The 92,709-nt window shown below is 54.7% G+C and carries 84 protein-coding genes and 6 pseudogenes; 41 read left to right on the top strand and 49 right to left on the bottom strand.

Going from position 1 to position 92,709, the window contains the following annotated elements:
- From VF639_RS25350 to VF639_RS09215, 5 genes are all read left to right on the top strand, one after another.
- On the top strand, positions 1-101 hold a 101-nt coding region (locus tag VF639_RS25350; protein WP_414654652.1), incomplete at its 5' end, for an integrase core domain-containing protein.
- 13 nt (positions 102-114) lie between these two features.
- Positions 115-492 (top strand): recombinase family protein, encoded by a 378-nt coding sequence (locus VF639_RS09230; protein WP_331145607.1) that lies wholly within the window; start codon positions 115-117, stop codon positions 490-492.
- Positions 493-714, top strand: coding sequence for a helix-turn-helix domain-containing protein (locus VF639_RS09225; protein ID WP_331145604.1), 222 nt, complete (start codon positions 493-495; stop codon positions 712-714).
- 224 nt (positions 715-938) lie between these two features.
- Positions 939-4,037, top strand: a complete 3,099-nt coding sequence (locus VF639_RS09220; RefSeq protein ID WP_331145603.1) for an Eco57I restriction-modification methylase domain-containing protein — start codon at positions 939-941, stop codon at positions 4,035-4,037.
- A 4-nt stretch (positions 4,038-4,041) separates the two neighbouring features.
- Positions 4,042-5,706: a class I SAM-dependent methyltransferase gene (locus VF639_RS09215; RefSeq protein ID WP_331145602.1), complete on the top strand. Its 1,665-nt coding sequence runs from the start codon at positions 4,042-4,044 to the stop codon at positions 5,704-5,706.
- 199 nt (positions 5,707-5,905) lie between these two features.
- Here the strand turns inward: VF639_RS09215 and VF639_RS09210 are convergent, their stop codons facing one another.
- The 6 genes from VF639_RS09210 to VF639_RS09185 form a co-directional block, all read right to left on the bottom strand.
- Positions 5,906-6,727 (bottom strand): hypothetical protein, encoded by an 822-nt coding sequence (locus VF639_RS09210; RefSeq protein ID WP_331145601.1) that lies wholly within the window; start codon positions 6,725-6,727, stop codon positions 5,906-5,908.
- Positions 6,728-7,044: 317 nt separating this feature from the next.
- Positions 7,045-7,968: a sce7725 family protein gene (locus tag VF639_RS09205; RefSeq protein ID WP_331145600.1), complete on the bottom strand. Its 924-nt coding sequence runs from the start codon at positions 7,966-7,968 to the stop codon at positions 7,045-7,047.
- A 23-nt stretch (positions 7,969-7,991) separates the two neighbouring features.
- Positions 7,992-8,867: a sce7726 family protein gene (locus VF639_RS09200; RefSeq protein ID WP_331145599.1), complete on the bottom strand. Its 876-nt coding sequence runs from the start codon at positions 8,865-8,867 to the stop codon at positions 7,992-7,994.
- Positions 8,868-9,338: 471 nt separating this feature from the next.
- Positions 9,339-9,743 carry a recombinase family protein gene (locus VF639_RS09195; RefSeq protein WP_331145598.1) on the bottom strand — a complete coding sequence of 135 codons (405 nt, stop codon included), beginning with the start codon at positions 9,741-9,743 and terminating at the stop codon, positions 9,339-9,341.
- Positions 9,721-10,011 (bottom strand): recombinase family protein, encoded by a 291-nt coding sequence (locus VF639_RS09190; RefSeq protein ID WP_331145597.1) that lies wholly within the window; start codon positions 10,009-10,011, stop codon positions 9,721-9,723. Before VF639_RS09190 ends, VF639_RS09195 begins: the two co-directional genes overlap by 23 nt.
- Before the next feature lie 714 nt (positions 10,012-10,725).
- Positions 10,726-11,157, bottom strand: a complete 432-nt coding sequence (locus tag VF639_RS09185) for a (R)-mandelonitrile lyase (RefSeq protein WP_331145596.1) — start codon at positions 11,155-11,157, stop codon at positions 10,726-10,728.
- Between the two features lie 184 nt (positions 11,158-11,341).
- Here VF639_RS09185 and VF639_RS09180 point away from each other — a divergent pair, with 184 nt between their 5' ends.
- The 3 genes from VF639_RS09180 to VF639_RS09170 all read left to right on the top strand — a co-directional run bounded on the left by VF639_RS09180 (position 11,342) and on the right by VF639_RS09170 (position 14,513).
- Positions 11,342-12,316: an NADP-dependent oxidoreductase gene (locus VF639_RS09180; protein WP_331145595.1), complete on the top strand. Its 975-nt coding sequence runs from the start codon at positions 11,342-11,344 to the stop codon at positions 12,314-12,316.
- Positions 12,313-13,221: a helix-turn-helix domain-containing protein gene (locus tag VF639_RS09175; RefSeq protein WP_331145594.1), complete on the top strand. Its 909-nt coding sequence runs from the start codon at positions 12,313-12,315 to the stop codon at positions 13,219-13,221. Before VF639_RS09180 ends, VF639_RS09175 begins: the two co-directional genes overlap by 4 nt.
- A gap of 428 nt (positions 13,222-13,649) precedes the next feature.
- A complete protein-coding gene (locus tag VF639_RS09170) occupies positions 13,650-14,513 on the top strand; it encodes an NmrA family NAD(P)-binding protein (RefSeq protein ID WP_331145593.1) in 864 nt (287 codons plus the stop codon).
- Here VF639_RS09170 and VF639_RS09165 read toward each other — a convergent pair.
- From VF639_RS09165 to VF639_RS09155, 4 genes and pseudogenes are all read right to left on the bottom strand, one after another.
- Positions 14,485-15,201, bottom strand: a complete 717-nt coding sequence (locus VF639_RS09165; RefSeq protein WP_331145592.1) for a helix-turn-helix transcriptional regulator — start codon at positions 15,199-15,201, stop codon at positions 14,485-14,487. The two genes, VF639_RS09170 and VF639_RS09165, sit on opposite strands and share 29 nt — an antisense overlap.
- Before the next feature lie 147 nt (positions 15,202-15,348).
- Positions 15,349-15,504 (bottom strand): annotated as a pseudogene (locus VF639_RS25345) (HTH domain-containing protein); the annotation flags it as partial.
- A gap of 330 nt (positions 15,505-15,834) precedes the next feature.
- Entirely contained in the window at positions 15,835-16,758 is a 924-nt protein-coding gene (locus VF639_RS09160; protein WP_331145591.1) for an NAD-dependent epimerase/dehydratase family protein, read from the bottom strand.
- A gap of 179 nt (positions 16,759-16,937) precedes the next feature.
- Positions 16,938-17,156, bottom strand: a complete 219-nt coding sequence (locus VF639_RS09155) for a DUF4287 domain-containing protein (protein ID WP_331145590.1) — start codon at positions 17,154-17,156, stop codon at positions 16,938-16,940.
- A gap of 465 nt (positions 17,157-17,621) precedes the next feature.
- Here VF639_RS09155 and VF639_RS09150 point away from each other — a divergent pair, with 465 nt between their 5' ends.
- Positions 17,622-17,972, top strand: a complete 351-nt coding sequence (locus VF639_RS09150; RefSeq protein ID WP_331145589.1) for a hypothetical protein — start codon at positions 17,622-17,624, stop codon at positions 17,970-17,972.
- Between the two features lie 875 nt (positions 17,973-18,847).
- Entirely contained in the window at positions 18,848-19,153 is a 306-nt protein-coding gene (locus tag VF639_RS09145) for a hypothetical protein (RefSeq protein WP_331145588.1), read from the top strand.
- 443 nt (positions 19,154-19,596) lie between these two features.
- Here the strand turns inward: VF639_RS09145 and VF639_RS09140 are convergent, their stop codons facing one another.
- The 3 genes from VF639_RS09140 to VF639_RS09130 form a co-directional block, all read right to left on the bottom strand.
- Positions 19,597-20,187, bottom strand: a complete 591-nt coding sequence (locus VF639_RS09140; protein ID WP_331145587.1) for a recombinase family protein — start codon at positions 20,185-20,187, stop codon at positions 19,597-19,599.
- A gap of 65 nt (positions 20,188-20,252) precedes the next feature.
- Entirely contained in the window at positions 20,253-21,239 is a 987-nt protein-coding gene (locus tag VF639_RS09135) for a site-specific integrase (protein WP_331145586.1), read from the bottom strand.
- A 457-nt stretch (positions 21,240-21,696) separates the two neighbouring features.
- Positions 21,697-22,632, bottom strand: coding sequence for a replication initiation protein (locus VF639_RS09130; protein ID WP_331145585.1), 936 nt, complete (start codon positions 22,630-22,632; stop codon positions 21,697-21,699).
- A gap of 2,400 nt (positions 22,633-25,032) precedes the next feature.
- Between VF639_RS09130 and VF639_RS09125 the strand changes: the two genes are divergently transcribed.
- Both VF639_RS09125 and VF639_RS09120 read left to right on the top strand, forming a co-directional pair.
- Positions 25,033-25,794 carry a ParA family protein gene (locus VF639_RS09125; protein WP_331145584.1) on the top strand — a complete coding sequence of 254 codons (762 nt, stop codon included), beginning with the start codon at positions 25,033-25,035 and terminating at the stop codon, positions 25,792-25,794.
- Between the two features lie 37 nt (positions 25,795-25,831).
- Positions 25,832-26,149 carry a hypothetical protein gene (locus tag VF639_RS09120; protein WP_331145583.1) on the top strand — a complete coding sequence of 106 codons (318 nt, stop codon included), beginning with the start codon at positions 25,832-25,834 and terminating at the stop codon, positions 26,147-26,149.
- A gap of 81 nt (positions 26,150-26,230) precedes the next feature.
- On the opposite strand, the gene traN is transcribed toward VF639_RS09120, so the two are convergent.
- The 13 genes from traN to VF639_RS09055 all read right to left on the bottom strand — a co-directional run bounded on the left by traN (position 26,231) and on the right by VF639_RS09055 (position 37,380).
- Positions 26,231-27,193: a conjugative transposon protein TraN gene (gene traN, locus VF639_RS09115; RefSeq protein ID WP_331145582.1), complete on the bottom strand. Its 963-nt coding sequence runs from the start codon at positions 27,191-27,193 to the stop codon at positions 26,231-26,233.
- Positions 27,190-28,503 carry a conjugative transposon protein TraM gene (gene traM, locus VF639_RS09110; protein WP_331145581.1) on the bottom strand — a complete coding sequence of 438 codons (1,314 nt, stop codon included), beginning with the start codon at positions 28,501-28,503 and terminating at the stop codon, positions 27,190-27,192. Before traM ends, traN begins: the two co-directional genes overlap by 4 nt.
- Before the next feature lie 11 nt (positions 28,504-28,514).
- Entirely contained in the window at positions 28,515-29,132 is a 618-nt protein-coding gene (traK, locus tag VF639_RS09105) for a conjugative transposon protein TraK (RefSeq protein WP_331145580.1), read from the bottom strand.
- Between the two features lie 9 nt (positions 29,133-29,141).
- Positions 29,142-30,233, bottom strand: coding sequence for a conjugative transposon protein TraJ (gene traJ, locus VF639_RS09100; RefSeq protein ID WP_331145579.1), 1,092 nt, complete (start codon positions 30,231-30,233; stop codon positions 29,142-29,144).
- Positions 30,234-30,241: 8 nt separating this feature from the next.
- Positions 30,242-30,892 (bottom strand): hypothetical protein, encoded by a 651-nt coding sequence (locus tag VF639_RS09095; RefSeq protein WP_331145578.1) that lies wholly within the window; start codon positions 30,890-30,892, stop codon positions 30,242-30,244.
- 5 nt (positions 30,893-30,897) lie between these two features.
- Positions 30,898-31,551, bottom strand: a complete 654-nt coding sequence (locus VF639_RS09090; protein ID WP_331145577.1) for a hypothetical protein — start codon at positions 31,549-31,551, stop codon at positions 30,898-30,900.
- 40 nt (positions 31,552-31,591) lie between these two features.
- The gene (locus tag VF639_RS09085) at positions 31,592-32,173 is read right to left on the bottom strand and encodes a hypothetical protein (RefSeq protein WP_331145576.1); all 582 of its coding nucleotides are present in this window, start codon (positions 32,171-32,173) and stop codon (positions 31,592-31,594) included.
- Between the two features lie 46 nt (positions 32,174-32,219).
- Complete coding sequence (locus VF639_RS09080; protein ID WP_331145575.1) at positions 32,220-34,688, bottom strand: TraG family conjugative transposon ATPase; 2,469 nt, start codon at positions 34,686-34,688, stop codon at positions 32,220-32,222.
- Positions 34,685-35,002 carry a DUF4133 domain-containing protein gene (locus VF639_RS09075; protein ID WP_331145574.1) on the bottom strand — a complete coding sequence of 106 codons (318 nt, stop codon included), beginning with the start codon at positions 35,000-35,002 and terminating at the stop codon, positions 34,685-34,687. Before VF639_RS09075 ends, VF639_RS09080 begins: the two co-directional genes overlap by 4 nt.
- Before the next feature lie 4 nt (positions 35,003-35,006).
- Positions 35,007-35,345, bottom strand: a complete 339-nt coding sequence (locus VF639_RS09070) for a DUF4134 domain-containing protein (RefSeq protein ID WP_331145573.1) — start codon at positions 35,343-35,345, stop codon at positions 35,007-35,009.
- Positions 35,346-35,403: 58 nt separating this feature from the next.
- Entirely contained in the window at positions 35,404-35,994 is a 591-nt protein-coding gene (locus VF639_RS09065; RefSeq protein WP_331145572.1) for a hypothetical protein, read from the bottom strand.
- Between the two features lie 102 nt (positions 35,995-36,096).
- On the bottom strand, positions 36,097-36,603 hold the full coding sequence (locus VF639_RS09060; RefSeq protein WP_331145571.1) for a DUF3408 domain-containing protein: 507 nt from the start codon (positions 36,601-36,603) through the stop codon (positions 36,097-36,099).
- 36 nt (positions 36,604-36,639) lie between these two features.
- Complete coding sequence (locus VF639_RS09055; RefSeq protein WP_331145570.1) at positions 36,640-37,380, bottom strand: ParA family protein; 741 nt, start codon at positions 37,378-37,380, stop codon at positions 36,640-36,642.
- 712 nt (positions 37,381-38,092) lie between these two features.
- Between VF639_RS09055 and VF639_RS09050 the strand changes: the two genes are divergently transcribed.
- The 7 genes from VF639_RS09050 to VF639_RS09020 all read left to right on the top strand — a co-directional run bounded on the left by VF639_RS09050 (position 38,093) and on the right by VF639_RS09020 (position 46,562).
- Positions 38,093-38,425, top strand: coding sequence for a plasmid mobilization protein (locus VF639_RS09050; protein ID WP_331145569.1), 333 nt, complete (start codon positions 38,093-38,095; stop codon positions 38,423-38,425).
- Positions 38,422-39,630, top strand: coding sequence for a relaxase/mobilization nuclease domain-containing protein (locus VF639_RS09045; RefSeq protein ID WP_331145568.1), 1,209 nt, complete (start codon positions 38,422-38,424; stop codon positions 39,628-39,630). The genes VF639_RS09050 and VF639_RS09045 overlap by 4 nt, the downstream gene beginning before the upstream one ends.
- The gene (gene mobC / locus VF639_RS09040) at positions 39,524-41,455 is read left to right on the top strand and encodes a conjugal transfer protein MobC (RefSeq protein ID WP_414654694.1); all 1,932 of its coding nucleotides are present in this window, start codon (positions 39,524-39,526) and stop codon (positions 41,453-41,455) included. The genes VF639_RS09045 and mobC overlap by 107 nt, the downstream gene beginning before the upstream one ends.
- 28 nt (positions 41,456-41,483) lie before the next feature.
- On the top strand, positions 41,484-41,876 hold the full coding sequence (locus tag VF639_RS09035) for a helix-turn-helix domain-containing protein (protein WP_331145567.1): 393 nt from the start codon (positions 41,484-41,486) through the stop codon (positions 41,874-41,876).
- Positions 41,877-42,139: 263 nt separating this feature from the next.
- Entirely contained in the window at positions 42,140-43,378 is a 1,239-nt protein-coding gene (locus VF639_RS09030; protein ID WP_331145566.1) for a DUF3945 domain-containing protein, read from the top strand.
- Between the two features lie 672 nt (positions 43,379-44,050).
- Positions 44,051-45,745 (top strand): T9SS type A sorting domain-containing protein, encoded by a 1,695-nt coding sequence (locus tag VF639_RS09025; RefSeq protein WP_331145565.1) that lies wholly within the window; start codon positions 44,051-44,053, stop codon positions 45,743-45,745.
- Positions 45,746-46,031: 286 nt separating this feature from the next.
- Entirely contained in the window at positions 46,032-46,562 is a 531-nt protein-coding gene (locus VF639_RS09020; RefSeq protein WP_331145564.1) for a hypothetical protein, read from the top strand.
- Between the two features lie 1,268 nt (positions 46,563-47,830).
- Here the strand turns inward: VF639_RS09020 and VF639_RS09015 are convergent.
- From VF639_RS09015 to VF639_RS08995, 5 genes are all read right to left on the bottom strand, one after another.
- The gene (locus VF639_RS09015; protein WP_331145563.1) at positions 47,831-48,949 is read right to left on the bottom strand and encodes a Fic family protein; all 1,119 of its coding nucleotides are present in this window, start codon (positions 48,947-48,949) and stop codon (positions 47,831-47,833) included.
- A 326-nt stretch (positions 48,950-49,275) separates the two neighbouring features.
- The gene (locus VF639_RS09010; RefSeq protein ID WP_331145562.1) at positions 49,276-50,139 is read right to left on the bottom strand and encodes an IS3 family transposase; all 864 of its coding nucleotides are present in this window, start codon (positions 50,137-50,139) and stop codon (positions 49,276-49,278) included.
- Entirely contained in the window at positions 50,136-50,438 is a 303-nt protein-coding gene (locus VF639_RS09005; protein WP_331145561.1) for a transposase, read from the bottom strand. The genes VF639_RS09010 and VF639_RS09005 overlap by 4 nt, the downstream gene beginning before the upstream one ends.
- 263 nt (positions 50,439-50,701) lie before the next feature.
- A complete protein-coding gene (locus VF639_RS09000) occupies positions 50,702-51,601 on the bottom strand; it encodes an IS3 family transposase (protein WP_331145560.1) in 900 nt (299 codons plus the stop codon).
- Positions 51,598-51,906 (bottom strand): transposase, encoded by a 309-nt coding sequence (locus VF639_RS08995; RefSeq protein WP_331145559.1) that lies wholly within the window; start codon positions 51,904-51,906, stop codon positions 51,598-51,600. Before VF639_RS08995 ends, VF639_RS09000 begins: the two co-directional genes overlap by 4 nt.
- Positions 51,907-52,242: 336 nt before the next feature.
- Between VF639_RS08995 and VF639_RS08990 the strand changes: the two genes are divergently transcribed.
- A complete protein-coding gene (locus tag VF639_RS08990; protein ID WP_331145558.1) occupies positions 52,243-54,735 on the top strand; it encodes a malectin domain-containing carbohydrate-binding protein in 2,493 nt (830 codons plus the stop codon).
- A 276-nt stretch (positions 54,736-55,011) separates the two neighbouring features.
- Entirely contained in the window at positions 55,012-58,608 is a 3,597-nt protein-coding gene (locus VF639_RS08985; RefSeq protein ID WP_331145557.1) for a malectin domain-containing carbohydrate-binding protein, read from the top strand.
- On the opposite strand, the pseudogene VF639_RS08980 reads toward VF639_RS08985, so the two are convergent.
- Positions 58,550-59,140 (bottom strand): annotated as a pseudogene (locus VF639_RS08980) (recombinase family protein). The gene VF639_RS08985 and the pseudogene VF639_RS08980 sit on opposite strands and share 59 nt — an antisense overlap.
- 209 nt (positions 59,141-59,349) lie before the next feature.
- Positions 59,350-59,649 carry an integrase core domain-containing protein gene (locus tag VF639_RS08975; RefSeq protein WP_331145556.1) on the bottom strand — a complete coding sequence of 100 codons (300 nt, stop codon included), beginning with the start codon at positions 59,647-59,649 and terminating at the stop codon, positions 59,350-59,352.
- Positions 59,650-60,058: 409 nt separating this feature from the next.
- Here VF639_RS08975 and VF639_RS08970 point away from each other — a divergent pair, with 409 nt between their 5' ends.
- The gene (locus tag VF639_RS08970) at positions 60,059-61,378 is read left to right on the top strand and encodes a hypothetical protein (protein WP_331145555.1); all 1,320 of its coding nucleotides are present in this window, start codon (positions 60,059-60,061) and stop codon (positions 61,376-61,378) included.
- A 40-nt stretch (positions 61,379-61,418) separates the two neighbouring features.
- Here VF639_RS08970 and VF639_RS08965 read toward each other — a convergent pair whose 3' ends face one another.
- The 3 genes and pseudogenes from VF639_RS08965 to VF639_RS08955 all read right to left on the bottom strand — a co-directional run.
- Positions 61,419-62,225, bottom strand: coding sequence for an IS3 family transposase (locus VF639_RS08965; protein WP_331145554.1), 807 nt, complete (start codon positions 62,223-62,225; stop codon positions 61,419-61,421).
- A gap of 63 nt (positions 62,226-62,288) precedes the next feature.
- On the bottom strand, positions 62,289-62,591 hold the full coding sequence (locus VF639_RS08960) for a transposase (RefSeq protein WP_331145553.1): 303 nt from the start codon (positions 62,589-62,591) through the stop codon (positions 62,289-62,291).
- Positions 62,592-62,633: 42 nt separating this feature from the next.
- Positions 62,634-63,563: pseudogene (locus tag VF639_RS08955) on the bottom strand (IS3 family transposase); the annotation flags it as partial.
- Between the two features lie 271 nt (positions 63,564-63,834).
- Here VF639_RS08955 and VF639_RS08950 point away from each other — a divergent pair.
- Together VF639_RS08950 and VF639_RS08945 are read left to right on the top strand one after the other, a co-directional pair.
- Positions 63,835-64,017 (top strand): annotated as a pseudogene (locus VF639_RS08950) (transposase); the annotation flags it as partial.
- A 99-nt stretch (positions 64,018-64,116) separates the two neighbouring features.
- Positions 64,117-64,875: an IS3 family transposase gene (locus VF639_RS08945; RefSeq protein WP_331145552.1), complete on the top strand. Its 759-nt coding sequence runs from the start codon at positions 64,117-64,119 to the stop codon at positions 64,873-64,875.
- A 295-nt stretch (positions 64,876-65,170) separates the two neighbouring features.
- On the opposite strand, the gene VF639_RS08940 is transcribed toward VF639_RS08945, so the two are convergent.
- The 4 genes from VF639_RS08940 to VF639_RS08925 form a co-directional block, all read right to left on the bottom strand.
- Positions 65,171-65,848, bottom strand: coding sequence for a response regulator transcription factor (locus tag VF639_RS08940; protein WP_331145551.1), 678 nt, complete (start codon positions 65,846-65,848; stop codon positions 65,171-65,173).
- A gap of 72 nt (positions 65,849-65,920) precedes the next feature.
- Positions 65,921-66,712 carry a sensor histidine kinase gene (locus VF639_RS08935; protein WP_331145550.1) on the bottom strand — a complete coding sequence of 264 codons (792 nt, stop codon included), beginning with the start codon at positions 66,710-66,712 and terminating at the stop codon, positions 65,921-65,923.
- On the bottom strand, positions 66,691-67,341 hold the full coding sequence (locus VF639_RS08930) for a hypothetical protein (protein ID WP_331145549.1): 651 nt from the start codon (positions 67,339-67,341) through the stop codon (positions 66,691-66,693). Before VF639_RS08930 ends, VF639_RS08935 begins: the two co-directional genes overlap by 22 nt.
- Positions 67,342-67,457: 116 nt before the next feature.
- A complete protein-coding gene (locus VF639_RS08925; RefSeq protein WP_331145548.1) occupies positions 67,458-68,240 on the bottom strand; it encodes a hypothetical protein in 783 nt (260 codons plus the stop codon).
- Positions 68,241-69,037: 797 nt separating this feature from the next.
- Between VF639_RS08925 and VF639_RS08920 the strand changes: the two genes are divergently transcribed.
- From VF639_RS08920 to VF639_RS08895, 6 genes and pseudogenes are all read left to right on the top strand, one after another.
- Positions 69,038-69,901, top strand: a complete 864-nt coding sequence (locus VF639_RS08920; RefSeq protein WP_331145547.1) for an ETX/MTX2 family pore-forming toxin — start codon at positions 69,038-69,040, stop codon at positions 69,899-69,901.
- A gap of 233 nt (positions 69,902-70,134) precedes the next feature.
- The gene (locus tag VF639_RS08915) at positions 70,135-70,338 is read left to right on the top strand and encodes a chromate transporter (RefSeq protein ID WP_331145546.1); all 204 of its coding nucleotides are present in this window, start codon (positions 70,135-70,137) and stop codon (positions 70,336-70,338) included.
- A 405-nt stretch (positions 70,339-70,743) separates the two neighbouring features.
- Positions 70,744-71,256: pseudogene (locus tag VF639_RS08910) on the top strand (transposase); the annotation flags it as partial.
- Between the two features lie 3 nt (positions 71,257-71,259).
- Positions 71,260-72,072, top strand: coding sequence for a transposase (locus VF639_RS08905; protein ID WP_331145605.1), 813 nt, complete (start codon positions 71,260-71,262; stop codon positions 72,070-72,072).
- 359 nt (positions 72,073-72,431) lie between these two features.
- Entirely contained in the window at positions 72,432-73,865 is a 1,434-nt protein-coding gene (locus tag VF639_RS08900; protein ID WP_331145545.1) for a ComEC/Rec2 family competence protein, read from the top strand.
- A 727-nt stretch (positions 73,866-74,592) separates the two neighbouring features.
- Positions 74,593-74,868, top strand: coding sequence for an integrase core domain-containing protein (locus VF639_RS08895; protein ID WP_331145544.1), 276 nt, complete (start codon positions 74,593-74,595; stop codon positions 74,866-74,868).
- 453 nt (positions 74,869-75,321) lie between these two features.
- Here the strand turns inward: VF639_RS08895 and VF639_RS08890 are convergent, their stop codons facing one another.
- The gene (locus VF639_RS08890) at positions 75,322-75,561 is read right to left on the bottom strand and encodes a recombinase family protein (RefSeq protein WP_331145543.1); all 240 of its coding nucleotides are present in this window, start codon (positions 75,559-75,561) and stop codon (positions 75,322-75,324) included.
- A gap of 548 nt (positions 75,562-76,109) precedes the next feature.
- Between VF639_RS08890 and VF639_RS08885 the strand changes: the two genes are divergently transcribed.
- The 5 genes from VF639_RS08885 (at position 76,110) to VF639_RS08865 (ending at position 82,604) form a co-directional block, all read left to right on the top strand.
- The gene (locus tag VF639_RS08885) at positions 76,110-78,488 is read left to right on the top strand and encodes an outer membrane beta-barrel family protein (protein WP_331145542.1); all 2,379 of its coding nucleotides are present in this window, start codon (positions 76,110-76,112) and stop codon (positions 78,486-78,488) included.
- A gap of 96 nt (positions 78,489-78,584) precedes the next feature.
- The gene (locus tag VF639_RS08880) at positions 78,585-78,782 is read left to right on the top strand and encodes a hypothetical protein (RefSeq protein ID WP_331145541.1); all 198 of its coding nucleotides are present in this window, start codon (positions 78,585-78,587) and stop codon (positions 78,780-78,782) included.
- A gap of 90 nt (positions 78,783-78,872) precedes the next feature.
- Positions 78,873-80,168 carry a radical SAM/SPASM domain-containing protein gene (locus VF639_RS08875; RefSeq protein ID WP_331145540.1) on the top strand — a complete coding sequence of 432 codons (1,296 nt, stop codon included), beginning with the start codon at positions 78,873-78,875 and terminating at the stop codon, positions 80,166-80,168.
- Positions 80,161-82,371 (top strand): peptidase domain-containing ABC transporter, encoded by a 2,211-nt coding sequence (locus VF639_RS08870; RefSeq protein WP_331145539.1) that lies wholly within the window; start codon positions 80,161-80,163, stop codon positions 82,369-82,371. The genes VF639_RS08875 and VF639_RS08870 overlap by 8 nt, the downstream gene beginning before the upstream one ends.
- Positions 82,372-82,373: 2 nt before the next feature.
- A complete protein-coding gene (locus tag VF639_RS08865; protein WP_331145538.1) occupies positions 82,374-82,604 on the top strand; it encodes a hypothetical protein in 231 nt (76 codons plus the stop codon).
- 87 nt (positions 82,605-82,691) lie between these two features.
- Here the strand turns inward: VF639_RS08865 and VF639_RS08860 are convergent, their stop codons facing one another.
- Complete coding sequence (locus VF639_RS08860) at positions 82,692-82,886, bottom strand: site-specific integrase (protein WP_331145537.1); 195 nt, start codon at positions 82,884-82,886, stop codon at positions 82,692-82,694.
- A gap of 297 nt (positions 82,887-83,183) precedes the next feature.
- On the opposite strand from VF639_RS08860, the gene VF639_RS08855 reads away from it, so the two are divergent.
- From VF639_RS08855 to VF639_RS08835, 5 genes and pseudogenes are all read left to right on the top strand, one after another.
- Complete coding sequence (locus tag VF639_RS08855) at positions 83,184-83,654, top strand: transposase (protein WP_414654692.1); 471 nt, start codon at positions 83,184-83,186, stop codon at positions 83,652-83,654.
- Complete coding sequence (locus VF639_RS08850) at positions 83,572-84,015, top strand: DEAD/DEAH box helicase family protein (protein WP_331145536.1); 444 nt, start codon at positions 83,572-83,574, stop codon at positions 84,013-84,015. Before VF639_RS08855 ends, VF639_RS08850 begins: the two co-directional genes overlap by 83 nt.
- A gap of 500 nt (positions 84,016-84,515) precedes the next feature.
- On the top strand, positions 84,516-85,019 hold the full coding sequence (gene cas4, locus VF639_RS08845; RefSeq protein ID WP_331145535.1) for a CRISPR-associated protein Cas4: 504 nt from the start codon (positions 84,516-84,518) through the stop codon (positions 85,017-85,019).
- Positions 85,020-85,100: 81 nt separating this feature from the next.
- Positions 85,101-85,757 (top strand): annotated as a pseudogene (cas1, locus tag VF639_RS08840) (CRISPR-associated endonuclease Cas1); the annotation flags it as partial.
- Positions 85,758-85,843: 86 nt separating this feature from the next.
- Positions 85,844-86,992 carry an ISAs1 family transposase gene (locus tag VF639_RS08835; protein WP_331145534.1) on the top strand — a complete coding sequence of 383 codons (1,149 nt, stop codon included), beginning with the start codon at positions 85,844-85,846 and terminating at the stop codon, positions 86,990-86,992.
- Here VF639_RS08835 and VF639_RS08830 read toward each other — a convergent pair.
- From VF639_RS08830 to VF639_RS08815, 4 genes are all read right to left on the bottom strand, one after another.
- The gene (locus VF639_RS08830) at positions 86,951-87,409 is read right to left on the bottom strand and encodes a hypothetical protein (protein ID WP_331145533.1); all 459 of its coding nucleotides are present in this window, start codon (positions 87,407-87,409) and stop codon (positions 86,951-86,953) included. The genes VF639_RS08835 and VF639_RS08830 overlap by 42 nt on opposite strands.
- Entirely contained in the window at positions 87,355-87,690 is a 336-nt protein-coding gene (locus tag VF639_RS08825; RefSeq protein WP_331145532.1) for a hypothetical protein, read from the bottom strand. The genes VF639_RS08830 and VF639_RS08825 overlap by 55 nt, the downstream gene beginning before the upstream one ends.
- 285 nt (positions 87,691-87,975) lie before the next feature.
- Entirely contained in the window at positions 87,976-88,401 is a 426-nt protein-coding gene (locus VF639_RS08820; RefSeq protein ID WP_331145531.1) for a response regulator, read from the bottom strand.
- A gap of 11 nt (positions 88,402-88,412) precedes the next feature.
- Positions 88,413-89,861 (bottom strand): sensor histidine kinase, encoded by a 1,449-nt coding sequence (locus VF639_RS08815; protein ID WP_331145530.1) that lies wholly within the window; start codon positions 89,859-89,861, stop codon positions 88,413-88,415.
- 193 nt (positions 89,862-90,054) lie between these two features.
- Here VF639_RS08815 and VF639_RS08810 point away from each other — a divergent pair, with 193 nt between their 5' ends.
- Positions 90,055-91,068, top strand: a complete 1,014-nt coding sequence (locus VF639_RS08810; protein ID WP_331145529.1) for a hypothetical protein — start codon at positions 90,055-90,057, stop codon at positions 91,066-91,068.
- Here VF639_RS08810 and VF639_RS08805 read toward each other — a convergent pair.
- The 3 genes from VF639_RS08805 to VF639_RS08795 are packed head-to-tail and all read right to left on the bottom strand — an operon-like array spanning position 90,996 to position 92,538.
- Positions 90,996-91,340 carry a chemotaxis protein CheB gene (locus VF639_RS08805; protein ID WP_331145528.1) on the bottom strand — a complete coding sequence of 115 codons (345 nt, stop codon included), beginning with the start codon at positions 91,338-91,340 and terminating at the stop codon, positions 90,996-90,998. The genes VF639_RS08810 and VF639_RS08805 overlap by 73 nt on opposite strands.
- A 32-nt stretch (positions 91,341-91,372) precedes the next feature.
- A complete protein-coding gene (locus tag VF639_RS08800) occupies positions 91,373-92,071 on the bottom strand; it encodes an IS630 family transposase (RefSeq protein ID WP_331145527.1) in 699 nt (232 codons plus the stop codon).
- Complete coding sequence (locus VF639_RS08795; protein ID WP_331145526.1) at positions 92,068-92,538, bottom strand: helix-turn-helix domain-containing protein; 471 nt, start codon at positions 92,536-92,538, stop codon at positions 92,068-92,070. The genes VF639_RS08800 and VF639_RS08795 overlap by 4 nt, the downstream gene beginning before the upstream one ends.
- Positions 92,539-92,709: the final 171 nt, after the last annotated feature.

The raw sequence follows: 92,709 nt of genomic DNA, 5'->3' as shown, positions 1-92,709 counted from the left end.
TGCGCGAGCACTGCCGCTTGTGGCAATACGACTACAACCACCTGCGCCCCCACCAAGCCCTTCGCTTTATGACCCCCATCGAGTTCCGGCAAGCCGCCTAACCTCTACTTTTCACTGGCCTACTTACAGGGGAAGCTTACACGAGTAGCTATCTATGCCCGGATGTCCACCCGCGACAAAGGCCAGGACCCGAAAAATCAAGTGCACCAGCTGCGAGCCTTTGCCAAACAGCACGGAACCCTTTACAAGGTATTCACAGAGGAGGTGTCAGGTGGCAAGTCCAACCGAAGTGAATTCAATCTGATGCTGTTGGAGGCGTATCAGAAAAAATTCGACTTGGTGGTGTTTTGGCGGCTTGACCGCTTCAGCCGTGAGGGAGCCTTGCCCACGCTCAAATACCTGAAAGAGTTGCGCGACCACGGGGTCAACTACAAATCCTTTACCGAGCCCTACCTCGACTCACTTGGGCCCTTTGGCGACGTCATTGTGTAGATGCTCGCCACTATCGCCGCGCAAGACCTCATCAAGATTAGCGAGAATACGAAGGCTTCACTGGCAAAAAAGAAAGCGGCAGGTATTCAACTCGGTGCACCAGTGAAAGGTGCGGCAATCATTGCTCAGGTTCAAGCATTGAAAAGAGAAGGCAAATCGAACGCTACCATCGCACGCACCTTAGGAATTTCGCCAAGCACCGTGGCCAAGTACGTCAGCTGACCGGCCGTGAATCTATGTTAGCTGGCCCCGTTCCTATTTTCTATAGTGCTTACAGAGGGCGCTTTATGCTAAAGGCATTGCGTACGAACTTCATTTCTGGCCGCATTGAATTACCTTTAAGACTAATTTTGGAGGTGTTTAGCTTCTGAAAAAGACATAAAAAGTCTTGTGCTAAGCTGCTTAGAACTTGCCGCTGCATTTCTACTCAAAATACCAAAAGCAAAATGCCACGACCTGCACAGAATAAGCCTGAAGCCATCGAACAGCTTGAATTACTCGTGCAGGCATTTTCTGCTCATGAAGCGTATTATAAGTCATCAGCTTACATAGAGGCCCAACTTCGAAACGACTTTCTCAACCCATTGCTGAAAGCATTCGGCTGGGACGTGGATAATGAGGCCGGCAAATCCCAGCCACTGCGGGACGTGCTGCAGGAGGAAGAATTGGAGGTAGAGGACGAAACGGGCACCAAAATTAAAAATCCGGACTATACGCTGCGAGTTGCCGGGGCGCGCCGGCTGTTCGTGGAGGCCAAGAAGGCGCACATTAATGTAGAAACTGCCGTCGGTCCAGCTTTTCAGACACGGCGCTACGGGTGGAGCGGACAGCTTGCTTTGTCGGTTCTGACAAACTTCGAATGGCTGGTTTTCTACGACTGCCGCTACCGGCCTACGGCTGGCGACGCGGCCAACGTGGCGCGCTACCGTATCTACCACTACTCCGAGTTTATAGCGCAGTACGATGAACTAGCGGAACTGCTTGGCTATTCGGCTGTAGAAGCCGGGGCGGCAGAAGCAGCTTTGAATGAAGAGGCATCGGCGGGCCAGACGTTTGACGATTACTTTCTGGAACAGATAAGCTCGTGGCGGCTGGCGCTGGCGCAAGACATCATTGACGGCAATCCAGAGCTCGATGAGCAGAACGTGAACTTCCAGGTGCAGCGGCTGCTAAACCGGATTGTTTTTCTGCGCATCTGCGAGGACCGAAAGCTGGAAGGTTTCGAGCAACTGCAAAACGTGACAAGCTACGCGGAGCTGAAGCAGTTATTCCAAGTAGCAGATAGAAAATACAATTCGGGGTTGTTCGACTTCCTTGACGACCCGTTGGCACTGCGTCTGACGCTGGACGCTGAGCCGCTACTGCGGATTTTTAACGAATTATATTACCCACAGAGTCCCTACAACTTTGCGGTGGTAGACCCGGAAATCCTCAGCCAGATTTACGAGCGATTCTTGGGCAGCCGGATTGTGGTGGAAGGCAACGGGCAGGCGCGGATGGTAGAGATGCCCGAAGTGGCGGCCTCGGCGGGGGTAGTGCCCACACCAAAGCTGGTGGTGCGGAAGGTAGTGCGCGAAACAATGGGCCCAGTAGTGGGCAATGGCCGGACATTTGACCAGTTGCTAGCGCTGAAGGTGGCCGATATTTCGTGTGGGTCGGGAACTTTTCTACTGGCGCTATATGACTATCTGCTAGAAGAATTGGTGGCGCAGGCAGGGCCAGAGCAGATGCGGCAGGGACTAGCACGAGTGGGGTTGGGTGGGGCTATGCAACTAACGCTACTTGGCAAGCAGGCTCTACTGACACGTTGCATTTACGGGGTGGATATTAATCCTTATGCTGTGGAGGTAGCCCGATTCAGCTTGTCGCTCAAGCTGCTGGAAGATGAAACAGGGCCTACGCTGAGTGAGCACCTGGCCCGGCCGGGGGCGCGAGTATTGCCGAGCCTGAATGCTTCAATTCGCAATGGTAACTCGCTACTCGACGACAGCTATCTACAGTTCAACCAGGATGTGGCGGACGATATAGACGTGCTGCGGCGGCTGCGGCTGTTTAATTGGCAAGCTGAGTTTCCGTTTCTGGCGCAGACAGGTGGCTTCGATGCCATTGTAGGCAACCCACCCTATGTACGAATTCAGCACATGGAATTGTACGCGCCTGAAGAGAAGGCATACTATCAAGATGCCAGCAGCGGCTATGTAGCGGCAGGAGCGGGCAACTCCTTCGACAAATACTACTTGTTTATGCAGCGGGCACTGGAACTGCTAAACTGGCAAGGGTACTTGGGCTACATCGTACCGCACAAGTTCTTCACACTAACTGGGGCGAAGGTGCTGCGTGAGTATTTGGCAACGCACAGTTGGATGGCCAAGGTGGTCCATTTTGGCTCGCTGCAGCTCTTTCCGGAGCGCTCGACTTATACGGCCGTGGTAGTTCTGAGTAAGCAGGAGCGAGCTACCTTCGATTTTACGCGAGTGCGAGACAGTTTGCAGGGCCTCTTGACTGAGCAGCCGAGCAGTGAGTATCAAAACAGCGACTTGGGAACCGCGCCTTGGTTGTTTGTCGCCCCCGAAACTAGCGCCATCTTCAACAGGGTACGGTCAGCAGGAACGGTGACGTTGGATAGCGTCGCAAATATCGAAGTAGGACTTCAAACTAGTCGGGACGCTATATTTATTCAACGCCTTGCTGTTGTAGAAAACGGCTGCGTCTACTTTGAAACAGGAACGGGGAGAAATAAACAGAGGTGGCCGGTAGAGCAAGCAATCTGCCGTCCCTGCCTGATGAAAGTGTTTTTTGAATCCTTTGACACTTTGCAAGCCAATGCTTGGATGTTATACCCCTACCGTGACGTATTAGGTAGGGCTGAGCTAATTGACGAGGTGACGATGCAAACCAATTATCCTTTGGCTTGGACCTACTTGGAGGCGCACCGTAGCGAGTTAAGCACGCGGAGCATCGACGGAGTACGCGACCCAATAACTGGGCAACCTGTATGGTATCAATTTGGGCGTACAAATAGTCTAAGCAAATTTAATGGCAGGTCGAAAATAATCGTCAAGGTGATGACTAACAGACCTATGTATGCATTTGATAGGACAAACCTTCATTTTACAGGCGGTGGCAACGGCCCATTTTATTCTGTTGCAAGCAGAGGGCAGTATTCGATGCTCTATCTCATGGCTATCCTAACCCACCCAGTAATTGAGGCAATGGTAAGGGCACGGGCCAGCGAGTTTGAAGGAGCATACTACTCGCACGGCAAGCAGTTTATCAGCGGATTACCAATTAGGCAAATTGACTTTGGTGTGGCTGCGGAGCAAGCCAGGCACGATACAATTGTGCGGGCCGTAGAGCAATTGATTGAAGCCAGGGCGCAGCTGCAGGCCAACACACTGCCTGCTGACCGCTCGGTGATTTTACGGGTGGTACAGACCCGGGAAAACCAAGTGAGGCAATTAGTCAATGACCTATACGGATTGACCCCAGGGGACGCTCAGACGGTGAGCGAAGACGATATTTTGTACGGACAAGCAGAACAATAATGCAATGGGTGTAGCGCTAGGAGGAACAAAGGATATTGACAAGCTGCGGGGTGGTTATTATACCCCTAAGCCAATTGCAGACTTCATTTGCCGCTGGGCAATTCGTAGCTCAGCAGAAACGGTGCTAGAGCCGAGCTGTGGTGATGGTAATTTCATCGAGGCGGCTATTCAGCGCTTTCTAGCGTTGGGCCTGACGCAGACAGAATTGCTTGGGCACTTGCAAGGTGTAGAGTTGATGGAGGACGAAGCTGCCAAAGCAAAAGCGCGTGCCGAGGGGTACGGTCTTAACTCCACTACAATTGCCAATTCTGACTTTTTTCGGTTTGTGCGCGACTTACCGGCTGAGAAGCGGTATGATGTGGTGGTGGGCAATCCGCCGTTCATCCGCTATCAGAATTTCCCGGAGAAGCACCGAAGCTTGGCCATCACGCTGATGTCCGAGTATGGCATAATCCCGAATAAGCTCACTAACATTTGGGTGCCGTTTCTGGTGATTGCAGCTAACCGTCTCGCGGAAGGTGGGCGGCTGGGCATGGTTATTCCGGCTGAACTGTTCCAGGTGAAGTATGCGGCTGATACGCGGGTATTTCTCTCGCACTTCTTCCAGCGGATTACTATTGTGACGTTCACTAAGCTAGTGTTCGATGGAATTCAGCAAGAAGTGGTGTTGCTTCTGTGTGAGAAGGCAGCAGCCGATAACCACGGTATACGAGTGGTAGAACTGCTGAGCCTGGAGGCGCTGCTGGCGCTGGACGTTGCTAAGATTCAAGAGGCTCCGGTGAAGGTGTTGGACCACAGCCGGGAGAAGTGGACCAAGTACTTCCTAGATATCGACGAAATAGAGGTGATGCGCCGCACGAAGGCGGATGCTAGCATCAGAACCTGCGGTGAGTATATGCAGGTGGACGTAGGGATTGTGACGGGCCGCAATGAATTTTTCATGCTCAAGAGCGACAAGGTGGCTTCGCTGGGGCTGAGTGACCATGTGCAGCGGGTGGTGAGCAAGTCGCCACAGCTCAAAGGCATTGTGTTTCGGAACCAGGATTTTACGGATAACTCAGATGACCAGAACCCGACGCACCTTTTCGTGCCGCCGAACTTAGCTTTTGATGAACTGCCTGCCGTCTGCCAGGACTACATTAAAGATGGAGAGGCGCAGGAGTTTAATACCGGCTATAAGTGCAAAATTCGTAAGCGCTGGTACATCACTCCCTCGTTGAGCCGACCGCACGGCTTTGCGTTGCGCCAGGTAAATGAGTTTCCAAAGCTGATTGTGAATGAAGGAGAAGCATCTTCAACTGATACCATTCACCGTGTCAGGTTCAATCCAGGTGTTAACCCACAATTGGCTGTAGTCTCTTTTCTGAACTCGTTGACGTTTGCCTTTTCGGAAATTCTAGGGCGTAGCTACGGTGGTGGGGTTCTCACCTTCGAGCCTACGGAGGTGGAAGAATTGCCGCTACCTATGCTGCTGCGCACAGATGCGGTAGACTTCGAGGAAATTGACCAACTGATGCGGGAGAAAAAAGTGGTTCAGGCCCTTGATATTGTAGACCAAGCATTGCTGGTTGACCAACTTGGGTACACTTGGGAGGAGGTGCTTGCATTCCGTAGTGTTTGGAAGAAGCTTTCAGGGCGGAGGATTGGGCGGAAGAAGAAGGCGGAATAAATCCTAACCAAGCAGGACCCAGCATCTATTGACGAGAGCGATGCTGACGCTGCGCCTGTGGCTTCGCTGCGACTGCTGCACGGCAAGCCGGGTAGCAGCGCGGTGCCGACGGTCATGACCACGACTGCGACGGGAGCCATGGTCCTGAACTATGTAGCCCCCACATATTCTAAATGCTACGGTTACTAATACGCCGTGCTTAAACACCTACATCCACGCCATTCACTGTATTCTCTTTGCTGATACCCCAACAGTCGTGATATTCTAATGGTCGCATGGCTTCAGAAATATCAGCGGTCGATACTTTATCTAGTCCCAGCATCTTAAACGCAACCTCACCTCTTGGCGCGATACTCAGATTGCTGGGATTTATAACGGTGTGCTCGAAAAAAGAATTGCCACCGGCTGTCAAAATCTCCTGTCTGAATAATTCCAACAAGTCACGAGCTGACGCCCAAGTATCTAATCCGATAGCTTCTGCTTTATAAATATGGAAGCGGTCGTTAAACAATCGAAGTCCAAAATCCTCAAGCTTCCGACCATAGAAGGCAATAATGCACATCTGCTGATAAGTGAGATTATCAGCAAAATTGAGCATTTGGTAAGCGGCTTGAGCGGAGATACTAGCATCAAAGGCAACACTGCGGAATATGTTAGCAATAAGCCGGACTTTCTTTTCCTGGTATTGGGCTTTGCACTTTAGTAACACGCCTTCCAACAACTCAGCGCCCTTATTCGTGAAATTGGCATCGCCTTCAAAAAAGCCATCTTGCCGCACTACTCTACCAGCTGTTAGCTCCTGCTCGATGCCATCAGCAATATATGAGGTTGCGCTATCGAGCCGAACTCGTTCACGACTGGATAGCGTACGTTCGGCGAAATCTTTGAGTGCATCGGCCACAATGGAACCTACCGCTCCCCCTGCGATACTGCCGGCCGGTCCACCTACTAAACCAACCGCCGCACCAATAACTCCGCCTACTATACCGGCTCCTTTGTTACCTAATTCTAGCTTATTCATATCGAGTTATTGAGGTGCTCATGGCATAATCCAGCAGCCGGTCATCTTCGCTGCCGGCTTCGATAGGAAATAGAGAGGTGACTTCGTTTTTGTCCGCGTCGTGTTTCAGCTTCACGAAGAGCCCGTCAGGCGACTAGTGGAGCAAGACGGCTTGGTACACTAGTCGCCTGACGGGCAGTGTAGGTGCCCTGCCCGTCAGGCTTAGGCCAGCGGCACCTCTTCGGAGAATAGGGTGAAGGCGTGGATGGTCATTGGTGGACAAGGTAGGGAACGACATAAAAAAGCCCTGCGAGGTGGTGCAAGGCTTTTTCGTCAACTTATACCAACTGCGCTAGCAACTCTAAATGGTGTTGCATCGACGCCTGTTTAGGGGAACCTAAACCGGGATAGTGATTGGCTGCATCCCATTGCTGGAACATTGTAATGCCACTTGATAACGGCATGGCTGCTACAGAAGTAGAGTTTACCAAGCTGTTGCAGGCTTGTGCAAACTTTGGTGCTGGTGCTCCCTGAATACCAGCATTCATAGTAGATGAGAAATGGTGCATAATGAGCCCCGTAGGGCTGGCTCCTGCGAGATGTAAGGTAACTACCTTCGGTTGACCACCGCCTTGGCTGAAGTGGTCACCGTTTGCGAGGTAATCTCCCATTCCGACCAGCCCATCTGTTCGCCAAGTGCTAACATTTGATTCAAAATTGCTTAGTGCAGGGTAGTCCGAGTTGCGTTCTTGACGCTCGAAACCGTCGACTAGCATTACATGTCCGTTATGCCAGTTTAGCGATGGCCGCAGGCGGCGTGATTTCGTTTCGTCGAAAACCAGGTACTTAGGTGGGTTAGCCCTCAGTACAGCATCAATAGTTGCCATATTTGCGGGCAATGGTATATGACGAAATATTACTGCCTTTTCATTATTGAGATTTGAAGTCAAAAATGCCTGCAGTTCAGCAGGGCTAGCATGTTGGTCTACAATGTATCCCAAATGCAACCCAATATGAGCTGCCAAATGCCCAACAAGCAACGATTGTATTGTGGCTATAGAGATACGTCCGCTTCCCCTGGGGTGAAAGGGATTCATGATGAGGATGAATGGCCGCCCCTGTTGGGCCATACGTATAAAAAAGCGCGACGAAGCGGTGGCGACGTGCTCAACGATGGGCAACATCTTGTTGTAGGTGGCCATGGGCACGCTAAGAAGGGCCTGCATTTCATACTGCTTGCCTCGCAAATACGGAAAGTACATTAGGGGTTGGTTGAGGTAGATAATTACTCGAATAGCCCTAGCCGTTCTCGTGCAGTGACGCAGTAACGCTTGGATAATTCACGTCCAAAAAACAACATTCTCAACGACGTATCGCAATCCAATATTAAATTAAACTGATGTGGATTTGGACGGCGAGATTTTAATGCCTGCGCAAAAACGATATGCGCCTCCTCTATATCTAACCCAAGATACCATTCATGGCAGAATGTGTATATTAAAGCAGTACCCATCTTTGGCATTTTTCCTACCCATTTTTCATAAGCAGCCACTAATTCTGCTTGCCTCAAAGTCACTACTGCTTTAGCTGGGTCAAAGAGATGGGCGGTTGAGACGGCTGGGCGCAACGTTTCAATTTTGGCATCGTCATTCAGTACAATGATGCCGACCGTCTCATCTACTTTCTGATAGATAGCATCAACAGCGCCTCGATGGGTCACAATGTTCAGACAATCGTAAAGACACTGGTAAGAACCTAATTGCCCCGCTAGCCGGTCAAAATTGTCCAGTTCTGTCTTTATCTCATAAGCAACCGTCTGGCCATTTATTATAACGATATCAGCGATAGAGCGGTCTGATGCAACCTCTCGAAGCAGCGTTGCCGAATTATCGCTGTGGTACCGTAACAGAATTTGGTTTGCGATTTCGTTCTTATAAACGTATTCGCAACGATAATTTTCGCGCAAGTATTGGTAAGCAATGCTCAGACCATGAACGAAATTCCATTGCTCGTTTACTGGATACAGGCCGCAATGGTGTAACAACGAACGAATACTATCCTCGTGCACGCTGTCATCCAGTCGCTTCACTAAAGAAGCCCCAAATACCTGTGACAAGGCATAGTTATAGCAAGGGTCAACGATAGGGTGATTCAGCTGCATTGGAGTCGCAAATTTGCGATGTATTGGAGTTAATACAACACAAAGTGGAGGCTTTTGGCTTACTTAATTTACGAGTAAAACCTAGTTTTAATACAGAACGGCCTGATTTCTTGCAAGATTATTTCGCCTTCTCTCACCACTCCCGCCACTACTTTTCGTCAAACTTAGCCCGGCTAGTCGTGGGCGCCTGTAGCATCTCCACGGTCACGGTACCATCGTCGCACACGTCGAGCGTGCGCTAGTAGACCTGTCCGTGACGGAAGCCGGCAAAGCCATCAAGGCCGCGGAAGGTGTATACACTTGGATTAACCTCTAAAACATGATACCGGGGCTAAACCGGGGGCAATAATAAAAAAAGCCACTCACGGTACCGTGAGTGGCTTTTTAGCGCTCCCTCCTGGGATCAAGGTACTGTTCGTTCGCTCCTGAAGCTAACTAGGATCATGTAGTTGATCCTAGCTCTGTTGAAACTCAAGAGGTTTTCGTTTCCAATGTTGGCAGCAAGCGCTTTACCCCCATTGGGTGAAAAGCTTTCCCTCTCCGGGTCCGATACCCCGACTCATTGAGCTTGTTGGCAATCTCGCGCAAGCTAACCCCCGTCGCGCGCAGGAGGATGGCCAGCTGCTTAGCCTGCCGATTATTAAGATTAGTCTGCGCATTGCGCTGCAGCGACACCCATGACTTCTCCCGCGCCTCGGCTGTCAGATTGGCGGGAGTACCGAGTTGAAACCCACGGGCCTTCTTGGCGGCCAGCGCATCCTTGGTCCGAGTGGAAATGGCCGTAGCCTCCTTCTGCGCGACGGCCGCCAGAATGTGCAAGGTAAACTCATCGGCCGCCGGCAGATCAACCGCCTTAAAGCGCACATGACTTTCCATCAGCGTGGCAAGGAACGCCAACGTTACGGGCTAAGCGGTCGAGCTTGGCGACGAGCAGCACGGCTCCCTCCTGCTTGGCGTGCGTGATGGCGGCCTGCAGCTGGGGCCGGCTGTTTTTGCGCCCACTCTCTACTTCGGTAAACTCGGCCACTATGCTCGCCTCGGTTCCCACAAAATTCCAAACCGCAGCTTGTTGGGCTTCGAGCCCCAAACCAGATTGCCCCTGGCGGGCGGTGCTCACGCGGAAGTAGGCGACGTAGCGGGTCATTAAGGAGAAATAGGAGCGATAATGGTGCAATATACGCTGGTGTCACATCAGTTAAACGTCGGTTTAACAGCTGTCCAGCCTCTAATTGATCGGACTTTGCTTCCCTACGGACGGAGTAGGCAAGTGTGAAACGATCTGGTAGAAGTGCCACATGGCTCGTACCGGATATGAGAGGCCCGTTCTACACCCAGTCCAGCAGGCCTATTTGAGGTGGTCTAGCTAAGGTGAATAGAAGAAGGACGTATATTTCTTCTGTCCACCTTAGCTAGACCACCTCACTCCAAGACTAATGTCTCTTTTGCCTCCGTTGCTCACGCCTTTGTTGCTCTCCGAGCGGACTGGAGTCGACCCACGTCCCGTGCTTCTGGTAGCTCTGTTTGTGCTTGTATTTCTTCTAGCCCCATGGTTGGGGCTTACTGGTAGAAGTTGGCTGCGTATGTCAGGTCGTGGCACCCAAGTGATCGGATGGTTCTTTCTGTTAGTCGCTCTGCTCCTGGGACTGGGAGGGTTATGGTTGGCTACCATCTTGCTGTTGCAGTAAGCACAACATGGCTTTCTTCACCAGTACTTGGGGTCTCACTAGAGTAGGAACAGAAATTCCCGTTTAGGATAGGCAATATGTTTACTACTGCAAGGTGCTAGGACGCTACCCCTTTTGCTTACTCCTTTGGGGGAAGCCGGTGGCTTGCTGCTGAGTTGCCGTATGCGCCCTCGTCAGCGCCGCGACGAGGCGCTGGACGGTCCTTGGCGGTATTCTTCGTCCGTCACCTGCTCCCTGAACTCGACGGCCCGGCCGTCCTGGGCTTCCTGGACGGCGATGTAGGTCAGGGCGTGTTCAGGCGTGGCGCCGTCCCAATGCCGCTGCCCGGGCGGACACCAGACGATGTCGCCGGCGCGAATCTCGACCACTTCTTCGCCCTCGCTTTGCGCCCAGCCCACGCCGCTGGTCACGAACAGCGTCTGACCGAGCGGATTGACCTTCCAAGGCGTACGGGCACCGGGGGCAAAGGTGACCGTGGCACTGACCAGCCGGCTCGGCGCTGCGCGCTCGAAGTAGTTGCTGATGGAGACGTAGCCGGTGAAGTTCTGCTCGGGGGCCTTGCGGGTCGGCAAGCTGCCCAGCGGGTAAATGCGTAGTGCGTTCATCGGATTTGTTTTCTGGTTGTTAATACGCCAAAGGTCCCCCTTCCAGGAAGAAGAGCGTTAGCCAAAACGCCGGTTGTGTTAGCCAAAAGAGCCAAGCATTTTGGCTAACACAACCGGCGTTTTGGCTAACGCTGTCAGGTAGGCCGGGGCGACCTTTGTGCGGTCATCAAGCAGGAAATTCCTTATGAAAGCAATCAGAATTCATGCCTTTGGCGGCCCCGAGGTGCTGCAACTGGAAGAAGTGGCGCGGCCGGTGCCGGCGGCCGACGAAATCTTGGTCAAGGTGTACGCCAGCGGCGTCAACCCGGTGGACCGGGTTGTGCGGGAGGGCAGCAGCGCCGCCCTGAAGTATGCGTTGACCTTGCCGATGACTCTGGGCTGGGACGCGGCCGGCGTGGTGGAAGCGGTGGGCCGCGAGGTGACCGGATTTCAGCTCGGCGACGCCGTGTACGGGGTGCCCAACTTCCCCGGCAACGGCAGCTACGCGGAGTACTGCGCGGCCCTAGCCAGCCGGTTTGCCCTCAAACCCAAGTGCCTTAGCTTCACGGAGGCGGCCGCTGTGCCGCTGGCCGGCTTAACAGCCTGGACGGCCCTTTTCAAGTTCGGGAAGCTGCAACCGGGTCAACGAATCCTGATTCAGGGGGCCTCGGGCGGGGTGGGCGGCCTGGCCGTGCAGTTTGCCAAAGCCAAGGGGGCCTACGTCATCGGGACCACGTCGGCCGGCGAGTTGGACTACCTCCGGCAGTTGGGGGCGGACGAAGTGATGGACTACCGGAGCCAAAAGGTTGAAGACTTGGCGCGCGACGTGGACCTGGTGCTCGAAGCCTCGTCGGTGCGCGACAACGCCGAGCGGGTGAAAGCCATCACCGTGCTGAAGAAAGGCGGCATCTTCGTTAGTGTCAACACCGATTTTGCCTTCGACGAGGCGGTGCACACGGCTCTGACCCAAAAAGGGGCTACAGGCGAACTGTCGGCCAATCAGCCCCGGCAAGAGTGGCTAGCAGAAATGGCTCAGCTCATTGACGCGGGCCGGGTGCAAGTGCTGGTTGGCCGGGTATTTCCGCTGGTGCAAGTGGCCGAGGCGCACCGCGAAAGCCCGACCGGGCATGTGCGGGGCAAACTGGTATTGGAAGTACGAAAAGACGACGAGCTGGCATGAGGCGCTTCCCCACGATAAGCGCGTTTCACGCGTTTTTGCAGCTGCCCCCGCCCCAGCATCCGCTGCTTAGCGTGGTGGACGTGGGTGCCGTGCCGCACCGGGAGGGCGAGGAGCCGATGAACATGGTGCTGGAGTTTTATTCCATTGCCGTCAAGCGCATGCACAACGTCCGCGGGCAATACGGGCAGCATTCGTTTGACTTCAACGAAGGCGTCCTCTCGTTTATGGCTCCTAACCAGGTGTTCAGCATCCAGGTGGCCGACCCGGCCGAGGCCGTCGAAAAATCCGGGTGGGTGGTCTATATCCACCCCGATTTTCTGTGGAACACGCCGCTGGCCAAAACCATCCAGCAGTACGATTTCTGGGATTACGCGCTCAAGGAGGCCCTGTTTCTGTCGGCCAAGGAGGAGGAGGCCATTCTGAACCTCGTCTTCGCCATCGGGCAGGAGTACGCATCCAGCATCGACCGGTTCAGCAAGCCCATTATCGTCTCGCACGTAGAAAGCCTGCTCCAGTACGCCGACCGGTTTTACCACCGCCAGTTCCTCACCCGCGAAAAAGCCAACCACGAAGTGCTCGACCGGTTGGAAGCCCTGCTGCACGACTACTTCAAGAGCGATACGGTTGCCGAAAGAGGCTTACCCACTGTGCAGCACGTGGCCGACTGCCTGCACCTGTCGCCTAAGTACCTCAGCAACCTGCTGCGCGTCGTCACGGGGCAAAACACGCAGCAGCACATTCACGCCCGGCTCATAGCCAAGGCCAAAGAAAAGTTATCGACCACCACGCTGACCGTCAGCGAAATTGCCTACCAGTTGGGATTCGAGCATGTGCCCTCGTTCAGCAAGCTGTTCAAGACCAAGACGAACTTGTCACCGCTGGAATTTCGGGCCTCATTTACGTAACCAGGAAGGGGCCGGTCAGCCCGTAGTGGCGCCGCGTAGCCCAACCTTGACCGGACCGCCGGTAAAGGGGGCCAAGAAAATCTTGGGGTTAGTTTTCCAACGGGGCGGATTTACACGCTAAGCTGTTGGCGAACTATTGCCGCTTGGCGATGGGCAGGTCTGTCTGGGGGCTGGGTCACAGTTCTTAGCCTCACCAGCTAATCTAGGTGATGCAGGTGGCCCCACTTCCGCCCACCAACCAGCACCAGAGGCGCGATTGATAGGTCCCACCGGAGAGACGCAACCCGGTGGGCAGGGGCTCGTTTCCCTTTTACCAAGGCTCCTTACCACCCGCATTATTATTCTGCGGGTACCGCTAACCGGGTGACATAGGGCTGTCACACTATCCTAGTTGTTTTGAGGCATCCTTTCACCACATTACGTTGCTTATGCACATTGTCTTGGGTGCTACGGGGCACATTGGCTCGGCCTTGGCGCAACTTCTGCTCGACCGCAAAGAACCCGTCACGCTCGTGCTGCACTCATCCGATAAGGCCTGGGAATGGCAGCAGCGCGGAGCCCGCACTGAAGTAGCCGACGTGCACGATACGGAGGCCTTGCACGCCGTCTTTCGTCAAGGCCAGCGGTTGTTCCTGCTCAACCCTCCGGCGGCCCCGGCCACCGACACGGCCCGCGAGGAGCGCAAAAGCGTGGCGAGCATTTTGGCCGCCCTGAACGGCTCCGGGCTGCGAAAAATCGTGGCCGAATCGACCTACGGCGCGCAGCCCGGTGGCTCCGTGGGCGATCTCGGCGTGCTGTATGAACTGGAACAGGGGTTGGCTGCGCAGCCCATTCCGGCCAGCCTCATCCGAGCCGCTTACTACTTCAGCAACTGGGATACGGCCCTGGCCTCGGCCCGGAAAGACGGCCAGGTGATGTCGCTCTTCCCCGCCGACTTTGCGCTGCCGATGGTGGCCCCACGCGACATTGCCCAACTGGCCGCTCGCCTGTTGACCGAGCCCCTCGGCCACACGGGCTTGCACTACATCGAAGGGCCCGCCCGGTATTCGGCCGCCGACGTGGCCGCCGCGTTTGCCGCCGCCTTACACCGGCCCGTGGCCGTGGACGCCGTTGCGCGCCCACAGTGGGCTGACACGCTGCTGCAGTTAGGCTTCTCCCCGGCCGCCGCCGATTCGCTGGCCGCCATGACGGGCGTGACGCTCGACGAGCGGTACGCGCAGCCCCAGAACCCGGTGCGGGGCACAACGACGCTGACCCAGTACATCAAGGACTTGGTGAAAGCCACTCCGTAGCGCCTGCTGCGGGCGCGCCGGCCCCGTTCGGCGCGGCGTGGTGGGCCAGGGCCTGCCGGGCCAGCTCCACCACCAGTTCCCGCAGCGCCGGGGGTGACACGACGGTGGCCTCCGCCCCGAAGTACAGCAGCCAATGGGCCAGGTAGCGCAACGCGGGCAGGAGCAGCTGCATTTCCACGGCCCCGTCCGGCAGCTCCTGCTCGGCCACCCAACCGTAGAAATACTTCTCGTCGCGCACCAGTTGCCGGCCCCGGGAACTGAAGCGCAGCACGACGGCCTGCGGGGGCGATTGGGCCCGTTGCTCGGCCCAGTACGAGGCCAGGGTTTCGGAACGGGGCGCGAAGGGTTCCGGCAGCAGGTGCAACTGCTCGATGCGGTCCAGGCGGAAGTCTCGCAACTCCTGGCGCAGGCGGCAGTAGGCCACCACGTGCCAGTGCAGGTTGAAGTACAAGCCGATGGGCTCGATGTCGCGCTGGCTGTTCGTCTGGCCGTACCCGCTGCAGTAGGCCAAGCGCACCACTTGCCGGCTGGCCAGACTGGCGAGCAGCTGCTGCCGGGTGTCGGGGTCATGCGCGGCGGCCACGTCCGGCGCGGGCGGGGCGTGGCGCGACTGCACGGCCACGTGGGGCGCCACGTCCGCCACGTAGTCGCGGTCGGCCCGGCGCAGCACGGCCCGCAGCTTGTCCATCGCGGTGCGGGTGAGGCGGGCGGTGGGAGGGTCGGTGAACTGCTCCGCCAGCTTTTCAGCCGTGAGCAGGGCCAGGGCCTCCTCGCGGGTGAGCATCACCGGGGGCAGGCGGTAGCCGTCGGCCAGGGAAAAGCCGCCCCCCTCCTCGCTGGTCAGCGGCACGCCGGCTGCTTCCAGCGTGCGCAGGTCGCGGTAGATGGTGCGCCGGCTCACGGCGTAGGTGGCGGCCAGCATTGGGGTGCGCACGACGCGGTGCGCTTGCAATTGCAGCAGTAAGGCGGTGAGACGTTCGAGCCGGTTCATGGAAGAGAAAGGGGCTGGGCCTAGCCGGAGGAAGCCATCTGCTGGTCAAAAAGCTGGTGGCCTTCGTTTGTGCCGGACGCACTTAGGAGAAAATTTAACATCTAGCCCGCTGCCCGCACCAATAGGTTGATACCAAATCGTTCCATTCTAGCATGGAATCGGTGCCCTTGTAGGGTAGCTGGCCCTACCTAGGAAAGCTCCGGTTCCGCTTGACCCTCCCGGAATGAACGGCAACGACGCGCCCGGCGGTGGGGAGAAGCGGCATCCGCTAGGTGGTGGCGTACGGCCGAAGAACGCCATTCTGTTCATTCCCGCCTACAACACGACTGTTTAGCGGGCGTTAAGCACCTGTAAGACCGGTTTGATTCCCTCGGCGAAAGTGGGGTATTGGGGCTGCCAGCCAAGCGCTTGCTTGGCCTTGTCGTTGCGCACCCGAAACGAGCTGGTCAGCGAGTCGACCAAGGGGGCGCCAATGAGTAAGCCAATTAGCCAAGGCGGGATGCTGCCGACCGGCTTCACCCCTTGGGCCGCCGTGAGAGAATCGATCAGCTCCCGCAACGGGACCGGGGCGTCGTCGACGATATTGTAGACCTGCCCCGCTTGGCCCCGCTCCAAGGCCAGGGCAAAGGCGCGGGCTAAATCGTTCACCTGAATCGGGCTCCAGTAGTTCTGTCCTTTGCCAAACACGCGCAATTGGCCGTTGCGCAGCGTGTCGTAAAACGACGTCTTGAACAAGCCGCTGGGGCCGTACACGAAGCCTGGGCTCAAGATGACGACGTCGAGCCCCTGCGTTTGGTGCAGGGCCAGCAAGCGGGCGACCACCCGGGCGTGCCCCTCGCCCAAGGGTGAGGGGGTAGCGGGCGTCTGCTCCTCAATCCAGGCCGCCCCGTGGTCGCCGTAGTTAAAGCAGCCGCTGGTATAAATTAGCCGTTTCTGGCCTTGCAAACAAGCCTCGGCCAGCGCCAGCGTCATCGCCTCGTCGGCTTGGTTGATGTGGTTCTTGCTCTTGTGGGTGAAGCGACCGGCTACGCTTAGTTGGGCGGCCTGAATCACGGCGTCGACGGTGGGCACCAGCGGCACATAGGTAGCCGGTTCCTTCATTTCCCCCACGTGCGGCACCATGCCCTGCCGAATAAGAGCGGCGGCTTTATCCAAGCTGCGGACCAGGCCGACTACCTCGTGCCCCACCACTAACAATTCCTGGACGATGGCGGCACCCACGAAGCCCGTGGCTCCGGTTATTAATACTTTCATCGGATGGGGTGATGTTATCGGGTAATAATATCAGAAGCCGCCTGAGGTCAGCACGCTGGCTGTTAGCTCCACCAACGCAGCAGGGGGTGGCGCCCACTCGGTTGGAATGAGCCGTCAGCCCAAGGCAAAACCCATCAGGGTTAGGTTAAAGGTAACGTCGTCAGCTGACCTTTCTTCCCTTAGTCGGTTTTTCCCTTTAAGGCTGCATACATAGCCATGGCATGGCCATGGCCCAGCTCGAATTCTTGTTTGAGCCAATCCGTGACTTCGGTTGCTTTGACCGTGGATTTTAGTGCTCCTTTCTCCACAAATCCTTTTTCCTCAGCCAGCTGGGTAAAGTCCGCCAGGCTTTTGCCCGTTTTTGCTTTGATGTTATCGAGGTAGGCTTGAAATGACATCCTAGTGGGTTTTAATACGACAATACGTTCGTTTTTTTTTCGCGGGCTTGCGTCGCTGCTACGTTAGGTGCAGTAGGTTTGGCGACTGGCCACCAGGAAACGTCTTCATTGGTAGGGGTACATTTTGTGGCAAGGGCATCTGAGCGGTGACGGGAGAAGCAAATGCACCGGTAGCTTTCCTGAGCAGCAGAACGGGGTCTAAACTTCAGAAGTGGTCTGAGTTGGTGCAGGGCTCAAAATAAGGTGCTCTTTGTGACAGCCTTATGTCACGTTAGAATTTAATTGGCAGTTTCTGTCTTACCACGTAGTGAGGATGCGTAGGTGGCACGGATGGTTCCAGGCTAGTATGTGCAGCAACTGTTTTACTACCTAAAGTTTGGGGCTACTATGAGGTCGAAGCGTGGATTCAGGTTTAACTTCTGTACCAGACCTTTAACCAAGGCCGATGCCCGCTTATAGGTGCAGGTGCTTGGCCTGCATGAAGTCCTCGAGCTGGCGCAGCTTTTCCTGCAGCACCGCGTCCAGGCGCGCAGGCACAGCCTGGGCAAACTGCTGGTTGTCGATTTTGCTGAGCAGCGTCAGGCCCTGGTGCAGGCGGGTGAGGCGTTGCGTGGCCCCGTACAGGTCGGCTACCAGGGGGGGAGCGGGTACGGGCAGGTCGGGCAGCTGGAGCAGCTGCCCGACCTGCCCGACCTGCCTGATGGCCAGTGGGGTGCGGGTTTCGTGGGCAGCGTTTTCGGTGAATTCCTTAAGCGTAGTGTAGTAGGGGGCCTCTCAGAAAACGGAAACTATAGCACGCTAAGGAAACTGGCTTAACAGGCAAGCTATTAGCTTTGATTGCAAGTTTGCTACGGATGGTACATGGCCTGCCCACTCTCCTGAATTAGGGTGCCAGAAAGCCCTCAGAATTGATTATCGGCTACTTTGATTGCCAATATGAGCTTCATAAACAGCTTTCTAGCGTGTTAATAGCCACTGGGAAGCGGTGAGCAGCTGGTACCGGTGCCGTATTCTGAGACACCCCGCACCGGCCAGAATCCGCCACGGCCCGAACGGGAATTTCTGTTCTTCCTCTCGCGCTATCCCTACTTAGCTTTCTATAGAAGACAGGAAGCTGCTGTCCTTGCTAGCCTTACGTCTCCTTTCCTGGCATCTGCTGAACCACTTATCTTACCTAAACGCACGTCGTGAAATGCTTGCCACATCCAAAAAACGACGACTGCTAGTACCGTACATCTAAGGCCGTAATATGGAGCTTGTCTGAAACAGCCAGTGGCTAACTTCCATAGGAATAGCACCAAATTGGTGACCATACTTAAGCTAGCTACCACAAACACAATCAGTAGGGGAAGTATAGTAGCATAGCTGCCGTAGGTTATTCCTACTGCCAAAGCGGCTATCGATTAGATTGTCCAAATGGCACCATTTACACTTTTGACACCAGTGTTTGAATTGGAGGGAGGAGCGGATTTAGGAGCGGGATGCATGGGCAGCAAGGGAATATGCTTTCTGCTGGATAAGATACGCTGTTAATTAGGAAAGCCGAGAGCATAACCCTCCGTGGAACGGGTTTTGCTGTGTTTCAAACCTGTTGTAACAAGACATACCGTAAACGGCCAACTACTCCCTCTTAGGCCGAGCAACTTGTCGTTGTACCAGCACAAAGTAACTGCCTTTCCCTGTGCTCGATAATGTGGTTGACCCTGTTTCTGTCCGAAACAACTGCGATAAGCATGTTCCTCTCCTTGCTGCTGGTGTTGTTTGCCTTGTTTTTGCTTGCTTCTGTCTTTTTATTCTCTCGGCCAAAATCATCAGGCACAGCCAAGATATTGGCCTTGGGTTTAGCCTTAGTGCCGATTTGGCTCGGCAGCGGACTCAACGACGATTTTGCCTATATGGAGTATGCTTGGCTGGTGCCCTTTTCTTCTTACTTACCTTTAGGAGGCGTTCTTATCAATCTAGTGCGTAGTCTTCCAAAAGTGTTTCCGAAAACATAAGGTAGGAAGGCAAAAGAGACACGATCAAGCACAGGGACAACGACCTGCGAGAATATTCCTATTAAGCCTTGCAAACCACTTATTGGTTAAGGAATCCAGGTTATCGCTGAGATGGGAGCCATTTACCTCTGAGATAGGTGCTGGTAGCAATTAGTACATGCTTCCTACTTCCAGCTAAGGAAGCAGGCCAGAAAGTCCGCTAATACGCCGAGGGTGCCGGTCACAAAGGGGAACCGAAGGATCGCCTGGATAAACCGACGTCTAAATTCCCAACTTGCGGTTAGCTAGATCAACTAGCCGAAAAAGAAGAAGTTTAGGTACGATAATCCTTCCTTATAAGTAGAGACAGTTTTTAAGCTCTTAGTAATGATAAGTCTTCATTGTCAGACTCAGCGTCTCTCGATAGGATGATGATAGTGCGTTGTTTACTCAGCATCAGCACTTTAGGCAGAGTGAGTTGCTACCCCAGTGGCCACGCCAAGTAGTTCCAAGTAGCGATACACGGTCGAGCGGCCGATACCAAGCAACTGCGCAATATCTGCCGCCGTTTTGTCTTTCTGCAAATACAAGGTTTTGACGGCCTCGGCTTTGCTGCGGGCGGTTTTGCTTAGGCCGGGCGGGCGCCCGCCCTGGCGGCCCCGCGCCCGGGCAGCCGTCAAGCCGGCCAGAGTACGCTCGCGTATAAGGTCGCGCTCAAACTCGGCCAGCGAAGCAAACAGATTGAACATCAAGCGGCCTTGGGCAGTAGTCGTATCCAGGTGATCCTGTAAGCTCACCAACTGGACTTGTTGTTGCTGAAAGCCAAGCACGAGTTCGACCAGGTGCTTGAGCGAGCGACCAAGCCGGTCGAGCTTCCAGACTACTAACGTGTCGCCGGGTTGGAGCTGGTCGAGCAGCTCACGCAGGGCGGGCCGCTCTTTGACGGCCGAGGCTTTCTCTTTGACCACTTCCTGACAGCCGTAGGCGCGCAAGGCATCGAGCTGCAGATGCAGTTGCTGGTCCGGCGTCGATACCCGTGCGTAGCCCCAAATCATGACCCTGCCTACTGACCTACTACAGAGAAAGCAGGAATAAGATAGCGAGAAAGCACGGCATTACGCTACAACCCAATTTCTTGGGCGGCATTATGCTGACGCACGTTGTCAATGCGGGTGTAACGGCGAATCATGGCCGTGGTTTTGTGCTTGGTCTGGTTCATGATCTTGCTGTCATCGACGCCTTTGAGCTTGGCAATGGTGACGAACGAAGCGCGCAGCGAGTGGGCCGTGAACTTGCGGCCCAGGTAGTGCTGCACCAGCAGGTTCAGCGAGTCGGTGTTCAACCTTCGCGTACTTAGCCGCTGGCCCCGGCGAAAGGACACGAACAAAGGGCCGGTGCTATGGCCATGCGCCTGCAGCAACTCTAGCCACTCCTTAACGGCCCGCACTGGGCAGGTGCGGCGGTCAGCGGAATAGAAGACGGCCTTTTCTTCTCCCTCGCCCTTCTGGTTGGTTTTGCTGCGCGGCAAGTCCACCAGCAAGCCGTCCTCATCGAACTGCAGGTGTTCAATATTGACGTTAGCCAACTCCTCGCGTCGGAAGGCGCCGCTAAAACCGAGCAGCAGCAGCGCCCGGTCCCGCAGGCCCGCGGGGCGGCTGGTGTCAATGGCTTGGATGACACGCTTGAAATGGTCGAGGGTGAAGGCCGGGGCTTGGTGCTGGCGCACGCCTTCAACGCGGGTGACGCCTTCCATGAAGACCTTAAACCGTTCCTCGGTGCTCGGCGAGGGCAAGCCGGCTAGCTTGTGGGCTTTGGTGATGGAGGCAATATGGCGCCGGATGGTGGCCGTCTTGCGGCCCAACTCCGTGAGGTAAGTGACAAAGCCCACCAACGTAGGTACGTCCGCTGGTAAAGGCGAGCAGTTATATGCCAAGCACCACTGGTTGAAACGCTTCCAGTCGCCGGCATACGCTTCCTTGGTATTGTCGGCGCCGTCTAGGCCAGCGGCCACGTAGCGGGCGGCCTTCTCAGCAAAGTCGTCCAGATGCCGCGCTTGGCCGACGGCTTGGGTTGCTGCCACTACGCGTGCGAGTTCTTGCTTGGCCATACTTATATAAGGAGTACGTCACCGCCCACCGGCCGGGCGGAATTAAGTTGCTTTCTGAACCGAGGCTACCAAACAACGAGAGTCTATAGTTGGAAAAGCAGATATACCGGCTCAACAAAGCTACCTGATTACCTCGGATAATTGAAGATTATCCGAGGTAATCAGGTAGCGTGCAATATACTTATGTAAAGTGCAATTTCTTAAAGCAGACCGTATTGCAGGGCGGAAAAGATAAGTACCGGCCTGAGTAGGTTGACTGACCTAGGCTAGTAGCAACCTCTTACCTTACTGTAGTGGCTGAAAATAAAATTCAAGCAGCCTCGTGTAGCGCAAAAAGCACGTACCTGGTTTTCTGCGCCTTGTTCTCCCAAGCAGACGCAGTTAGCGACTCCAGGAGAGCAAGTCACTCCAGAAGGTCGTTTTTTCTTGGAAGAACATAGTGCCAGGGTCTGCTTGATTAGCGTAGGCCTACCATTTTCAAGAACAAGCCCCCGGGATTCTTATTGGCCTTGACTTTGCCCGTTTTGTGCTTGTAGCTAAAAGAAAACAAAGCATTGAGCTTTTTAGCATCGGAGAGAATCTGGTTGATTAGCTTCGGGTCCCGAATCTCAAGCTCCTCTAAGTTAAGTAAGGCCCGCCGCTGCTTTTCTTCTTCCGCGCCATCTTCGAAAGGGATGGGAAGCTGATGTGGTACCTGATTGTTTACGAAGAAGCGGATGCTGTGAAAAGACCTTCCTTTTTTAATCAACTCATAGTTGATTCGCAAATCCGTGTGCTCGTTGATTTGCGTGGTCGCAACGTCCAGCACATATTTCTGCAAAGCGGAAATCTTCTCGTACTGCTCGGCTTCAATTCCCTTCGGATCCTTCAAAGCGAGCATTATCTTTAATTCATCGAGCGTAAATGTTTTAGTTTCCCCGATATCTTTCCATTGCGAGGCGATTTGATAGATACGTTTGGCGTATTTACTCGATAAGCTGAAAACAGACTGCAGGCGATAGGAAGTGAAATTGTTCTTAAGGTCAATCAGGTAGCGCCGCATACGCTCGGAGATCTCCAGTTCGATAATACCCTCCCCTTTGATGTACAAAGCGGAAGCTAGTAAACCCACCTGCAGCACGTGCTTGTTGTCCTCAATCACGTACTCGCGGCTGCGCAGGTTGGAAGTGGCCTCCAGCAGCCGCTGATAATTCCAGACCCGGCCGGTGAGCTGCTCGAGTTCCTTGACGCGGATGCGGTAGATCGTGCCGGCTTTATCTTCCTTACGAAGCACCGATAAAAGCGAGAACACAATGTCCATCTCGCAGGCACTCATCTCGTAGCGAGCCGTTGTAATGGCATTGTGCTGACGGATCTCGACGTGATTTGCTTCAGTGGTAGTGGGAACAGACATACGACGCGGAATTAGCGGCTGATATAACCAAATCTACGAACAGTAATGACAATAAAGTAAGCCTTTCTTAACTTTCTATCCTTTCGCTTACAAACTCTATCCTTTGCACTTACCATTCCTATCCTTTCACTTACCATTGCTATCCTTAAAGACAGCTAACAAGCACGTATTCAAGTTGTTACAATCCCTGCAAATAGAGTAAATAATTGACAAAAATTTAAATACTCACAAAATTGTTGATGTCCGAACAGAACCTCAGCTTTTAAGAGTACAAAGCGCCAGAACGGGCAGGGAAACACCAGAGGGAGAAGTATAAACAAGCATAAAACGGGATTGCACTATTTAAATAATTTTTTGCCTTTTTTTACTTTTGAGGCCCTTCTCATCGTGGTGCCGGCGAGTATAAACCCTGTTAGCCAGTACAAAAGGTAGGGTTTCTGTGCCCTGATTCAGATATAAGGACTTTACCTACCGGCCCACAGAGTTTCCATCCCCACGCACCCAGATTATGGAAATCGAAAAGGATAGAGAAAGTAAGCCGCAACTCGGAATAAAGCGTGAAAGGATAGAAATGGTAAGCGAACAAAGAGGTGCTAGTCCAAAAGGATAGAAATGGTAAGCGTTTCCAGTTGATTTAGGGGGTTTTCTTAACGGAGAATACGGTTCTAGAAAATTTCCCTCGGAAATCACTTACCATTTCTATCCTTTCGACTTATTACCCCTTAGTCCACATTCCGCCCACTTCACAGCGAATTTCAAGTGCTTACAGACTATGTCTTAGCGCCTGGTTGTTTGCTGGTTGGAGTGAACCAGAGCAATTCCGATACGTCTTGTGATTCCGAGCGAAAGAGTGTACGCTTACCATTTCTATCCTTTCAACTTACGAAAGCTATCCTTTCGGGTTTAAGCATTGCTAGTAGTATACTGGTAATACAATTACTTTTAACTGACTTAGCAGAAGCGAGTCCTTGTCGCGCAAAATAAGGGAGCACCCTATCCCCAGCACGTTTCTGGATGTGGTGCTGGTAGAAAGCGGGCAGAATCTGCTCGGCGGGCACCCGAAGAAAATACAGACGGCTTTTGCTATCGCTGCCGCCACTAGCCGTGGGTTGAATTTGCTTATCCGACTGACGGCAAGCTTCAGCCTGACTGATCCGGCCATGAGTCGCTGGGCCAATGCCTGTTTGATGCCCCAACCCTACCGCTGCTTTACGCAGCCTATTTTGCTGCAACACCCCTATGGGCAGCGGCTTGCCCATGAGTTATACTCACTTGCACCCGGCCAGAGCTATTGGTGCTCGAAGTATTTGACAAACGCACCCGGCACAATTCTAGGTAGAACCAGTATGAGCCGTCCACCGGCCCTATCAGTCACTCCTAACTCAACAAGCTGTCCTATTCTGGGCAGCCTACTATTCGTTGCAGCAAGGCAAGCTGCATCAGATAAGGGGGGTAGCCCCTACCCTACCCTAGTATTCGATAAGCTAGAGTGAGAAAGCTAGGCCGGCCATTCGGCGCATGTCCGTTTCAGCAGCGAACTTTAAAAACGGACGCAAGCGGGTAATTGCGTCGAGTACCGAGTTGTATTGAGTTGCTACACTTTTCTATATGGTTAATCCTGCTGGTATTCCTGATGCATATTATATGCATCAGGAATACCAGCAGGATTAACCATATAGTATTATTCCTTTGCTGATCCTTGTACCGATATTCTATCGATAGACGCTAACCCAGAGATATGAGATATCATCGATTTCTTACAGCTCTGCGGCTTGCTAAGTACCACAGAGTGCGTCCGCTGCTCTGTAGTGCAGGTCGGCTACTTACTCGCATCAATCCTCACACGGGTAGAGTTTCTCATTCTCTCTTTGCCGGGAAACCGAGACCGAGAACTAGTACTGACTACTGCTAAGCCAAGGAAGCATACCTCTCGACTATGTCTTGCCAAAGAGAAATGCCTGAACGGAAACGCTTCTTTCCTACCGCGAAAAACAACCTGGTTGGTTTCAGCTCAACTACTTTCCTTCTGATTACCACAGCGCATTCTCGGTCTTCCTTATGCATATAATATGTATAAGGAAGACCGAGAATACGCTATGGTCTTACCCCCGTTCACTTGTGCCCACTCTCCATCGTTGCTTCCTTACCCCAACGATTCATTTGTGCTCGTTCACGGGTTAACAAGAAATTTAGCGGTGGCTAGCGTAAGGTGTACATTACCGCGGAAAACACTTGAACTCGCAGGCAGGCGGGCATACTGTAACAAAGAGCATACGCAATAAACTCTTCCCGGTATTCTCAATGCATATGATATGCATTGAGAATACCGGGAAGAGTTTATTGCGTATGCTCTTTGGGAATACTATATTTGCTGTCTGTACAAAGCATAGCTGGAATACGATGCAGATTTTAACAATGGCAAATAGAAAAGGAGGAACTGGAAAATCCACTTCCGCATGGGCAATTGGGCAATGCTTGGCTCATGCTGGCCATCGCGTCTTGCTAGTAGATGCGGATGCGCAGCGCAACTTAACCCGCTGCCTGCCGATTGTAGGAGCTGACAAGCACTTAACCAGTGTTGTCAATGGAACGGCGTCCTTGGCAGACGTCATGCAAGCAGTAGGAGAGAAGCTGTGGCTGGTCGCGGCCACGGATTCCTTAGTGGCCGCTGAGAAGGTGCTGGGGGCTGACATGGCATACCCGATGCTATTTAAAAATTCTCTTGAGGGCCTGGAGAACCTGATCGATTATGTGCTGATTGATACGCCTCCTTCACCTAACTCGCCACTAACAGTGGCGGCCCTTACTGCTTCCACCAAGGTGTTCGTTCCCACCCAGCCAGAGCTGTTCAGCTTCGAGGGGGTACAAAGCTTATTGGAGCTGGTTGGTAAAATCAAGAAGAATTACAACCCTGGTCTAACCGTAGGCGGGATCTTTCTTACCAAGTATTCCCCTACTTATCGCCGCAATCTGCACCACGAATTTGTAGCCATGATGAAAGAGCACCCCGAACTGGGACCTTTGGTGATGGAAACAACCATCCGGGATAATGTAGCAATTGCCGAAGCCCAGGTACAGCGCCAGTCACTTTACCAGGCAGCGCCGCAAAGCAATGCCTTAGTTGATTATGAAGCTTTAACCAGAGAAATATTAGCTGCATAAGCTGTATTGTATGTATAATGCATAACATCTGTTTCATATGGCTGCCAAACCAAAACTCAATCTTAATGCATTAGTGGCTGCGCCGGTTAGCCCGGATGAGCTGTTACTGGCTCCGCCCTCTACGGGTAACGCGATTAAACCTGAGCCGACACGCGTGGAATCACTTCCCTCAAAGATTCGGTTCACCAATACCATCCCCGCTGACTTGTTCCAGCAGCTGCACCAACTCTCGTTCTGGAGCAGGGAGGATATGAGCGCTATCCTGGAGGCGGCATTGACTGACTATTTTGCCGTAAGGCCTGATTCTCAGAAAGAATTGCCGCCCAAAGAAAAGGTGAAGCGTAAGTTGCTGTAGTAAGAGCCAACCAAGCTTTATTGGCTCTTACTACAATCGGCAGGTGAAGAGCAGCAGCGAGTTCGATAAGGCACAGACCCTTTATCGTTTCAATTTGCGGGCCTTGAGAATATCGTTGTTGGTCACGTTGAAGGTGAGGTGCCGGCCGCCGCCGCGCTCGAACATCTCCACCACCAGGTTCTTGTCGTCGGGGATGGTGAACTTGCGCAGCACGTATACCTGGTCCATTCCGCCCGGGCCGGGAATCACGGTCTGGCTTGAATTGTAGACAAATAGTGGGACCACTTCTGATTCCTGAATCGCGGTGCGCTTGGCCAGCTTCTTGTCGCGGAGGTAGAATTTGAGGAAGTCTACGTCGTAGTTGATGTTGGACTGGTTGAGCAGGTACAGGGGCAGAAAGAACAGATCATCCGTGGTGTACAGGCCCTGCAGGGCCAGGGTAATATCATCCTTCACTTCTTTCGTGCGCAGCATGCGCTTCTTCTTGAGCACAATGCGGGAATAGTTCTCCAGCTCGGTCTGGGTAAAACTCAGGTTCGAGAACTGGGCCAGCGGTAGGGGAGGGGAGGCCTCGCCGGTGCCGGTGCTCAGGTTGTAGTTGAGCACGCGCGGGTTGGCCTCAAAGTCCACCAGAAACGAGTAGAGTCGGCCATCAGCCGTGACCACCGTCATGTTGGTTTGCGGAAAGCTCAACTGGTTGGCCTTCAGCTTCACGATGTTTTCTGCCCCCTGGGCCTTATCGGCAATGATGCCGGCATTCCCCAAGTCGACATACGTCACGGCATAAGGAAAGATGAGGTGGGTGGTTTTCTGCAAGCCTACGCCCAAGTGGTAGGAGCCGATGTAGTTCTGTTCCCCGAGGCTCAGCAGCTTCGGCGCCACGGCCACCGGAGCCGCTGCCTCAGCGGGAGCCGAGAAGTTGCCCATCAACTGAGCGGACGTCATGGGCGGGCGAGTAGCAATAGCCTTTTGGGCCATAGCAGGGAGGCCCGCTACCGAAAGGGTGAAGAGGCCAAAGCAGGCCAGCGTGGAATGCAGTCTCATGATTTCAGCAGCAGTTTGTAGTTGGCTTTGAGATGGATTTTGACGAGCTTAATTTTCTTGCCGGCCAATGCTTTGCCCGTTTGTAGGGCGATGCCGGCCGCTTGCGCCCCTAGGCTGGGCGACATGGTCAGCAGGTCGGCCGAGCTAGTCCCGGTGGCCATTGCTTGCTTGGCGGCATCCCGATTAAGGGAGCCGGGAATGTTTAGTCCTTCCCCGCCGTCCAGATCGTAGGCTTTCAAGCTCAGGGGCAGGAGGCTGTTCTGATACTGCACCGACGTCACTTCGATGGTCAGGCGGTTGCCCGACACGTCGCAGGTGCCATACAGGAAGCTGTTGCGCGGAATGAGGCGCCCCTCGAGCTGCACAGCCGAGAGCAGGCGCAACTTCACAACTGAGCCCTGGCTTACCACCGCGTCGTCATGAATCACGGCCGGCACCGCGTTGAGTTCGCCAGCGTTCGAGTCGCCCAGGCCGTGGAAGGAGTTGCCCGAGTTCACCACGACAACCGGCGTGCCCATCGCGGCCCGGCTGCTCATGCTGGTTACCACCGATTGCTGCACTTCTGTTACCACGCTCATCCCTTTCGGCTTGGTAGCGGCCGTAGTCTTCGGTGCCGATGCCGTCGCCGCAGCTGGAGCAGTGGTCGCAGGCGTGTTCAGGGCCAGCAACCGCTTTTCGTACTGCTGCCGCAAATCATCCAGCTCCTTGATGGTTTGGTCTAGCTCTACATCCTTGGCTGAACGGGCCGGCTCGTAAGCACCAGGGGGCATGTACCCGCTGCTGCTGACCCCACTGCCGCTGGCATACCCACCGTGCGAACGACTGTGCGAAGGTTCGGGATCCTGCTGCTGCTGAAGGCGCTGCAGCCGACTTTGCACGGCCGTCACGTTGGGGTCGTTGTTAGGGTCGTAGCCCTGAGAAGATTGGCCGGGCTGCACGGCGTAATTCAGGCCGGTGCCCGTCGCGGCCGGGCCAGCATTCATTGCTCCAGGGGCCACAGCGGCATCCGTTGGCTCCGTGATTTCCCCGACTGGAGTAAAGGCCAGCCCGTTGCGCTGCGTGCTGTCATGGGGGGCCTTGTAGGCCTCCATCTTGTTTTCAAACAAAGACGACTTGCTGGCCTCGGGAAGCGTGGTGTTGATACCGGTGGCGCCTAGCCCCGCGCTGGCCGCCGTCGCTTCGGCCACGCCTTTGCCGCCGCCACCCATATAAAAGAGCAACGTGAGGCAGATGAAAGTGGGAACCGGAATGAAGAGCAGCAACCGCCGCTTCATTAGAAGCTCCTGGGTTGGTTTGGGAGGGGTAGCCATAGGGGGAGAAGTTAGCGGCGCTCAGTGCGCAGATCATTATTTTGGACCACCCGCCACTTCTCCATCAGAAAGCCATGCGGGTTATTGCTCGAGCGCGACACGTCGCGCAGGTAGCACTCGGAAATCAGTAGGCGGCTCGTGATGGTCGTGGCCCGGACAATCTGCTGATGGGCGTAGCACTTGGCGTAGTAGGGGTAGCTGGCTGCATTAATACTGACGCTATCGACCTTGATATCCTGGCTGATGTTGGCCTGAATCAGGTTGTTGTAATAGCCCTGCTCCTTCAGGTTGGCGTAGGCCCGCTGGGCGCTCTCATCGGCCAGAAAAAGCGACTGACTCACGTTGAACTCAATGGCCTTGGCGTCGGGGTCGAGGGTGAAGAAGTACTCGTGAAAGCGCTTGACGTGGTCTTTGGCTTCGACCGGGCGGTTTTCCTTGACGTTGTGCGAGACGGCCGCCAGCAGGTTGCCCTGGTCGAGCACGTAGATACGGCCCTGGGCGGCGGCGGCCGTTTGGCGAGCCGCGTAGATAGCATAAGCGGCTACCGAAAAACAGAGTAGCATGAACAGCAAGGCCAGCGTTTTCGTCTGCTGGTAGGCGGAATCAATGTTTTTGAGGGATCGGAACATGGTCGTCGATTAAGCTGCCGTGTTGGTGTTTTTGTAGCCCTGATTGCCCACCGTGCCCGGCACCGTATTGCGGCGCGCATCGGATACCATGGCACTGGCTACGTTCGCACTCCGGCCGACGACCTGGCCAGCGACCCCACCGGCCGTGCTGGCGGCCATGTTGGCCACTGAGCCACCGTGATTGGTAGCGAAGCGCAAGACATTGTTCATCCCGGAAGCCGCGACGATCCAGTTGGCGACCGAGGGCACCGTGAAGTAGCCGCAGATGGCAATCACCAAGAAGATCATGTAGCCAGCATCGGCGCTTTCTATATCTCCATTGGTTTGAATCAGATGGATGTCTCTATCGAGCATCATCACTTCAATCTTGGCCGTGATGGCGCCGAAAATATTGGCCACCGGCAGCCACAAGAAAGTATTGATGTAGCGCGAAAGCCAGTTCGTCAGGGTGCCCTCGAAGCCCGGCCAGATGGCAAAACCAAAGCTGATGGGGCCGATGATAGAGAGAATAATCAGGAAAAAAGTGCGGATGGTGTTGATGACCAGCGCGGCCGAGTCATGGGCCAATTCCAGCGCATTGCGCATCCACTCCCGAAAGTTCTTCTGCACCGTGTAAGACATACGGTCAAAGTACAAAGCGGCCTTGCCCCCAAAGTCTAGTACATCTTTGGCGCCTAACTCTTTCTCAAATGCGTCGTCGTTCTCGTAGGACGCATTCTCAGGCCGCGCAGCTAGCAGGGCCGCTTTGCGCTCCTGCAACTTGAGGATGCTTTGATTCTGCACCCGCACGACCGAGTTAGTTGCGCTGGCGATACCGCCGAGCACCCCATTCAGGATACCTAGCATGGAGGGAAACAGCACAATTACCATTCCGATGGCGAAAGGCCGAAACAAAGGGAACACGTCAATGGGCTCAGCCACGGCCATACTGCGCCATACCTTTCCGGCGATGAAGACTAGGGCACCCAAGCCCCCTAGCGCCCGGCCGATGTTGATCATGTCCGAGCATAAGGGCAGCATTTCAGTATAGAGGTTATCGAGAAGTTGGTTGAGCGATTCAACCGGAAGGGATACCTGGAGCAGAGTAGAAAGCAGAGGCATGATTGCAGTTAGTTGGAGAGACCGTAGAGCTGTTTCAGAAGTTGTGATTCACGGGCAGCCTGCCCCTGTTGCGCGGCAATAGCTTGATTGCGTTTGGTGAAATAGGCCACAAGCTGATACTGGTGGACCACCTTGTCGGAAATCTTGTTGATGAACTTCAGGCGCTGCGCGTCGGTCATCTTCGCGGCCGACGGCGTGAGAACGACGGTCAACTCATCGAGCAGTCCCACGTTGTCAGCGAGCAGTACGGTATAGCCCTTGACCATACCCTGCACCTGTGCTGGCGTCAGGTAGGGGTTCTGCCGCAGTTGCCCTATATTCTGCGTGTACAGATCGAGCGTCCGGCTCTGGTAGGTCCAGATATTCTTTACCCGCTTATAATCCTTGACAACGGAATTGATTTTGAGCAGACTCGAATACCATTCCTCGTGCATCAGGGCCGTCTGGTCGGTCAGCCGCTTGATGATCGCCTGCTGATCGGTGCCCTTCTTGACGATGGTATTACCAATAGCACGAAGCGTCGTCAGAAACCCTTGGTGGCCCGCCTGCTTAGAGGCTTGGCCCTCCGCAATGGGGACGGAAACCACGAACTGGGCCCGCGCCGGCAACGCCAGTAGTGTCATGCCTCCGAGGGCGAAGTAACCGAGTAGCTTTTTCATGTTGCTTACTTGGCCAGGCCGTAGAGTTGCTTGATCTGCTGCATCTCCCGTTGCGCCTTACTTTGCTGCAGGGAGATAGCCATGTTGCGGCGGGTGAAGTAGCTCACCAGGTCGTACTGATGGGTCACCTTGTCGTCGAGCGTATCAATGAGCTCCATGCGCTCGGCATCGGTCATCTTGGCTTTGAGGGGCGAGACAATAGCCGTTAGATCATCCAGGTAAGAAGCCGACTCCTGAATCAGGACAGTGTAGCCCCGCACCATCCCTTGCACCTGCGCTGGCGACAGGTTGGGGTCCTGTTTGAACTTGCCGATGTAGGTGGAGTAGATGGTGATGATGGCCGCCTGCCGCTCGAAGATGTGCTGCACCCGGCGGTAGGTCCTGATCGTGTTGCTCACCTGCAGCAGCCCGTCGTACCAGCTCTTGGCCAGCAGCATGTTCTTTTCGGTGAAGCCCTTGGTGAGCACCTGCTCGACCACCCCATTATTGACCAGCTTATTGGCGGTGGTGTTGAGGGCCTTCAACGTAGCTTGCAAGCCCGTCTGAATAAAGTTGGTGCCCTCCAAAACGGGCGCGGAAACCACTGCTTGTGCTTGCGCGTCAGGCTTACCAAAAAGGCAAAGCGCGGCCAAACACAGGAAAATCCGTGTCTTTTTCATACCCTGGAAGTGTTAGTAAGTGTGATGGGCTACAGCCCGATTAATAGTGGCCGAAGTTCTCCAATCGATACTGCTGACCTCTTTTTTCCTGCTCCCTCAGCGCCAGTGTATTGGCCGTCCTTTTGGTGAAGTATTTTACTAGGGCTAAGTGATGCGTTTGCTTGTCAGCTAGGTCGGAGACATACTTTAGTTGCTCGGCCTCGCTCATTGTCGTTTCACTCGTCGCCAGCGCCGACAACTCCTGCACTCGGGCTGCGCTTTCGTCGACCAGTTTTTTATAGCCAGATCGAATGCCCTCTGCCTGCTCTGGTCTCAGGCTCGAATGCTTCACCAGCTTCGGTTCATTAGCCGCGACTTCCTGCAGAATAGCCGCATGCGTTTTATAGATAGTTTCCGCCTTGGGATTGAGCTTGATCAGATTCGGCACATCACTCTGATACCAATTGTGCACCGCGATGATGTAGGACGTAGTGCCCGCTTTGTCGCCGGCCTGCACGAGCAGCTGCTGAATAGACGCCGTCACGCGAGCCTCGGTATCGGACGCCAGCTTTTTTGAAGCCGCATCTTCTCCGCAGGAATAGAACAGCAGGCTGGCTAGTAAAAACAAAGCGGTGGTTTTCATAGGGCATGATTGTATAGTGGCAGTTACTCTTTTCTTCCCTTCTGTTCTAGCCAGCTTGCCGCAATTCTTCGGCGTAGACCTGAATGGCTTCCTCCATCGGCATGCCCGCTTCGACCTTAGCAAAGAGGGGCATCTTCTCGGTTTGCTCGGTCGTGTAAGTCACATACTCCTCCTTCGATACTTCCACCCCATACACCTTCGAGATACGCCCGCCCAAGGAAATAAATACCTCGTTGTACTTGGGACCAGGCCGGTTGTTACGGTTGATGGAAAGCACTAGGTTTTTTTCCTTATCCGACAAACTCATCATGCGCTGAATATCATCAAAACGACTCAAAAAGTCGTTCATGTCCAGCATGATTTTGCAGTGCGAGTTGTTGATAATCGTGTCCTTGACAATGGGATTGCTGATAATGTCGTCAATCTCCTGCGTGACGACGATGGCTTCGCCGAAGAACTTACGGACGGTCTTGAACAAGTACTTGATGTACTCGGCCATGTTGGCCGTGGCCAGCGCCTTCCAGGCTTCCTCAATCAAAATCATCTTCCGAATGCCGTTCAACTGACGCATCTTCTGCAGGAAGGTGTCCATGATGATCAGCGTCACCACCGGGAACAGAATCGGGTGATCCTTGATGTTATCCAATTCGAATACGATAAAGCTTTCCTGCGTGAGGTTCAGTTGCTTTTTCGAGTTGAGTAAGTAATCGTATTCGCCCCCTTTGTAGTAAGGAGAAAGCACGTAGAGGAAGTTTTTCAAATCGAAATCCTTCTCCCGTACTTCGACCGTGGCCAGGTGCGCCCGGTAAGGTCCTTGCAGAAATTCGTAGAATGTGTTGAAGCTAGGCTTGATGGTGGCGTCCGCCGCGAGCAGCTGGTAATACTGCGAAATAGCAGTCGAAATGGACACCGATTCCGACTGCGTTACTTTTTCATCGGCAAACTTCCAAAGCGTCAGAATCAGCGTGTGCAGGCTCTGGCGCTTTTCCACGTCAGGCTTCCCGACTACATAAAAGGGGTTGAAGCTGATGGGCTTGCTTTCCTCGTAGGTGAAGTAAACGCCTCCCTTGAGCTCACACAGGCCCTTGTAGGAATTGCCGGTATCAACCAGCAGCACGTGCGCCCCCTGCTCGTGATACTGCCGCACCATGCCATTCGTAAAGAATGACTTGCCCGAACCAGAAGGTCCGAGTACGAACTTGTTGCGGTTTTTGATGATGCCCTTCCTCATCGGCTCGTCCGACAGATCCACGTGCACCGGCTTCCCACTGAGGCGGTCGGAGAGCTTGATGCCGAACGGGCTGGAGGAATCGCGGTAGTTGGTTTCCACGCTCCACAGGCAAGTGGCCGCCTCCTCGAAGGTGTAGAAGGTCTCTTCGCCGGGGAAATCGCCGGCGTTGCCCGGAATGCCGGCCCAGAACAAGGCCCCGATGTCCACGGTATTTTGCCGGGTCGCGCAGTTAAGCGACGTCATGACCGCGCCCACCGTTTCACGCAGGTTCTTTTCTTCGTGCGGGTTTTCCGTCCAGGCCAGCACATTCGCGTGCGCCCGCACCGAGAGCTTGTTGAAGCTGTGGGCTTCGTTCAGAAACTGGTCGTAGAATTCCTTGTTGATGGCATTCTCGCGCGAGTAGAGGGCCAGCGCGTTCATGTTGTCACGCTTCTTCTCGAACATCTTCAGCGTCTTCTTGTGGTCATCGACAAACACGTACTGATTGTAGAGGTGGTTGACCGGCAGCAGCAACGCCAGTGGCGCCGCGAAGCCCACGTAGAAGGGAGAATTGTCTTTGCTCAGAGGGCCATACTTGGTGTCTGTCTGTAGGGCAGCGGGCAGATCATCCAGGCGCCCCAACGAGTAGCAGCAGCAGGCCTTGGAACCCACCTTCAGCCCATCCGTGAAATCAATATCGACCGAGGGCGCGTGGTCGCGCAGGTCGAGGCTCAGGTACTTCTCCAGCAGGCCCGATGTGGTTTCCGTGCCGCAAAGGTCATCATCCGTCAGCTGGGTAAGCGTGATACCAGCGTCGGCCAGCACTCGCACGAATTGCCCCACCGCCGTAAAGAACTCAGCTAGTTGCTCTTCGTCCATCATGTTCTTGGGAACAATCTTGGCCCGGGAAAGCAGCGTGCTCAGGCTATTCCAGTTTTCACGGCTGGAGGCGGTTTTCGTGATGAACAAGTAGCAGTGGTGGTTGAGGAACGGCCGCTCGTAGAAGTACTGCTGATAAGCATGGGAAAGCAGGGTGGAATCTTCCTCGAAGCCGGGCGCATACTTGTCTTCTACAAACCAGTCCTGTTTGTGTACCACCGAGTTGATGGGCAGCAGGCGAATGCCCTTGCTGAAGTTGGCCTGCATCGATTCGTAGTCCTGTTGGGAGCGCGTGAAGATTTCGGGCAGCTCCAGGCGATACGCCACCGTCACGTCGGCGTTTTTGCTGATGAGGCAGTTCGCTTCCACCTTGTAGATGGGCTGCTTCTGTTCGAGCGTGGCGGCTGGTTGGAGTAAGTAACTCATCGTTTCAGGTCTTTAAACAGGCGGGGCGTGCGGTTGACAATTCGTTTCGGTTGCCGGCTTTTGGCCTGCTGCTTCATGGCGCCGTGTTCCCCATACCTGGAACTCAGCGCAAACACCCGGGTAACCCAAAAGAAGCCGCCGCCAATAGCCAGGGGCAATGTTAGGTAGGAACTCAAGCCGGCGACGTAAAGGGCGATGTAGCCCAAAAACACGCCGCCGAGCCCCCCGAGTAGCAGGAAGAGGTAGCGGCTGCCAACCAACCCTTTGAATTCGACCGGTTTGTTGACGCCCTTATTCAGCGGGTAGTGGCTCATCTTCTTAGAGGAAGAAGGCGCGCAGAATCGTAGACACCACCACCAGGAAGATGCAGCTACCGAACCAGCTCATCGCCGACTTCTGCGTGTCCTGATCACCGGAGTTCCACTTGCTGAATACTTTAATGGCCCCCACCAGGCCCACAATCGCGGCGATGGCATAAATGAGCAGCGTTGCCGGATCGAAGTAGTCGGTGATGGCAGTAGTGGCCTGCTCGATGCCGGTCGTACCGGCGCCGAGGCCGCCCTGCGCGTTGGCGCTGTTAGCAGCGGCAAGCACGAGCAGCGCGGCGCTGAGAATCTTCTTGCTTTGGAATTTGAGGGTTTGGCGTTTGGTGAACATGGCGGTAAAGGGTAAGAGTAGAAAATGGTTTAAAATGGGTAATTGAAAAATGATTAGACTACAAATCCTCCAGAACTGCCAGAGAGGACCGACGCCGCGCAAGACTGGCGGTGAAGAGGTCCTGCAGCAAGGCCGTATTTTCCAAGGCTTCGGGGACTTCGTTGGCATTCTCAGCGGTGACTTCCCCACGTTCCACCTTGTTAGCGAATTCGCGCAAGTCCGCTATCGGAATCAGGGAAGAGGTTTCCTCCACTTCGGAAGCTAGGCTTCCCACTTCTTCCATTTCTGAGGTTGTTTCCTCGACCTCCCCCATGGCTACTTGGTGCTCACTCTCCACCTCCTCTTCTAGAGGAGAATCCTCGGTACCAACCTCCTCGACTTGCAGCTCACTGGCTTCAACCCGTGACGGAGCAGGAGGGGCCACCACAATGGAAGGAACAATCAGGGAGGAAGCTCCGCGTAGCGTCCGAGCAGTTCCCTGCCCCAGCGTATCGGGTCCAGCAGGCGGCGCGTTGGTTGCGCCTAGTCGGCCTTTGAGCAGCGTGCTGATTTCCGGCCGGTAATAGACCGCCAGCACATAGGCGTAGTAGGCAACCAGCAGCAGAAAAACAGTGAGGCCATATTGACTCCAGGAGATAGCGTTGAACATAAGAAAACGGGTAACAGGTCGCAATGAAAAGGGCAAAGCAGTAGCTAACACCTGTGTTTTTCGAGCAGGCGGACTTAGATAGCAAAGGGCGGTTAAGGGGCGCTAGGAGCGCTGAAACGGCAGCTTTTTCTTTTTATTCAGGGCTTCCTTTTCTTTCAGCAGCTGCTGAATGGCAGGCCCGTATTCCTGAAAATGAAGGCGAACAATGTTATGCAGTAAGTCGGCGATCGTAACGCCGCCCATGGTAGCGGCAATATGAGTTAAAGCACTGTGGTTCTCTTCATCCAACTGGATGCTTTTGCCTTTCTTGCCGCGGGCGCACTTAAGCAGCTGGCTGGCATAGTCAGTGGCCATGGCGGCCATTGGCTTAGGGGCCACTTGCTCTGGTTTTGGGTCGTGCTCCGGCTGAGCTGCCAACTCAGCCGGGGCAGAGTCAGAAAGCTCCGCAGAGGAATTTGCTTCCGTCGTGGGAACAGGTGCTAGCGAGGCTACTGATTCAGTTGGGGCAGGTTCGGTTGCGGGTTGCTCAGGAGCGGAAGCACCACCAGGGCGTCTTCTTCTGCTGGCAGTCTGCAGCACATCAACCAATTCGTCGTCGTTGGAGGCCATTGGATAAGGAAGTAAGGGCGGGGTTGGCAAGAAGAATTAGGCAGGTTCCGTTACGGAAGCGGCTTCCTTAACTGGAAAGACAATGGCTTGTATTTCCTCTATCAGGCTCTTAATTCCCAAATGATAAAACTCCTTGCGCATAGGCGTCATCGTTGAGCGCACTTCGGATTTGCGATACGCAACGCTTTGTTCTAAACGAGAGGCTAGCAGAGTGACTCCCTCCTCCTGAAATATCTTTTCGGTTTGGTTGAAAAAGGTTTGTTTTTCACTCTTCACAAACTTGTTCCAGAAGCAGTAGAACCCTTTCAGGCTGCTATCTGGCTGGTTGGTATAGTGGCGTAGTACATCGGTATAAGCCAGCGTCGAGTTAATGGTCGCCGCGTCGGGTTCAATTGGAATGAAGATGTAATCCAGCTTGCGCCATAGTTCAGGAATGCCGGCAATATTGAGCGTACCCGGCGTGTCCACCAATACCAAATCAACAGCTCCCTCCAAGTCTTCGAGCTGTTCCCGCGCGTCCTTTACCTGGCACTTGAGGATGGCATAAGCCTTCTTGCCAAATGCTTTGAATTCAGCCATCTTCTCCGGAGTCTTTTTAAAGAGCTCCAGCTCATCCTGCCGAAAGTTTTCAACCGTCCACTGCGGATAATCGCAATCCACGACGACCACCTTGAGTGGCGTAGTGAAATGGAAGTGAGAGGCGATTAACGTGGTGATGGTTGATTTACCCACGCCTCCTTTCTGCGAAGAAATAGAAATGTACTTCGTCTTACTCATATGCTAGGAGGTTGGAACCCTTCGGTAAAAGTGAGTAGCCAAAGGCAGTTAAGAGGCGCATCACAAACGTAATACGCTTAAGTTATATTATCAATAATATTGATTAAATTTTTGATAGGTTTACGTCAGTGCTGCTTTGATCCAATGGCAAGGCATAAGCAATGCACTTAACAAGCTCACAATCCTTCCACCTATTAACCTCACAGGATTGCTGCTTTATAATCTTACGAGGTAGTAAAGTTGAAAGAGTATAGGATTATAAGGTTGCAAGATTACAGTTCTGCAAAGCGGTAATCCTATGAACTCCTAAAATGATAAGATTGAAAGATTGTGAAATACCAACTTCCTGAAATCATAAGGCTACAATCTTTCCAGGTTACAATCACGTGGTTTCCTAGGCTCATAAGATTATGATTTCATAAGGCAGCGAAATTATAATCTTACAGGCTGGCACTCTCGGATAAGTGATTTAAGCGCAGTGTTTTTTCTCTTCTCAAGCGGCCTGAAGATTACAATCCTCCAACCTTGCAATCTTATAAGGTTATAATCTTCAGAGGCTCTTTTAAAATCATTCTTCAGTAACCCTCATGTAGTCCAGCAAGCCATGTCTTTGTGCGCACAAACCTGCGGTTCACACGCCCAAAGGCAACCGGGAAATTGACGCAAGCTATTTCCCTTGTCTTGCTAAAAGCAGACTTAACCAGGCGCCAAGATGGAAGAGCAGCAGCTACCCAAATCAGCCCCCCCAAGCGAGGCAAAAGCAAACAAAGAGCAGCATATCAATCTGCGAATTACCAGCACCGAGAAGGAGTTAATTAAGGCCAAAGCCGATAGGGCTGGCCTAACAACCGGCGAGTATATTCGGCGGGCTGCGCTCGGAAAAAGGGTGGTAGAGAAGGTGCCTAATGAACTGCGGCGGCAGATCAGCACGGCAGGCAACAACCTCAATCAGCTGACTCGCCTGGCTAACGCAGGCAAGCTTAACGGGGTGAGCATAGAGATGCTGAAGGACTTGGCCACCCGCTTACTGGAGACGCTGAAATGATTGCCAAGACAGTTACCGGCTCGGATTTTACGGGGGCGTTGGAGTATGGTGCGGGCCTGCGTTCTGACCGCACCAATAAGCAGTCGGAATTATTAAGCTTGTCCAATATCGGCAGCCATGACCCGCATGGCATTGCCGCTGAAATGCGGGCGGTGGCCGAGATGAGCAGCCGGATTCAGTTGCCCGTGTGGCATACTATTTTGTCGTGGGCCCCGGGCGAAGTGGTCGACCGCGAGCAAAAGCTACAGGCGGCGGCGCTTTACTGTGAGCTGATGGGCGCTAGTCTGCAGCGCCACCAAGTGGCCGTGTACGAGCATAAGGACAAGCAGCATCCCCATCTTCATATCTACATCAACCGCGTGCCTATGGATGGCGGGCCGGCTCTGCGCAGTGATCAAAACTATGTGCGCAACGTGCTGGCCACGCGCCAGATTCGCCAGCAGCTGGGCATGGCCCCCTTGCCCGAACGGCAGCAGAAAACCAAGGACCTTGATCCAAGCAAAGAAGTAGCCCGCAGCCACGTGCGGGACGTACTCGCCGCCGCGCTCCAGGATGAACGTATTCGATGCCTTGACCAGCTAATAGCCCACCTGCAGAAGCATGCGATTGAAACCCACCTCAAACGGGATGGCAAAGGCGTGCTCGTGGGCACCAGCTTTCGCTATGCTGCCAGCAGTGTCAAGGGCACGGAGGTAGGCATAAAAGCCAAGCAGTTAAGGGACCACTTCCGACCCTTCCGACCCGAAGCCCACCGCACCCAGGACCTACTCAAGCCAGGTGAGGTTGTCAGCCAACGCAGTTTTGCGTCGGCTACTTCTGGCAATGAACTCGACCCCGTCAACGGCTTGCTTACGGACGATGCGGAGCGGAACGAAAATGAGAACCGCCGCCGCCGGCGGCGCCCCGGCTCTGAGACCCCACGAGTAAACCAGACCAAGAAAGAGTCAGCAATAGGCCAATTCAAAATTGGATTGGCATCCCCCACCAATCCAACGCAGTCGGAATCTATCCTGCCATCAGCTTACCCTAACCACCCAAGCACCCATGGAAGACGAAAGAGGCTTAAAGAAGATCATGGACTTCATGCGCTTGATCAGCGTGGCGCTCGTGCTGCTGCACGTGTACTACTATTGCTATGGGTTCTTTACCGAGCAGCACTTGACGGCGGCTTGGTCAGGCAGGCTGCTAACGCGGTTCAGCACTAAAACGGCCCTCTTTCAGGCTCCCTACGTGACGAAGGTGGCGGCACTGGTATTCTTGGCGCTTTCGTGTCTGGGTACACGTGGCAAGCCTAGAGAAGGCCAGACGTGGACGCCTATTATGGTGGGCCTGGTGTTAGGGGTAACACTTTTCTTTGGGAGCGGTCTGCTGCTGGATCTACCCTACAAGCTGGCCACGGTTACGGCCTTGTATGCCGGCACGATGGGCGTAGGTTTCCTGCTGCTGCTGCGGGCGGGTAACTCTATTAGCCGCCTGCTGAAGGTGAACCTGATGAGCGACATTTTCAACCTGGAGAATGAGACGTTTCCGCAGGAGGAGCGGAAGATGGAAAACGAGTTCTCGGTTAATCTGCCTACCACGTACCAGCTCAAAGGCAAGCAGCGCCGGGGATGGGTCAACATCGTGAATCCGTTCCGCGCCACGGTTGTGTATGGCACGCCGGGCTCGGGCAAATCATATGCGGTGATCAACCAGTTCATCAAGCAGCACCTGGCCAAGGGCTTTGCCATGTACGTCTACGACTTCAAGTTTCCCGACTTGAGTCGCATTGCCTACAACGAGCTTTTGAAGCATCAGGACAAGTACCAAAGTCTGGTGCGCTTCTACGTCATCAACTTCGATGACCCCCGCAAAAGCCACCGCTGCAATCCGCTGCTGCCCTCCATGATGACCGATATTATGGACGCCTACGAGGCCTCGGCTACCATCATGCTTAATCTCAATAAGAAGTGGATCGAGAAGCAGGGCGAGTTCTTTGTCGAGTCGCCCATCAACTTTGTAGCGGCCATTATCTGGTTTTTAAAGCTCTATCAGGGCGGCCGCTACTGCACCTTTCCCCACGTCATTGAATTTTTGGGGCGGGAGTACGAGGAGATGTTCCCCATCCTGGCTTCGTATCCCGAGATCGAGAACTACGTGCGGCCCTTTATTTCGGCCTTCGAAGGCAAGGCGATGGAACAGTTGGAGGGGCAAATTGCCAGCGCCCGGATTCCGCTTTCCCGCCTGGCTTCCCCGCAGCTCTATTGGGTGATGAGCGGCAACGACTTCACGCTCGATCTGAACAACCCCGCTCAGCCCAAGGTGCTGTGCGTGGCCAACAACCCCGAGCGCAAAGGCATTTACGGGGCTGCCTTGGGGCTCTACAACGCCCGTATTCTCAAGTTGATCAACCAGAAGGACAAGCTTAAATCGTCGGTGATCATCGATGAACTGCCCACCATTTATCTGAAAGGGCTCGATGATCTGATTGCCACCGCCCGCAGCAATAAAGTGTCCACCTGCCTCGGCATTCAAACCAAAGCCCAGTTGGACCGTGATTACGGCAAGGCCGAGTCTACCGCCATCCAGGAAGTGATCGGCAATCTCATCTCGGGGCAGGTCACGGGCGAGAGTGCTGAGTTGTTGAGCAAACGCTTCGGCCGCATTCTTCAGCGGCGACAGTCGGTGAGCGTCAACAGCCGCGACACGAGCACCAGCCTGTCCACCCAGCTGGATAGTATGATACCGGCCAGTAAGATTTCGAGCCTGACGCAAGGCACCTTCGTAGGCGCAGTGGCCGATAACTTCGGGGAAGAAATCGAGCAAAAGGTATTCCACGCGCGGATCGTGGTGGATGCGGCGCAGACCACGCGGGAGCAGCAAGCTTACCAGGACATCCCGGAAATGGCCAATTTCACGGACTCGCAAACCGGCCAGGACCGCACGGAGGAGATTATTAAAGCCAACTATCGCAGAATTAAGGAGGAAATTGGGAATATTGTGGACTGCGAGTTGCAACGGCTCGCGCAAACAACCGACCGGAAGCGCTAGCACACACACCTGTTATCAATCAACCTTAATGAAGCACCTTATTGGCAAGCGCTTAGCTCACCTGCGCGGGGAGCTGGCCGCACAGCACCCCGACCAAAACTGGTCGCAAGCCAGCATTGCGGAAGAAACCGGGCTCACGCAGAACATCATTGCGCGCATGGAGTTGAATGGGGCCGGCACCATCGAGACTTTTCTGACCCTCACCCAGTTCTTTTACCGCAAGGGCTGTAATCCCGCCTGGATCCTGCTGGAAAATAACGCGGAAGTCCCCATGTTGTTGGATGCTGAAGTTAAGGCCGAAGATTTAGCCAAGGATCGTTCGTTTCTAGTTTCTCTCAAACACCAGCTCGAGCATTATTTGGATGATAACACCTCTACTCTGAAAGATTCAGTACCCAAGGATTCGGCAGCCGTGGAGTGAAAAGAGATATGGGGTAAATGAATTTAAGATTATTATTGATTATTTCAATCAATAGTCTTTATTTTTAAGGAGAGGATGCGCCCACGGGGGAGCTATCTGATTCACCTTTAGCCCATTTGTACATGCTACACCAAGCCGAAACCCCATCTAGTTCTGAACGGTTACCAGCGCCTGCAAGGCAGGTACCCGAACCCGCTAAAAAGCCGGTGAGCCTCTCTGTTGACGAGATGCGGGACGAATTCCTTCTCCACGCCCAACCGGTTGTGAACGCTTTACGCAAAAGCGGTAAAACGCTGGAGGCATCACAGCTGGAGGAGGCCGCCAAAGTCATTGGTGCCGCTGTGGGCGCAAAATCAACCCACCTCTCAACAGCGGGCGACAGCCTAAAAGGGGAGTCGGTCAGCAAGGTGCTCAAGAACATTGGGGAAGTGATTGAGAAAGATCCCGTGCTCAAAAGTCTGCCGCATGCCCGCAGCTTGCGCAAGGCGGGTGATGCCCTTGATGGCGCTGGCCTGCTCGATATCACGGTGCGCAATGGCGTGGTAGTAAGCTTTGTCAGCAACTTCACAGAGAATTATGCGCTTGCGCAGCAGACGGCGCCGAAGCCCACCGAGAAAGTAGTTGCCAGCCTGCCGCCGGCTACGCCAGCGCCAAAACCTTCCGCCGCCGATCTGCAGCCAACGCCGGCCGTGCAAGCCCGGGTAGCCTCGCTGCTGAGTCCGGCCGTGCGAGCTAAGGTGCAGGCCTTAGCCGAGGAGAATCTAACTACTCGTGCCGCGGCTACGGGAGCGACCTTTACCCCACCAGCACCCGTCGCCCCAAGCGTTGCCCTCAAGGCCTTTGTTCGGGAAGACATCCCCTTCGAACTGCTGGCGAAAATGGGCGTGCAAGCGGCCGAGCTGGAACGTACAGGCCAGTTGCAAAAGCTCCTGGCAGGCAAAAAAACGGACTTGGTTGCCACCTTTAGCCTTCGAAATCAGCAAGGCGAACCCATTCCGTTTGCCGCTAAACTGGTGCTGCAACGGGATGCGGAAGGAACAGCCAGTCTGCACTTTGAACTACCCAAGCACCGGTTGGAAATCCCGGCGCAGATCATGGGCAAGCAACTTACGCCCGCGATGAAAGAGCAGCTGCAGCAGACCGGGGTGGTGCTCACCGATGGCCTGAAAGACAGCCAAGGCCAGCCGTTTGCCGCCTACATTGCCATCGACAAAGAGATGAACAAAGTGGTCGCCGTGCGCCAGGGAAACCAGCGGGTTCCGCAGGTGATCAACGGACTGACGCTTAAACCGGAGCAGCAGCAACAGTTGCTGGAAGGCAAACCAGTGCGGCTTGAGGGCATGGTAACTGGCGATGGAAAGGCGCGCTTCGACGCAACCATGCAACTCGATCCCCTTAAGGGCAGCATTAATCCGAAAAACGAACGCTTTTACCCGGCACCTCAACAGGCCGTAACGGAGCAGAAGGAGGAGCAAGTTTTGCGCCCTACAAGGCGTATCTAGGATCCTATCGTTGCCCTCGACAACAAGAAAGCCCTGGCATCAGCTGAGGCTTTTTGCATTTAACTGCTCGTCTGCTCAAGAGTTACGTGTTAAGGAGGAACCTTCTAGTGAAGTGACAAGCACTTAGTAAGGCCAGTAGACCCTGCTGAGTGCTCCAACTCCACTACCCGTTATTCGGTACATTGGAAATGGTCTTAGTATAATGCCACTTGAAGTAGACCTTGGCAAGAGGCCAAGCTATGGGTCCATCACCAGAGGGTACCTTCAGTCCTTACGCGAAGCTCGCCGCAAACGAGACAACTGTCCGATGGGCCACAGAAGCAAAAATCACCTACGAACAACTTGCGTTTTAATAATAACAGGTATAATTGTTTTGTTATTATAGCACCTGTATAGCTAATATTATTGTATGTTTCCTCTAAGTATATACTTTCGTTACTTATCTATTCTTCGTGGTCTTACCCCAAAGCTATCTTTTTAGGGTCGATTGCGGCGCAGGCACTTACCCCCGGGATAGGCCCTAGGGTGGGGCAACAAACCCTCTGTTTGCCTCACTGGCTCCGCAAGGCCTTGACAACTAATAATACAAAAAGATTTTCACTCCCCGGAAACGACGCCATCAGAACCAAAAAGCGAGGAACTACCTGCTCGATATCCTTTATATGCTCTTTTATGGATTTACTTCTTCCTACGCCCTCTTCGCACTTTCTGGTTGTCCCGCTCGGTCGGCATAGAAGCCCTTTTCGAGCGGGGGTCTGGCGCTGGGGCAGACTCCTGCTCCTGGCGCTGGCCACATGGCCAAATGCGCCCTCCCTGGCGCAGCAGTTGCCCCCGGCCAAGCTCTGGGACCATGCCTATGGCGGCAACGGGCAAGACGAGCCGGCCGCTCTCGTCCCGACCACCGACGGCGGCTGTATAGTAGCAGGCAGTTCTACCTCGGGCGTTTTCGGCACCCACTCGCAAGCCGCGCAGGGCGCCCGCGATTATTGGTTGATTAAGCTCTCGGCACAGGGGGTGCAGCAATGGGATCAACGCTTCGGTGGGTCCGGGGAAGACCAATTAGCCGTTGTGCGCCCCACGGCCGACGGGGGCTACGTGCTGGGCGGCTCCTCTAGCACGCTCTATCAGGACGGAGACAAAAGCGAAAATAACGTGGGCCCCCGTGATTTCTGGGTCGTGAAGACCACCAGTACTGGTCAAAAGGTCTGGGACCGCTCGGTGGGGGGCGGGGGCAATGATCAGTTGCATGATCTACTCGAGACGGCGGATGGCGGCTACCTGCTGGCCGGGGAAACGAACGGGCATGGTAATGGCGAGTACGATTTTTTCCTGCTCAAACTCTCCGCCGCCGGCACCCGGGAGTGGAGTACCCGCTACGGCGGAACAGCGCATGAGGAGTTACGCATCATCCGACGTACTCCCGATAACGGCTTCTTGTTGGCGGGCACTTCCGCCTCGCCCATGGGCGTGGGTAAAACGCAGCCGAGTCGGGGGGGCCAGGATTACTGGGTGGTCAAGGTGAACGCGCTGGGCGTCAAGGAATGGGACCGTACCTACGGCGGCCCGAATGATGATGTGCTTTCCTCTCTGCAGCTGACTCCGGATGGCGGTTTCATCCTCGGGGGCACGTCCACTTCCGGAGTGGGGGGCGAAAAATCCCAGCCCAGCCGGGGCGATAAGGATATGTGGGTCGTAAAAGTAAACGCAGCCGGCAGCGTGGACTGGGATCAGCGCTTTGGGGGGAATCTGGAAGAAAACTTAACGGCCCTTCACCCCGTGGCAGGAGGCTATTTGCTGGGCGGCAGTTCCTGGTCGGGCAGTGGCGGAGACAAAACCCAACCGAATTGGGGCTATTGTGACTACTGGTTGCTGCGCCTGGACGAGCAAGGTAACTTGGTGTGGGAGCAGCGATACGGCGGAGAGAGCATTGATCGGCTGAATGCCATCGCCCAACTAGCCGATGGAACTTGTCTGTTGGCCGGTAGCAGTTCGTCGAGTGGGCTGCCTGCTTTAGGAAATAAAACCCAGTACAATTATGGACTTGTTAACTTTTGGGTCTTAAAAATGGCGGCGGTGCTGCCCCTAAAAAATTTGGAACCACGTTGGGCGACTTCCCTGTCAGTTTTCCCGGTGCCGGCCTCTACCAGTTTACAAGTGGCCCTGCCAGCGTTGCCAAGCCCGGGGCCTGCAACGCTTTCGCTCGTTGACGTCCTCGGGCGGGTAGTGCTGGTGCAGCCGGTTCCGTTGCCTGCAACGCAGCCGCAGCAACTCACGCTGCCCGTCGCGCACCTGCCCGCCGGTAGCTATCTACTGCGCGTGGCAGTGGATGGCCAAGTCCCTTTGGTCCGGCGCGTCCGGCTACAGTAGCCGGTTGACCAACGCAAGCGCTTCTTTGCTCAAGCAACCATTACCACTACTTCGACCACGCACCGTTCGCGGAACAATCCTCCGCGCTAAGGCTTTGCACTGTCAACAATAGTTTCGGATCGGACAGTCAACTTTTTCCGGACGAGACAACGGTCAACTTTTTCCAGGACGAGACACTGGTCTCGTCGGTCCCAAAAAACGACCCTTTTTCTGAACACAGCGAGTGCCCTCAGACCAGCTTCAAGAAAACCTACCTGTACCTTGATATTGATGGAAATAGAACAGTTTGTCGCACAGGTCCACGCGTGCCGTCCCACGGCCGAAGAGCTGCGCGCGGTACGCCAACGCCGACTACGAACGCGAAGTGCACGGGCAGTTTGATGTGCGGGTGGTGAGCGGCGTCCCGCCGGGCCGCAGCCACGTGGAAACGCTCATCACCGGCACCACCGTCCACGACTTGTTTTTTGCCGGCCTCCGGTGGTTTCGCGCCTTCACACCCCTCACCGGCCCGGGGGGCGAAGACGTGCTGGAATTCGGAACACTTTACGATGACTGTAACCTCTGCGTGAGCCCCAACTTTGCGACTCTGTTCTATTTCAACTATTACGACTCACTCCACGATTTAAACAACGTGGTCTCGTGGTCTTATCAAGACGCGTCCTTTTTGGAGGCGGTGCTGTTCTTGCTGCGCGTGGACACCGCGTTCGAGTACCGCGACCAAGTGCCCGACGCAGTAGCGGCCCGCAAACGTCGGGACCTGTTGGGAGAAGGCTCTGACTTGTTCGTACATGCCATCATGTCGCAATACGCCAGCTAAAGCAAAGGAGCCGCGTAAAGAATCAAGCCCCTACGTGATTGAAGGTGTCTAAAAGTAAATGCTCCTTTCGGTGAACGCCTAGTAGCTGGCCAGCGCCAGGTGCCAGCAGGCCGCTGTATCGCAGGACGAGTTTACGAAACCCGTCTACGATTTCTCATTTACGAAATGGCGCAAAGAGATGCGTTTCGCAAACTCTAAGTCAAGCGCTTTCAGGAGCCTAGGCAAACAGAACTTTCTCTCGAGTGGGCGCTTTTGTAAAGTCGCTCCTTATCTAGGAATAATCCCTAAACATAAGATTTATTATAATCACCACCTTGGAATAAGCACTGTTTCTAACTTCAGTATTATGCTGGCTGAAATGGGTACTCTTAGAAGGCAGTGTCTATATTGAGTGCCTATCATGCGAGGTAAACAGATTACTTTTTACGCGGAGCAGCAAGATCTGCGACAGCTCATTACTGCTTTTGAGGCGACTACTCAGTGTCACTACTATGAGGCGGGAGTCTTTGAGACCAGTCGTATCCCCACTTATACTTCCTTGCTGGACGTTCCTGCGCTAGGTACTGCGCGCACAGGCGATTGGAACCATGCGCCCCGCCTCTTACTACTTCCCGCTGGAACCACGCTTACCATGCGAACGGTCACCCAACGGGCAGGAGGCGTACGCTACTTCATCGATCAGTTAGTCAATCCGCAGAGTATGCTTCTAACACTTGGTGGCACCTTTCAACCCGGTGTACTCATCGCTAGTGGTGCAAGCACCTTGGCCACGGATGCGGCTTCGCTAGCCCTCTATGGCGCCTGGACTAAGCTAGTCAAGAAGTTCAAGCGTGTCGCCTATGCCTATGTTGGTCCCCAGGCCCATGCTCATCTGCAAGGAGGTTGGCGGCTGGTTACTAGCATAGCTTCTCCAACTGATTTCGGCCTTCCAAAAACGGTATTGTAGGGCCGTGATGCTAGTCTAACAGCCCTGCACAAGCATTCCTGCTGATTTGTCATTTTACGAACGGTCGTGGCTGTTGCAGAACCCGGTGAGTAGCTTCGAACTGGGGTCGGCTCGCCATGCAACGTGAATAAAAGATTCGTTTAATCGCCATTATAGGTAGGTTCTACTCGTCGATACCTCGCCTGCAGGGGGCATAGTGACTTCTGCAACAGCCACGTCCGTTCAACAAACGTGACAAGCTAAGATTTGGGCAGTTTTGGACCGATCTCCTGCCACTGTATAATCGAGGCCCACGCGTACAACGGATAAGCCGTGTTCGTTCTTAGTAGCTAGTTTCCTCTGGTGCTAGGCGATAACTGGTACTCCGGCCACCTGCGCCTTCTTTGAGCAGAATACCCTTGTCGATCAGATCGGCAATGTCGCGTCCGGCCGTGTCCTGGGAGCACTTAGCCATACGTGCCCACTTCGAGGTAGTCAGCTTGCCCTCAAAGCCGTCAAGCAGCCGCTGCACCAGCCGGCGCTGCCGCTCTGTGAGCGGCGTGAGCCGATGCTGCTCCCAAAACCGGGCCGTGGCCAGCACCTGCGCCAGGGTTTGCTCGGCATTCGTGAGCGCCCGCCCCAAGCACTGTAGAAACCACGTCAGCCAGGGCGTCAGATCTAGTGGGCCGCGCTGGCTGGTCTCCAGTAGATCGTAATAGGTTTGGCGCTCGGCCTGAATCTGGGCCGACATACTATAGCATCGCTGGGCGCTGCCATCGGCCCGGGCTAGTTGCAGATCGGCAATGGCGCGGGCGATGCGGCCATTGCCGTCATCGAAGGGATGGATGGTGATAAACCAGAAGTGGGCGATGGCGGCTTTGAGGACGGGATCCATCTCCAACGGGGCATTGAACCACGTCAGGAACTGCTGCATCTGCGCTGCCAACCCGTCAGCGGCAGGAGCCTCGTAGTGTACTCGTTCCCGCCCCATCGGACCAGAGACGACCTGCATAGGGCCCGTACGCCACACGCCTACTCGTAGCGGGTACAAGCCACTGTGCCCCGTGGGAAACAAGGCGTGGTGCCACTCAAATAGGCGCTCGGCGGTCAGCGGCGCCTCGGCCTGTTGGGTGGCGTCGAGCATCATGGCCACCACGCCTTCTACCCGCCGATCAACCGGCGGCAAGCCGGCCTGGTCCAAGCCCAGGCGATAAGCGAGCGAGGAGCGCACCGAGGCGGGTGGGAGCAGTTCCCCTTCAATTTCACTGGACTTGAGCACGTCCAGCGTAAGCGTCTGTAGGGTCGCTTCCGCTCTCAACTCCAGACCCAGGCTATCGAGCCGGCCAAGTAGACGCCCCTGCTGGTGCCGCACGGCGCCAAGCAACCTTTCCAAGGTGGCCGGCTGCCAAGTAAACTTCGGCCACGTCGGCAGTTGATGAATATAAGGCTGTATTCTCCGCATAATATGCGGTAAATATAGCACCTATTCTCCGCACTAAGCCTCTAGTTTCTAGGCCAACGCATGCCTCTGAAGCTGTGTGGCCAGTCATAACAAACGCTTAATGGCGCTTTTACTAATGCGCTAAATCACTTTTCTTGTCTCAAAAAAACGGTGATTTGCTTATTCTATGCGGAACGGGGGAAGGGCGTAAAATACGGGCCGTTGTTGCGGGTCCCCTTGCGGTAGCTGCTTCTTCTTTTTGACGGAGCTACGTACCAAGCTTACTCGACCACCTCCGGTTTATCCTGGTGGTTTCTACTGAGGTGGTCTAGCTAGGCCGCACAGAGTTAGGACGCAGTTAGAAAGTTAATTTCGAAGTGATTGGGGGCGAGATAGCCGAGGGCGGAATGGCACCGTTCGGCATTATAATAGGCGATGTAGTGACTGATTTCCAGCCGTGCTTCCGCTAGGTTGCGGAAGCTGCCGCCATCTAGCAATTCCGTTTTGAGTCGACTCCAAAACGACTCGGCGTGGGCGTTATCGTAGCAGTTGCCGCGCCGGCTCATGCTCTGTACCGCTTCATGACGAGCGACTAAGGCCTGGAAAGCGGTAGCCGAGTATTGGCTGCCCTGGTCAGAATGGACGATGAGCCCGGGCGCGGGCTGGCGCACGGCTAGGGCGCGGCGCAGGGCCTCGCTCACGAGGTCTTCGGGCATCGACTCGCGCACGTCCCAGCCCACTACCTTGCGGGAGTAGCGGTCGAGCCAGGTGGCCAGATACAGCCACCCGCCGCCCTGTTTGGGCAAGTAGGTGATGTCGCCCACCCAGACCTGGTTGGGCGCCGTGGGCGCGGGCTGGCCCAGTAAGCGGTTGGGGGCGGTGCGTACGCTGGGGGCGGAGTCGGTGGTGCGGGGCACAAATGAGCGGGGCTGTTGGGCCCGCAGGCCGGCGGTAGCCAACGTTCGCCGGATGCGCCAGCGGCCCACTACGTGCCCTTGCGCGTGCAACTCGGCGCGTAAGCGACGGGTGCCGTAACGGGCGGAATGCCAGGTAAACTCCTTGCGTACGGCTATTTGCCAAGCCGGTTCGGGCGCCGGTTTTTGTCGCCGTTGCCACGCATAGTACGCGCTCGGCCCTACGCGCAGCACCTGGCAGAGTTGCCGCACCGGCACCTGAGCCCGCCGTTGGGCAATGTGCTGGTAAGTACTCACCGGGTCGGCTGGCCAAAGATGACCAAGGCTTTTTTTAAAATATCCAGCTCTTGCTCGGCCCGTTTGAGTTGGGCTCGCAGTTGCCGCACTTCCGGGTCGCAGGCCACTTCCACGTTGCCCACTTCGGCCACGAGTTGGGCCTGCTGCCAGCGGTAGAGCAGCTTGGGGCTGATGCCCAACTGCTGGGCGGCGGCCTGCGTGCTGCGGCTCTCGCTGGCCAGGCGCAAGGCCTCAACTTTGAAGGCGGCGTCGTATTTGCGCCGTTTGTCCGGCGTGGACTTGCTGCTTTTTACGCTCATGACTCAGGAAATATACGTCCTGTTTCTGTGCGGCTAATCTAGACCACCTCACTCTGATTGGTCGTAGAGTAGGAAAGGGAGGTAACATTGCTGGGGCCCCGGCTTTCATAAAGTAGTTCAGCGAGCCGTTTTTGGTGTGCATCCTGAAAAAACCAACTCGTTGAATAATACAGGGAGTCGTTAACCGCTATCTGTTTTCCAAAGTGCCAACCATTTTCCATCACTAACAACTCCGAGTTATCACCCTCACTGAGCTGGTCCGATTACGCTGGACAGTTTAGGGCGTTAAGTGGAAGAAGCTGTTGATGAGTATGATAGGGTATCTGGTAGCCGATGCTGGAATGCAGGCGCTCGTGATTATAGTAGTCAAAATACTCGGCGATGCTGACTTGCGCATCGGCTAGGTTGGCAAAAATGGGCCGCTCGCGGACTTCCAGTACCTCCGTTTTGAGGCGCGACCAGAGGCTTTCGGCCTGCGCATTATCGTAGCAGTCGCCCCGGCGGCTCCGCGAGCGCAGGGCCTGGTGGTCGTGCAGCAATTGCCGATACGCATTGCCGCCGTACTGCCCGCCCCGGTCCGAGTGCACGAGCAGCTCCGGCGTGAACGGTTGGGACCAAAACGCGCGCTGCAAGGCACTGGTTACCAACGCTTCGGGCATCGTCGCCCCGACCTGCCAGCCCACCACCTGCTTGCTGGCCATGTCCTGAAAAGCGCACAGATAAGCCCAGTCGCCATTGGCCAAGGGCAGATATGTGATGTCGCTGACCCAGACGCGGTTGGCCTGGGTGGGCTTGGGCTGGTTGAGCAGCCGGTTCGGGGCGCACCGCAGCCCGTGCGTCGAGTCGGTGGTGCGTGGCGTAAACGCTTTCGGTTGGAGTGCGTGCAGGCCCCGGCGGCGCATGGCCGCTCGCAGACGCTGGCGGCCTACCCGGTGCCCCTTTTGGCGCAGCGCTACCTGCAGGCGGCGCGTACCATAACAGCGCTTGTGGACCCCGAAGACCTTGACCAGGGCCGTTTCCCATGCCGGTTCTGGCTGAGCTACGGCCTGTTGTTGAGCGTGTTGCCAGGCATAGTAGCCGCTGGCTGGCACGGCCACTACTTGGCAAAGCAGGCGCACCGGATACTGGCTCTGATGCCCTTCAATGAAGCGGTAACGGCTCATAGCGTGTCGGTCACCGAGAAGATGGCAATGGCTTTTTTTAAAATATCCAGCTCCTGCGCCTGCCGCCGGGCTAAAGCCCGCAGCTGGCGCAGCTCGGCCGCCGTGGCTGGGTCCAGTTCCGCCCCACGAGCTGCCGCCACGGGCGTGAGGGCTTCTTTCTGCCACTTGTAGAGCAGTTTGGGGCTGATATTTAGGGCGCGAGCGGCTGCCTGGGTCGAGCGGCTCTCGCCCGCCAGGCGCAACGCTTCGGCGCGGAAGGTGGCGTCATAACGCCGACGTTTGGCGGGTTGGGGGCTGTCTTTCATGACATTGGAAAGAGTAGACCCTATTCTGTCTTGATTTATCCGACCACCTCAGAGTAAATACCTATTCTTTATTTTACACGCACAAGCTCCGTCCTAGCAACTTCGACTACCCGGCGCCCGTAGTAAAAACCGATTACGTTACCTGCCCCCTATTGCTATCTGTTGCGGCGCATTAGGCGCTGCTCATTCGCTTATTCTCTGACCAGGTCTGCACCTTGTGCGCTCCCTGTCGCTCAGCTCGTTTGCCGTCCCTTTCCTTCCTGGCTCTGCGTGTCGCTAACCTGCCGACGAGGAGGCTCTACTGCGTCTTTTCCTTCCACCACCAACTTTTCGTTTATGCCAGCACCCGTACGCCCTTCTCCTTCGTCCGCTTTACCTGCTCCTCGGTCAAGAGGCAGGCATGCTTTGCGTAGCGCCCCAGGCTTGGTTTACTCCGTTACCCTGCGGGCAGTCTTGGGCTGCGTGCTGGGCCTACTACTGGCCACTCGTGCTTGGGCGCAGGCCCCGAACGTGGCTTATGGTCCGCCGCTGGAGATCAAGCGCGGGGGTACCTACTCGGGCAACTTCCGCAGTCTGGACTCGCAGGTGCCCTGCATCAAGATCCGCACCCACGAACCCGTTGTCCTGGATGGGTGCGTATTGGTCGGGGCCGGGACCCTGATCCTGGCCGACAGCACCCAGCACGACATTACCGTGCGCAACTGCCGCGGCTATGGCTTGACTCCTACCCAAGACAACCGGTCACGGGGACGCTTTCTGGACGTGGTGCAGGCCCGCTCCATCCGGGTGGAAAACAACTACTTCGAGCATACGGCCGGCATCTATCTCTACCAGTGGAGCGGCAACGGTACGACAGCCCACACGTTGACGGTCAGAGGCAATGATGCGCGTGATCTGGATGGACGCTATCGCAATACGGGGGGCACGGAAGTCAGCTTTCTGCAGCTCAATCAGGTGCACGCCTTGGCCGGGGCGGAAGTGGCCTGGAACCGGATCATCAATACCCCCACCGAGAGCTTGGTCGAAGACAACATCAACTTCTTCAACTCGGGCGGCACGGCCCAGAGTCCCATTCGTGTGCACGACAACTACATCTACGGTTCCTTCGCGAGCGACTTGAATTCCTCCGACCATCAGGGCACCGGGATCAACTGCGACGGCGACGCCGCCAACCCGGCCGACGCCACGCAGTACGTAGAAGCCACGCAGAACGTGGTCGTGGCTACCACCAACGCGGGTATGAACATCGCCAGCGGCCACCACAACACCTACCGCAACAATCTCATTGTCGGTTCCGCCGAGGCGCTAGTAAACGGGCAGCCCGTGCCGGTGAAGGCGGGGTACGCGGGCGTCTCGGTTTTTCGCTATCATGCGCAGCAACAAGCGTTCTTCGGCCATCACTTAGTAGAGGGCAATACGATCGGTTACATCAATGGCTTATCGCGCCAACGCAAAGACGTCAGCGATCCGAGTCCCGACCAGGCCAATCCGGCCTTGCAGACGGTCCTGCCCGACCCCATCACCCGCGCCACGGAGGAAGACGCCTATCAGCAGTGGCTGAGCCGGGTAGCCGCCAATAGCATCACTGTGGGGCCGGTAAGCGGGACGGCGAACCTGCGCGTGCCCGAAAATCCGGCTTCCACTTCAGCCGGCCTGGCGTACCAGTATTATGAAGGCTTCTGGGAAACGTTGCCCGCCTTCGGTAGCTTGTCCGCCACGCAGGCCGGGACGACCACCGAACTGGACCTGAGCACGGTGGCCCGGCGCGACTACGGCTACGCCGTACAGTACACCGGCTACCTGAGCGTGCCCGCGGACGGGCAGTACACCTTTGCCACGACTTCCGACGACGGCTCGCGCCTCTACATCGGCTCCGAGCTGGTCGTTGACAACGATGGGCTACACGCCAGCCAGCAGCGGTCGGGCACCATTGGCCTGCGGGCCGGCACCCACGCCTTTACGGTAAGCTTTTTCCAGAACGGGGGCGGGCAGCAGTTCCAGGTCAGTTACCAGATTCCCGGGCAGGCCCTGCAGCCCGTGCCCGCCCGTGCCTTGCGGCGCTCGGCTTCCGCGGCTGCAACCGTTCTCTACCGCATCAACGCCGGCGGGGGGGAACTGACCACGAGCCGGGGCCTCTTTGCGGCCGACCAGTACGCCACTGTCGGTAGTTCCTATGTTACTTCGCAGCCCATTGCCGGCACGCCCGATCCGGCCCTCTACCAAAGCGAGCACAACGGCAACTTCCGCTATTCTTTCCCGGTCGCCAACGGCTCCTACACGGTCGTGCTGCACTTTGCCGAAATTTACTGGAGCCAGCCCGGCCAACGCGTATTCGACGTGGCACTGGAGGGCGCCACCCGCCTCGACGACTACGATATTGTGGCCCGGGTCGGGCCCTTGACGGCCATCACCGAAACGCTGCCCGTCACCGTCACCGACGAATCGCTCGATATCGATTTCCTGGCCAGCGTGAACCTGGCCAAGGTGTCGGCCATTGAAATTGTGAGCGGCAACGGGAGCCGCCGTACACTGACGCAGCCGCTGGCGCAGGAGCAAGCCTTCGGCAGCCGAGCCCCGCTGTTGCAGGCGTATCCTAACCCGGCCCAAACGGCGCTCACCCTTACCTACTCGGCCACCAGTGCGGGCAGCGCCAGCCTGACGGCAACTGATGCCCTGGGACGAATGGTACAGCGTACAACGCTGCCTCTGCACGCTGGCCGCAATCACTTCCTGCTACCCGTCGATACTTGGCGGCCGGGGCTCTACCACCTGACCCTCAGCGCGCCCGGCTTGCCCGTTCAACAACAAAAAGTCTTAATTCAGCGCTAAGCCCAGCGCAAGCAAGGCAGGGACGACGTCAACTCACCTCATATCGTCCGCTCTACTGCCACGGCCGGACTGCCACCTGGTGGCCGGCAGAGCAGCAAACGGCTTTCCTTTTACCTCCTCTTGACTTGCCTCGTAAATGCTTGGTTGCCATTCTCCCTAATCGATTACCTCCCCCGAGAGCCGGCAGCGCGACGACATTTCCATCTAAGCTGCTGGCCCTCTCGTTTGCTTTTAGCTGATGCTTTTCCGAGTTTCTTTATTCCATTTTCCAGTTCTATGCAACACGCTTATCTCCAGTTTTCCGGCCATCGGTTATTGCTTGCACTCCTCGTGCTATTAGGCAGCTACGGCCGGCCGCTCACGGCGGCGGCCCAGCTCGCCATTTTCAACGCGAGTCCCTCGGCCAAACCCGGCGAAGCCATCAGCCTGCAAGGCAGCTTCGGGCCCACGGCCCAGATTCATTTAAGCGGCAGTGGCCGGGCGGAAGTTGTACCCGCCCTGATCCAAAGCGCTGGACAAGCCACCATACAAGTGCCTTCTACGTTTTCAGTGGGCCTTTACCAAGTCTGGGTTGAGGACGCGGCACAGCGTAGCGCCTCCGTATTCATCAACCAGGCCCGGGGTATGCATTATGATTCCCCGGAGGTTATTCCGGGGGGGACCGTGCGCTTGTTCGGGCGGAATTTAAGCGTGCCCAACGCAAACCTTCAGGTGCGCTTTGTAGAGCGGGACAACAACCAATCGACCATCGCCAGCATCAGCCCTACCGGGTTGGATGCCTATAAAGTGGTGGTGAACGTACCGGCCAGTTTGACGGTAAACAAAATGTACGACGTATATCTGGCCACGGGGGGCGGGGGCGAAACCAAGGTGGACCAACCGCTGACGGTCATTACCGCCGGCACCAACCCCTATAATCTGCCGGTTGCCTGGGGCCACAAGTTCATTTCCAGTGGGAATGTCTACAACGTGAAAACCGACACCCGGCTTTCGGTTCGCGCCATCGGGAACGGCGTAGCCGACGACCGGCCGGCCATTCAGGAAGCGCTGGACCGGGCCGAAGCAAACGGGGGCGGGGAAGTGTATCTGCCCGCCGGCACCTATAAGCTGATGGCCAGCGGATGGGGGGGGCTGGAAATGCGCAACCGCGTAGTAGTACGCGGGGCCGGCAAAGGACAGACCATCATTCAGTACGGTTTTGCGGGGACGGGCCAGGGCGTGCACCTGGACAACGGAAAAACAACGTGTGGCCTGGTGAATCTGACACTGGAAAACGTCTCCAACGACGGCACCTGGGATACGAATATGTACAGTGAACAAGGCATTGAGTTCATCTTGCTGGACGTGGAGTGGAAGATGAATATCGGCCGCCGGCTCGACATTGCCGACTACAATAAGGTGTGCATCCTGCGTTGCGAGTTCACCCAGGGCAACACCTTTGCCACGAAAGGTTACTCGGGTACGGTGCGTTTGGATGGCAGCAAAAATGTTGTGTTCGCCAATAACAAGCTCACCTTTGCAACGGGTGGACTGATGTGCAACAACGCCAAAACGGGTGCCTGTGAGAATCTGGTGGTCGAGAATAATGAGATCAACCGCGATGGCAGTGCCCGGTGGACGAATACAAGTCAGAATACGCTGGTGAACCACTTGGCAACTTTCGAGTTTGCGCGCAACGTGGCCAACCTCAACAACAGCTACAAAGTCATTAACGGTGCCCCGCAGAACATCAATGATGGCGAAGCCATTATTGCCGAGGGAGGAGCCAACGCGCACCTGGATGAGAGTGTGGGCACGGTGGTCTCGTCTACGGCCTCTACGCTGGTCGTTGACAAAGCGTGGCTCCATCCTGCCAACGAGATTACGCGTCCGGTGGTGGCGATCGTTCACGGTAAAGGCATGGGCCAGTGGCGCGAAGTCACGCGACGCGACGGCAATACCCTCTATTTAAACCAGGACTGGGCGGTTACGCCCGACGGCACCAGCCGCTACGCTACTTTCAACTGGGGCTCCCGCAACTGGCTGATCCAGGGCAATACCTTCGAGAATAACCGGCGGGGCATCACCCTCTATCACAATGCCACTACGGAGGTGGCCATCGTGGGCAACACGCTACGCGGGAGTGGCTCCATCGATCTGACGCCGCTCCAGCGCGATGATGCCTCCAATACCGTCACGGTGGGCTTTTACCCGATGTACAACAACCAAATCGTGGGCAACTCTGTGACGGCCAACACGGATGGCACCAATGGTGCCTTTATTGGGGTGCACACGGTGCAGTACATTCAGCCCAAAACCTATGGTACTTCCGTGATTGGCTTGGAAATGCGTGACAATATCCTACAAGCGGCGGGAAGAACGGCCGTCGTAGATGCCGAGTTTCCCGAAGGCTACCTGAACTACCTCCAGTATCAGAATGACTACAGGAACGGGGCTGCTGTGCCTTATGTCAACGAAGGCATACCCGCCGTACTCGGCAGCATCCTTCAAAACAACACGGCCATCAACTGCGCTAAAGCGGTCTATGTCAAGACCGGCTCCTATAATACGCTGGTGTGTAATACCAACCTGAGCGGGGGGGGCGCTCTGCTGGATGACCAGGCGTTACCAGGCGTTACGCAAGCTTCCGTGCGCACCGTGACAACTTGCGCGCAGGCACCGGTGGCCGGCCTACGCACGCCGGAGAACCCGGCCAATGCCGTGGCCGGCCTCAACTACCACTATTACGAGGGGTACTGGAATGCCTTGCCCGACTTCACTACCCTGACCCCGGCCAAAGCCGGTACGGTTACCAGTTTCGACTTAAGCGCGGCCACGCTCCGCACCTACGGCTATGCCGTGCATTACACCGGCTACGTTACGGTGCCCGCCGACGGGCAGTACACCTTTACGACCCTTTCCGATGACGGCTCGCGGCTATACATCGGTTCGCAGCTGGTGGTCGACAACGACGGATTGCACGGGGATCAGGAACGCTCGGGCACGATCGGGCTGCGGGCGGGCACGCATGTCTTTACGGTCGACTTCTTGCAGAACGGCGGTGACCAGCACCTAGCGGTCAGCTACCAGGTACCCGGCCAAAGCAAGCAACTGATCCCTGACAACGCCCTGCGCCGCGTGTCTACTGCCTCCACCCCAACGGCCGTGTATCGCATCAATGCCGGCGGCGAAGCCCTCACCACCAGCCGAGGCGCGTTTGCCGCCGACCAGTACGCCATTGCCGGGAGCCCGTACGCGCAGAACGTGACTATCAGCGGCACAGCCGATCCAGCTTTGTATCAAAGCGAGCGAAATGGAACGTTCGGCTACTCCTTCCCGGTGGCTAATGGGGCTTACACGGTGGTGTTGCACTTTGCCGAAATCTACTGGCCCCAACCCGGCCAGCGCGTCTTCGATGTAGCAGTGGAGGGCGTCACCCGCCTTGACAACTACGACATCGTTGCCAAAGTTGGCCCGCGTACGGCCACCACGGAAACGCTGCCCGTCACCGTCACCGACGGAGCCCTGGACCTGACGTTTGCCGCCAGCGTCGATCAAGCCAAAGTATCGGCCATTGAAATAATGAGCGACAACTCAGCGGCCCGGCCACTGAGCGCATGGGTTGCCAAAACCAATACCGCCGGGTGGGGGGTATATCCCAATCCAGCTTCAGACGCCTTCACCGTGACTTACCAAGCGGCGGCGGCCGGCCAGGCCACATTGACGCTGACCGATGCACTTGGGCGTCAAGTCAAGCGGCAGGCGCTGGCACTACGCCTTGGTTTAAACCAGTTGGTTGTTCCGGCCACAGGACTGCCCGCCGGGATATACCAACTTACGCTTTCCGCTCCTGGCAGCGTTTTACGCAGCCAGAAAGTGGTACTTCAACCATAGCGGACAACAACCAATTTCGGCCTAGCAGCCCCTCTCTACCCTCAACCAGGATGTAGGGAGGGGCACTTTTGCTTAAGAAATTGCCAACCCTGCCTTTCTCATGTGCTTTGGTAAGCCTTGCCTTAGTTCGCTCTCCCAGCCGCACCCGCTCCTGCTTGGCAATGGTAGCCAGGATGCTGATGATGGCATCCTTGAACATGCCGGTGCTATCGAGGTACTGCTCGGTGTAGCTCTTGAACTGCACCCCGGATAAGGATAGCTTTTGTAAGTGATTAAGGGTTTAGGTGACGCCCTCGCGGCTGAAACGATCCAGGGCCCAAAAGAGCACCACGTCGAAATGGCGCTGATGAGCATCCTGAAAAAGTTGCTTGAACTGCGGCCGGTCGGCCTTGCTGCCTGATTCGGTGTCGAAGTACTCTTTATAAGTGATATAACCCAGCCGCTCGGCGAAGGCCCGCAGCTCCCGCAGCTGGTTTTCGTTGTCCTGGCCTTTATCGCGGGTACTTACGCGAGCATAGATGGCAGCCTTCATTGTATCCAAGCAGCTATTTTATCTTTAGACCATAATGCAATTCATTAGCATCAGCATAAAGGAGATGCTGAAATGGTTTCAAGTCAAAATGACTGTTGCTAAAATCAGACTTATCGCATAAGTATATTACTGGTATACCTAACCCCAGCGCAAATCCTGCTTCAAAGTATACCCCGTTGCGCTGTAAGGTGAAGTCTGTGGTGGTCTAGCTAAGCTGGACACAATTGAGACGTGGTTTGCAGTTGATTTTCGAAGTGGTTGGGCGAGTGATAACCGAGCGAAGAATGCCGCCGCTCCGCGTTGTAATAGGCGATGTGGTGGCTGATTTCGAGGCGTGCTTCGGCCAAGCCGGGAAAGCTGCCGCCATCCAGCAGTTCGGCCTTGAAGCGGCTCCAAAAGAATTCGGCGTGCGCGTTGTCGTAGCAGTTGCCGCGCTGGCTCATGCTCGCCACGGCCCCGTGGCGGGTAAGCTGTTGCTTGAAGCGGGTAGCCGTGTACTGGCTGCCCAAGGTGACGCCCCGGCGTCACTTACGTCGGAGTGTACCACGAGTCCGGCGAGGGGTCGGCGCACCACCAAGGCGCGGCGCAGCGCCGCGCTCACCTACATAAGGGCATCTTGACAACAAAGTCATTAAAGCTCAGCAAAGAGCCACGAAATGGCAACTCCCACACTATTAGTCTGTAGGGGGATGAATTATACTTCGTGGTGCCTTAGCTAACCCGCACAGAGTTGCAAATCGATTAGATTATCGGTTTTGAAGTGGTTGGGATGATGTAGCCAAACACAGTATGATGTGTTCGGCATTATGCTAGATATTGAAGGCTACAGCCCTAGCAGAATACCTACTTCTAGGTATAGGACGCTCAATATCAATACCTATATATTTCAGACCCGATACCAACCCTTTTTTCACCACTATGAGAAAATACTTACTCGTTTTCCTTGGCCTGCTCGTGAGTGTCCTTGCTGCTCACGCCCAGCGCATTGAACTCGACTCCAAACTAAAACTAGCTGAGCCCAAGGTCAACGCGGATACCACTTATAAAATCTTCTTTAACATCAAGAACATAAAACCAACTGACCGATATACCGTCAGCATTGAAGACCGCAATAGAGGAAAGGCAACTCCCGGTCGTGATTACAAGAACTTGATTGCTAATTCATTAATTTTCAATGAATTGACTTCTGTAACCAGTTTTAATTTAGTCGTCAACAAGGACATTGAAAAAGGGGAAGTAGATGAGAGCATTGTCTTGCGGTTTCAAGCGCAGAAGGCCGATACAATGCTCATTAGGTACTTCACCTTTACCATCACTGATGCCGATAAGAAGGAACCCGAGAAGTACTGGATAATGCCGATTGCCGATACGACATACAATAGCCTCAAAATACTGACCGCTGCCAGCTTCGACTTCTTCGGTAAATCACAATTCAAAAATTTCACCGGTGATCTGACGGTCAGTATGCCAGAGTTGTGGCTGATAGGCAACACATTTACGATGGGGATAAACTCCAGCATATTTAACTACAACTACTACACCGCCGATTCCACTAGGAGAACTCCTTATGGTGAAAACGTTCTGATCGGACCGACCACCCGTGCTCTGATTGCTGATTCCACTCGATTTGTACGAAATAGATACAACCTAGAATCAAAGACGGATATTAAAACTTGGGGCTACAATGTGCAGCTACTCTTCGGACTGAACGACCTAGATAAGAAGCGGATGGTTCGCTCTTATTATACGCTGCATCTGGAGGGCTTAAGCACGCAAGAAAATACCACCTACAAGAAATTCATTACCAGAACAGACACACTGGTCTATACTGCTGCGGATGCTAGTGCCAATCTGCCTTTCACTGGTACTGCACGAGCGACGGATACCCAGGGGGTCAATGAACGAACCAGAGCATACTTCGGGGTGGGGTACACCACGTATGTAGCCATTCCCAAAAAGTTTGACTTCTATGGACAGGGCATCATAGGAATAGGCACGAATGCTCCCGTAAGAAATGTCTCGATTACTGACCTGCCGGGCGGTGGCCGGTTAACCCGAACTATAACGACTTCTGATCGGCTGGGATTCTATCTCTTAAAAACCAGGATAACAGAGAAGTTCACCAAGCTAAATGGAACAGCAGGGGTCGAAATCCGGGGGAATATTGGCGAAACTAAGCCCATCATTGCTGCCTATTTAGGGTTACAAATAGGTCTCGATACTTTCTTCAAAAAGTAAATATAGTACATGGGGTGGTCCAGTAGAAACGGACAGTGCGCTAAGATAAGCTGGTTTGGAAGTCGCGTTCGAATTGATGCGGCGAGCGGTAGCCCAAGGCGGAGTGGCGGCGGTCGAGGTTGAAGTACGTGTCGAGGTAATGGGCGACCTCCAAGCGGGCCTCTTCCAGGCTGGCAAACACGCCGCCGTGGGATAGCAATTCCGTTTTAAGCGTACTCCAACCGGCCTCGGCCTGGGCGTTATCATAGGGGTTACCTGGCCGGCTATAGCTAGCCAGTGCGTGGGCTTTTTCGATGCGCGCCCGGCAAGCTGAGCTGGTATATTGACTGCCGCGGTCGGCGTGGATAATGAGGCCAGGAGCCGGTTGGCGCAGTGTTAGGGCCTGCTCCAAGGCCCTAAGCACCAATTCGGTGGGCATGTGCTGGTCGAGGTGCCAGCCGACTACGCGCCGCGAGTAGGTGTCGCGCCACGTGGCCAGATAACACCAGCGCCCGCCGACCAGGGGCAGGTAGGTAATGTCACCGACCCATACCTGATTGGGCGCGGTGGGCATGGGCTGGCCGAGGAGCAGATTTTCGGCCACAACGGCCGCGGGGTCGGCCACCGTGGTGCGTGGGCGTTGCGGCCGCGTGCTGAGTGCGCGCAAGCCGCAGCGACGCAGCCAGGTGCGCAAGGCATAGCGTCCGACAGCGTGCCCCTCGGCGCGTAATTCTGCCTGCAAGCGTCGGGTGCCGTAGCGCTGGGCATGGCGCGAAAAGGCGGCGTTGGCCGCAGGCTCCCAAGCGGGCGTTGGGCGCGCTGACCGGCCTAGCCACTGATAATAGCCGGCCGGGCTGACCTGTAGCACGCGGCAGAGCACCTGCCTGCACCGGCTCGGTGGCCGCAACCTGCTTGATGAACTGGTAACGGCTCATGACTGAGGCGGTTGTGCAAAGATGGTCACGACTTTTTTTAAAATATCGCGCTCCTGCTCCACGCGTTTGAGTTCAGCGCGCAGGCGCTTCATCTCGTCACGCTCCGCGCTGCTCGGCACGGCCTCGGCTAACGCTTGGCGCTGCCAGCGGCCAAGCAAGGCAGGTGACAGGCCCTGGGCGCGGGCCACGTCGGTTTGCCGGGCCCCAGCGGCCACTTGGCGCATGCACTCCGCTTTGAAAGCTGACGTATATTTCTTGCGGGTCAGCGGCGAGCCGCTCGGAAGGGTTTTGTTGGGCATGGGAAGATAAGACGTGCCACTGTCTGTTTTTACTCGACCACCTCATACTTTGTACGGCCTTATGGCGCGCCAGTAAGATCTTAAAGTTGGTAGCCGAGTATTGACTGCCTTGGTCAGAGTAGACCAGTAATCCAGCTGGTGGCCGGCGTACCACCAAAGCTCGGCGCAGGGCCTCACTGACCAAGTCTTCCGGCATCGTCTCGCGCAGGTCCTACGTGCCTCATCGGAGGCACCAAAGCCCACGACCTTGCGCGAGAAACGGTCCAGCCACGTGGCTAGATAGAGCCAGCCCCCACCTTGTTTAGGTAGGTAGGTGATATCGCCCACCCAGACTTGGTTAGGGACCGTGGGGCCGGGTTGGTCGAGCAATCGGTTGGGCGCGGCCCGTACAGCCGGATCCGAATGGGTGGTGCGCGGCACAAACGAGCGGGGTTGCTGCGTCCGCAAGCCATGGGCAGCCAAGGCACGCCGGATGCGTCGGCGACCGATTCCCGGGTGGCCCTGAGCGGCTAACTCAGCTTGCAGTCGACGGGTACCGTAGCGCCGCGCATGTCGCACAAACAGCTGCCGCACGGCCACTTGCCCTGCTGGTTCGGGTACTACGAAGCGCGTCTTGGCCCGCCAGGCATAATATGCACTGGCCGCGACTTGAAGTACGTGGCAGAGTTGGCGTACCGACATGCGTGCTTGCTGTTGGGCAATGTATTGGTAGCGGCTCACGGGGTCGGTTGACCGAAGATGACCAACGCTTTTTTTTAAAATATCGAGCTCCTGCGTCAGCCGTTTATTGGCTGCGCGCAGGGCCCGCACCTCTGGGTCGCGCGCTACTTCCACACTGCCTACTTCCGCGATTACTTGCTCCTGCTGCCAGCGATAAAGTAGTTTGAGATTGATGCCCAACATGCGGGCAGCCGCCTGTGTGGAGCGGCTTTCGTCGGCTAGGCGCAGGGCCTTAGTTTTGAAAGCTGCATCGTACTTCCACCGGTTATCGAGCGATGCCTCGTTCTTTTTCGGTTATGACAGAAGAAAGATATGTCCTTCTTCTGTCTGGCTTAGCTAGACCACCTTAGATTGAGGGGGTCTAAGAAAGTGAGACATAAAAGGGTGTTATCTTCCTTCTGTCATGAGTTTAAAACCAATCAACGGTTCGCCGCGCAAACTCCGCCGCTACGATGAGGCCTTTCGAGCCGAAGCGTTGCGTCTAGCCGCTGAAAGCCGGAGCACGTAAGCCGCGGCCCGGCAGCTCGGTATCAGCCCCAAATTGCTCTACAAGTGGCAAAAAGCCACGCACCCGGCGCTAGCAGTGGGCGATGAGGAAAGCGAAAGCGCGGCGATGCGCCAGCTGCGCGCCGAGAACCGCCGCTTGCAGCAGGAGCGCGACATCCTAAAAAAAGCCTTGACCATCTTCATGCCCCCGACCTCATGAGCCGCTACCGCTTTATCCAGGCGCAAACGCCACACTATCCCGTGCGTCGGCTTTGCCAGGTACTCGGCGTGGGGGTGGCCAGGGCAGCAAAAGGCAGCTATGTGCCCTCGCGTGCCGAGCTGGGAAAGCGCCTTATACCACGTGTTTTTCCAGCATAAACGGTGCTACGGTACCCGCCGCTTACGGGCCGAACTGCACGCGCAGGGGCATCGGGTTGGGCGTCATCGCATTCGACAAGCCTTGCGCCGCCGCGAGCCCGTGGCCGTGCAACCGCGGGCGTTTATTCCCCGCACGACCCAGAGCGAGCACGGGTCTCGCGTGGCGGCGAATCACCTGCTGAACCAGTCAGCGCCTACAGCAGCCGACCAAGTTTGGGTGGGCGATATAACCTATCTGCCACTACGAAATGGCTGTTGGGCTTATCTGGCCGCATTTCAGGATGTTTACACTAAACGCGTGGTAGGCTGGCAGGTGCTTGGTACGATGCCCGAAGAACTGGTTGTGAGTGCCTTGCGTCGGGCCTTGCTGAGTCGGCAGCCCACACCGGGTCTGATTGTCCATTCGGACCGCGGTGGTCAGTATTGTAGCAAGGCTTACCGACGCTTACTCACCGAGCGACACCTGGTGCGCAGTATGAGTCGCCGAGGCGAGTGCTATGACAACGCCCAAGCCGAAAGCCTCTGGTCACGGGTGAAAACGGAGGTGTTGCTTGGTCGGTCTGCTTTTGCTTCTGTTGCGGAGGCGCAAGCCGAGCTGGCGACCTATTTCACCTACTACAATCACCAACGGCGGCACTCCGCGCTGGGCTACGAATGTCCACATCGCTTTGAACAACAAGCTTTTCTAACGAACGTCTAATTCTGTCTCACCTAAACCGACCACCTCACTGGACCACTTCATTGCTCCCACGCCTTGTTTCAAAGACTACGTTGGCCTGTTTATCTAACAACCATTTCTTCTGCCTTCGCTTTATACTTAACCATTCAGCGGCCACTATCGAGCCTTTCCCGGTGGTTAATAAAACTGCCGCGCAGCACTTACGTCTGCTTTTTATATGCGCTGTGCCGGTTTATAGCTATTAAGATGGGGCTCCCTCTAAAGTGGCCTGTACCGGCGTTATATATGCAATGATCACGCTCAATCGGACCTCTTCTCAAATACCCTCAAACAGTCGGTGCTTCATGGCGAACATAGCTAAACTGACTGCATTGTTGGCGCCCGTTTTTTCAAGCAGGTTCTTACGGTGCCCTTCCACGGTCCGTAAACTAATGAACAGTTTCTCGGCAATCTGATAGGAACTGTGTCCTTGGCAAAGCAACGCCAGTACCTCCTTTTCGCGCTCCGTCAGCGTTAGCAGTAAGTTACTGGCTGGTAAGCGGGTCGTAGGTTTCTTCACCAACAGACCCTCCCGCATAACTTGCGCTACCGTGTCGTCAATGTAATACCCTTTCACTTGCACCTGCTCGATAGCTTCCTTGAGGATGCGCTGATCGATGTCTTTGGGCAGGTAACCATGCACGCCCAGTCGCATGAGCTCGAGGATAAAGTCGTGCGAGTACTCCATCGATAAGATAATAATTTTGATCTGCGGATAGTGTTCGAGCAGCTGACGGCTCACTTCCTTGCCATCCATCTCGTGCATGTGCAAGTCCAGCAGCACCACGTCGGGCTGCACTGCGGAGAGGGCCGCAAACAACTCCCGGCCGGAAGCGACTTCGATGACCACTTCACAAGCACTTATGCGGCGCAGAATGTAACTTAAGCCTTGTCGAAATAAGGTATGATCATCTACAATCGCCAGTTTCACGCGATTCTCTGAGGTAGGTTGCATTAGCTGATGCAGCACGAAGGATAGATAAAGCCCCGGAAGATAAATGTAAATTGTTGGAGATTAAGTTAAAGTTTAGGCAGGGACCAGCAAGGAGGCGTGCGTACCCTCGCCGGGAGTTGATCGGATCTTCAACTCGGCCTGCAGGAGCTTGGCCCGGGCTTGAATGCCGGAAAGCCCCATGCTGACGGGCTTCGCCGCAGCAGAGAAATCCGCCGAGAAGCCGCGGCCGTCGTCGGACACGACAAGCTTTATCCCCCCCGGATAGGGCCCAAGGTGAAGCAGGAGACAGTGGGCCTGCGCATGCTTGGTAACATTGGCGAGCAGCTCCTGCACAATCCGGTACAACGCCAACTGAATTTCCGGTGCCAGCCTATCCACGGCCTCGTCTACGTGAAGCTCTACCCGCAGGCCCGCCCGCTCCAGGCGGGCGCCAAGCATGGTCACGGCCTGGCTCAAACCGAAGCGTTCCAGTAGTGCCGGCGAAAGATGCTGCACGATGACCCGCACGCTCTGCAGGGTTTCGCCCAGAATCTGGCTGGCCTGCTGCGTCATTTCTTGCAAATGCGGGGCGTCAACTTCGTACTGCACTTGGTTGATGAATAAGCGGGCCGCCGAGAGCGATGCCCCAATCTCGTCGTGCAGGTCTTGGGCGATGCGCTCCCGCTCACTTTCCTGCGAGTCTACTACCGACTGGAGTAGGCGCAGCTGATACTCGATTTCCTGCTGCCGAATATGCGCTTGCAGGGAGTGAGCCCGCTTTTGGTGCACAATCACGAACACCACCACCACCATGACCAGCAGCAAGATCATGACGGTGCCAATGCCGAGCAGATACACGAATTCTAGCTCTTTGGGCTGATCCATAAGGCATAGGCGTAAGTGCAATATAGCAGGCTGCTGAGCGCGGCGTGGATCACCCAGAACTGAATAACTACCCGCTGCTGATAATAGAGCGCAAAGTTGACAAAGGTGTAAATCAAAAAATTGCCGGCAAAAAAGAAGAGTAGACCCGTCGATACCCAAAATAACGGCTCCTGCCAGATAAAGGCCGTGCTGACGCGCCGCAGGGAGGTGTGATAGTAGCTCAAAGCAAACCCCATCACCAGCAGGCTCTCCAGCAGGCGTACCGCGTTGTCGATTCGGGTAGGCTGCGCCTGGCGCAACCCACTCTCGGTGAGGGCTACCACGGCCATCCCCACGATTAGTGCCCCACCGAACCTGGCCAGCAAGCGACTGCCAAGCGCCTGGCGATACAGCCACACCAGCAGCCCAAACTCCACGCTGATGTAGATCGGCCACAGAAACAGGTTCGAGAGTTTGAAAAGCCACAGTCCTCGGCTAATTACCTCGATCAGCAAAGAGAAAAATGCAAGCAAGGCGATAGGCCGCAGCGTAGCCGGCAAGTACTTCCATTTCATGGCCGCTACTACGGCCGTGAAAGCATTGGGAATAACAGCCAGTAGGATGAGCTGTTGTGCGGCGGAATAGTTCATAGAAGGGACGTGCTACAAGAATAGAGTAAGAATAGTGCCAGGGCCAAGAAACGCGAAAAGTGGTAAGGAGCAGGTCCTTACCACTTTTCGTGGCTGAGTTGAAAAGCGCGCGGGGCTTAGCAGGTTTGCGGGCACGGGGCGGTTAGGTCGTAGTAGCCGCTCTCTTCCTCCCGGCTGAGCGCCAAGGGCTGGTTTTGGGTCAGGGCCGGCTCAGCAAACCTTTCGGCGCTCCCCGTCGGGGCAAGGGATGAGCCTGTTGGGGCCTCGGCATACAGCATCAGGCCGAAGGTGTACACGTATTCCAGCTCGGATTCGCGGGTCTCGTACAGGGAGTAATATTTGTGGAGCCCAAATTTGATATGAATTGTAAGATTATCCTTGGTAACAGAGGGGCCTCGTAGCGTCCCAATGGCCTGCATTATTTCTTTGAGGGGATAATTATATCCCTGCAGAAAGCCATAATGGACCTTGAACATCTTTTGGTCGATACTACCTTCCTTCACTTTTTGGTGCCACTCCCGTTGCCATTCCTCCATCAATATAGCCGGTAAATTGCCCTCTCCAACTGACGGGGCCGAATACTGGTGGTGATGGCTAAAAGCCGCGGAGGTGAAGTAAGGAGTTAGCACCTGATTGTCTTTATCGGCCCCAAAAAGCAGCAAATGAAAGCGTGGGCCATGCTCCTGGGAGTGATTCAAGCCAAAGCGAATTTTCACGTACGTAACCCCGGGCGTCGAAAACAGGTGGCGAAGCGTGTCGAAGTCGAAGGTCATCCCGGTTTGTACTCGTCCGTCTTCTCGCAAGAAGAATTTATACCGGTCTTTGGTGAGCTCTACCTGTTTCCAGCGCTCTACCCAGGCATAATAGTCGGTTTCGGGAATTACGTGTTGGGGATGCATACAGTGAATCTGGTTTAGAAAGTTAGAAAAGGGGGCCAATGGTAATACATCAACTGTCGATAGTCGGGCAGGCCGGGTAAAAAGCGGATTTCATCGGCGTGCTGCAGTCTGAGTCAGCTTGCTGCCAAAGGAAGAGTATTTAACCGTAAGCTTACCACGTAGAAACACCTGTCGTGCACAGGCCAACAGCCCAATTCCTTTTCAAACAAGTCCCTAGCCACCGGGCGTAGGATACAGTTCCTGTCCTTTTTCGCTGGCGGCTGGTTACGTCCCCGGCTTGGCTGACCCCACCCCTTGCCTGGCGAGTGGTACGACATCCCGGTCAGATAACTGAGCCGTGAGGCGAACGCTGCCTACAACAGCTAACCGGGTTGCCAGAGCTTGTCCAGCAGGTGTGGATAACACCTGTCAGGCACCGCTACCAGTTAACTCAAGTGGCACTTTTCCTGGTAGAAATATAAAGCAGATGGTTTAGCAAGTAGTTACTGCTCGTTTCCAAGTGGAAACACCTGGTTTAAAAACAGGTCTTTCTACGCGCAGTAAAGCGTCTTGAAATGCGTCCCTTTGTAGAGGGCAGGGTTGCTAGCGCAAGAGTTTCGCAGCGAGTTAGGATTAGGAGCAGAATGCCAGGGAAAACACACAGCAATAAACCATGCCTTTTTTTCAAGCTCAACCATAGCAGAATTTGTTTCGCTTGCTAGGGTTGATTGCACCTTTCTCATTTCTTATTTTTTCACAATTTCAAGAGTAGCTGTATGACTGATTTGAACGCGATTGTTAATGCTTGGGCACAGTGGATGAACACCAAATGGAAGGGTGGAGGGATTCGCTATACCGCCAGCACCGATTACAATGCAGTAGACTCGTGGCTTTGGAAAAATTATCCGCAGTACCAGGTGGTGGTTACACCGGTTTCTTTCTCCTACTCTCCCGCGCCAGCGCCGGTGATGAGCACACAGAGCTCGGTTACGACCAATAATGTCAACAAGACCGGCATACAAGAGTCGGTACAGTACACGCAGGGAATGACGACGCAGCAGCAATTTACCTGGACGGTCACGAATGCGCTCTCCGTCGGTGTGGAGGTGACTGCGTCCGTTGGCGTGCCCAGCGTGGCAAATGTCGGTTCAAAGGTTTCAACCACCCTTAGCTTCACGAAGACGACCACTACACAAGTAACGAACACGCAAAATTGGAGTGTGATGCTGCCCGTGGTGGTGCCGCCGCGCACGACGATCGACACGCGCTTGGTTGTTACTATCGGAACGTACAACGTGCCGTGGACGGCAACAGCGGTGCTAATGAAGAGCGTAGCCATCTGGTTTAATAACAAGGTGGCTTTAAACGGCGGCTCAGATGCCCATAACCTCTGGTTTGTGCCCATTACCACGGTATTTGCCGATGTAGCCACGAATTTGAAAGGAGTTAACCTCAGTGGTTACCAGAACTATTTTGGAGGAGGAGTAGGAGCCACCTCAAGTGGCACGTTCACGGGCGGACAGGGCGTGCAGGCGGCAGTCGACTTTACGCAGCCAACTGCGGCAGAAGCCGATGCAGCTGCTGCAACTCAGAATATAACAAGCATGGTGCCTCTCGACAATGGCATGAGCACCCTGATTGGGGTAGACGCGCCTGTAGAGGCCGCTATCCCCGTTAGCTAGTCTTACCAATAGGACAAGCGCAGCTTATCGGCCCTTTCTTGTTCAAGACGTATAAAAAGTGCCGGCCAGTAGGTCGGCACTTTTTATACGTCTTGAACAAGAAAGGGCCTTTACAGTAGCCTTTGTGTTTGGCAGTGGCTCGGCTATCGTTTCTTTTCTCCACAGCGGGGTAGTTCAGCAGTTCCGTTAGATCACGGAGGCGCAGTTGCTTGGCGCGGTGGCCGTAACCATAATTGCGCCCGATCCAGTCGTCTACCGTCACTCTCATTGGCTACCTAGTCGCGGGCCTGCCGGGCGCGTGTATGGCGGCGCTGGCCACGATTCTGCCCTGCTTCGTGCTGACGGTTGTACCGGCGCTTTACTTCAAGCGTTATGGGCAGTACCCTGCAATAAAGCTTTCGTGGAGGGCATCACCGCGGCCGCCATTGAAGCCCTGAGCAAAGCAATGGTCGTGCTCGCTTTTCGTTCGCTGGTCGACATGCCCACGCTAGTGCTGGCCGCGCTCACCGCGCTGGCCCTATGGGAAGTACCCAAGCTCAAAAGAACCAGTGTTTATTCTACTCGCCGCTGGGCTAGGCGTAGTGCTCGAGATCTGGGGTACGTAATTCAGCTGCCGTCAATAAGCTTTTTGCAAATGTGTATCTCGTTCGTTCGTTTATTGGAGCGTGGCTGTTGCAGAACACGCAGCTCATCTGCTGCTGAGATGCGTAAAAGGCCCTATGCAAGGCAAGAAGCAGTACCTCGATAAAGTCGTGACTCGCTTTCGAGTTTCCGAGCGGGTGCCCGCTCATAATCTCTATCGTCAGCTAGCGGAGCTAGTGGACTAAACCTTTCTCTACGAGGAGACGAAAGCACTCTATAGCCACACCGGGCAGCCCTCGCTCGACCCCATCGTCTTTTTCAAACTGGTGCTCGTCGGCCGCCTCGAAAACCTAGTCAGTGACCGCTGCTTAGTGGAGCATTGTGCCCTGCGGCTCGATATCCTCTATTTCCTCGGCTATGAGGTAGATGAGGACTTGCCTTGGCACTCGACCGTGAGCCGCACGCGCCAGCTCTTTCCCGCCCCTATTTTTGAGCGCCTATTTGACCACGTCTTCGCCCAATGCGTCACTCGGGGGCTGGTAGCCGGTGATACCCAAGCCGTCGATTCGGCGCCGGTGAAGGAGAATGCATCGCTCGATAGTGTGCGCGAAAAGCAAGTAGCCGGCATTACGGCACCGTATCTGACCCTTGTGGGCCCGGAAAATGGGATAACCCCCACACCACCGGCCATCACGGCCGCGCCCCACCTGTTGCGACGGGAAGCTGCCCGGCAAGCCAAACGACGGACCGAGCCCGGTCCCCTGGGCGCGTAGCACATAAAAGCGCGATTACTGAGCAACAAGACCCACTATAGCCCGACTGATCCGGACGCCCGCATCTCCATCAAGCCGGGCAAAGCCCGCGCCTTAAACTACCTGTGCCGCCTCGCTGTCGACACGGCCAAAGGCGTCATTAGCCATGTGCAAGCCGACTTTGCCGATAGCCTGCATCTGCCGCATCTGCTGACGGGGTTGCAGCAACGCTTGCGCACGAACGCCTTACTGCTACGCGATGTAGTGGCGGATACGGCCTATGCCAACGGCCCCAACTACGCCTTGCTAGAGGCCCAACAGGTGACGGCTTGGATCCCGGTTTTCGGCCAATACAAGCCTGAAATCGAGGGCTTTACCTACGACCCCCAAGCCGACGCCTATCACTGTGCAGCGGGTAAAGAATTGCCGTTCCAGTGGTATGATATTACGGCGGATGACAGCTGGGTCAAGCTCTATTGGGCGCCATGCCGCGACTGCCAGCAGTGTTCTCTCAAACCCACCTGTGTGCCGGGCTCCAAGCGCAAGCAACTCACCAAGACAATTTACGAGGCGGCCTACCATCGCGCGTGGCAGCGGCAGCAGAATCGGCGGGGCCAGCACATGCGCCGGGTCCGGCAAAGCACAATCGAACCCGTTTTTGGCAATTTGATTCACCACTATGGCTTACGCCGCATCCATGTACGAGGACAAGCCGGAGCCCATAAGTCGAGGCTGATAGCAGCCATTGCCTACAACCTGAAGAAGCTGCTGAGACATCAACCTACCCAGCGGCTGAGCATGGCGATGGTACTGCCGCTCCCGCCTATACCCCCGTAGGCCCTGGCTTATGGTTGCGGACTCGGCGCAAACTTGCTAAACCCAAAGCAAAATGACATCCCTGGCAACCTGACTGGAGTTCTGCAACAGCCACGAACGTTTTCGTAGACGGATATGACAGAAAACTTAGGATAATAGAGAAGATAGGTAGAGATAAGTAAACGTTGAGCAAGTTCTACCATAAAAAGTATATATTAATACTTAGATGGCAGCACTCCATCAGCTTTATCTCCTGAGGTTTTAACCTATCGGCTATAGTTGAGTGACGACAGTAGTGAAGTAAGGTAGGTAATTCCCTTGTTCCTTGGTACCTCTTTGTCTCAAACGCCATGCCCTACGCTACTTATCCCCATGTCCTCATGTACGATCGCCCTGGGGGCACTGCTATACAAGACCTGCTCTGGGGAGATTACCTCGGGGACGTGTTAGAGACCGATGGGGAATGGAGCCGAGTCGAAGCTCGGGGACCAGATGGCTGGATTAAAACGGACCAGATGCAGGATAACCGCATCCTAGAAGTCAATTTCATTGACGTAGGACAAGGTGATGGCTGTTTTATCGTTACGCCCGACGACCGCTATTTACTCATTGACGCCGGCCAATACGCCAATATGGAACGCTTTCTGACGTGGCGCTTCAACCTGCGCTATCACGAACAGACCATTAAGCCGTTTGAGTACGCTATCATCAGCCATCCCGATGAAGACCATTATCGAGGTTTTGCGCCGTTATTCACCAACGAGCGCTTCCGCTTCGAAACCGTATGCCACAACGGCATTATTGAGCGAGCCGGCGACGACATGTTGGGTTTGAAGGTAGAACATGAGGGCCAGGCATACTTAGCCGAAGTAGTTGATACGGATGCCGAACTCCGCCAGCTGGTGGACCAAGATTCCATGCGGGGCGGCAAGCGGTACCCCAACATGCTGTATCAGGCGAGGCAAACCAACCGTGTCGATGCGTTCCGCATGGTGAGCACCGACGGCACCTCCGCCTTCCTGCCTGGTTATGATCCAGTAAATGGAGATAGCATTGCGATCCAGATTTTAGCCCCCGTGCATGAAACGTTGCCGGGATCGGACCGCAAAGTGCTGCGCGATTTCGGCCGTCCTGGTGTAACGAAGAACGGGCATTCCGTGGTGTTAAAACTCACTTTCGGTAAGGTCCGCATCTTGCTAGGTGGGGATTTAAATACGAAATCCGAAGCCTATTTACTGGCGCACTACACCGGCTTGAATCCGCTTAGTGAAGACCCAGCGGAAATAGTGCGTCTGGTAGCAAAAGGGCGAGAATTCTTCGAAGCGGACATTGCCAAAGCCTGTCACCACGGTAGTCACGAATTTTTGGATGTATTCCTCCGCTGCGTCAATCCATTAGCGACCATCGTGTCAAGTGGCGACGGCGAACCGCACGCTCATCCTCGGCCTGATGCTTTAGGGGCCCTGGGTAAAAATGGCCGCGGCCAAAGACCCCTTATTTTTAGCACCGAACTAGCTCGTTCAGCCCGCGAGGGGATCGACAAGCCCGAAAAGTTAGTGGCCCTCATCAACGAGTTGGAGGACGCCATCCGAACGGCAACCGAACCGGCCGTGCGGGCTCAGCGACAGCAAGAGAAGGCCGCCGCCTACCGGCTACTAGAGCGGAGCATCGCCGTTTACGGCATGATCAATGTACGCACCGATGGGGAACGAGTAATTATCGCTCAAAAGCTGGAGAAGCCTGGCTCAGGAGGCCGCAAATACGACATTCATCAACTGGAGTTGGTAGAAGGCGTATTGCAGTACGTACCTTAGGCTGTAGCTAGCCGGTCGACATTAAAAGCATTTCGGCTTTTGCTACAACAAAACTGAGGATACATTCAGGTACGACTAGGATTAGTAGTTCGCACGCTTTCCTGCTTGACCTTTCACCTCCATAGAAGGTAGCTCTCGACTACCCGTTTCCTGAGTTCTTGGTAGAGGCCGCAACAAACGCAATACGGTGGCTTTGTGAAAGGACCCTCCCCAGCGGGTGCGATAGCCATGGGCGTTGAGCTCGGTAGCAATGGCTCCCAAGATCAGGCCATCGCGCTGCAACAGCAAAGCCAGCCGGGAGGGATAAGCGCAATGTAGTATTCCGCATTGTACCATGTGGCTAAAGGATTTGCTATAACTGGGCTAGCCTTGAGCTATTTGCAGGAACTGCTGAAACATGCAGTCATTGGTTTGTGGGATTGTCTGCCTGATTTCTAGCTTATAAAATCTATTACTTCGCATCGACAGAGCTCAACCATTAGTGCCGCAACTGGTCGGATAATAGTCTTTATAACGCAAATAAGCCCTGCTCTTGGCCGTTGGGTCCCCTTGCTGGTCCTTACTAACTACATTTATAAAGGCTAGCATGCAGTCCTAAAGCTTCTAATGCAGGTTATAAAAACTATTAATAAGCTCTCAGGTTGCTCTACAAGTAAATAATGGGAATAAGAAAAGCCCCATTCACTCGGACCGGGGCGGCCAGTACTGCGGCAACGCCTACCGCCAGTTGCTCTACGACCACCAGGCCGTGCGCTCGCAGAGCCGCAGCGGCGAGTGCTACGACAACGCGCAGGCCGAGCGCCTCTGGCCCCGGCTCAAAACCGAGGTGCTCGAAGTACGCGAGTGGCCCGTTTTTGCCGATCTCTCGGACGCGCAAGCCAGCGTCGCCGACTATTTTGATTATTATAATCACGAGCGCTTGCACTCTAGCATTGACTACCAAACGCCCTATCATGCTCACCAACAGCTTCTTCAACCTAACGCCCTAAACTGTCCAGCGTAACTAGACCACCTCATCCTTCCTCCCTGCGGTGCTGCTGAGCCTTGTGCTGCCACTGCTCCCTATCTCGGTTACGTCGGCGCAAACAGTGCGCCCGCTTGCTCAACAGTCGATCCGTGCTCAACGGCCCGTATCAGCGGCTAAGTCCAACGAGAACCTATTGGACGTGGCCGTGTCGGATAGTTCTACTACTTACCTCGTTTTCGGTGGCCCGTTGTCATTGGTAGACGTGGGCATGGCAGGCAACTATCTGGTTAAAATCGAAGCCAACGCCGTTTTTGTGCGCGCTAAGCGTAAAAACGCGCCGCCTACCCCCATGCTCATTCGCTCCGGTTCCAAGTACTGGATGGGGCGGTTAGTCTACATAAATCGGCCGGTTCTTCAACTCTACGATTTCCAGAAAGACGGCGCGTTGGGCTTCAACAATAGCAGCTCGGCTGGCTCGGTTCCTGAGAATCAGTTGGCAATGGACAAGGAGCAAGAATTGAAAAGCGATGTGGAGGGTACGCCCGTGGACGTGGCCGCCTGGAGCTGGGGGCGCTCGTTCTTCTTGCCCGATTCCACTTCGACAAACTCCCCGAGCAAGTAGGCCGCCGGGGTGGACGTCCCTACCGCGGCCCGCTGGGCGGCGAGGCCGAGGCCGGACTGGCCTTGCTTCTGGGTAGAGACGCGCAGGTAGGCGACGTAAGATTTCATGCCGGGGGGAGAAGGTTGGGCAAAAGCAACCCCGATTTCGCATATTTCACAGTCGTTAAACGGTCCATTTAACAAACGTGGCGCTGACTTTAATAATCAACGATAGCATAGCCTTATAACACGATGTCTGGTTGGAGTAGAAATGCCCACGAAAAAAGAGAGTGTTCTTAGCAAGTGGTGGCTGACTACTTAATATAAAAGGGCCTTTGTATTAAAACACTGAAAATGAGCGATATAAATAAAGATGTAGTGGGCTTGTATATTTATTTTAAAGTTTTTTTTAAGATTTTACCAACAATTATTGTAAGACTCTTAAACTATATATATACTTGTGATAAGCAGATGTCGGCTGCTCTATGATCCGCTGCTATAACCGACCTACCTACTGCAATTATTGGTCACAACTCTCGAGTTGTCTGATCCTTGGCACGCTCCAGTGCTTAGGGGTTCCTGACTGTCCGTGACCCTCAATATCCTTTCTAGCAGCAAGTGCACAACGTGCTTTTATGCTGTTAGCAGTCGTGTGCTTTCTTATCGTTCGTGCTTTTATGAAGTGGTTTCATCGATTCCTGACGGCTCTTCTTTGGCTTATACCCTGGGCTGCGTGCTTAAGCCAGAGTAGGGTAAGCGGCACCATTACAAACCTGAAGGCAGAGGCAGTAAACTTCGCTTCAGTGATCGCTTTCAAAGAAGGCAAAGTAGTAAACGCCGTAACTGCGGACGACAATGGAAAATACCAAATCACTATAGCGGCCGAGGCTCCCTTTGAATTGCTTTATAAAGGGTTAGGCTATGAAGAACATAAGCTTGTGTTCCAGACGGCTTGCGATAGTACAGTAAATGTGCAGCTAAGCCCAAGTCAGAATAAGATTAAAGAGGTCGTTATTCTTGGTAAGAAGCCGCTAATCGAGAGAAAGGTCGATCGCTATGTATTCAATATTGAAAACAGCTTAGCCGTATCCAATACGGATGCCTTTGAGGCAGTAACTATGACGCCCGGAGTATTCTCTTCGAATGGGTCGATCAATATTATTGGCAAAGGCGTGACCCGCGTCATGCTAAATGATCGGTTGCTGACGCTAGCCGGAGATGAATTACGCGATTTTTTAAAGGCCTTGCCTTCCAATGACATCGCCAGCATTGAGGTAATTACCACACCTCCTGCTAAATACGATGCGGAAGGTAATAGTGGGCTTATTAATATAAAGTTGAAGACGGTATCCTTAAACAGCTTTTCCGGTTCAGCCAGCGGACGCCTGGCTCAGGCAGCGTATACTTCCGGAAATGGAAGTACGTCCCTGAATATGAATCAGGGCAAGTGGACGGTCAGTTCCTCCCTAAGTGGCAATTATGGATCAATTAAGCCAATTGAAAAATTACAATTCGTTACTTACGAAACTACGCGAAATGACTATGCTCAGCGAAGAGAATACAATAAATCTGTAACTGCTCGGCTGGCGGCCGATTATAAGCTTCGACCAGGCCGCGTCTTGGGGGTAGAGTTGCTGTCCACTTTAAGCTCCCCGGATAAAGTGCAAAAACGTGAACTGCATACCTGGAATATAAATGAGCAAGTTATATCGGCGCAGAGCTCGTCACTACGTAATGCAACGGACGGGGCCTTTTTAGCAGCCAACCTGCACTACAACCTGGCGCTTGATACGCTAGGCCGCAAGGCCCTAGTAAATTTAGACTATTTCGGGAACACACTAACCAGTAACACATTCATTAATAGTATTCGCAGTGATGGGGGCAACAATTTGCCCTCTTATTCTACCCTTTCTATAAACACTGATCGAGATATTAATACTTATTCGGCCAAAGTGGACGTCGAATATCCCGTCCGGTTTGCGGCATTAAGCTGGGGCGCCAAAGCGGCTTACACGACCGTGAAAAGCTACCTAGGTAGAGCCAGCATTGGCACCGAAGAGCCTCCCATCTCCAGCGTTAAGGATGAGTTTGACTACCAAGAAAATATTCAGGCGCTCTACTTCAACGCGGATAAAAAAATATCTAAACAGCTTCAGGTACAAGGCGGACTACGCCTAGAAAGAACGGACATCACTGGCCAGTCGCGGCAAGGTCGTAGTACGGATTTACAATACCTGAAGCTTTTCCCGTCGGTACATGCCGCCTATAAAATAAATGACCTGCAATCTTGGTCGTTTAACTATGGCCGCCGGATTAGCCGCCCTTATTATAGATTGTTAAATCCCTTCAGGTGGTACGATAGCCCCTACTCGTACGAAAGTGGCAACCCCCATCTGCTGCCCACCCTAAGTCATAACTTGGAATTGGCTTACACGCATTCGGAAAGCCTGATTTTTTCGGTTGATTATTTGAGAAGCTCCAATAGCATGAAGGAGATCACTACCATCGACTCGGAGGGCCTTCAAGCAACCATCCCCTTAAACTATTATAACGTTCGAACTTACGGAATAAACATTACATACATATACAATAAGCTGAAGTGGTTTGAATCTACCAACATGATTAATGGCTACCATTATGCCATACTATCAAATCTAGAGTTCACCGATTCACGCCTTAAACAAGTTGGGTTTTATGCTTCCTCCCAAAATACCATAGTGCTTAATAACAAGATGGGAATGAAGCTAAATGTTTTATTTACTTACAATTCGCCTTATTTAGATGGCGTTTATAAAGTGCAGGGTTTTTCAAATCTTAATTTAGCTCTGCAAACTCTGATTTTAAAGAAGAAAGTTACTGCTCGCGTGGGGGTTTCAGATATTTTTAGATCTCAAAGAAATAAATATGTTGCTAACTACAATAATGTTACTTTACTTAGTAATAATTATTATGACCGTCGGGCTGCCACCGTGTCACTGCAATATCGTTTCGGCAACAAGAAAATAAGAGGCACCAATAATACGGGAAGCAACTCTGCTGAAATAGATAGATTATAACGAAAAAATTACTTGAAAGTGCACGTTCAAGTAAGGGTTCAATATGCGATCTAATAACCCTAAACTTTGATCGTACAACCTTTATTATAATTCACAATGAACCAGAATTTCCAGGCAGTGTCGGCGAATATGGATCCTTTGCATGAAGGACAAGAAGGTAAACTCAGAGGCGGGTTTGCCGCGGCAGATTCTATTATTGACGACGAGGTTGCCGTCAACGATTATTGTCAGAATAATAAGTGCACGGGCACGGGTGGAGAAAACTACCGTTGCAGCAACACAGGCTGCAACTAAGATAAGTTAAAGAAAAGGAGGGGGTAGGGAGAGTTCCCTGCCCCCTCCTTTTTTCTACTGTATATTTTAAACGCTTTACTCTAATTCATCATGAAAGCAAGCCAGTTTAATTCGTTTTTTCCGTACGAAGACAAAGTCGTAGGGTATAATGCTTTAAGTGATCAGTTTATTGTTCTGGATCCTATGGTTCACTCGTTGTTGGAAGCCGCCGTTTCTGAACGAAATATTGATGGACTAGACAGCTATCACCCTGATTTCTACGCTTTCCTGATAAAAAAGAAGTTTCTCGTAGAAAATGAGTTTAATGAATTAGAAGTTGTAAAAAACATTCGTGAGCAGGTAGATATAGATGGAAGTACTTATACGATGGTGGTAAACCCCACCATGAATTGCAATTTTAAATGTTGGTACTGCTACGAAAGTCATATTAAAGACTCTAAAATGAGCAACGATATGATTGAGAAAATCATTAAGTTTTCGGATAACCTTATCAGAGAAAAAGCTTATTCGAGCTTCCACTTGTCTTGGTTTGGAGGAGAACCTTTGCTTTATTTTAAGGACGTCGTTAAACCGCTGATTGGGGCTTTACACAGCAAGTTCGCGCAAGCAGGCATTCATTTTGCTTCGAGCTTCACCACCAATGGCTTGTTGATTGACCAAGAGATGGTCAGCTTTTGCACGCAACATGATGCAAAGTTTTTTCAAATAACGTTGGACGGCGATGAAGAGCGGCATGACCTCGTCCGTTTTATTTCTAAGAACAAAGGTTCTTACAAGCAGATTTTAAACAATATCTCCTTGTTAGCCGAAAACGACTGTCAAGTCACGGTTAGGATTAATATTTCAGAAAACACACTCCAGGGTCTGGAAAATATAGCCGCAGACTTTAAAGCATTTAGCCCAAAAGCTATTGCTAATATTGTTTTCTCATTCCAAAAGGTATGGCAAGTAACTACGAATATTCACTCTGAAATTGAAGGTAACATTCAAACCTTTCGGGATATGGGCTATAAAGTAGAATACATAGGTGGGAGAGCCGATACCTTACGCAATTCCTGTTACGCTGATAAAAAAGGGCAAGCCACTATCAACTATAACGGGGACGTGTTTAAGTGCACCGCCAGAGACTTCAGTGATGCCAACAAGGAAGGCGTGCTCAATGATAATGGGGAGTTGGTGTGGAATGAGAAAAGAGATCAACGCTTACAGGCTAAGTTCAAGAATACTCCCTGCCTTTCATGCAAGATCTTGCCTATCTGTAATGGCGGCTGCAGTCAGAATGCCCTGGAAAGCTTAGGGGAAGATTACTGCGTTTTTGATTTCGATGAAAAGAAGAAGGACGAGGTTATCTACCATAAGTTCTTAGAGAAAGTGGTTTATGCCTAAACTTAAGTTTATCCCGCAATTCGATCAGATGGATTGTGGGCCGGCTTGTTTGGCGATGGTTTCGAGTTACTATGGCAAAGCATATTCGCTGCAGTTTCTTCGTGAGAAGTCGTACGTCACCAAGGACGGGGTCAGCATTCTAGGAATTCGGGATGCAGCCGGGGCGATTGGCTTTGATACGATCGCCGTAAAGCTCTCCGTGGAAGATGTTGCTGCATCAGATAATCTGCCCTGCATTCTGCATTGGAATCAAAACCACTTCGTGGTGCTTCACGGGGTACTAGCCGCTAAAAACGGCCGTAGGCAGTTTCTGATCGCGGATCCCGCCTTTGGGCGTTTAAAGCTTACTGCCGAGGCATTCGAAAAGGCCTGGTTAAGTGAGTCTAGCAAAGGAGTAGCAGTGCTCCTGACTCCGGAACAAAGGTTCTACAGCCAAGCTGTGCCCAAGCAAGAAGGGGTGAGGTTAAAACATATGCTCGCTTATATAACCCCTTATAAAAAGAATATCTTACAATTATTTCTGTCGCTGCTGGCGGGAAGTTTTATCACCTTACTATTTCCCTTTTTAACTAAATCATTAATAGACAGGGGAGTTAATAACCGCAGCCTACATATAGTATTTATTATTCTGCTAGCTCAGATATCTCTGCATCTAGGCTCAGTAATTATTGACATTGTCAGGAACTGGGTAACTTTATACGTTGGCGCCCGGGTTAACATTGCTATCGTATCAGATTTCTTTAAAAAAATACTAAAGCTTCCGATCAGGTTTTTTGATACAAAGCTCGTTGGAGACTTCAATCAACGAATACAAGATCAAGATAGAATCGAAAGATTTCTTACCTCACATAGTTTAATCACGATATTTTCTGTGATTAATTTTTTGGCATTTTTCGTAGTTTTATTATATTATAACTCAACCATTTTATTGGTGTATATATTATTGACCACCGTTGCTATTGCTTGGTCAATATTTTTCATGAAGCAGAGAAAAATATTGGATATCCAACGGTTTCAGAACCGTGCCGAAAGCCAAGGGGCTATCTTTGAAATTGTTAATGGCATTCAGGAGATAAAATTAAATAATTATGAAACGTATAAACGTCAGACGTGGGAGCAGATCCAGATCAAGTTGTTCGGAGTAAACTTAAATGTGCTGCGAGTGGATCAGCTACAGTTGATGGGATTCGACTTTATCAATCAAATTAAAAATATACTCGTCGCTTATATTGCCGCCCGCCAGGTGATTATAGGTAACCTAACTCTGGGGTCCATGTTAAGTATTACCTATATCATTGGGCAAATGAATTCGCCCGTAACGCAATTGATTTCCTTTTTCAGATCTCTTCAGGATGCCAAGCTTAGTTTGGAAAGGCTCAATGATATGCAAGTGCAGCAAGAGGAAGAGCAGCCTCATCAAGTCGCATTCACGCCCAGTAGCCCTGACTCCGATACAACAACTAAAAAGGGTATTGATATAAGAAACTTGAGTTTTCAGTACGAGGGACCGCGTTCCCCTTATACTCTTAAAAACATTAATCTCTTTATCCCGGAAGGAAAGACCACGGCTATAGTGGGAGAGAGTGGCAGCGGCAAGACCACTTTAATGAAAATATTATTAAAATTCTATGAACCTACTTCCGGCTATATTATGGTTGGAGAGCACGGATTGCATGAGCTTTCTGCGAGCTCATGGCGAAACAATTGTGGAGCCGTGATGCAAGACGGATTTATCTTTTCCGATACGATCGAGCGTAATATTATAACCAGTGACGCAGTGGCTGACGATAGCAGATTCAATCAAGCAGTTGCGGCAGCTAATATTAAAGACTTTCTGGTTTCTTTGCCTTTAAGAGAAAACACCAAGATTGGTTCCGCTGGTACTGGTATTAGTGGAGGCCAAAAACAACGCCTGCTGATTGCGCGCGCAGTCTATAAAGCTCCTCATTATATTTTCTTTGATGAGGCGACATCGTCCCTGGACGCCAATAATGAAAGTATAATCCACCATAATTTACAGGAGTTCTTTGTAAACAAAACCGTGGTAATTATTGCGCATCGTTTAAGCACAGTGAAAAATGCGGATCAAATAGTCGTGCTTAAAGACGGGATGGTCATCGAACAAGGAAATCATTCGGAACTCGTGGCTTTAAAGGGAAGCTATTTTTCTTTGGTAAAAAACCAACTAGAGCTCAGTGTTTGATTATGGACGATAATTTGATAGATAAGATTTCGGAGCATGATTATTTTCTGGTAAAGCATGCATTCAAAATAATTCTGCTGGTAGTGATTTCACTTGGGTTTATGCTGCACTATTTAACTGTTGGTGACCGCCCCTTAGTGTACACGTTAATTGATTCTTACCAGCAACCGAAGGAACTCAAGCAAGGCGCGGCTCCCAAATCTGATCCCCTGTCGGCTGAGAAAAAGCCTTAACCTTGCTTTTCCGTACCCTTCCAGCGCTTGAGAGTACAATTGCCTCTGCACGTGGCTTCCCCTAAGGATAGGGATAAGCATGGCACCTTATAGCCCTAATTTATGCCCTGCATTGTGCTGGCGCACGTTATCGAGGCGGGTATAGCGGCGAATCTCGGTGGATGTCTTGTGCTTGGTCTGGTTCATGACCTCGGAGTCATCGGCCCCGGCCAGCTTGGCCACCGTCACGAAGGAAGCCCGCAGGGAGTGCGCGGAAAAGGTGGGGTCCAGATAGCGTTGCACAATCAGGTTCAGGTGCTTATTCGTCAGCCGGCGCTCTGTGAGCCGACTGTTTTTGCGTAAGGATATCAATAAGGGTCCTTCACTGCGGCCCAGGACTTTCAGCCAGCTTTGCAAGGACCGAACTGGGCAGAGCAACAGCTTGGGGAGTATAAGATGGCTTTTTCCTCGTTTTCGCCCAGCTGGTTGGTTTTGCTCTTTTTCAGGTCAACTGAGGTGGTCGGGTGCAAACGGACACGGAGCTAAGGTAGGTTGAGGTGGTCTAGAGCCTGTTATGGACTGGTGAGCTAAATTCGGGGCATGGCACGGCAAGTTGGTTACCCGAGTGATGTAACGGATGAGGAATGGGCGTTTGTGGCGCCGTATCTGGCCCTAGTGCGCGAAGATGCGCCGCAACGGCAGCACTCGTTGCGGGCCTTGTTCAACGCCGTGCGTTACCTGGCCAAGACCGGCTGCGGCTGGCGCTACCTCCCGCACGATTTGCCGCCTTGGCCAGCGGTGTATCAGCAGTGGGCTCGCTGGCGAGACAACCGCTGTTTTGAGCACCTGCTGGCTGATTTGCGGGAACTGGCGCGCCTGCTGGCCGGCCGTCAGGCCGAGCCCACGGCCGTGATTTTGGACTCGCGCACGCTGCAAAGCACGCCCGAAAGCGGGGCTCGCGCGGCCGCTCATTATCTATGCCAACACCGTGGCCCGCGCCCAAGCCTATTGGGACTGGTTTCAGGCGAAGAAAATCGTGGAGGTGGTGCTGTACCATTCGCGGTTCACTGAGCCGCACAAGGAAGCTATTGAGCGCAGATTGATTGCTATGCTTGGGGCAGATGCGTGGGAAAAAGGGCAGCCCACAGGTGTCGCCATTCTAACCCAAATCGGAGAGTTGAGCGTCAACATCAGCGCCGACCTGATGATTTCCGACCTCTGCCCTACCGACCGGCTGGCCCAACGGGCAGGGCGGCTAGCGCGTTTCAAAACCCGACGCGACGGTAAGCAGGCGGTAGTAGGCGAACTATACTTGGTAGAGCCGCAAAAAACGGATAAGCAAGGCACTAAAAATTCTTACCCGGCACCCTATGGCCATTGGCTGGGCAAGCGCTGGGAGGCCACCACTGTTTTACAAAAGTCAGACACCTAATTGACAACTGGGCTGTATTCGCCTCGGCGTTTTGTGGAGTTGGTTGATGACTTGTACCCAACCCTCATCAAAGAAGAAACAGAGGTGCAAAATAATCGAGAGGAGTTAGAAAAGCTGATTGTACAGAATTGGCTGCTTTTGCCAAAAGCCGAAACGGAGTTGGATGATGAGGAAACCACGCAGTGGAAAAGCCGAGACATCGGCCCGCAGAAAGTGGTGTATGCCGACACTGATTTTTCCGTCTTTGACCTAGAAGGTGACCCCCGAAATTTTACAGGAGCTTTTGCTTTCCGTGAGTGGGCATTGCCGCACAGCATTACCATTCCGGTATATGATTTTCAACATGCCCGAAAAGCTGAAAAGCTGGAAGCTATTACGGTACGCATCAATGAGGAGATGGAGACGATTTATATTGTCAAAAGCAGTTTTACGGCAAACAGCAAGGGCTACGCTTCGACCAGGAAACTAGCCCCGAAGATGATTTTTGATCTCACAGCGCTATGCACATCACCGGCAAGCACATCAACTATTACCACATCTGCCACCGCAAACTGTGGCTGTTTCACCACGGCATCAGCTTTCAGCAGACGCACGAGAACGTGGCCGATGGCTCCCTGCTGCACCAGACTGCCTATCCGCAGCGGGCGGCGCGCTACCGGGAAATTCAGATTGACGGTATTAAAATCGACTTCTACGATCCACAGGACCGGGTCATTCACGAAATCAAACGCTCCGATAAGCTCGAACATGCTAGTGTCGCGCAGCTGCAATACTACCTCTGCGTGCTGGAGCGGCACGGCGTGCCGGAACCAACCGGCCTGTTGGAGTATCCGAAATTGCGCCAGACGCAAACCGTGGCCCTCACCGACGCCGACCGGGCAGCCATTCCGCAATGGGAAACCGATGTTGAGCGCATTGTCACGGCGGCCGGGTGCCCGCCGGTGATCAACAAGCCCCTCTGTAAGCAATGCAGCTACTACGAGTTCTGCTACGTGGGCGAATGAGAAACCAGGACGTCGGCTGGGCTCGGCTGGTATTCCTGCCTTGTTTCTGGAATACGATTACTCTGCCTAATCAATGGTTCGATGAGAAAAACCTACTATCTATTTAATCCCGGCCGGCTGGCCCGCAAGGATAACACGTTGCAATACACGGCCTATGAGGAAGATGGCACACCCGGTGCCGTAAAGTATCTACCCGTGGAAGACGTGGCCGACCTCTACGTTTTCGGTTCGCTTGATGCGAACAGTGCCTTGTATAACTTCCTGGGCAAGCAGGGTATTTCGGTGCATTTCTTCGATTACTACGAGCACTACACCGGCTCGTTTATGGCCAAGGAGTATCTGCTGGCCGGCAAGCTGCAAGTGCAACAGACGCAGCATTATACCGCCGAGGCCAAGCGGATTGTGCTGGCCCGTAAGTTCGTAGAAGGCGCGGCGTTCAACCTGCTCAAGAACCTGCGCTACTACCAAGGTCGCGGCCGCGACGTGGCCGCCCACATCGACCAGATCGAGGGCTACGTGGCGGCCCTGCCGTTTGCCACCGCCATCGACGAGCTGATGGGGCTCGAGGGCAATATCCGCCAGACCTACTACCGCGGCTTTGACCGGCTGGTACCTGCCGACTATGCCTTCGGCACGCGCACCACTTAGCCGCCCCAAAATGAGCTGAATGCGCTCATGTCGTTCGGCAACATGCTCTGCTACGCGGCCTGTCTCTCGCAGATTTACCACACCCAACTCAACCCCACCATCAGGGCTTACGCATCAAAAATAGGGCGAAGTATTGAGAGCGGACCTTTGTCTTTTCAGACATTGTTGAGTTCTTCATGCTCAGCCAACTCCTTGCTTCTTTCGCCAGCCTTCCAGACCCGCGTTGCGCGGGCCGCACCCGGCACCGCCTACGCGATATACTGGTCATCGCTATTTGTGCCGTCGTCGCCGGGGCCGAAACGTGGGTGGACATCGCCCACTATGGTCAATTGAAGCAGGCGTGGCTGGCCACGTTTCTGGAATTGCCGAGCGGCATTCCTTCGCACGACACGTTTCGGCGCGTGTTCTCCCTGCTCGACCCGACAATGCTCGAACAGTGCTTTCGCCAGTGGATGGCCACCACCGTCCCACCCCTTCCCCGTGAGGTCGTGGCCATCGATGGCAAGACGGTACGCCGCTCCTTTGACCGGGGGCGGGCACAGGGCCCGTTGCACGTCGTCAGCGCGTTTGCCACCGAGCAAGGCCTGAGCCTGGGGCAAGTAGGCGTGCTAGGTAAAGGACAGGAGTTGACCGCTATTCCTGTCCTAATCAGTGGGCTGCAGTTAGCTAACACGATTGTTACACTCGATGCGCTGGGCTGCCAACGGACCATTGCCCGGCAGCTACTGGCCCAGCAGGCAGATTATATTTTTGCCCTCAAAGGCAACCAAGGGCGCTATTACCGGGCTGTCAAAACCTATTGTCAGAGGAGTTGCGTCGACCGCTGGGCCGAGCACCCCGCTGACTACGATGCCTTTGACCGGCGCCACGGTCGCTGGGTGCGCCGCCGGGCCTGGGTGCTGCCGTTGGGCGACGAGGTAGCCGCATTGCGCACCTGGCCGGGCCTGCGGGCCGTTATCGCGGTCGAAACCATCCGGCAGGTGCAGCACCAGCCGGGCACGCAGGTGGAGTGGCGCTACTACCTGACCAGTTGCCCCGATGCCCCGGCCGTGCTCATTCAAGCCATTCGCCGCCACTGGGCCATCGAAAACAGCCTGCATTGGGTGCTGGATGTCGTCTTTCGGGAGGACGAGGCCCGCAGTCGTGACCGGGTAGCAACCCGCAACTTCGCTGTCTTGCGCAAGCTGGCTTTCAACCTTTTACAGCAAGGAAAACACCAGCCTGGCAGTCTGTGGGCCCGACGACGGAACGCGGGCTGGAACGATAACTACATGACCCAACTCCTAACCCACGCCCGCCAAAACGACCGTGCGACTGCTCCTTAGATTTGATGCGTAAGCCCTGCCGGTCTGGTACACCTGGTCAAACAAGGCTACTACCCCCAGTTCGACGGACTCCGGGGTGCCTTCGCGAAACGGCCGGCCGAGGAAGGAGCGGTACGGAAACAGGCTTTGGTAAGAGGGGTTGACGAACTGATAGATATGGTCCGGCCCCTGGTAGACGGCAATGTAGGCGGGCATCTGCGTGAGGACCTCGCGGAAGCGCTGGCGCTGCTGCGCGGCTTCGGCGCGGGCTCCCTGCTCGGCCGCCAAGCTTTCGCGCAGGGCTTCTTCTACGACCGAGCGGGACTGCTCATTGGTGCCCGAGAAGTTGACAATGAGCACGTTTTCGTAGCGCTGGGCGGCGGTCAAGAAGTACCCATTCCCCCCATCGGCCCGGTAGCTGGTTTGGTTGCGTTGCACCTCACCCGTGGTAAAGGCCTCGCAGTACTTAGCAAACACCCCGTCTGCGCCGTGGGAAACAGTGTCAACAGCGACTCGGTGGGGCAGTCAGGTTGCGCGAGCAGGCGCTGGCCCGCCGGATTGAGCGACACCCAGGCAAAGTCGCAGATGGTTTCGTTCCCTTCGGCGTAGAGCGGGCGCAGGACCGCTACGGCGGTCAGGGACATGGTCAGCAGCGTGTGCAGGAATCCTGTAGGGTGGGCAACGTCGGCCGGCAGGGCTAAGGGAGCAGCATCAGACATAAGCGATAGAACGCAGCCGCACTAGAAAGACCAGAGGCAACTGACTAAAGGACACGAAGAAGGAGGCCTATCTACACTTGGTAACGATATCTGTTAGTTGGCAGTAGGGATAGCCTTAACAGGCTACCCACTTACTAAATCGTATTCTGATTCATACGTGGACGCGTGTTCGGAGCCGGCCACCTGGGGAAGTACAAGCATGAGTAGGAAGCAACTGATAAGCTTAGCGTACGGAAGTCGCTGTTACAGGTTCAGCAACGCGGTTTCCCTGGCGGGGACATTGCCTTAACTAGCCGGGGCAGGTTGGCTGAAATGCTCCGCCATCAACTGCTGGATTTTCTCGGTGGTCAGGGGCTTGGTGAGGTAGCCGGCAATGGGCAGGTTCTGCATCTTGGTCACGTCGTCGGGGTTGAGGGAGGTGGTGAGCATGATGATGACCACGGGCGGGTCCTGGTGCCGGGGCCGCTGGGCGTAGGCCTGCAGGAACTCAAAGCCGTTCATGATGGGCATTTTCATGTCGAGCAGAATCAGGGCCGGGCAGGTAGGCGAGGTAGGCAAGTCGCAATGGGTGTGCAGCAGGTCGAGGGCTTCCTGGCCGTTGCCGGCCACCAGCACCGTGTCGGTGATGGCTGCTTTTAGCAGCCGCCGCTGGTTGAGGTAGTTGGTGGTAGTGTCGTCGTCGACGAGCAAGACGCTGGAGAGGGCGGGCATGAAGACAGGAATTACGGGGTGGGCACCGGCGCGTGGGGCAGATGCACGAAAAAGGTGGTGCCGGCGCCGAGTTGGCTGTGTACCTCGATGCGGCCGCCGGCATTCTCGACCATGCGCTTGACCATGTAGAGGCCGATGCCGGTGCCCTCCACGTGGTCGTGGAAGCGCTGGAACATGGTGAACAGGCGCGGCAGGTGGTGGGCGTCGAGGCCCAGGCCGTTGTCGTGGACTTCGAGCACGGTAAAGCCGCCGCGCACGTGGGCCTGCACGTCCACGTGGGGCCGGCGGTCGGGGTGGCGGTACTTGAGGGCGTTGCTGAGCAAGTTGAATACCACCGAGCGCAGGTTCTTTTCCGAGAAGAGGATGGGCGGAAAGTCGGTGACGGCTACCGTCAATTGGGCCTTGGTTTCCTCGAGCAGCGGCAGCAGGTCGAGGCGCACATTTTCCACCACGGCGGCCAGGTCCAGGGCGGCAGCGGGGCGGGCGTGCTCTTTCTGCAGCTTGGACACCTCCGTCAGGTGTTCGATGGTGCGCTTGAAGCGCTCCACGGCGTTGGACATGAAGTCGAGCGTAGGCGCTACGTTGTTGTCGGCCAGCACCACGTCGGCGGGCAGCACTTCGCGCAGCAGGTAGAGCAGGCCTTCGAGGTTGCTGATGGGCGCTTTGAGGTCGTGCGAGGCGGTGTAGATGAAGTTATCGAGGTCGACGTTGGTGCGGGTAAGCTGGTGGTTGGCGTCGTTGAGCTCTTCGTTGGTGGCTTGCATCTCCTCGTTGATGGCGGCCAGCTCCTGGTTGAGGTTTTCGACCTGCTCGCGTTGGGCCTCCCGCTCCAGCAGGGCCCGCACCTGCTCGCGTTGGGCGTCCTGCTCCAAGCGGGCCAGCGCCTGCTCGCTCACCTCGTGGGCGAAGAGGGAGATGCCGACTATCTGCCCGTTTTCGTGGTAGGGCTGGTACGTAAACGTGAAGTAGCCCGTGCGCGGGGGCTGGCCACCGGGCTGGTCCATGAGCAGCGGCACTTCCAGGCCGAAGTGGGTTTCGCCGGTCTGGTAGACGCCGTCCAGGATGGCAATAAAGCCCTGCTCGAGCAGTTCGGGTACGGCCTCGGCCAAGTCGAGGCCCACCAGCGGGCGACCGGGAAAGAGCCGCTGGTACGCCGGGTTGACGTACGCGACGTGGTGGTGGGGGCCGCGCAGCAGTTGCACCATGGCCGAGGTTTGCTCGAACACCTGGTAGAGGGTTTCGCGCTCCTGCACATGGCGCTGGGTGGCGGCCAGCAGCTCGGCCTGCAGGGCGTCGGCGTGCTGGCGGGCCCGGACTTTCTCGGTGACGTCGACGATGAAGGCGAGGATGCCGATGGGCTGACCCTGGGCGTCGGTCAGGGGCTGGTAGGTAAAGTCGACGTAGTAGGTGACGGGCGCTTCGCCGAGCGGCTGAAACGCCACGTGGGTTTCGTAGCCCACGTGGGCCTTGGTTAAAAGTTTGGTACAGATGTTACAGTGGCCCCAGAATGCTCATAACGTTTACCAGCCTTAGTAGCTGAATAATAAGCCGTTTTGCTAGAATTATTACTTATTTGGAGGTCCTTTACTCGATAGGTATTTTAAAGCACTTGAGTAGCGGTAAGTTCGGGCCTGAATATACTCTCTCTCGCCTATGACTGCCGTTTACTCGCTCGACCGTTTCCGGCCTATCCTCTGGTTTGGATGTCTTTTGCTGTTGATTATTAGCTTAGAGCATACCATCACGGCTTCCCCGCTCTTTAGCCAGCGACCACTACTCCCGTACGCCGTCACGTTTGACCTGCTCGTGGGTATCCCCGGCTTGTTCTATGTGCTAGTCGTACGCCGCTGTCAACTTCCCCTTAGCAGTCTGGCTGGGGTAGTTGGGGCCTGCCTAGCTCTTGCTTACTGGCTGCTGCCGGTTGCCCATCAGGCTCCTTTACAAGCTTTGCGCTTCTTACCAGCATTGCTGGAGGTAATTACCGTCCTGCTACTGGTCACTAAGGCTCGGCGGCTTATGCTGAGCTACCAAGCAGCCTACCAGCAACAGTCACACTTCTGGCCCAGTGCGCAACTAGCCGTGCAGCAGACCCTAGGTCCAGCCGGTGTATTGCTGGTCGCGGAAGTAGATATGCTACGTTATGCGTTGCTCGGCTGGTGGGCTAAGCCGGAAGTAACACCGGGAACCACCGCCTTTAGCAGTTATCAAGAATCTGGCTTTACGGCGTTTGTCGCCATGTTAGGAGTCGCTTTGGCGGTGGAAACGGCCGTCATACATCTGCTCGTAAGCTTGTGGAGTGCTCGGGTAGCGAGCTGGTTGTTGTTTTTTGATATGTACACCTTGGTTATGCTGGTAGCGCACGGCCAAGCGGTACGTTTGCGGCCCAGCTTACTCACAGTCGATACGTTACAACTCAACGTCGGCTTTGTCTGGCACCTAACGGTACCCTTGAGGGAACTTGTATCCATCGAGTCGCTGCGAGATAACCCTGAACCAACTGATGGCCTGCTCAACCTCACTAAGTTGCTCTTCACGCCACCGAATCTGCTGCTCACGTTTGCCCAACCCATCACGGTGAAAGGTCCTTATGGGATTCAGCGTACCGGCTGCCGCTTGGCGGTGTATCTGGACCGGCCGCAACAGTTCAAAGAAACCATTGAGCGATAATGACTTTTACATGTCAGCAACCACCGGCTCTGGCATGCAAAAGGCTGCATGAGGTAACATCTGTGCCAAACTTTTAACCAAGGCCTCAGCAGCTCGGGCAAGATGCTTTGCGAATCGGCGGCGACGTGCTGTACTACGAAGATGGGAGCCGGGAAATCGTGCGGCAGCGTCTTGACCAAGTCCAGCAAGGCAGACACGCCGCCCGCTGAGGCGCCGATGACGACAATGTCGCGGTGCGGTTTGTGAACTACGCCCGGGGTAGGTACTGCCATTGCATTCAGGAAAAGAGGGAGCCTACTAGTGCTTAGTCAGGGGAGTTAGTTACCCTAATTTTCTGGTAGTGTCGGTCGAGTTTGGTGCGGGCCTTCTCGAGGGTGCATTGCCAGTGGACGGTGGCGCGGGCGGCATTGCGCTGGGCCACGCAGGCCGCCACGTGGGCGGTGAGTTCTTCGAGCGTAGGAATGCGCTGGTGCAGGCACTGGCGGGCAATGGCCGAGAGTTCGAGTTCGACCATGTTCAGCCAGGAGGCGTTTTTGGGGGTGTAGTGCACCTCGAAGCGGGCCGCCAGCGCCCGGGCCTCGTTGGCGGGCAAGTACTGGTAGAAGATGGCGTCGGTGTGGGTATTGAGGTTGTCCTGCACCAACACGATTTTCTCGGCCTGCGGGTAGTGGGCGGCCAGGCGCTGCATAAAGCGGCAATAGTCGGCCCCGGTGCGGCAGGCCGAGGCCTCGACCAGGCGCTGGCCCGTGCCCGGCTCGAAGGCGGCCAGCAAACAGGCCGTGCCCTGGCGCACGTAGGTGCTGCTTTCGCGGCGGGGCCGCCCGGCCTTGGCCGGTTGCTCGCCCACGGCGGGCTGGGCCGGCACCGGGGGCAGCGGCTCGAGGGGCTGGCCATGGAGCACGCACGGGCGCTCATCGAAGCAGACGACAGGAAAGCGCGGGGCATAGGGCCGCTCGTAGACGGCCAGCACGTCTTCCATACGGGCCACAAAGGCCGCGTTCATCGCCCCCAGGCACCAATGCTGCTGGCGGTGGGGCTGCAACTCGTTTTTTTGAGCACCTGGCTCACCGTTTCGTGCGAAATAGTGTCCACCAGGCACAGTGCAACGGCTTTATCGGCCAGCAGGCGCAGCGTCCAGCGGCTGTGGCCCACCGGAGCTGGCGTGCAGGCCAGCGCCGTCACGGCGGCCCGTTGTGCCCCATCAAAGCGCGGGGGGCCGCCGCTGCGCGGCGCTTCGGCCAGGGCCGCTTGCCAGCCGCCTGCTTCGTAGCGTCGGCGCACCTGGCTCACCGCCTGTCGGCTCAAGCCTGCGGCTTGCCCGGCCGCCTGCTGACCGACGCCACGGGCCAAAGCCAGCAGCGCCTGGGCCCGGCGCACGGCCCGCACGGGCCGGCGGCCCGTCCGGATAAAGTTGGTCAAGGCGGCGTGGTCCGCCGCCGGTAGGGTGAAGGAAGTGAGGGGTCGTGCCATAAACCAGCAACACCCTGCCAGAGTATTTTGTTAGCTAACTCAAGTTGCGGGGTATAGGGGAGGCAGAAAAAAAGTCTGTTCGGCAAGAACAGACTAGGTTTGAAGTATTCGACCCCTTCAACTCCTGCTGACCATGCGCGAACAGACCGTTGCAATGTACTGCTTCCTGGA

Source organism: Hymenobacter sp., from assembly GCF_036387835.1.
Taxonomy (GTDB): Bacteria; Bacteroidota; Bacteroidia; order Cytophagales; family Hymenobacteraceae; genus Hymenobacter.
Note: the sequence above shows the minus strand (reverse complement) of the source record. Positions and strands in the feature narration are given on the sequence as shown.

Excerpts from the sequence above, each read along its gene's own strand:
- VF639_RS09225 (WP_331145604.1), top strand. The coding sequence starts at position 493 with ATGCTCGCCACTATCGCCGCGCAAGACCTCATCAAGATTAGCGAGAAT.
- VF639_RS09205 (WP_331145600.1), bottom strand. The coding sequence starts at position 7,968 with ATGTACTTTCCGTATTTGCGAGGCAAGCAGTATGAAATGCAGGCCCTT.
- VF639_RS09180 (WP_331145595.1), top strand. The coding sequence starts at position 11,342 with ATGAAAGCAATCAGAATTCATGCCTTTGGCGGCCCCGAGGTGCTGCAA.
- VF639_RS09195 (WP_331145598.1), bottom strand. The coding sequence starts at position 9,743 with ATGGAAAGTCATGTGCGCTTTAAGGCGGTTGATCTGCCGGCGGCCGAT.
- VF639_RS08960 (WP_331145553.1), bottom strand. The coding sequence starts at position 62,591 with ATGCCCAACAAAACCCTTCCGAGCGGCTCGCCGCTGACCCGCAAGAAA.
- VF639_RS09165 (WP_331145592.1), bottom strand. The coding sequence starts at position 15,201 with ATGGACAAGCTGCGGGCCGTGCTGCGCCGGGCCGACCGCGACTACGTG.
- VF639_RS08990 (WP_331145558.1), top strand. The coding sequence starts at position 52,243 with ATGCCAGCACCCGTACGCCCTTCTCCTTCGTCCGCTTTACCTGCTCCT.
- VF639_RS08885 (WP_331145542.1), top strand. The coding sequence starts at position 76,110 with ATGAAGTGGTTTCATCGATTCCTGACGGCTCTTCTTTGGCTTATACCC.
- VF639_RS08920 (WP_331145547.1), top strand. The coding sequence starts at position 69,038 with ATGAACACCAAATGGAAGGGTGGAGGGATTCGCTATACCGCCAGCACC.
- VF639_RS09085 (WP_331145576.1), bottom strand. The coding sequence starts at position 32,173 with ATGAAAACCACCGCTTTGTTTTTACTAGCCAGCCTGCTGTTCTATTCC.
- VF639_RS09075 (WP_331145574.1), bottom strand. The coding sequence starts at position 35,002 with ATGAGCCACTACCCGCTGAATAAGGGCGTCAACAAACCGGTCGAATTC.
- VF639_RS09170 (WP_331145593.1), top strand. The coding sequence starts at position 13,650 with ATGCACATTGTCTTGGGTGCTACGGGGCACATTGGCTCGGCCTTGGCG.
- VF639_RS08865 (WP_331145538.1), top strand. The coding sequence starts at position 82,374 with ATGGACGATAATTTGATAGATAAGATTTCGGAGCATGATTATTTTCTG.
- VF639_RS08940 (WP_331145551.1), bottom strand. The coding sequence starts at position 65,848 with ATGCAACCTACCTCAGAGAATCGCGTGAAACTGGCGATTGTAGATGAT.
- VF639_RS09070 (WP_331145573.1), bottom strand. The coding sequence starts at position 35,345 with ATGTTCACCAAACGCCAAACCCTCAAATTCCAAAGCAAGAAGATTCTC.
- traM (WP_331145581.1), bottom strand. The coding sequence starts at position 28,503 with ATGGCTACCCCTCCCAAACCAACCCAGGAGCTTCTAATGAAGCGGCGG.
- VF639_RS08930 (WP_331145549.1), bottom strand. The coding sequence starts at position 67,341 with ATGAACTATTCCGCCGCACAACAGCTCATCCTACTGGCTGTTATTCCC.
- VF639_RS08900 (WP_331145545.1), top strand. The coding sequence starts at position 72,432 with ATGTACGATCGCCCTGGGGGCACTGCTATACAAGACCTGCTCTGGGGA.
- VF639_RS09055 (WP_331145570.1), bottom strand. The coding sequence starts at position 37,380 with ATGAGTAAGACGAAGTACATTTCTATTTCTTCGCAGAAAGGAGGCGTG.
- VF639_RS09130 (WP_331145585.1), bottom strand. The coding sequence starts at position 22,632 with ATGTCTGTTCCCACTACCACTGAAGCAAATCACGTCGAGATCCGTCAG.
- VF639_RS08825 (WP_331145532.1), bottom strand. The coding sequence starts at position 87,690 with ATGTCTGATGCTGCTCCCTTAGCCCTGCCGGCCGACGTTGCCCACCCT.
- VF639_RS09060 (WP_331145571.1), bottom strand. The coding sequence starts at position 36,603 with ATGGCCTCCAACGACGACGAATTGGTTGATGTGCTGCAGACTGCCAGC.
- VF639_RS08935 (WP_331145550.1), bottom strand. The coding sequence starts at position 66,712 with ATGGATCAGCCCAAAGAGCTAGAATTCGTGTATCTGCTCGGCATTGGC.
- VF639_RS09190 (WP_331145597.1), bottom strand. The coding sequence starts at position 10,011 with ATGACCCGCTACGTCGCCTACTTCCGCGTGAGCACCGCCCGCCAGGGG.
- VF639_RS08875 (WP_331145540.1), top strand. The coding sequence starts at position 78,873 with ATGAAAGCAAGCCAGTTTAATTCGTTTTTTCCGTACGAAGACAAAGTC.
- VF639_RS09220 (WP_331145603.1), top strand. The coding sequence starts at position 939 with ATGCCACGACCTGCACAGAATAAGCCTGAAGCCATCGAACAGCTTGAA.
- VF639_RS08880 (WP_331145541.1), top strand. The coding sequence starts at position 78,585 with ATGAACCAGAATTTCCAGGCAGTGTCGGCGAATATGGATCCTTTGCAT.
- VF639_RS09140 (WP_331145587.1), bottom strand. The coding sequence starts at position 20,187 with ATGATTTGGGGCTACGCACGGGTATCGACGCCGGACCAGCAACTGCAT.
- VF639_RS08835 (WP_331145534.1), top strand. The coding sequence starts at position 85,844 with ATGCTCAGCCAACTCCTTGCTTCTTTCGCCAGCCTTCCAGACCCGCGT.
- VF639_RS09200 (WP_331145599.1), bottom strand. The coding sequence starts at position 8,867 with ATGCAGCTGAATCACCCTATCGTTGACCCTTGCTATAACTATGCCTTG.
- VF639_RS08995 (WP_331145559.1), bottom strand. The coding sequence starts at position 51,906 with ATGAAAGACAGCCCCCAACCCGCCAAACGTCGGCGTTATGACGCCACC.
- VF639_RS09215 (WP_331145602.1), top strand. The coding sequence starts at position 4,042 with ATGGGTGTAGCGCTAGGAGGAACAAAGGATATTGACAAGCTGCGGGGT.
- VF639_RS09080 (WP_331145575.1), bottom strand. The coding sequence starts at position 34,688 with ATGAGTTACTTACTCCAACCAGCCGCCACGCTCGAACAGAAGCAGCCC.
- VF639_RS09000 (WP_331145560.1), bottom strand. The coding sequence starts at position 51,601 with ATGAGCCGTTACCGCTTCATTGAAGGGCATCAGAGCCAGTATCCGGTG.
- VF639_RS09090 (WP_331145577.1), bottom strand. The coding sequence starts at position 31,551 with ATGAAAAAGACACGGATTTTCCTGTGTTTGGCCGCGCTTTGCCTTTTT.
- VF639_RS08820 (WP_331145531.1), bottom strand. The coding sequence starts at position 88,401 with ATGCCCGCCCTCTCCAGCGTCTTGCTCGTCGACGACGACACTACCACC.
- VF639_RS08945 (WP_331145552.1), top strand. The coding sequence starts at position 64,117 with ATGTGCCCTCGCGTGCCGAGCTGGGAAAGCGCCTTATACCACGTGTTT.
- VF639_RS08970 (WP_331145555.1), top strand. The coding sequence starts at position 60,059 with ATGAGAAAATACTTACTCGTTTTCCTTGGCCTGCTCGTGAGTGTCCTT.
- VF639_RS08800 (WP_331145527.1), bottom strand. The coding sequence starts at position 92,071 with ATGAACGCGGCCTTTGTGGCCCGTATGGAAGACGTGCTGGCCGTCTAC.
- VF639_RS08890 (WP_331145543.1), bottom strand. The coding sequence starts at position 75,561 with ATGAAATCTTACGTCGCCTACCTGCGCGTCTCTACCCAGAAGCAAGGC.
- traN (WP_331145582.1), bottom strand. The coding sequence starts at position 27,193 with ATGAGACTGCATTCCACGCTGGCCTGCTTTGGCCTCTTCACCCTTTCG.
- VF639_RS09015 (WP_331145563.1), bottom strand. The coding sequence starts at position 48,949 with ATGCGGAGAATACAGCCTTATATTCATCAACTGCCGACGTGGCCGAAG.
- VF639_RS08795 (WP_331145526.1), bottom strand. The coding sequence starts at position 92,538 with ATGGCACGACCCCTCACTTCCTTCACCCTACCGGCGGCGGACCACGCC.
- VF639_RS09035 (WP_331145567.1), top strand. The coding sequence starts at position 41,484 with ATGAAGCACCTTATTGGCAAGCGCTTAGCTCACCTGCGCGGGGAGCTG.
- VF639_RS09135 (WP_331145586.1), bottom strand. The coding sequence starts at position 21,239 with ATGGCCAAGCAAGAACTCGCACGCGTAGTGGCAGCAACCCAAGCCGTC.
- VF639_RS08855 (WP_414654692.1), top strand. The coding sequence starts at position 83,184 with ATGGCACGGCAAGTTGGTTACCCGAGTGATGTAACGGATGAGGAATGG.
- VF639_RS09160 (WP_331145591.1), bottom strand. The coding sequence starts at position 16,758 with ATGAAAGTATTAATAACCGGAGCCACGGGCTTCGTGGGTGCCGCCATC.
- VF639_RS09175 (WP_331145594.1), top strand. The coding sequence starts at position 12,313 with ATGAGGCGCTTCCCCACGATAAGCGCGTTTCACGCGTTTTTGCAGCTG.
- VF639_RS09120 (WP_331145583.1), top strand. The coding sequence starts at position 25,832 with ATGGCTGCCAAACCAAAACTCAATCTTAATGCATTAGTGGCTGCGCCG.
- traJ (WP_331145579.1), bottom strand. The coding sequence starts at position 30,233 with ATGCCTCTGCTTTCTACTCTGCTCCAGGTATCCCTTCCGGTTGAATCG.
- cas4 (WP_331145535.1), top strand. The coding sequence starts at position 84,516 with ATGCACATCACCGGCAAGCACATCAACTATTACCACATCTGCCACCGC.
- VF639_RS09185 (WP_331145596.1), bottom strand. The coding sequence starts at position 11,157 with ATGAACGCACTACGCATTTACCCGCTGGGCAGCTTGCCGACCCGCAAG.
- VF639_RS08810 (WP_331145529.1), top strand. The coding sequence starts at position 90,055 with ATGACTGCCGTTTACTCGCTCGACCGTTTCCGGCCTATCCTCTGGTTT.
- VF639_RS08985 (WP_331145557.1), top strand. The coding sequence starts at position 55,012 with ATGCAACACGCTTATCTCCAGTTTTCCGGCCATCGGTTATTGCTTGCA.
- VF639_RS09155 (WP_331145590.1), bottom strand. The coding sequence starts at position 17,156 with ATGTCATTTCAAGCCTACCTCGATAACATCAAAGCAAAAACGGGCAAA.
- VF639_RS09210 (WP_331145601.1), bottom strand. The coding sequence starts at position 6,727 with ATGAATAAGCTAGAATTAGGTAACAAAGGAGCCGGTATAGTAGGCGGA.
- traK (WP_331145580.1), bottom strand. The coding sequence starts at position 29,132 with ATGTTCCGATCCCTCAAAAACATTGATTCCGCCTACCAGCAGACGAAA.
- VF639_RS08870 (WP_331145539.1), top strand. The coding sequence starts at position 80,161 with ATGCCTAAACTTAAGTTTATCCCGCAATTCGATCAGATGGATTGTGGG.
- VF639_RS08805 (WP_331145528.1), bottom strand. The coding sequence starts at position 91,340 with ATGGCAGTACCTACCCCGGGCGTAGTTCACAAACCGCACCGCGACATT.
- VF639_RS09145 (WP_331145588.1), top strand. The coding sequence starts at position 18,848 with ATGTGGTTGACCCTGTTTCTGTCCGAAACAACTGCGATAAGCATGTTC.
- VF639_RS09095 (WP_331145578.1), bottom strand. The coding sequence starts at position 30,892 with ATGAAAAAGCTACTCGGTTACTTCGCCCTCGGAGGCATGACACTACTG.
- VF639_RS09065 (WP_331145572.1), bottom strand. The coding sequence starts at position 35,994 with ATGTTCAACGCTATCTCCTGGAGTCAATATGGCCTCACTGTTTTTCTG.
- VF639_RS09005 (WP_331145561.1), bottom strand. The coding sequence starts at position 50,438 with ATGAGCGTAAAAAGCAGCAAGTCCACGCCGGACAAACGGCGCAAATAC.
- VF639_RS09050 (WP_331145569.1), top strand. The coding sequence starts at position 38,093 with ATGGAAGAGCAGCAGCTACCCAAATCAGCCCCCCCAAGCGAGGCAAAA.
- VF639_RS09025 (WP_331145565.1), top strand. The coding sequence starts at position 44,051 with ATGGATTTACTTCTTCCTACGCCCTCTTCGCACTTTCTGGTTGTCCCG.
- VF639_RS08925 (WP_331145548.1), bottom strand. The coding sequence starts at position 68,240 with ATGCATCCCCAACACGTAATTCCCGAAACCGACTATTATGCCTGGGTA.
- VF639_RS09125 (WP_331145584.1), top strand. The coding sequence starts at position 25,033 with ATGCAGATTTTAACAATGGCAAATAGAAAAGGAGGAACTGGAAAATCC.
- VF639_RS09045 (WP_331145568.1), top strand. The coding sequence starts at position 38,422 with ATGATTGCCAAGACAGTTACCGGCTCGGATTTTACGGGGGCGTTGGAG.